Source organism: Ruixingdingia sedimenti (assembly GCF_031432425.1).
Lineage (GTDB): Bacteria > Pseudomonadota > Alphaproteobacteria > Rhodobacterales > Rhodobacteraceae > Ruixingdingia > Ruixingdingia sedimenti.
Genome location: NZ_JAVKPH010000004.1, coordinates 110,287 through 221,113, shown reverse-complemented (window position 1 = coordinate 221,113; position 110,827 = coordinate 110,287). Strand labels below are relative to the sequence as shown.

General features: G+C 70.1%; 111 protein-coding genes, 2 tRNA genes and 1 other RNA gene (2 of these 114 running past the window's edge). 56 read left to right on the top strand and 58 right to left on the bottom strand.

All coding sequences use genetic code 11. The annotated features are described in order from the left end of the window. From xdhB to RGD00_RS05810, 6 genes are all read left to right on the top strand, one after another. Positions 1–1,216 carry the 3' portion of a xanthine dehydrogenase molybdopterin binding subunit gene (gene xdhB, locus RGD00_RS05835; protein WP_310456355.1) on the top strand. It extends 1,208 nt beyond the left edge of the window, so the window shows 1,216 of its 2,424 coding nt (coding positions 1,209–2,424); its start codon lies beyond the left edge, outside the window; it ends in the stop codon at positions 1,214–1,216. Further along, positions 1,200–2,174 carry a xanthine dehydrogenase accessory protein XdhC gene (xdhC, locus tag RGD00_RS05830; RefSeq protein WP_425603373.1) on the top strand — a complete coding sequence of 325 codons (975 nt, stop codon included), beginning with the start codon at positions 1,200–1,202 and terminating at the stop codon, positions 2,172–2,174. Before xdhB ends, xdhC begins: the two co-directional genes overlap by 17 nt. Next, positions 2,171–3,697, top strand: a complete 1,527-nt coding sequence (locus RGD00_RS05825; protein ID WP_310456353.1) for an ABC transporter ATP-binding protein — start codon at positions 2,171–2,173, stop codon at positions 3,695–3,697. The genes xdhC and RGD00_RS05825 overlap by 4 nt, the downstream gene beginning before the upstream one ends. Before the next feature lie 180 nt (positions 3,698–3,877). Continuing rightward, positions 3,878–4,960, top strand: a complete 1,083-nt coding sequence (locus RGD00_RS05820) for an ABC transporter permease (RefSeq protein WP_310456352.1) — start codon at positions 3,878–3,880, stop codon at positions 4,958–4,960. Position 4,961: 1 nt separating this feature from the next. Beyond that, on the top strand, positions 4,962–5,894 hold the full coding sequence (locus tag RGD00_RS05815) for an ABC transporter permease (protein WP_310456351.1): 933 nt from the start codon (positions 4,962–4,964) through the stop codon (positions 5,892–5,894). Positions 5,895–5,973: 79 nt separating this feature from the next. Next, positions 5,974–7,062, top strand: coding sequence for a BMP family ABC transporter substrate-binding protein (locus RGD00_RS05810; protein WP_310456350.1), 1,089 nt, complete (start codon positions 5,974–5,976; stop codon positions 7,060–7,062). Positions 7,063–7,185: 123 nt separating this feature from the next. On the opposite strand, the gene lepA is transcribed toward RGD00_RS05810, so the two are convergent. Further along, positions 7,186–8,985, bottom strand: coding sequence for a translation elongation factor 4 (lepA, locus tag RGD00_RS05805; protein WP_310456349.1), 1,800 nt, complete (start codon positions 8,983–8,985; stop codon positions 7,186–7,188). 262 nt (positions 8,986–9,247) lie between these two features. Between lepA and RGD00_RS05800 the strand changes: the two genes are divergently transcribed. Both RGD00_RS05800 and RGD00_RS05795 read left to right on the top strand, forming a co-directional pair. Next, complete coding sequence (locus RGD00_RS05800) at positions 9,248–9,553, top strand: hypothetical protein (protein ID WP_310456348.1); 306 nt, start codon at positions 9,248–9,250, stop codon at positions 9,551–9,553. A 91-nt stretch (positions 9,554–9,644) separates the two neighbouring features. Continuing rightward, positions 9,645–10,337, top strand: a complete 693-nt coding sequence (locus RGD00_RS05795; RefSeq protein ID WP_310456347.1) for an NAD-dependent deacylase — start codon at positions 9,645–9,647, stop codon at positions 10,335–10,337. Positions 10,338–10,366: 29 nt separating this feature from the next. On the opposite strand, the gene RGD00_RS05790 is transcribed toward RGD00_RS05795, so the two are convergent. The 4 genes from RGD00_RS05790 to meaB form a co-directional block, all read right to left on the bottom strand. Next, positions 10,367–10,840 (bottom strand): copper chaperone PCu(A)C, encoded by a 474-nt coding sequence (locus RGD00_RS05790; protein ID WP_310456346.1) that lies wholly within the window; start codon positions 10,838–10,840, stop codon positions 10,367–10,369. A gap of 33 nt (positions 10,841–10,873) precedes the next feature. Next, a complete protein-coding gene (locus RGD00_RS05785) occupies positions 10,874–11,224 on the bottom strand; it encodes a hypothetical protein (RefSeq protein WP_310456345.1) in 351 nt (116 codons plus the stop codon). Positions 11,225–11,322: 98 nt separating this feature from the next. Beyond that, positions 11,323–11,610, bottom strand: a complete 288-nt coding sequence (rpmB, locus tag RGD00_RS05780) for a 50S ribosomal protein L28 (protein ID WP_310456344.1) — start codon at positions 11,608–11,610, stop codon at positions 11,323–11,325. Between the two features lie 96 nt (positions 11,611–11,706). Next, the gene (gene meaB, locus RGD00_RS05775) at positions 11,707–12,771 is read right to left on the bottom strand and encodes a methylmalonyl Co-A mutase-associated GTPase MeaB (protein WP_310456343.1); all 1,065 of its coding nucleotides are present in this window, start codon (positions 12,769–12,771) and stop codon (positions 11,707–11,709) included. 162 nt (positions 12,772–12,933) lie between these two features. On the opposite strand from meaB, the gene RGD00_RS05770 reads away from it, so the two are divergent. Both RGD00_RS05770 and hrpB read left to right on the top strand, forming a co-directional pair. Further along, entirely contained in the window at positions 12,934–13,653 is a 720-nt protein-coding gene (locus tag RGD00_RS05770) for a DUF3108 domain-containing protein (RefSeq protein WP_310456342.1), read from the top strand. 7 nt (positions 13,654–13,660) lie between these two features. Beyond that, complete coding sequence (gene hrpB, locus RGD00_RS05765; RefSeq protein ID WP_310456341.1) at positions 13,661–16,120, top strand: ATP-dependent helicase HrpB; 2,460 nt, start codon at positions 13,661–13,663, stop codon at positions 16,118–16,120. Positions 16,121–16,349: 229 nt separating this feature from the next. Here the strand turns inward: hrpB and argF are convergent, their stop codons facing one another. From argF to RGD00_RS05740, 5 genes are all read right to left on the bottom strand, one after another. After that, positions 16,350–17,276: an ornithine carbamoyltransferase gene (gene argF / locus RGD00_RS05760; RefSeq protein ID WP_310456340.1), complete on the bottom strand. Its 927-nt coding sequence runs from the start codon at positions 17,274–17,276 to the stop codon at positions 16,350–16,352. 156 nt (positions 17,277–17,432) lie between these two features. After that, positions 17,433–18,614 carry an aspartate aminotransferase family protein gene (locus RGD00_RS05755; protein WP_310456339.1) on the bottom strand — a complete coding sequence of 394 codons (1,182 nt, stop codon included), beginning with the start codon at positions 18,612–18,614 and terminating at the stop codon, positions 17,433–17,435. 204 nt (positions 18,615–18,818) lie between these two features. Continuing rightward, positions 18,819–20,810 carry an enoyl-CoA hydratase-related protein gene (locus tag RGD00_RS05750; RefSeq protein ID WP_310456338.1) on the bottom strand — a complete coding sequence of 664 codons (1,992 nt, stop codon included), beginning with the start codon at positions 20,808–20,810 and terminating at the stop codon, positions 18,819–18,821. A gap of 83 nt (positions 20,811–20,893) precedes the next feature. Beyond that, the gene (locus RGD00_RS05745) at positions 20,894–21,085 is read right to left on the bottom strand and encodes a hypothetical protein (protein WP_310456337.1); all 192 of its coding nucleotides are present in this window, start codon (positions 21,083–21,085) and stop codon (positions 20,894–20,896) included. 12 nt (positions 21,086–21,097) lie between these two features. Beyond that, positions 21,098–21,415 (bottom strand): TraR/DksA family transcriptional regulator, encoded by a 318-nt coding sequence (locus RGD00_RS05740; protein ID WP_310456336.1) that lies wholly within the window; start codon positions 21,413–21,415, stop codon positions 21,098–21,100. 172 nt (positions 21,416–21,587) lie between these two features. Between RGD00_RS05740 and RGD00_RS05735 the strand changes: the two genes are divergently transcribed. From RGD00_RS05735 to RGD00_RS05720, 4 genes are all read left to right on the top strand, one after another. Beyond that, positions 21,588–22,451, top strand: coding sequence for an MBL fold metallo-hydrolase (locus RGD00_RS05735; RefSeq protein ID WP_310456335.1), 864 nt, complete (start codon positions 21,588–21,590; stop codon positions 22,449–22,451). A gap of 86 nt (positions 22,452–22,537) precedes the next feature. Then, positions 22,538–22,963 carry a YeeE/YedE family protein gene (locus tag RGD00_RS05730; protein WP_310456380.1) on the top strand — a complete coding sequence of 142 codons (426 nt, stop codon included), beginning with the start codon at positions 22,538–22,540 and terminating at the stop codon, positions 22,961–22,963. 1 nt (position 22,964) lies between these two features. Beyond that, a complete protein-coding gene (locus RGD00_RS05725) occupies positions 22,965–23,399 on the top strand; it encodes a DUF6691 family protein (RefSeq protein ID WP_310456334.1) in 435 nt (144 codons plus the stop codon). A gap of 9 nt (positions 23,400–23,408) precedes the next feature. Next, entirely contained in the window at positions 23,409–23,840 is a 432-nt protein-coding gene (locus RGD00_RS05720) for a protein tyrosine phosphatase family protein (RefSeq protein ID WP_310456333.1), read from the top strand. A gap of 588 nt (positions 23,841–24,428) precedes the next feature. Here RGD00_RS05720 and RGD00_RS05715 read toward each other — a convergent pair. The 6 genes from RGD00_RS05715 to RGD00_RS05690 form a co-directional block, all read right to left on the bottom strand. Then, positions 24,429–25,427 carry a FliM/FliN family flagellar motor switch protein gene (locus tag RGD00_RS05715; protein WP_310456332.1) on the bottom strand — a complete coding sequence of 333 codons (999 nt, stop codon included), beginning with the start codon at positions 25,425–25,427 and terminating at the stop codon, positions 24,429–24,431. 63 nt (positions 25,428–25,490) lie between these two features. Continuing rightward, positions 25,491–28,196, bottom strand: coding sequence for an ATP-binding protein (locus RGD00_RS05710; RefSeq protein ID WP_310456331.1), 2,706 nt, complete (start codon positions 28,194–28,196; stop codon positions 25,491–25,493). A 5-nt stretch (positions 28,197–28,201) separates the two neighbouring features. After that, the gene (locus RGD00_RS05705; RefSeq protein WP_310456330.1) at positions 28,202–28,450 is read right to left on the bottom strand and encodes a hypothetical protein; all 249 of its coding nucleotides are present in this window, start codon (positions 28,448–28,450) and stop codon (positions 28,202–28,204) included. 12 nt (positions 28,451–28,462) lie between these two features. Continuing rightward, positions 28,463–28,834: a response regulator transcription factor gene (locus RGD00_RS05700; RefSeq protein WP_310456329.1), complete on the bottom strand. Its 372-nt coding sequence runs from the start codon at positions 28,832–28,834 to the stop codon at positions 28,463–28,465. Between the two features lie 72 nt (positions 28,835–28,906). Further along, a complete protein-coding gene (gene hisN, locus RGD00_RS05695) occupies positions 28,907–29,722 on the bottom strand; it encodes a histidinol-phosphatase (protein ID WP_310456328.1) in 816 nt (271 codons plus the stop codon). 329 nt (positions 29,723–30,051) lie between these two features. After that, positions 30,052–30,408, bottom strand: a complete 357-nt coding sequence (locus tag RGD00_RS05690) for a helix-turn-helix domain-containing protein (protein WP_310456327.1) — start codon at positions 30,406–30,408, stop codon at positions 30,052–30,054. A 371-nt stretch (positions 30,409–30,779) separates the two neighbouring features. On the opposite strand from RGD00_RS05690, the gene RGD00_RS05685 reads away from it, so the two are divergent. Next, positions 30,780–31,748 carry an NADPH:quinone oxidoreductase family protein gene (locus tag RGD00_RS05685; RefSeq protein ID WP_310456326.1) on the top strand — a complete coding sequence of 323 codons (969 nt, stop codon included), beginning with the start codon at positions 30,780–30,782 and terminating at the stop codon, positions 31,746–31,748. Here RGD00_RS05685 and RGD00_RS05680 read toward each other — a convergent pair. Further along, positions 31,745–32,599: a LysR family transcriptional regulator gene (locus RGD00_RS05680; protein WP_310456325.1), complete on the bottom strand. Its 855-nt coding sequence runs from the start codon at positions 32,597–32,599 to the stop codon at positions 31,745–31,747. The two genes, RGD00_RS05685 and RGD00_RS05680, sit on opposite strands and share 4 nt — an antisense overlap. Positions 32,600–32,714: 115 nt before the next feature. Here RGD00_RS05680 and RGD00_RS05675 point away from each other — a divergent pair, with 115 nt between their 5' ends. Together RGD00_RS05675 and RGD00_RS05670 are read left to right on the top strand one after the other, a co-directional pair. Further along, positions 32,715–32,909 carry a hypothetical protein gene (locus tag RGD00_RS05675; RefSeq protein ID WP_310456324.1) on the top strand — a complete coding sequence of 65 codons (195 nt, stop codon included), beginning with the start codon at positions 32,715–32,717 and terminating at the stop codon, positions 32,907–32,909. 160 nt (positions 32,910–33,069) lie between these two features. Further along, entirely contained in the window at positions 33,070–33,807 is a 738-nt protein-coding gene (locus RGD00_RS05670; RefSeq protein ID WP_310456323.1) for a Bax inhibitor-1/YccA family protein, read from the top strand. Between the two features lie 51 nt (positions 33,808–33,858). Here the strand turns inward: RGD00_RS05670 and RGD00_RS05665 are convergent, their stop codons facing one another. The 11 genes from RGD00_RS05665 to RGD00_RS05615 form a co-directional block, all read right to left on the bottom strand. Continuing rightward, a complete protein-coding gene (locus RGD00_RS05665) occupies positions 33,859–34,371 on the bottom strand; it encodes a P-loop NTPase family protein (protein WP_310456322.1) in 513 nt (170 codons plus the stop codon). A 79-nt stretch (positions 34,372–34,450) separates the two neighbouring features. Continuing rightward, the gene (gene rpmG / locus RGD00_RS05660) at positions 34,451–34,618 is read right to left on the bottom strand and encodes a 50S ribosomal protein L33 (protein WP_310456321.1); all 168 of its coding nucleotides are present in this window, start codon (positions 34,616–34,618) and stop codon (positions 34,451–34,453) included. Positions 34,619–34,718: 100 nt separating this feature from the next. Next, the gene (locus RGD00_RS05655) at positions 34,719–35,402 is read right to left on the bottom strand and encodes a class I SAM-dependent methyltransferase (RefSeq protein ID WP_310456320.1); all 684 of its coding nucleotides are present in this window, start codon (positions 35,400–35,402) and stop codon (positions 34,719–34,721) included. An 80-nt stretch (positions 35,403–35,482) separates the two neighbouring features. After that, positions 35,483–36,268, bottom strand: coding sequence for an enoyl-CoA hydratase/isomerase family protein (locus tag RGD00_RS05650; RefSeq protein ID WP_310456319.1), 786 nt, complete (start codon positions 36,266–36,268; stop codon positions 35,483–35,485). A gap of 68 nt (positions 36,269–36,336) precedes the next feature. Next, complete coding sequence (gene dctP / locus RGD00_RS05645) at positions 36,337–37,356, bottom strand: TRAP transporter substrate-binding protein DctP (RefSeq protein ID WP_310456318.1); 1,020 nt, start codon at positions 37,354–37,356, stop codon at positions 36,337–36,339. A 194-nt stretch (positions 37,357–37,550) separates the two neighbouring features. Next, positions 37,551–37,954, bottom strand: an RNA gene (gene rnpB / locus RGD00_RS05640) — RNase P RNA component class A. Positions 37,955–38,048: 94 nt separating this feature from the next. Continuing rightward, entirely contained in the window at positions 38,049–38,741 is a 693-nt protein-coding gene (locus RGD00_RS05635) for an N-acetylmuramoyl-L-alanine amidase (RefSeq protein WP_310456317.1), read from the bottom strand. Continuing rightward, positions 38,742–39,482, bottom strand: a complete 741-nt coding sequence (locus tag RGD00_RS05630) for a hypothetical protein (RefSeq protein WP_310456316.1) — start codon at positions 39,480–39,482, stop codon at positions 38,742–38,744. A 32-nt stretch (positions 39,483–39,514) separates the two neighbouring features. Beyond that, entirely contained in the window at positions 39,515–40,993 is a 1,479-nt protein-coding gene (gene gatA / locus RGD00_RS05625) for an Asp-tRNA(Asn)/Glu-tRNA(Gln) amidotransferase subunit GatA (protein ID WP_310456315.1), read from the bottom strand. Then, positions 40,990–41,277 carry an Asp-tRNA(Asn)/Glu-tRNA(Gln) amidotransferase subunit GatC gene (gene gatC, locus RGD00_RS05620; RefSeq protein WP_310456314.1) on the bottom strand — a complete coding sequence of 96 codons (288 nt, stop codon included), beginning with the start codon at positions 41,275–41,277 and terminating at the stop codon, positions 40,990–40,992. Before gatC ends, gatA begins: the two co-directional genes overlap by 4 nt. 45 nt (positions 41,278–41,322) lie before the next feature. Continuing rightward, positions 41,323–41,985, bottom strand: coding sequence for a ceramidase domain-containing protein (locus RGD00_RS05615; protein WP_310456313.1), 663 nt, complete (start codon positions 41,983–41,985; stop codon positions 41,323–41,325). 59 nt (positions 41,986–42,044) lie between these two features. On the opposite strand from RGD00_RS05615, the gene RGD00_RS05610 reads away from it, so the two are divergent. Continuing rightward, the gene (locus tag RGD00_RS05610; RefSeq protein WP_310456312.1) at positions 42,045–42,737 is read left to right on the top strand and encodes a metal-dependent hydrolase; all 693 of its coding nucleotides are present in this window, start codon (positions 42,045–42,047) and stop codon (positions 42,735–42,737) included. Between the two features lie 55 nt (positions 42,738–42,792). Here RGD00_RS05610 and RGD00_RS05605 read toward each other — a convergent pair whose 3' ends face one another. Continuing rightward, positions 42,793–43,245 (bottom strand): nucleoside deaminase, encoded by a 453-nt coding sequence (locus tag RGD00_RS05605; RefSeq protein ID WP_310456311.1) that lies wholly within the window; start codon positions 43,243–43,245, stop codon positions 42,793–42,795. A gap of 75 nt (positions 43,246–43,320) precedes the next feature. Here RGD00_RS05605 and RGD00_RS05600 point away from each other — a divergent pair, with 75 nt between their 5' ends. The 8 genes from RGD00_RS05600 (at position 43,321) to dtd (ending at position 51,343) form a co-directional block, all read left to right on the top strand. Next, positions 43,321–44,391 (top strand): pseudouridine synthase, encoded by a 1,071-nt coding sequence (locus RGD00_RS05600; RefSeq protein ID WP_310456310.1) that lies wholly within the window; start codon positions 43,321–43,323, stop codon positions 44,389–44,391. A 188-nt stretch (positions 44,392–44,579) separates the two neighbouring features. After that, positions 44,580–45,470, top strand: coding sequence for a 5-bromo-4-chloroindolyl phosphate hydrolysis family protein (locus tag RGD00_RS05595; RefSeq protein ID WP_310456309.1), 891 nt, complete (start codon positions 44,580–44,582; stop codon positions 45,468–45,470). A gap of 28 nt (positions 45,471–45,498) precedes the next feature. Then, complete coding sequence (locus RGD00_RS05590) at positions 45,499–46,659, top strand: toxic anion resistance protein (protein ID WP_310456308.1); 1,161 nt, start codon at positions 45,499–45,501, stop codon at positions 46,657–46,659. Between the two features lie 6 nt (positions 46,660–46,665). Next, entirely contained in the window at positions 46,666–47,622 is a 957-nt protein-coding gene (locus RGD00_RS05585; protein WP_310456307.1) for a DUF2927 domain-containing protein, read from the top strand. 19 nt (positions 47,623–47,641) lie between these two features. After that, positions 47,642–48,742, top strand: a complete 1,101-nt coding sequence (locus RGD00_RS05580) for an SPFH domain-containing protein (protein ID WP_310456306.1) — start codon at positions 47,642–47,644, stop codon at positions 48,740–48,742. A gap of 9 nt (positions 48,743–48,751) precedes the next feature. Next, positions 48,752–49,858: a TFIIB-type zinc ribbon-containing protein gene (locus RGD00_RS05575; protein ID WP_310456305.1), complete on the top strand. Its 1,107-nt coding sequence runs from the start codon at positions 48,752–48,754 to the stop codon at positions 49,856–49,858. 98 nt (positions 49,859–49,956) lie between these two features. Beyond that, positions 49,957–50,904 (top strand): phosphoribosylaminoimidazolesuccinocarboxamide synthase, encoded by a 948-nt coding sequence (locus RGD00_RS05570; RefSeq protein WP_310456304.1) that lies wholly within the window; start codon positions 49,957–49,959, stop codon positions 50,902–50,904. 1 nt (position 50,905) lies between these two features. Then, positions 50,906–51,343 carry a D-aminoacyl-tRNA deacylase gene (dtd, locus tag RGD00_RS05565; protein WP_310456303.1) on the top strand — a complete coding sequence of 146 codons (438 nt, stop codon included), beginning with the start codon at positions 50,906–50,908 and terminating at the stop codon, positions 51,341–51,343. Between the two features lie 21 nt (positions 51,344–51,364). Here dtd and RGD00_RS05560 read toward each other — a convergent pair whose 3' ends face one another. The 3 genes from RGD00_RS05560 to RGD00_RS05550 form a co-directional block, all read right to left on the bottom strand. Next, complete coding sequence (locus RGD00_RS05560) at positions 51,365–51,811, bottom strand: baeRF12 domain-containing protein (protein WP_310456302.1); 447 nt, start codon at positions 51,809–51,811, stop codon at positions 51,365–51,367. Between the two features lie 97 nt (positions 51,812–51,908). Next, complete coding sequence (gene rpoH, locus RGD00_RS05555) at positions 51,909–52,805, bottom strand: RNA polymerase sigma factor RpoH (RefSeq protein ID WP_310456301.1); 897 nt, start codon at positions 52,803–52,805, stop codon at positions 51,909–51,911. Positions 52,806–52,980: 175 nt separating this feature from the next. Then, the gene (locus RGD00_RS05550; RefSeq protein WP_310456300.1) at positions 52,981–54,018 is read right to left on the bottom strand and encodes an RluA family pseudouridine synthase; all 1,038 of its coding nucleotides are present in this window, start codon (positions 54,016–54,018) and stop codon (positions 52,981–52,983) included. Here RGD00_RS05550 and RGD00_RS05545 point away from each other — a divergent pair. Further along, positions 54,017–54,340: a DUF6476 family protein gene (locus RGD00_RS05545; RefSeq protein WP_310456299.1), complete on the top strand. Its 324-nt coding sequence runs from the start codon at positions 54,017–54,019 to the stop codon at positions 54,338–54,340. The genes RGD00_RS05550 and RGD00_RS05545 overlap by 2 nt on opposite strands. A 317-nt stretch (positions 54,341–54,657) precedes the next feature. Here the strand turns inward: RGD00_RS05545 and RGD00_RS05540 are convergent, their stop codons facing one another. The 4 genes from RGD00_RS05540 to RGD00_RS05525 all read right to left on the bottom strand — a co-directional run bounded on the left by RGD00_RS05540 (position 54,658) and on the right by RGD00_RS05525 (position 60,683). Beyond that, positions 54,658–55,017 carry a hypothetical protein gene (locus RGD00_RS05540; RefSeq protein ID WP_310456298.1) on the bottom strand — a complete coding sequence of 120 codons (360 nt, stop codon included), beginning with the start codon at positions 55,015–55,017 and terminating at the stop codon, positions 54,658–54,660. An 11-nt stretch (positions 55,018–55,028) separates the two neighbouring features. Continuing rightward, positions 55,029–57,023 (bottom strand): RNA polymerase sigma factor RpoD, encoded by a 1,995-nt coding sequence (gene rpoD / locus RGD00_RS05535; protein WP_310456297.1) that lies wholly within the window; start codon positions 57,021–57,023, stop codon positions 55,029–55,031. Between the two features lie 81 nt (positions 57,024–57,104). Then, a complete protein-coding gene (gene dnaG / locus RGD00_RS05530; protein ID WP_310456296.1) occupies positions 57,105–58,994 on the bottom strand; it encodes a DNA primase in 1,890 nt (629 codons plus the stop codon). A gap of 255 nt (positions 58,995–59,249) precedes the next feature. Next, positions 59,250–60,683 (bottom strand): Glu/Leu/Phe/Val family dehydrogenase, encoded by a 1,434-nt coding sequence (locus RGD00_RS05525; protein ID WP_310456295.1) that lies wholly within the window; start codon positions 60,681–60,683, stop codon positions 59,250–59,252. A gap of 300 nt (positions 60,684–60,983) precedes the next feature. Between RGD00_RS05525 and RGD00_RS05520 the strand changes: the two genes are divergently transcribed. The 3 genes from RGD00_RS05520 to RGD00_RS05510 are packed head-to-tail and all read left to right on the top strand — an operon-like array spanning position 60,984 to position 63,813. Further along, positions 60,984–62,708, top strand: coding sequence for a pilus assembly protein TadG-related protein (locus RGD00_RS05520; protein WP_310456294.1), 1,725 nt, complete (start codon positions 60,984–60,986; stop codon positions 62,706–62,708). After that, positions 62,705–63,253, top strand: coding sequence for a TadE/TadG family type IV pilus assembly protein (locus RGD00_RS05515; protein WP_310456293.1), 549 nt, complete (start codon positions 62,705–62,707; stop codon positions 63,251–63,253). Before RGD00_RS05520 ends, RGD00_RS05515 begins: the two co-directional genes overlap by 4 nt. Then, positions 63,253–63,813, top strand: a complete 561-nt coding sequence (locus tag RGD00_RS05510) for a TadE/TadG family type IV pilus assembly protein (RefSeq protein ID WP_310456292.1) — start codon at positions 63,253–63,255, stop codon at positions 63,811–63,813. The genes RGD00_RS05515 and RGD00_RS05510 overlap by 1 nt, the downstream gene beginning before the upstream one ends. On the opposite strand, the gene RGD00_RS05505 is transcribed toward RGD00_RS05510, so the two are convergent. Further along, positions 63,806–64,306 (bottom strand): hypothetical protein, encoded by a 501-nt coding sequence (locus tag RGD00_RS05505; protein WP_310456291.1) that lies wholly within the window; start codon positions 64,304–64,306, stop codon positions 63,806–63,808. The genes RGD00_RS05510 and RGD00_RS05505 overlap by 8 nt on opposite strands. A gap of 162 nt (positions 64,307–64,468) precedes the next feature. Between RGD00_RS05505 and RGD00_RS05500 the strand changes: the two genes are divergently transcribed. Then, positions 64,469–65,380 (top strand): pirin family protein, encoded by a 912-nt coding sequence (locus RGD00_RS05500; protein WP_310456290.1) that lies wholly within the window; start codon positions 64,469–64,471, stop codon positions 65,378–65,380. A gap of 84 nt (positions 65,381–65,464) precedes the next feature. On the opposite strand, the gene RGD00_RS05495 is transcribed toward RGD00_RS05500, so the two are convergent. Beyond that, positions 65,465–66,055: a TetR/AcrR family transcriptional regulator gene (locus RGD00_RS05495; protein ID WP_310456289.1), complete on the bottom strand. Its 591-nt coding sequence runs from the start codon at positions 66,053–66,055 to the stop codon at positions 65,465–65,467. Between the two features lie 96 nt (positions 66,056–66,151). On the opposite strand from RGD00_RS05495, the gene RGD00_RS05490 reads away from it, so the two are divergent. From RGD00_RS05490 to RGD00_RS05465, 6 genes are all read left to right on the top strand, one after another. Continuing rightward, on the top strand, positions 66,152–66,394 hold the full coding sequence (locus tag RGD00_RS05490; protein WP_310456288.1) for a hypothetical protein: 243 nt from the start codon (positions 66,152–66,154) through the stop codon (positions 66,392–66,394). A gap of 96 nt (positions 66,395–66,490) precedes the next feature. Further along, entirely contained in the window at positions 66,491–67,777 is a 1,287-nt protein-coding gene (locus RGD00_RS05485; RefSeq protein ID WP_310456287.1) for a homoserine dehydrogenase, read from the top strand. Positions 67,778–68,099: 322 nt separating this feature from the next. Further along, complete coding sequence (gene glpX, locus RGD00_RS05480) at positions 68,100–69,065, top strand: class II fructose-bisphosphatase (RefSeq protein WP_310456286.1); 966 nt, start codon at positions 68,100–68,102, stop codon at positions 69,063–69,065. Beyond that, a complete protein-coding gene (recJ, locus tag RGD00_RS05475; protein WP_310456285.1) occupies positions 69,062–70,819 on the top strand; it encodes a single-stranded-DNA-specific exonuclease RecJ in 1,758 nt (585 codons plus the stop codon). Before glpX ends, recJ begins: the two co-directional genes overlap by 4 nt. Positions 70,820–70,899: 80 nt before the next feature. Further along, positions 70,900–70,974 (top strand) — tRNA-Glu (locus RGD00_RS05470). A 141-nt stretch (positions 70,975–71,115) separates the two neighbouring features. Next, positions 71,116–71,190: transfer RNA gene (locus RGD00_RS05465), tRNA-Glu, on the top strand. A 114-nt stretch (positions 71,191–71,304) separates the two neighbouring features. Here the strand turns inward: RGD00_RS05465 and RGD00_RS05460 are convergent. Both RGD00_RS05460 and RGD00_RS05455 read right to left on the bottom strand, forming a co-directional pair. Beyond that, the gene (locus tag RGD00_RS05460; protein ID WP_310456284.1) at positions 71,305–72,123 is read right to left on the bottom strand and encodes a DeoR/GlpR family DNA-binding transcription regulator; all 819 of its coding nucleotides are present in this window, start codon (positions 72,121–72,123) and stop codon (positions 71,305–71,307) included. 101 nt (positions 72,124–72,224) lie between these two features. Next, entirely contained in the window at positions 72,225–73,625 is a 1,401-nt protein-coding gene (locus RGD00_RS05455) for an aspartate aminotransferase family protein (protein WP_310456283.1), read from the bottom strand. Between the two features lie 416 nt (positions 73,626–74,041). Here RGD00_RS05455 and RGD00_RS05450 point away from each other — a divergent pair, with 416 nt between their 5' ends. The 12 genes from RGD00_RS05450 to RGD00_RS05395 all read left to right on the top strand — a co-directional run bounded on the left by RGD00_RS05450 (position 74,042) and on the right by RGD00_RS05395 (position 86,207). Continuing rightward, on the top strand, positions 74,042–76,231 hold the full coding sequence (locus RGD00_RS05450) for a N,N-dimethylformamidase beta subunit family domain-containing protein (protein ID WP_310456282.1): 2,190 nt from the start codon (positions 74,042–74,044) through the stop codon (positions 76,229–76,231). Positions 76,232–76,334: 103 nt separating this feature from the next. Then, entirely contained in the window at positions 76,335–77,327 is a 993-nt protein-coding gene (locus RGD00_RS05445) for a phosphotransferase enzyme family protein (protein ID WP_310456281.1), read from the top strand. Positions 77,328–77,499: 172 nt separating this feature from the next. Beyond that, positions 77,500–78,780 carry a class-III pyridoxal-phosphate-dependent aminotransferase gene (locus RGD00_RS05440; RefSeq protein WP_310456280.1) on the top strand — a complete coding sequence of 427 codons (1,281 nt, stop codon included), beginning with the start codon at positions 77,500–77,502 and terminating at the stop codon, positions 78,778–78,780. Then, a complete protein-coding gene (locus tag RGD00_RS05435; RefSeq protein WP_310456279.1) occupies positions 78,777–80,324 on the top strand; it encodes an aldehyde dehydrogenase family protein in 1,548 nt (515 codons plus the stop codon). The genes RGD00_RS05440 and RGD00_RS05435 overlap by 4 nt, the downstream gene beginning before the upstream one ends. Next, on the top strand, positions 80,321–80,929 hold the full coding sequence (locus tag RGD00_RS05430) for a BMC domain-containing protein (RefSeq protein ID WP_310456278.1): 609 nt from the start codon (positions 80,321–80,323) through the stop codon (positions 80,927–80,929). Before RGD00_RS05435 ends, RGD00_RS05430 begins: the two co-directional genes overlap by 4 nt. Then, positions 80,930–81,349, top strand: a complete 420-nt coding sequence (locus RGD00_RS05425; RefSeq protein WP_310456277.1) for a hypothetical protein — start codon at positions 80,930–80,932, stop codon at positions 81,347–81,349. After that, positions 81,349–81,603, top strand: coding sequence for a EutN/CcmL family microcompartment protein (locus RGD00_RS05420; RefSeq protein ID WP_310456276.1), 255 nt, complete (start codon positions 81,349–81,351; stop codon positions 81,601–81,603). The genes RGD00_RS05425 and RGD00_RS05420 overlap by 1 nt, the downstream gene beginning before the upstream one ends. A gap of 9 nt (positions 81,604–81,612) precedes the next feature. Further along, positions 81,613–81,897 (top strand): BMC domain-containing protein, encoded by a 285-nt coding sequence (locus RGD00_RS05415; protein WP_310456275.1) that lies wholly within the window; start codon positions 81,613–81,615, stop codon positions 81,895–81,897. A 27-nt stretch (positions 81,898–81,924) separates the two neighbouring features. After that, complete coding sequence (locus RGD00_RS05410; protein WP_310456274.1) at positions 81,925–82,557, top strand: hypothetical protein; 633 nt, start codon at positions 81,925–81,927, stop codon at positions 82,555–82,557. Positions 82,558–82,624: 67 nt separating this feature from the next. Next, positions 82,625–83,635, top strand: a complete 1,011-nt coding sequence (locus tag RGD00_RS05405) for a sugar ABC transporter substrate-binding protein (protein WP_310456273.1) — start codon at positions 82,625–82,627, stop codon at positions 83,633–83,635. A 55-nt stretch (positions 83,636–83,690) separates the two neighbouring features. Beyond that, positions 83,691–85,214, top strand: a complete 1,524-nt coding sequence (locus RGD00_RS05400; protein WP_310456272.1) for a sugar ABC transporter ATP-binding protein — start codon at positions 83,691–83,693, stop codon at positions 85,212–85,214. Between the two features lie 3 nt (positions 85,215–85,217). Further along, on the top strand, positions 85,218–86,207 hold the full coding sequence (locus tag RGD00_RS05395; RefSeq protein ID WP_310456271.1) for an ABC transporter permease: 990 nt from the start codon (positions 85,218–85,220) through the stop codon (positions 86,205–86,207). Positions 86,208–86,493: 286 nt separating this feature from the next. Here the strand turns inward: RGD00_RS05395 and RGD00_RS05390 are convergent, their stop codons facing one another. From RGD00_RS05390 to RGD00_RS05375, 4 genes are all read right to left on the bottom strand, one after another. Continuing rightward, positions 86,494–87,462 (bottom strand): GGDEF domain-containing protein, encoded by a 969-nt coding sequence (locus tag RGD00_RS05390; RefSeq protein WP_310456270.1) that lies wholly within the window; start codon positions 87,460–87,462, stop codon positions 86,494–86,496. 1 nt (position 87,463) lies between these two features. Next, entirely contained in the window at positions 87,464–88,048 is a 585-nt protein-coding gene (locus RGD00_RS05385; protein WP_310456269.1) for a heme NO-binding domain-containing protein, read from the bottom strand. A 66-nt stretch (positions 88,049–88,114) separates the two neighbouring features. Then, positions 88,115–88,819, bottom strand: coding sequence for an HAD family hydrolase (locus RGD00_RS05380; protein ID WP_310456268.1), 705 nt, complete (start codon positions 88,817–88,819; stop codon positions 88,115–88,117). A gap of 54 nt (positions 88,820–88,873) precedes the next feature. Continuing rightward, positions 88,874–89,152, bottom strand: coding sequence for a DUF3572 domain-containing protein (locus RGD00_RS05375; protein ID WP_310456267.1), 279 nt, complete (start codon positions 89,150–89,152; stop codon positions 88,874–88,876). Positions 89,153–89,277: 125 nt separating this feature from the next. Between RGD00_RS05375 and RGD00_RS05370 the strand changes: the two genes are divergently transcribed. Further along, a complete protein-coding gene (locus RGD00_RS05370) occupies positions 89,278–90,654 on the top strand; it encodes a diguanylate cyclase domain-containing protein (RefSeq protein ID WP_310456266.1) in 1,377 nt (458 codons plus the stop codon). 301 nt (positions 90,655–90,955) lie between these two features. Here the strand turns inward: RGD00_RS05370 and RGD00_RS05365 are convergent, their stop codons facing one another. The 4 genes from RGD00_RS05365 to RGD00_RS05350 all read right to left on the bottom strand — a co-directional run bounded on the left by RGD00_RS05365 (position 90,956) and on the right by RGD00_RS05350 (position 93,110). Continuing rightward, entirely contained in the window at positions 90,956–91,450 is a 495-nt protein-coding gene (locus tag RGD00_RS05365) for a periplasmic heavy metal sensor (protein ID WP_310456265.1), read from the bottom strand. A gap of 4 nt (positions 91,451–91,454) precedes the next feature. Continuing rightward, positions 91,455–91,814, bottom strand: a complete 360-nt coding sequence (locus RGD00_RS05360; RefSeq protein WP_310456264.1) for a dihydroorotate dehydrogenase — start codon at positions 91,812–91,814, stop codon at positions 91,455–91,457. Next, positions 91,798–92,385: an RNA polymerase sigma factor gene (locus RGD00_RS05355; RefSeq protein WP_310456263.1), complete on the bottom strand. Its 588-nt coding sequence runs from the start codon at positions 92,383–92,385 to the stop codon at positions 91,798–91,800. Before RGD00_RS05355 ends, RGD00_RS05360 begins: the two co-directional genes overlap by 17 nt. Positions 92,386–92,492: 107 nt before the next feature. Beyond that, positions 92,493–93,110: an EF-hand domain-containing protein gene (locus RGD00_RS05350; protein ID WP_310456262.1), complete on the bottom strand. Its 618-nt coding sequence runs from the start codon at positions 93,108–93,110 to the stop codon at positions 92,493–92,495. A 293-nt stretch (positions 93,111–93,403) separates the two neighbouring features. Here RGD00_RS05350 and RGD00_RS05345 point away from each other — a divergent pair, with 293 nt between their 5' ends. Then, entirely contained in the window at positions 93,404–93,826 is a 423-nt protein-coding gene (locus RGD00_RS05345) for a DUF983 domain-containing protein (protein ID WP_310456261.1), read from the top strand. 28 nt (positions 93,827–93,854) lie between these two features. Beyond that, on the top strand, positions 93,855–94,520 hold the full coding sequence (locus RGD00_RS05340) for an NUDIX hydrolase (protein WP_310456260.1): 666 nt from the start codon (positions 93,855–93,857) through the stop codon (positions 94,518–94,520). Here the strand turns inward: RGD00_RS05340 and RGD00_RS05335 are convergent. Continuing rightward, the gene (locus RGD00_RS05335; protein WP_310456259.1) at positions 94,517–95,410 is read right to left on the bottom strand and encodes an EamA family transporter; all 894 of its coding nucleotides are present in this window, start codon (positions 95,408–95,410) and stop codon (positions 94,517–94,519) included. The genes RGD00_RS05340 and RGD00_RS05335 overlap by 4 nt on opposite strands. A 30-nt stretch (positions 95,411–95,440) precedes the next feature. After that, a complete protein-coding gene (gene mnmH / locus RGD00_RS05330) occupies positions 95,441–96,499 on the bottom strand; it encodes a tRNA 2-selenouridine(34) synthase MnmH (RefSeq protein WP_310456258.1) in 1,059 nt (352 codons plus the stop codon). Positions 96,500–96,652: 153 nt separating this feature from the next. On the opposite strand from mnmH, the gene RGD00_RS05325 reads away from it, so the two are divergent. Then, entirely contained in the window at positions 96,653–97,354 is a 702-nt protein-coding gene (locus RGD00_RS05325) for a hypothetical protein (RefSeq protein ID WP_310456257.1), read from the top strand. 333 nt (positions 97,355–97,687) lie between these two features. Here the strand turns inward: RGD00_RS05325 and RGD00_RS05320 are convergent, their stop codons facing one another. The 6 genes from RGD00_RS05320 to RGD00_RS05295 all read right to left on the bottom strand — a co-directional run bounded on the left by RGD00_RS05320 (position 97,688) and on the right by RGD00_RS05295 (position 105,882). After that, positions 97,688–98,746, bottom strand: coding sequence for a serine protease (locus RGD00_RS05320; RefSeq protein ID WP_310456256.1), 1,059 nt, complete (start codon positions 98,744–98,746; stop codon positions 97,688–97,690). Between the two features lie 22 nt (positions 98,747–98,768). Beyond that, on the bottom strand, positions 98,769–100,769 hold the full coding sequence (locus RGD00_RS05315) for a caspase family protein (RefSeq protein WP_310456255.1): 2,001 nt from the start codon (positions 100,767–100,769) through the stop codon (positions 98,769–98,771). A gap of 140 nt (positions 100,770–100,909) precedes the next feature. Next, positions 100,910–102,367 carry a patatin-like phospholipase family protein gene (locus tag RGD00_RS05310; protein ID WP_310456254.1) on the bottom strand — a complete coding sequence of 486 codons (1,458 nt, stop codon included), beginning with the start codon at positions 102,365–102,367 and terminating at the stop codon, positions 100,910–100,912. A gap of 110 nt (positions 102,368–102,477) precedes the next feature. Then, positions 102,478–103,824, bottom strand: a complete 1,347-nt coding sequence (locus tag RGD00_RS05305) for a HAMP domain-containing sensor histidine kinase (protein WP_310456253.1) — start codon at positions 103,822–103,824, stop codon at positions 102,478–102,480. Further along, positions 103,821–104,534 carry a response regulator transcription factor gene (locus tag RGD00_RS05300; protein WP_310456252.1) on the bottom strand — a complete coding sequence of 238 codons (714 nt, stop codon included), beginning with the start codon at positions 104,532–104,534 and terminating at the stop codon, positions 103,821–103,823. The genes RGD00_RS05305 and RGD00_RS05300 overlap by 4 nt, the downstream gene beginning before the upstream one ends. 19 nt (positions 104,535–104,553) lie before the next feature. After that, positions 104,554–105,882 (bottom strand): S1C family serine protease, encoded by a 1,329-nt coding sequence (locus RGD00_RS05295; protein ID WP_310456251.1) that lies wholly within the window; start codon positions 105,880–105,882, stop codon positions 104,554–104,556. Positions 105,883–106,028: 146 nt separating this feature from the next. On the opposite strand from RGD00_RS05295, the gene RGD00_RS05290 reads away from it, so the two are divergent. After that, a complete protein-coding gene (locus RGD00_RS05290; protein ID WP_310456250.1) occupies positions 106,029–106,661 on the top strand; it encodes a hypothetical protein in 633 nt (210 codons plus the stop codon). A 13-nt stretch (positions 106,662–106,674) separates the two neighbouring features. Beyond that, positions 106,675–108,786, top strand: a complete 2,112-nt coding sequence (locus RGD00_RS05285; protein ID WP_310456249.1) for a caspase family protein — start codon at positions 106,675–106,677, stop codon at positions 108,784–108,786. A 13-nt stretch (positions 108,787–108,799) separates the two neighbouring features. On the opposite strand, the gene RGD00_RS05280 is transcribed toward RGD00_RS05285, so the two are convergent. Beyond that, entirely contained in the window at positions 108,800–109,966 is a 1,167-nt protein-coding gene (locus tag RGD00_RS05280) for a deoxyguanosinetriphosphate triphosphohydrolase (RefSeq protein ID WP_310456248.1), read from the bottom strand. 78 nt (positions 109,967–110,044) lie between these two features. Here RGD00_RS05280 and RGD00_RS05275 point away from each other — a divergent pair, with 78 nt between their 5' ends. Beyond that, on the top strand, positions 110,045–110,371 hold the full coding sequence (locus RGD00_RS05275; RefSeq protein ID WP_310456379.1) for a HesB/IscA family protein: 327 nt from the start codon (positions 110,045–110,047) through the stop codon (positions 110,369–110,371). A gap of 248 nt (positions 110,372–110,619) precedes the next feature. Here the strand turns inward: RGD00_RS05275 and RGD00_RS05270 are convergent, their stop codons facing one another. After that, positions 110,620–110,827, bottom strand: the 3' portion of a protein-coding gene (locus tag RGD00_RS05270) for a DUF4139 domain-containing protein (RefSeq protein ID WP_310456247.1). It continues 1,409 nt past the right edge of the window; the window shows 208 of its 1,617 coding nt (coding positions 1,410–1,617); its start codon lies off the right edge, out of view — the gene reads right to left on this strand; its stop codon occupies positions 110,620–110,622.

The window sequence follows — 110,827 nt, the reverse complement described above, 5'->3', positions numbered from 1 at the left end:
CGACGCCCCCCGGAGTATTTCCGGCAAGATGAAGCCGGAAGGTTTTATTGGGGCTGGCCCTGGGCGGGTTACGCCTTACGGGCAGGTGGTGGAGGATTTCATCCTGCACGACCTCGTGGCGCGGCTGGCGGAACGCGCCGATTATGCCGGGCGGCGGGCGGCGATCGCGGCATGGAATGCGCGCAGCCCGATCCTCAAGCGCGGGATCGCGCTGACGCCGGTGAAGTTCGGGATTTCCTTCACGCTGTCGCATCTGAACCAGGCGGGCGCGCTGGTGCATGTCTATCAGGACGGGTCCATCGCGCTGAACCATGGCGGGACGGAAATGGGCCAGGGCCTGTTCCGCAAGGTGGCGCAGGTGGCGGCGGCGGAATTCGGCGTGGATGCGGGGCTGGTGCGCATCACCGCGACCGATACCGGCAAGGTGCCCAATACCTCGGCCACCGCGGCGTCCTCGGGGTCGGACCTCAACGGCATGGCGGCGCAGGCGGCCTGTGCGGAAATCCGCAGCCGGATGGCGGCGCATCTGGCCGCGCTGCATCAGGTGGCGCCCGAGACGGTGGTCTTTGCCGATGGCCGCGTGCGCGTCGGGGCCGAGGATCTGGCCTTTGCCGAGGCCGCGACGCTGTGCTGGCAGGGGCGCGTCAGCCTGTCGGCCACCGGGTTCTACCGCACCCCCGGCCTGCGGTGGGACCGCGCGCGGGGCGAGGGGCGGCCCTTTTTCTATTTCGCCTATGGCGCGGCGGTGAGCGAGGTGGTGATCGACACCCTGACCGGCGAGAACCGCATCCTGCGCGCCGACATCCTGCACGACTGCGGCGCCAGCCTGAACCCCGCCATCGACATCGGCCAGATCGAGGGCGGCTATGTGCAGGGCGCAGGCTGGCTGACGACCGAGGAACTGGTCTGGGACGGCAAGGGCCGGCTGCGCACGCACGCGCCCTCGACCTACAAGATCCCGGTGATGGCGGACCGGCCGGGGGTGTTCAACGTGACGCTCTGGGATGGACCGAACCGGGCCGAGACGATCTATCGGTCCAAGGCGGTGGGCGAGCCGCCGTTCATGCTCGGGATCTCTGCCCTCATGGCGCTGTCGGATGCGGTGGCGGCCTGCGGGGACGGGTCGGTCTATCCGGCGCTCGATGCGCCGGCGACGGCGGAACGGGTGCTGATGGCGGTGCGCCGCGTGCAGGCGGGGGGTGCGGCGGATGCTTGACCTTGCGGCCCTGACGGATGCGGTGGCGGCCCATGGCGCGGTGGTGCGCGTGGTGGTCGCGGGCACCGCCGGGTCCGCCCCGCGCGAGGCGGGGGCGGCCATGCTGGTCTGGACGGGCGGCCAGCAGGGCACCATCGGCGGCGGCGCGCTGGAATGGCAGGCGGTGCAGGCGGCGCGCGCGATGCTGGCGGGCGGGCCCGACACGCGGGTGGAACGGATGCCGCTTGGCCCCGCGCTGGCGCAATGCTGCGGCGGGGCGGTGGTCTGGGTGGCGGAACGGTGGGATGCGGCGCGGCTGGCGGCGCTGCGGCCCGAGGCCGGGATGATCGCGCGCCCCTTGGGGGATGCCGGAGAGATGCCGCTCGCCGCCGCCCGCCTGCTGGCCCGCGCCCGGGGGCAGGGGCTGCGGCCCGCGGCGCAGATCGCCGGCGGCTGGCTGGTGGAGCCGCTGGCCGCGCCGCAGCGCGCGGTCTGGATCTGGGGCGCGGGGCATGTGGGGCGCGCGCTGGCGGGCGTGCTGGCCCCCCTGCCCGGCCTTGCCCTGACCTGGGTCGACATCGCGCCCGAACGCTTTCCCGCCCCACTGCCGCCCGGCGTCGCCTGCCGCGCGGCGCCCGACCCGGCCGATCTGGTGGCCGGGGCCCCGCAGGGGGCCGAACATCTGATCGTCACATTTTCGCATGCGCTCGACCTCGAACTCTGCCACAGACTGCTGGCACATGGATTCGCCCGCTGCGGGCTGATCGGGTCGGGGACGAAATGGGCGCGGTTCCGGGGGCGGCTGGCGGCGCTTGGCCATGCGCCGGGACAGATCGCGCGCATCGCCTGCCCGATCGGCGAGCCCGCCCTGGGCAAGCATCCGCAGGCGATCGCGATCGGGGTGGCGGCGGCGATGCTGCGCGACGGGGCGGCGGAAACGGGGCGGCAGGAGGCAGGGCGGCAGGAGGCGGGGGCGTGACGGACAGTCTGTTGCAGATCGAGGGGCTGACCAAGGCCTATCCCGGCGTGGTGGCCAACAGCGACGTGTCCTTCGCCATCCGCCCCGGCGAGGTGCATGCCCTGCTGGGGGAAAACGGCGCCGGCAAATCGACGCTGGTCAAGATGATCTACGGCCTCGTGCGCCCCGACGCGGGGCAGATGCGGCTGCGCGGCGCGCCCTATGCGCCGGCCGCCCCGGGCGCCGCCCGCGCCGCGGGCGTGGCGATGGTGTTTCAGCATTTCAGCCTGTTCGACGCACTGACCGTGGCGGAAAACGTGGCCCTGGGGATGGAAAACCCGCCCCCCCTGCGCCAGTTGGCGGCGCGCATCCGGGCGGTGAGCGTGGATTACGGCCTGCCGCTCGACCCGGGGCGGCTGGTGGGCGATCTGTCGGCGGGCGAACGCCAGCGGGTGGAGATCGTGCGCTGCCTGTTGCAGGACCCCAAACTGCTGATCATGGACGAACCCACCAGCGTGCTGACCCCGCAGGAGGTGGAGATCCTGTTCCAGACGCTGCGGAAACTGGCCGCCGAGGGCACCGCGATCCTCTATATCAGCCACAAGCTGGAAGAGATCCGCAGCCTTTGCGATGCCGCCACGATCCTGCGGCGCGGCAAGGTGGTGGCAAGCTGCATCCCGCGCGAACGCACGGCGCGGGAACTGGCGGAACTGATGGTGGGCACGCTGCTGACGCCCCCCGCCCGCGCACGCCCGGCCTTCGGCCCCGTGGCGCTGGAGGTGCGGGGGCTGTCGGTCGCCTCGCCCCATGCCTTCGGCACCGCGCTGCACGAGGTGAACCTGTCGGTGCGGCGGGGCGAGATTTTGGGCATCGCCGGGGTGGCGGGCAACGGGCAGGACGAATTGCTGGCCGCGCTGTCGGGCGAATTGCGCGCGCCGCCCGGCACGGTCTGGATCGGCGGCGTGGACATGGGGCCCGAGGGGCCGCAGGCGCGCCGCCGCGCGGGGCTGGTCGCGGCGCCCGAGGAACGCCTGGGCCATGCCGCGGCCCCCGACATGACGCTGACGGAAAACGCGCTTCTGTCGGGCGCGGCGCGCAAGGGGCTGGTCACGGGGGCGGGTTTCATCGACTGGGGCCGGACGCGGGGGTTCTGCGAACAGGTGATCCGCGACTATGACGTGCGCACCCCGGGGCCCGGGGTTCCGGCGCGGGCGCTGTCGGGGGGGAACCTGCAAAAGTTCGTCATCGGGCGGGAACTGTCGCAGGATCCGGCGGTGATCGTGGTGAACCAGCCGACATGGGGGGTGGATGCGGCGGCGGCGGCCGCCATCCGCCAGGCGCTGATCGACCGCGCGGCGGCGGGGGCGGCGGTGATCGCCATCAGTCAGGATCTGGACGAACTGCTTGAGATCGCCGACACTTTCGCGGCATTGAACGCCGGCCGCCTGACCCCGCCGCGCCCGGCCGAGGGGCTGACGGTGGACGGGATCGGGATGATGATGGGCGGGGCGCACGGGATGGAGGTGGCGCATCATGTCGGGTGATCGGGCCGGTGGCGAGGGCAGCGCCGGGGGCTTCGCGCCCCCGGACCCCCGCGGGATATTTATGGACAGAAAATGAACACGGGTGGGTCCTTGAGCCGGCGCGGCGGTTCTGTTCGGATGACAGAGGGTGAATGAGGGTGGCATGTCCGGCACAGGCGGCGACGGGGGCGGGGGCGGTGCATGATCCGGCTTGAGCGGCGGCCCGCGCCATCGCGGTTCTGGACCGCGGCGACGCCGGTTCTGGCGGTGGTCGTCACCATGATCGCGGGCGGGCTGATGTTCGCAGCACTCGGCAAGGATCCGGTGGCGGCGATCCGCACCATATTCTGGGACCCGCTGTTCGGCGAGTTCGCGTGGTATTTCCGCGGCCAGCTGCTGGTGAAGGCGGGGCCGCTGGTGCTGATCGCCATCGGGCTCAGCCTCGGGTTCCGCGCCGGGATCTGGAACATCGGCGCCGAAGGGCAATACATCATCGGCGCGATCTGCGGCGCGGCGGTGGGGCTGGCGTTCTATCCGGCCGAAGGCTGGTACATCTTTCCGCTGATGGTGGCGGCGGGGGCCTTCGGCGGGTGGATCTGGGCGATGATCCCGGCGCTGCTGCGCACGCATTTGCGCACCAACGAGATCCTCGTGTCGCTGCTGCTGGTCTATGTCGCCAATGCGCTGCTGGCGGCGATGGCGCTCGGCCGGTTGCGCAACCCGCAGGGCGGGGGCTTTCCGGGGTCGCGCAACCTGTCGCAATATCCCGCCGCCGCGAACCCCGAACTGATCGCGGGCACCGGGGTGCATTGGGGCGTGGTCGCGGCGGTGGTCGCGGTGGTGGCGGCGCATGTGCTGTTGCAGCGCCATATCCTCGGCTACAACATCCGTCTGGCGGGTCAGGCGCCCCGGGCGGCGCGGTTCGCGGGGGTCAGCCCGGTGGGCCTCGTGCTGCTGTGCATGGGGGTATCGGGCGCGCTGGCCGGGCTGGCGGGGCTGTTCGAGGTGACGGGCCCCGCGGGGCAGATCAGCATCAGCTTTGCCTCCGGCTACGGGTTCACGGCGATCATCGTGGCCTTTCTGGGACGCCTGCACCCGGTGGGGATCCTGCTGGCGGGCCTGCTGATGGCGCTGACCTATATCGGGGGCGAGAACGCGCAGACCACACTCGGCCTGCCGCGGGCGGCGATCCAGGCGTTTCAGGGGATGCTGCTGTTCTTCCTGCTGGCGCTGGATCTTCTGTCGACATACCGGCTGCGGCCGGCGCGCCGGGAAAGGGGCTGAGATGGATCTGGGCGGCATCAATCCGGCGGTTCTGGTGGCCTCGCTGATGGTCGCCTCGACGCCGATCCTGCTGGCGGCTTTGGGCGAGCTGGTGGTGGAACGCGCGGGCGTGCTGAACCTCGGGGTCGAGGGGATGATGATCGTGGGCGCGATCTGCGGCTTTGCCGTGGCGGTGGAAAGCGGCAGCCCCCTTCTGGGGTTTCTCGGCGGCGCGGCGGGGGGGGCGGCGCTGTCGCTGATCTTCGCGGTGCTGACGCAGGTGCTGCTGTCGAACCAGGTGGCGACGGGGCTGGCGCTGACGCTGTTCGGGCTGGGGTTTTCGGCGCTGATCGGGCAGGGCTATGTGGGGATCAAGCCGCCCGCGACCGGGCGGGTGGATCTGGGCGCGCTGTCGGACATGCCGGTGATCGGCACGATCCTGTTCCGGCACGACCCGATGGTCTATGTCTCTCTCCTGCTGGTCATCGCGGTCTGGGCGGTGCTGCGGTTCACGCGCACGGGGCTGGTGCTGCGCGCGGTGGGCGAGAACCACGACGCGGCCCATGCGCTCGGCTACAAGGTGGTGCGGATCCGGCTGGCGGCGATCGCCTTCGGCGGCGCGATGGCGGGGCTCGGGGGCGCCTATCTCAGCCTCATCCGGGTGCCGCAATGGACCGAAGGGATGACGGCGGGCGCGGGCTGGATCGCGCTGGCGCTGGTCGTTTTCGCGTCGTGGCGGGCGGGGCGGGTGCTGCTCGGGGCCTATCTTTTCGGCGGCATCGCGGTGTTGCAGCTGAACCTTCAGGCCGCCGGCGTCCGCTTTCCGGTCGAGTACTTGTCGATGTCGCCCTATCTGGTAACGATCCTGGTGCTGGTCGTCATTTCCTCTGGCCGGGGCCGCGCCGCACTGGGCGCGCCGGCGGCCCTGGGGCGCAGTTTCCATGCCGCGCATTGACGGCGCCCCTTCCCGCGGCCCCGGCCGCATCCACCATCACCCGCGGGCCCCCGGCCCGCCCAACAGGGAGTAAACCCGGATGAACCGCAGAACCCTTCTGGCCATGGGCACCGCGCTCGGCCTCACGCTCGGCCTTGCCGGCGGCGCGCTGGCGCAGGACAAGCTCAAGATCGGCTTCATTTACGTCGGCCCCATCGGCGATGGCGGCTGGACCTACCAGCACGACCAGGGCCGGCTGGCGGTCGAGGAACATTTCGGCGACCGGGTGGAAACCATCTATCAGGAATCGGTGCCCGAGGGCGCGGATTCGGAACGGGCGATGACCCAGATGGTGCTGCAGGGCGCCAAGCTGATCTTCACCACCTCTTTCGGTTTCATGGATCCGACGGTGAACGTGGCCGCCAAGTTCCCGGACGTGAAGTTCGAACATGCCACCGGCTACAAGCAGGCCCCGAACCTCGCCACCTATGACGCGCGCTTTTACGAGGGCCGGGCGGTGATGGGCACGATCGCCGGGCGGATGACGAAATCGAACAAGATCGGCTATATCGGGTCCTACCCGATCCCCGAGGTGATCCAGGGCATCAACTCTTCCTACATCCACGCCAAGAAGGTGAACCCGGATGTCGAGATGTCGGTGGTCTGGGCCTACACCTGGTTCGACCCGGCGAAAGAGGCGGACGCGGCCAAGGCGCTGATCGAACAGGGCGTGGACGTGATCCTGCAACACACCGATTCCACCGCGCCGCTGGCCGAGGCCGCCAAGACCCCGGGCGTGATCGGGTTCGGGCAGGCGTCGGACATGGCGGAATACAAGCCCTCGCCGCGGGTGTCGTCGATCATCGACAACTGGGCGCCCTACTACATCAAGCGCGTGCAGGCGGCGCTGGACGGCACGTGGGAGAGCACCCACACCTGGGGCGGCATCGGCGAAGGCGAGGTGCAGATCGGCGAGATCACCGACGCCGTGCCGGCCGAAGTCAAGGCCGAGGCCGAGGCGCTGGCGGCGAAGATCGCTTCGGGCGAATACCACCCCTTCACCGGCCCGCTGAAGAAACAGGACGGGTCCGACTGGCTGGCCGAGGGCGAGACGCCCGAGGATTCCGTGCTGACGGGGATGGATTTCTACGTCGAGGGCATCAAGGGCGAGATCCCGAAAAGCAACTGATTTCCGCCGGATGGTGGAACGGAAAACCCCGCCCGGTCGGGCGGGGTTTTGCATGGATAGATGTTTCGGGGATCGGGGAGTCGGGGCCTGCCCCGCCACTGCCGCCCTGCGCGGGGGATACGCTCAGTTGTCCATCTTCAGCGCGTTGATGAAGGCTTCCTGCGGGATTTCCACCTTGCCGAACTGGCGCATCCGCTTCTTCCCGGCCTTCTGCTTGTCCAGCAGCTTGCGCTTGCGGGTCGCGTCGCCGCCGTAGCATTTCGCCGTCACGTCCTTGCGCATCGCCGACAGGGTTTCGCGCGCGATCACACGGCCGCCGATGGCCGCCTGGATCGGGATCTTGAACATGTGGCGCGGGATCAGTTCCTTGAGCTTTTCTACCATCGCCCGGCCGCGCGTTTCCGCCCGGTCGCGGTGCACCATCATCGACAGCGCGTCCACGGGTTCCTCGTTCACCAGAACCGACATCTTCACGAGGAAATCCTCGCGATACCCGGTGATCTGGTAGTCGAAGCTCGCGTATCCCTTCGTCACCGATTTCAGCCGGTCGTAGAAATCGAACACCACCTCGTTCAGCGGCAGATCGTATTCCACCATCGCGCGGTTGCCGGCATAGGTCAGGTTCAGCTGGATCCCGCGCCGGTCCTGGCAGAGTTTCAGCACATCGCCGAGGTATTCGTCCGGCACCATGATCGTGGCCTTGATGCGCGGTTCCTCGATATGGTCCACATGCGTCAGGTCGGGCATGTCGGCGGGGTTGTGCAACTCCGTCATCGTGCCGTCGCGCATGTGGATGTGGTAGACGACCGAGGGCGCGGTGGTGATCAGGTCGATGTCGTATTCGCGTTCCAGCCGGTCGCGGACGACCTCCAGATGCAGCAGACCGAGAAAGCCGCAGCGGAACCCGAAGCCGAGCGCGGCCGAGGTTTCCATCTCGTAGGTGAAGCTCGCGTCGTTCAGCGCGAGTTTCTCGATGGCGTCGCGCAGCGCCTCGAAATCGGCGGCATCGACGGGGAAGAGCCCGCAGAACACCACCGGCTGCGCGGGCTTGAACCCCGGCAGCGGCGTGTCGCAACCCTTGCGTTCATGGGTGATCGTGTCGCCCACGCGGGTGTCGCGCACCTGCTTGATCGAGGCGGTCAGCACGCCGATCTCGCCCGGGCCCAGTTCGGGGATGTCGACCATCTTGGGCCGCAGCACGGCCAGTTTGTCGATGCCGTAGATGGCGCCGGTCTGCATCATGCGGATGCGGTCGCCCTTGCGGATCACGCCGTCCATGACGCGGATCATCACGACGACGCCCAGATAGGGATCGTACCACGAATCGACCAGCATCGCCTTGAGGGCCGCGTCGCGGTCGCCCCTGGGCGCCGGCAGGCGGGTCACGATCGCCTCCAGCACCTCGGGGATGCCGAGGCCGGTCTTGGCGGAAATCATCACCGCGTCAGAGGCGTCGAGGCCGATCACGTCCTCGATATTCTCCTTCACCCGTTCGGGGTCGGCGGCGGGCAGGTCGATCTTGTTCAGGACCGGCACGATCTCGTGCCCCGCGTCGATGGCCTGATAGACGTTGGCGAGCGTCTGCGCCTCGACCCCCTGGCTGGCGTCGACGACCAGAAGCGAGCCCTCGACCGCGCGCATGGACCGGCTGACCTCGTAGGCGAAGTCGACGTGGCCGGGGGTGTCGATGAGGTTCAGCACATAGGTCTTGCCGTCGCGCGCGGGATAGTCGATCCGCACCGTGTTGGCCTTGATGGTGATCCCGCGCTCGCGCTCGATATCCATGCTGTCGAGCAACTGTTCCTTCATGTCGCGTTCGGCCACCGTCCCGGTCATCTGGATGAGCCGGTCGGCGAGCGTGGATTTGCCGTGGTCGATATGCGCCACGATGGAGAAGTTGCGGATCAGCGAAAGCTCGGTCATGCGCGCATATGAGCGGGTTTTGGGGGCCGGTCAAGCGGCGCTTGGAGCGGGACGGCATGGCCGGGTGATTCGCTGCGCGGGCGGGCGCGGGGGATGGCCGATCTTGGGGCGGCGCGCGCCCCGGGCACAGCCCCTTGTCCCGGCCCGGCGCGGCATCGCGCGCGTTGCCTGAGGGGCGGTTTTTTGGCATGGTAACGGGCAGACAGGACGTCAGAACCAGACGGGGCCGGCATCGCCCTGCCCTGCGCCAAGAGGCACGAGCATGAAGAAACTGATCCTTGCCGCCACGCTGCTGGCGATAACCGCCCCGGTGGCCGTTCACGCGGGCGCGATCGAAAACGCCTGCATCCAGTCCGACCGATCCCGCGGCAACCGCGCGCTTTGCGGCTGCATCCAGCAGGCCGCCGACATGACGCTGCGCAATGCCGACCAGCGCCGCGCCGCGGGCTTTTTCCGCGACCCGCATCAGGCGCAGGAAGTGCGCATGTCGAAATCCAACGCCGACAACGAGTTCTGGCAGCGGTACCGGTCGTTCATCTCGGCGGCCGAGGGGATGTGCGCGGGCTGAGACGCTTTCGGCTGCGTCGAGGGCGGCGCCGGGGGCCAGCCCCCGGACCCCCGGAGTATTTGGGGCAAGATGAAGCCACGCGGTGTCCGGCATGGCTGAACGCATCGTCATCCTGACCGGGGCCGGGATTTCGGCGGAAAGCGGGCTCGGCACCTTTCGCGACGGGGACGGGCTCTGGTCCCGCTACGACCTGAACGCGGTGGCGACGCCCGGGGGATTCGCGCGCGATCCGGCGCTGGTGCATGAATTCTACAACGCGCGGCGGGCGAATGCGCGGGCGGCCGCGCCGAATGCGGCGCATCGCGCGCTGGCGCGGCTGGAACGGGACTGGCCGGGCGCGGTGCTGATCGTCACCCAGAACGTCGACGACCTGCACGAGCGTGCGGGCAGCCGCGATGTGCTGCACATGCATGGCGAACTGGCGCAGGCGCTTTGCGCAGCCTGCGGGGCGCGCTGGCCTGCACCCGCGGCGATGGCGCCCGGCGATTCCTGCCCGGCCTGCGCGGCGCGGGCGGTGCGGCCCGATGTGGTCTGGTTCGGGGAATATCCCTATCACATGGACCGGATCGCGAAGGCGCTGCGGGCGGCGGACCTGTTCGTGGCCATCGGCACCTCGGGCCATGTCTATCCCGCCGCCGGTTTCGTGCAGGAGGCCGCGCAGGCGGGCGCGCGGACGCTGGAGCTGAATCTGGAGCCTTCGGCCACCGCCAGCGATTTCGACGCGGCGCGGTTCGGACCGGCGGGCGTGATCGTGCCGGACTGGGTGGCGGAACTGGTGGGCTGAGGGGCGCCGCCAGGGCGCCCCTGCCGGTGTCAGTGGTTGTGCTTCATCGCGCCGCCGTGGTCGGCCTTGCGGTCGTTGTCCACCGGGATCTCGACCACCATCTCGCCGGCCGTCTCGAAGGTCAGCGTCACGGTGATCGTGTCGCCCTGCGCGAGGTCGCGGGTCAGCCCCATCAGCATCACATGGTCGCCCCCGCGGGCAAGGGCGTGGCTGCCATGGGCGGGGATGGCGAAGCCTTCCTCGACATGGACCATCTTCATCACGCCGTTCTCTTCCCTGTGGGTGTGCAGTTCCACCTTTGCGGCGGCATCCGAGGCGGCGGATACAAGGCGGTCATCGGCGGCGGTATGGTTCTCGATCACCATGAAGGCGGCGCCGGTCTGCGCGCCGGGGCCGGCGCTGCGGGCATAGGCATCCTTGATCGCCAGCCCGTCATGGGCCTGCGCGGCAAGGGCGGAAAGGGCCAGCGCGGCGGCGGCCAGAATCGAAGTCATCGGTTTCATGTCGGTTTCCTGTTCTGATCGGTTGGATTGCGGTCAGAGGGAAACCGGCGGCGGGCCGCGGGCGCGGGGGGTTTCCACCGCCTTTCCGGCCGATGCGGGGGCCGCGGGCGGCAGCAGCCGGTGCAGCAGGCGCGGCGCGGGCCGGGGCGCCGCGGGGGCGGCCAGCGGCCCGGGCAGCAGCGCCAGCGTGCAGTCGGGGCACAGATGGACCGGGCCGACGGGGTTGCCCTCTGCGTCGAGGTCCACCACCACCATGCCATAGCCCGAACAGATCACCATCCGTTCGGCCATGGGCGCCTGCCCGCGCGCCACCGCCATCGTCACGCCGGCCCAGGCCAGCGCGGCGGCGAGCAGAAGCGTCAGAAGGGGGCGCAGCCGGGTCATGCCCCAGCCATAGCCCAGGTGGCCACGCGGCGGAAGGGGCCAAAGCGAAAGGCCCCGCCGCGGCTGCGGCAGGGCCCCGTCATCCCGGATGGGCGGCCTCAGGCGGCGGCGCCGGCCTTTTCGATGTCGCGCTTGATCTTCAGCGCGCGGGGCGACAGTTCGTCGTCCTTCGCCTTGGCGAGGAAGGCGTCGAGGCCCCCGCGATGGTCCACGGTGCGCAGCGCCGCGGCCGAGATGCGCAGGCGGAACGACTGGCCAAGCGTGTCGGAGATCAGCGTGACCTCGTTCAGGTTGGGCAGGAAGCGGCGCCGGGACTTGTTGTTGGCGTGGCTCACGGTGTTGCCCGTCATCGGGCCCTTACCGCTCAGTTCGCAGACGCGCGACATGTCGAGTTCCTTGTTCTTCGTGCGGCCCTGACGGACCCGTTAGAGGCAAAGGCGCCGCCCCTGCGGTGCGCGCGGCCCGAATATCATCCGCGCCGTTTAGGGGCAAACGCGGGGGGCGTCAAGCGATTCATCCCCCGCCCCGTCCCCCGTCCGGTCCCCCGCCGCATCCTCTGCCACGCCCAGTCCCCGCAGGCGGGCGAGCATGCGGTCGGCCGCCGCCGCGGGGGCCATGCGGCCGTCGGCCACGGCCTCGCCCATCGCGCGCATGGCGGCGCGGATCCCGGGATCCTCGGTCAGCCGGGCGAGCAGGCCGTCGCGGACCTCGGCCTCGAACCAGTGGCGGGCCTGATCGGCGCGGCATGCCGCCCAATGGCCGTTCTGTCTGCGCCAGTCGGCCAGCGTGCGCATTTCGTCCCAGGCCCGCGCCAGCCCCTCTTCGGCAAGGGCGGAAACGGGGATGGCCTTGGGGAAATCCGCCGGGTCCTGCGGGCGGCGGCGCAACAGGCGCAGCGCGCCGGTGTAATCCGACACGGTGCGCATCGCCGCCGGTTTCAGGTCGCCATCGGCCTTGTTGACAAGGATCAGGTCGGCCATTTCCATGATGCCGCGCTTGACGCCCTGCAATTCGTCGCCCCCCGCAGGCGCCAGCAGCAGCACGAACAGGTCGCACATCTGCGCCACCATGGTTTCCGACTGGCCGACGCCCACGGTCTCGATCAGCACCACGTCGAAGCCCGCGGCCTCGCACAGCGCCACCGCCTCGCGCGTGCGCCGCGCGACGCCGCCCAGATGGGTCTGGCTGGGCGAGGGGCGGATGAAGGCCGCGCGTTCGCGGGTCAGCCGTTCCATCCGCGTCTTGTCGCCGAGGATGGAGCCCCCGGTGCGCGCCGAACTCGGGTCCACGGCCAGCACGGCGACGCGCAGCCCCTGCCCCACCAGCATCATGCCGAAGGATTCGATGAAGGTCGATTTCCCCACCCCCGGCGTGCCCGACAGCCCGATGCGCAGCGCCTGCCGCCCGGTGCGGCCCACGCGGTCCAGCAATTCCGCCGCCTGCACGCGGTGGTCGGCGCGGCGGCTTTCCACCAGTGTGATCGCGCGGGCCAGCGCGCGGCGGTCGCCTTCCACAAGGCGCAGGGCTAGGTCGTTCACGTCGGTCATGGCTTCCGGCGGGGTCCTGCTGACGCGATTGTCATCGCGGTTGACGGCTCGGGGGTTTTCTGGACGCATCTTCATGCCCATGTCCAGACCCCATGCCGGACAAAGGGCCGCAGCGGGAAGGCGGGACGCGAGAGACCGCCGGCACAGGCGAGGACAGGAACCATGATCCGTACATTGCTTCTGACCGGGCTGATCGCCCTTGCCGCCCCCGCCGCCGTGCTGGCCCAGACCCGCAGCGAGGGCACGTTCGACCTTGTTCTGCGGGGGCTGACCGCCGGGCAGCTGACCTTTTCGGGGGTCGAGAACGGGCGCAGCTATGCCGTGCGCGGGGTGCTGAAAAGCGGCGGGCTGGTCGCCATGGTGCGCAAGGTCCGCTACGACGCAGAGGTCGAGGGCACGGTGGCGGGCCCCCGCCTGTCGCCCGCGCGCTACCGCGAGGATGCCGATACCGGCAAGCGGCAGTCCACCTCGGTCATGCGGTGGGTGCGGGGCGTGCCGCAGGTCGAATCGGCCACACCGGTGCGCGCGCCGCGCCCCAACGACGTGGACCCGGCGACGCAGAAGGGCACCGTCGATCCGCTCACGGCGCTTTACGCCACATTGCGCGACGTGCCCGCGGCAGAGGTCTGCACCACCAATGTCACCATGTTCGACGGCCGGCGGCGGAGCGAGCTGCGCCTGTCGGCCCCCGTCACGCAGGGCGAGCGTGTGACCTGTTCGGGCGAATACCGCCGCATCGCGGGCTTTTCCGACAAGGAAATGGCGGAAAAGGTGCGCTTTCCCTTCACGCTGACCTATGCGCCCGCCGGCGAGGGGCGCATGCGCGTGGTCGAGGTGGCGATGGACACGCTCTATGGCAAGGCCACGCTGAAACGGCGATAAGGGTCGGGTGACACGATCCGACGATTCCCCTCCGCTGCCCATCGAGGCGGTGCTGCCCGCGGTGCTGGACGCGGTGGCGGCGCGCGGGCTGGCGGTGCTTCAGGCGCCCCCCGGCGCGGGCAAGACGACGCGGGTGCCGCTGGCGCTGTTGCCCGCGGTGCAGGGCCGCATCGTGATGCTGGAACCCCGCCGCCTTGCCGCCCGTGCCGCCGCCGAACGGATGGCCGAAACCCTGGGCGAGCCCGTGGGCCGCACCGTCGGCTATCGCATCCGGGGCGAGGCGAAGGTCTCCGCCGCCACCCGGATCGAGGTGGTGACGGAAGGGATCCTGACCCGCATGATCCAGTCGGACCCGGGCCTTGACGGCATCGGCGCGGTGATCTTCGACGAATTCCACGAACGTTCGCTGAACGCCGATCTGGGGCTGGCGCTGGTGCTGGAAAGCCGCGCTGCGCTGCGCGAGGATCTGGTGGTGGTGGTGATGTCGGCGACGCTGGATGCGGCGCCGGTGGCGGCGCTGATGGGCGATGCCCCGGTGGTGACGGCCGAGGGCCGCGCCTTTCCGGTGGATACCCGCTGGCTGCCCCGCCCGCTGCCCGCCGCCGCCCGGCTGGTGGCCGAGGCCGCGGCGCTGGTCGAACAGGCCTGTGCCGAAACCGAGGGCGGGGTGCTGGTGTTCCTGCCGGGCGAACGCGAAATCCGTCAGGTCGAATCCGCCCTGCGCGACCGCCTGCCCGGGGATGCGCGGGTGCTGCCCCTTTACGGCGCGATGGCCTTCGGCGCGCAGCGCGCGGTGCTGGCGGATGGTGGGGCGGGGCGCAAGGTGGTGCTGGCGACCGCGATCGCGGAAACCTCGCTGACCATTCCGGGCATCCGCGTGGTGGTGGATGCAGGCCGGGCGCGGCGCGCGCGGTTCGACTCCGGTTCGGGCATGACCCGGCTGGTGACGGAACGGGTGAGCCGGGCCGAGGCCGAACAGCGCCGCGGCCGCGCCGGGCGCGTGGCGCCGGGGGTCTGCTACCGGCTGTGGGCGCGGGCCGAGGAAGGCGCCCTGCCCGCCCATCCGCCGCCGGAAATCGCCGCCGCCGATCTGGCCGGGCTGGCGCTGGAACTGGCGCTGTGGGGCTCGGACACGGGGCTGGCCTTCCTGACCCCGCCCCCCGCCCCCGCGCTGGCAGAGGCGCGGGCGCTGCTGTCCCGCCTCGGCGCGCTGGACGGCGGGGGGCGGATCACCGATCACGGGCGGGCGCTGGCGGCGCTGCCGCTGCACCCGCGGCTCGGGCATATGCTGCTGACGGCGGGGCGGCAGGCGGCGATGCCGGCGGCGCTGTTGTCGGAACGCGACCCGCTGACGGGCGCGCCGCCCGATCTGGGCCTGCGCCTGCTGGCGCTGGAAAACCCCCGCGCCTATGCCGACCGCCACCCCTGGCGGGTGAACGCCGATGCGGCAGAGCGGATCCGGGCCGAGGCGAAGCGGCTGGCACGCATGGCCCCCGAAAGCCGCGCCCCCCTTTCCCCCGGCGCGATGGCGGCGCTGGCCTATCCCGACCGGATCGGGCTGCGCCGCAAGGGCGATGCGCCGCGGTGGGTGCTGTCGGGCGGCAAGGGCGCGGCGATGGCGCCGGGCACACCGCTGGCGGGCGCGCGGCTGATCGTGGCGACCGACCTCGACGGCGACACGCGCGAGGCGGGCATCCGGCAGGCGGTGCCGGTGACGGAAGGCGAACTGCGCGCGCTCTACGCCGACCGGATCGCATGGGTGGATACCTGCGCGTGGTCCCGCCGCGAAGGCCGCGTGACCGCCCGGCGGCAGGAACGGCTGTGGGCATTGGTGCTCGACGACCGCACCTGGCCCGACGCGCCGCCCGAGGCGCTGGCCCTGGCGGCGCTGGAAGGGCTGCGCGACGAGGGTCTGCCCTGGGCCCCCGCCGCCGCCCGCCTGCGCGCGCGGGCAGAGGCCTGCCGCGCCGCCGGGATGGACCTGCCGCCGCTGGACGACGCCAGCCTGCTGGCGGGGGCCGGGGACTGGCTGTTGCCGCACCTTGCCGGCCTGCGCAGCCGCGCCGACCTGCGCGCGCTGGACCTGACCGAGGCCCTGAGGGGCCATCTGGGCTGGGATGCCTGTCAGGCCATCGACCGCGCCTTCCCGGCGCATTTCACCACGCCCCTGGGGCGCCGCGTGCCCATCGACTACGACGCCGAAACCCCGGGGGTGGAACTGCGGTTGCAGGAACTCTTCGGCCAGACGGCGCATCCCGTGGCCGGCCCCGACCGCCGCCCCCTGCGGCTGACGCTGCTGTCGCCGGGCGGCAAGCCCATTGCGGTGACGACCGACCTGCCCGGCTTCTGGACCGGCAGCTACGGCGAGGTGCGCAAGGACATGCGCGGCCGCTATCCCCGCCACCCCTGGCCCGAAGACCCGACCGCCGCCGACCCGACCCTGCGCGCGAAACCGCGCGGCACCTGAAGACGCCGGGCAGGCCCCGGCCTGCGGTTCCCGCGCCTGCCGCCCGGCGGCACGGACCAACCGCGCCGCGCGGGGATATTCGGGTCACGATGAAAGACGCGGGCGCACCCTTGCGGCTTCATCTTGCCATAAATACTCCCGCCGGAGGCGCAGCTCTCCGCCCGGCCATACGCCCGGCGGATGCCCCCGCGCCCGCAGGCCGGGGTTCACCCCGGCCCCGGCTGTCCGGTCAGACGCCCAGGCACCAGCGCATCACCGCCTTCTGCGCGTGCAGGCGGTTCTCGGCCTCGTCGAAGACCACCGAATGCGGGCCGTCCATCACCGCGCTCGTCACCTCGTCGTTGCGATGCGCGGGCAGGCAGTGCATGAACAGCGCGTCGGGCTTGGCCCGCGCCATCAGCGCCTCGTTCACCTGATAGGGGCGCAGCTGGTTGTGGCGCCGTTCGCGGGCGCTTTCGGGGTCGTGCATGCTGACCCAGGTGTCGGTCACCACCAGATCCGCGCCCGCGACAGCCTTCGCCGGATCGCGTTCCACCGCCACCCGCACGCCCTTGTCGCGCGCGAACCCCAGCCATTCCGACTCGGGGTCGAGCGTCTGCGGCCCGGTGAAGGTGAAATCGAAGCCGAACTGCCCCGCCGCATGGATCAGCGAGGCGCAGACATTGTTGCCGTCGCCGCACCAGACCACCTTTTTCCCCGCGATCGGGCCGCGGTGTTCCTCGTAGGTCAGGATGTCAGCCATGATCTGGCAGGGATGGGTGCGGTTCGTCAGCCCGTTGATCACCGGCACGGTAGCATGTTCGGCCATCTCGTGCAGCGTGATCTCCTCGAAGGTGCGGATCATGATCAGGTCGACATAGCGCGACAGCACCCGGGCGGTATCGGCGATGGTTTCGCCATGCCCCAGTTGCATTTCCTTGCCCGACAGCACCATGGTCTGCCCGCCCATCTGCCGCACGCCCACGTCGAAGGACACCCGGGTGCGGGTCGAGGGTTTCTCGAAGATCAGCGCCACCATGCGGTCCTTCAGCGGCTGGTCGTCGTCGGGCGCGCCGCGCGGGCGGCCGGCGCGGGCCTCTTTCATCGCGCGGGCGCTGTCGATCATGGCGCGCAGGTCGGCGGGCGCGGTGGTGTGGATGTCGAGGAAATGGGTCATCACGCTACTTTCGGAACGGCGGGGAAAGGGGGCTTTCCGCCCCCTCTGCGCCTGCGGCGCATTCACCCCCGAGGATATTTCTGGACAGAAAATGCACGGGCGCCGGTTCGTCGGCGGCCCTTTTTCCGAAATCGGCGCGCGGGCCGGGGGGCGCGGTCAGGCATCGCCGCCCTCCAGCCGCGCGGCGGCGCGGTCGAGCCGGGAAAGCGCCTCGGCGATGTCGCCGTCGGTCAGGTTCAGGGGCGGCAGCAGGCGGATCACATTGTCGCCGCCCGCGACGGTCAGCACCCGTTCGGCATAGCCCGCGTTCACCACATCGCCGTTCGGGACCCTGCACTTGAGGCCCAGCATCAGGCCCTGGCCGCGCACCTCCTCGAACACCCGGGGGTGAGTGGCCACCAGCCCCTCCAGCCGCTGGCGCAGAAGCGCGCCCTTGCGGCGGACCTCGGCGAGGAAAGCGTCGTCCGCGATCACCTCCATCACCGCGCAGCCCACCGCGCAGCCCAGGGGGTTGCCGCCATAGGTGGACCCGTGGGTGCCCGCCGTCATGCCCGAGGCGGCGTTTTCCGTCGCCAGCACCGCGCCGAGCGGAAAGCCCCCGCCGATGCCCTTGGCCACCATCATGATGTCGGGCGCGATGCCGGCCCATTCATGCGCGAACAGCCGCCCCGTGCGGCCCATGCCGCATTGCACCTCGTCGAGGATCAGGAGCGTGCCGGTTTCATCGCACAGCGCCCGGATCGCGCGCAGGTCGGCGTCGGGCAGCGGGCGGATGCCGCCCTCGCCCTGCACCGGCTCGATCAGGATCGCCGCCGTCTGCGGGCCCACGGCGGCCTTCAGCGCCGCCATGTCGCCATAGGGCAGATGGGTGAAGCCCGGCATCAGCGGCCCGAAGCCCTTGACCATCTTTTCCGACCCCGCCGCGGCGATGGCGCCGGTGGACCGGCCGTGGAACGCGCCCTCGAAGGCGATGATCCCGGTCCGGTCGGGCTGGCCCTTGTCGTACCAGTACTTGCGGGCCATCTTGATCGCCAGTTCCGCGGCCTCGGTCCCCGAATTGGTGAAAAAGACCGTATCGGCGAAGGTATTGGCCACCAGAAGGTCGGCCAGCCGCTGCTGATGCGGGATCTGGTAGAGGTTCGAGACATGCCAGAGCCGGCCGGCCTGTTCGGTCAGCGCCCCGACCAGCACTGGATTGGCATGGCCGAGCGCGTTGACCGCGATCCCCGCGCCCAGATCCAGATAGGCGGTGCCGTCGGCGGTGAAAAGCCAGACGCCCTCGCCCCGCTCGAACGCGAGGGGGGCACGGTTGTAGGTCGGCAGGACGGAAGCGATCATCGGCGGAATTCCACGTAAAAGAGGCCCAAGAGGTCGCAAAGGGCGGGGCCGGTGTCAACGGTGGTCGGGATGAGGCGCCCGGGGCCGGGCGGCATGATCGGGCCTTACGCGCGGGGGCGTCGGCGTCGGGTCGGGCAGCGGGGGGCGGCGCGGGTGATCATGGCGGGCTCCTAGCGGGAAACGGGGGCGCTGTAAACGGCGATCTCAGTCATCCAGATCGGCGAAATGGCGGCCCTGGCGGATGAGGTCGTCGAGGACCGGCGCGGGTTCGAACAGGCCCGGGTCGAGGGCGGCGAACCCGCGCAGCACGTTGCGCAGCCGGACGGGGCCGAGCGTGTCGGCCCAGTGCATCGGCCCGCCGAAGACGCGCGGAAACCCCTGCCCCCCCGCGATCCACGCCACATCGAGGTCCGAGGGCCGCAGAACCGCCCCCGCCGCCACCAGCCGCGCCCCGGCATTGGCGAGCGCGGCGAGCGGTTGCAGGCGCATCTCTGCCGGGGTCAGCGCGCGGGGCGCGATGCCGCGGGCGGCGCGTTCGGCGGCAAGAAGGGCGTCGAGCGCGGGGTCCTCGCCCGGTTCGGGCGGGTGCCAGCCCCGGCCCGCGGCGCGCAGCGCGGCGGCGAGGGGGGCGGCGGGGTCTGCGCCCAGACTGTCGGCGCGGGCGAAGGGGCCGGGGGTCAGGCCGAGGGGCGCGAAGGCCGCGTCCACCGCCGCCGGGGCCGCGCCCTGCAACAGCAGCAGTTCGCACGCCCGGTCGAACGCCGCGCGCAGCGGGCGCAGCGCGCCGCCCGCCCCGGTGCAGATCGCCACCCGCCCCAGATGGCGGGCCAGCGCCTGCGCCGTCGCCAGCACATCCGCCGCCGTGGTGGCGGTGGGGACCAGTTCCAGCACCCCCCCGGCCTCTGCCGGCGGCGAGGGCCAGAGGCCCAGCAGATCGGCGGGGCGACCCGCGGCCTCTGCCAGCGCCGACAGGTCGAGCCGCGTGCTGGTGGTGCCGATCACCGCGCCGGGACGCAGCACCGCGCCGAGCGCCGCCATCGCCGCCGCCTTGGCCGCCGGTTCGTCGGCGGTGGTTTCCACCACCATGTCGGCACCGGCCAGCGCCTCGGGCCGGGTGGCGCCGGTCAGCCGGTCCCAGTCGGCATCGCGGCCCGCCACGGTCAGCCGCCCGGCGGCCACCGCGCCCTCCTGCAACCGCGCGATGCGTTCGAGCCCCTGCGTCAGCAGATCCGGATCGCTGTCGAGCAGCGTGACGGAAAGCCCCGCGCAGAGCGCCGCATGCGCCAGCCCCGCCCCCGCCGCGCCCGCCCCGACGATGCCCAGATGCACCAGCGGGCGCGGCGCGGCCGACAGCCCCGGCAGGCGCGCGGCGCGGCGTTCGGCGAAGAACAGATGGCGCAGGGCGGCGGCCTCCGGCGTCGCGATCAACTCGTCCGCCGCCGCCTCTGCATAGGCGAGCGCCTGGTCGAAGGGCAAAAGCAACGCGGCCTCGACGCAATCGACGATGCGGGCGGCGGCCCCGGCGGGCCCCTCGCGGCGGGCCGCGGCCACCGCGGCGCCATAGGCCGCGGGGTCGCGCAGGCCATCGGCGCGGTCGCGGGTCGGGCGCGGGCCCTTGCCTTCGTCCGCCAGCAGGCGGGCCAGCGCGACGGCCGCCCCGGGCAGGTCGTCCTCGACCACCCCGTCGATCAGGCCCATGGCCAGCGCCTCGGGCGCCGTCACCGGGCGGCCGGTCAGCATCAGGCGCAACGCCGCCTCGGCCCCCACCAGCCGCGGCGTCCGCACCGTGCCGCCGCCGCCGGGCAGGATGCCCAGTGTCACCTCGGGCAGGCCCAGACGGGCATCGGCCAGCGCGATGCGGTAATGCGCCGCCAGCGCCAGTTCCAGCCCGCCGCCGAACGCGGTGCCATGGATCGCGGCGACGACCGGCAGGGCGCAGCCCTCGATGCGCGCAAAGACCGCGTTGTGCGGGGGCGGCCGGAGGGGCTTGCCGAATTCGCCGATGTCGGCGCCCGCGGGAAAGCCGCGCCCGGCGGCGCGGATCACCACCGCGCGGAAGGCGGGTTCGGCGGCGATGGCGGCAAAGGCGTCGTCGAGCCCCGCGCGCACGGCATGGCCCAAGGCGTTGACCGGCGGATTGTCGATCACCACCACCGCGACATCGCCGTCGCGTTCCAGCCCCACCGTCCCGCCCATCTGCCCTCTCGCCCGCCGTGACGCGCCATTAACCCGCGTCGGGCAGCGGGAAGCAAGCCCCCGCAGGGCCCGGCCGGCGCAGGTCAGACGGGCATGTTGTCGAAACGCGCCTCGTCGTCATCCTCGGCCTTGGGGGCGGGGGCGGGTGTCGCCGTGTTCAGCATCGCGCCGAGCCCGGCCATTTCGAACATCATCCGGGTGATGGTTTCCAGCGCAGGATCTTCCGGTTCCGCCACCGGCGGAGGCGGGGCGGGTTTGACAGCCTTTCCAGTCATGACAGGACCCTTTCAGACGGCGCAGTTGCGACAGAAGGGGGTGAAGGGCAGCACGTCGAGCCGTTCTGGCGCGATCTCTGCCCCGCACTTGGTGCAGTAGCCGTATTCGCCGGCCTCGATCCGCTCCAGCGCCGCGAGGATCTTGCGGATCTCCTGCGCGCCCGAGACGCCCATGCCCTCCAGCACCTCGTCCTCTTCGCTTTCGGTCGCGCGGTCCTCCCAGTCGGCGGTGTCGTGGCCTTGCAGTTCCGCCTCGATGGACCGCAGGCGGCCGCGCAGGTCGTCGAGCCGGGCTTCGAGCTGGGCCTTGCGGGCGGCGATGGTGGTCATGGAAGATGTCCTTTCGGGTGCGCAAAGACCCTGCCGGAAAGCGTAGCGGGGTGCCTTGATTCAGGTCAAGGGCGGTGAACGGGCGGCGCCTTGCCGGCAGACATATTCACAACTTGCAATGTTTTATCCGGGGCATATATTCACCCCGACGCATCCCGGAAAGGACCCCGCCATGACCCCCAGGGTTTCCGCCTTCTTCGACGAAGCCACCAACACGATCACCTATGTCGTGCAGGAACCCGAGGGCCGGGCCTGCGCGATCATCGATTCCGTGCTCGATTTCGACTATGCGTCGGGCCATACCGACACGCGGTCGGCCGATGCGGTGGCCGATTTCGTGCGCAAGGAAGGGCTCGAGGTCGCCTGGATCCTCGAAACCCACGTCCATGCCGACCACCTGTCGGCCGCGCCCTATCTTCAGGAACGGCTCGGCGGCAAGATCGGGATCGGCGAAAAGATCACCGTGGTGCAGGATACCTTCGGCAAGGTGTTCAACGAGGGCACGCGGTTCCGCCGCGACGGATCGCAGTTCGACCGGCTGTTCACCGAGGGCGACAGCTTCATGATCGGCCAGATGCGGGGCGACGTGCTCCATACCCCCGGGCACACGCCCGCCTGCCTGACCTATGTCGTCGGCGACGCCGCCTTCGTGGGCGACACGCTGTTCATGCCCGACTTCGGCACCGCGCGCTGCGATTTCCCCGGGGGGTCGGCGGAAACGATGTACGATTCGGTCCAGAAGATCCTGTCGCTGCCGGATCAAACGCGGATCTTCGTCGGCCACGACTACAAGGCCCCGGGGCGCGACGACTACGCCTGGGAAACCACGGTGGGCGAGCAGCGGGCGCTCAACATCCATGTCGGGGCGGGCAAGAGCCGCGAGGATTTCGTGCATCTGCGCACGCAACGCGACGCCACGCTGGCGATGCCGCGGCTGATCATCCCCTCGTTGCAGGTGAACATGCGCGCAGGCCATCTGCCGGAACCCGAGGACAACGGGGTGAGCTATCTCAAGGTGCCGGTCAACGGCCTCTGAGCCCCGGCCGGCGGGCGGCACAGCGCCGCCCGCCGTTCGACAACACCCGGAAACGGCGCAACAGGAAGGCAAGCATGGTTGAAAACATACCTCCAGAATGGATCTTCGGCCTTCTGGGCGGGGTGATGATCGGGGCGGCCGCTGCGGTCTATCTGCTGGTGAACGGGCGGGTGATGGGGGCGTCGGGCATCCTCGGCGGGCTGGTGGACCGTTCGGGCTGGCCCACGGGGGCGGAACGGCTGTCGTTTCTCGCCGGGCTGGTGGCGGTGCCGGCGGTGCTGGCGGCGCTGTTCGGCCCGGTGGACACGCATATCACCGGCAATGCGGCGGTGATCGTGGTCGCGGGGCTGCTGGTGGGGGTCGGCACGCGGCTGGCCAATGGCTGCACCTCGGGCCACGGCGTCTGCGGCATCTCGCGCTTTTCGCTGCGCGGGATGGTGGCGACGGTGTTCTATCTGCTGGCCGGCGGGATCGCGATGGCGACGGCCCGCCATGTGCTGGGGATCATCTGAGATGCTGCGCAACCTGTTTTCCGCCCTTTCCGGGGGGCTTTTCGGCGCGGGGCTGCTGGTCTCGGGCATGGTGGACACGACGAAGGTGCAGGGCTGGCTCGACGTGTTCGGGGCCTGGGACCCGACGCTCGCCTTCGTGCTGGCGGGCGCGGTGGGGGTGATGGCGCTGGCCTGGGCCGTGGCACGGCACTGGCAGGCGGGGCTTCTGGGCAGCCCCCTGCCCGACCGCACCGACCCGCGCCTCGGCCACAACCTGGTGCTGGGATCCGTCCTCTTCGGGGCGGGATGGGGGCTCGCGGGGCTTTGCCCCGGGCCGGCCGTCGCCTCCATCGCCTTCGGGGGCTGGGGCGGCGCCCTCTTCCTTGCGGCGATGATCGCCGGTATGTATGTCGCACCCGCGGTCCGCGTGCAGGTGGACCGGCTTGCCGCCGCCTGAGGAGAGATCATGGATATCCGCCCCATCACCCCCGATTATGCGGTCAGCCCGCAGATCGACCCCGAGGACATGGCCGCCATCGCCGCCGCCGGCTATCGGGTGGTGATCGACAACCGCCCGGACGCGGAAATCCCCCCCAGCCAACACACCGGGGTGATGCGCGCGGCGGCAGAGGCGGCGGGGCTGGTCTTCGTGGTCAACCATGTCGTGGGCGGGGCGATCACGCTCGCCAATGTCGAGGCGCAGGGCGCGGCCATCGCCGCCGCCCCCGGGCCGGTGCTGGCCTATTGCGCCTCGGGCAACCGTTCGTCCATCGTCTGGGCGCTGAGCCAGGCCGGCCGCCGCCCGGCGGACGAACTGATCGGCCTGCCGGCGCGCCACGGCTACAACCTCGAACCCTGCCGCCCGCAGATCGAAACCCTGGCCGCCGGCCGCGGCTGAACCGGGCCCTGCGCCCGGGATGGCACGACCGCCCGGGGCCGTGCGGGGGCACATGAACAGAGGGCCCCCACCCGCCCGGCGGCTGCGCCAACGGAAAGCGCAGGAACCTCCGGCGGGGATATTTGAACCCAGCCTGAAGATGCAGGCCGCGGGGACCGGCAACCGGCAAGCCCCGGCGGCCCCAGATACGCGCACCGAAAGCCTCCCGTGCCGGGCACCCCTCGACCGCGCCCCGTCGCGCCGACCCGGACGGGTCGTCCCCTGCCGGTGAAACAGTCAGGCCCCTCCTCCGCCCCCGGCAGCTTCATCCTTTCCCAAATACCCCGGGGCGCCGGATGGTACGCCACGGGTTCGAGAACCAGCAGGCCACGGGCAGCACCCCGGCGCTACCCTCTCCCTTTCATCGAACGGCCCCGCGGGCGGGCAGGTCGGCGGCCTCCGGCGGGGATATTCAGGTCACGGTGAAGACAGGGAGCCTTCGCATGGCGGCACGCGGCTTCATCTTGCTTCAAATACTCCCCCGCGCCCTGCGCAGCATTCCCCCGTACTTGCAAACCCGGCACCGCCCCCCGCCCGCAGGCCGCATCCTCACGCGCTGCGGGCGAGGGGCGCGGGGGCGGCGGGGGTGGGGACGGCGGCGGGTCTGGGGGGTGCGGCGGCGGTGTCGGGGGGAACCGGCAGATCCTCGACCCGGGTCAGGCGCAGGGCGCGCTGGCCGCGGTTCTGGCCAAGGCGGCACAGTGCGATGCGCCCGCCATCGGCGGTTTCCAGCGCCACCGCGTCCAGCGCCGCCGCGCCGAGGGGCAGCACCGCCCCCGGCGCCAGCCCGAGGACCGCCGACAGCGGCAGGCGGATGCGGGCGATCGCGCCGTCGAGCCGCACCTGCGTGGCCATCACCACCGCCTCCATCCCCGCGGTCCAGGCGCGGGCTTGCGCCGCCCCTGCCCTTGCGCCGGGCGCCGGGGCGGGGGTGGCGGGGCGGGTGCCGCGGCCCGCGGCGGGCAACGCCAGCAGCGCCGCCCCCTGCCGCAGCCCCGCGCCGATGTCGAGCGTGGCCGACAGCGTGCGATAGGCCTGATCCTCCAGCATCAGGCCGAGGGGGCGCGCGTCCTCCAGAAAAGAGGCATAGCGGAAACCCGACGCCCAGACCCTATCCTCCACCTCCGCCAGCGCCTGATCCAGATCGGCCAGCGCGCGGTCGATCAGCCCCGCCGCCATCGCCGCATCCGTCCGCGTCGGCCGGCGCGGCAGGGGCGGGACGGGGGCGAGCCGGCCGATCGTCTGCATCTCGATCACCGCGGCCAGGAGGTCGGGCGACAGCGCCAGCACCCCCAGCCCGTCGCGCGGGCCTTCCAGCACCGCCAGCAGCGCGCGTTCGGGCAGCAGTTCCAGCAGTTCGGGCAGCGACCGCCGCCCTTCGGCCAGCGCCGTCACCTCCAGCGCCAGGCCCAGTTCCGCCTGCGCCGCGCGGCCGAGCGACAGCCGCCAGGCGCGCGCGCCGGTTTCGGCGCCCCCGTCGCCCTGCATCCCCGCCGTCTGCGCCGCGCCGATCTTGCGCCGGATCGCATCCCTGCCGCCTGCCGCCATGCGCCGCTGTCCCCCGGTTCGCCGTCCCTGCCCCCTTCCTGCCAGCAGGGGGTTACGAAACCGTTACCCCGCGCGTTTCACCGCCTGCGGCGAAATCGCCAGCGGAAACACCACGCGGAACCCCGCACCGCCCTGGCCGGGGATATAGTCGATCCCGCCGCCCAGATTGACCATGATCTCGCGGCAGATCGCGAGGCCGAGCCCCGCGCCCCCCGCGCGGTGCTGGTCGGTCAGGCGGGCGAATTTCTCGAAGATCAGCGCCTGCGCCGATTCGGGGATGCCCGATCCGTTGTCGACGAAATCGACCTGCACCCGGTCGCCCCGCCGGCGCACCGAGATCCGCAGTTCCGGCCGCGGCGCGTCGCAGTATTTGCGCGCATTCGCGATGATGTTGATGAACACCTGGCACAGCCGGTCGGGGTCGGTGGTGACGGCGATCTGTTCGGCCGCCGGATCGCGGTGGATGGCGAACCCCCGCCCCGCCCCGGTCGATCCCGTCGCCGTCAGCGCCCGCGCGATCAGGTCCTGCACATTCGCGCTGCGGATCGACAGTTGCACCGTGCCGCTTTCCAGCACCGACAGGTCCAGCAGGTCGTCCAGCAGCCGCGTCAGGCGGATCGTTTCCTCGTGGATGATGGTGGCATAGCGCGCCGTCATCTCGGGCGGCAGGCCCCCTTCCATCAGGATTTCCGAAAAGGCGCGGATCGAGGTCATGGGGGTGCGCAGTTCGTGGCTGATCTGGCTCAGGAAGGCGTCCTTCTGCACCGACAGCGTGGTCAGCTTGTCGTTGGCCTCGCGCAGCTGGCGGGCGGTGCGGGACAGTTCTTCGGACTGCGCCTCCAGCCGGGCGGAATATTCCATGATCTGCGCGGTCTCGTTCGCCGCCGCCATCAGATCCTCGACCGTGACCGCCGACGCCCCGGTGATCTGCACCAGCAGCGCATGGGCCGTGGCCGCACCGACCGACCCCGACAGCCGCCGTTCCAGCCGGGCGAGGAAATCGGGGGTGATGTCGGGCAGGAAACCGGTCTTGCCCTGCGCGTCGGTCTCTGCGGCGAAGAAGGCGAGCGCCTCGTCCTCGCCCAGAAGGCTGCGGGCGAAGACCAGCAGGTCCTCCGCCCCCGCGCGGCCCGCGGACCAGCCGCGCATGGGGGCCGCGTCGCGGTCGTAGACGCGCACGAACTGCACGCCCTGCACCCGTTCCATAGGCCCCGGAAAGGTCAGCAGCGACACGGTGCAGAACACCAGCGTATTGGCGGCCAGCGACCAGAAAAGCGCATGGATCAGCGGGTCCATCCCCGCCAGTCCGAACAGCGCCTGCGGGCGCAGCGCCGCGATCCCCCAGGGGCCCGCCTGCAACAGGCCGTGCGGCAGCACTGCCCCCGGCCCGAAGGACGGCAGGTAAAGCGTATAGAGCCACAGCCCCGCCCCCACCACCAGCCCGGCCAGCGCGCCCGCCCGCGTCGCCCCGCGCCAGAAGATGCCGCCCAGAAGCGCCGGCAGCATCTGCGCCACGCCGACGAAGGAAATCAGCCCGATGGCCGCCAGCGCCCCGCCCCCGCCCGACAGCGCGTAATAGCCATAGCCGAGCGCCATCATCCCCGCGATGGACAGACGCCGCGACACGAGGACGAGCCGGCGCAGTTCCCCCGCCTCTGCCCCCCGCCGCGCACCGAGCCAGAGCCAGAGCGGCATGACGATATGGTTCGACACCATCGTGGCGAGCGCAATGGCCGCCATCACCACCATCGAGGTCGCGGCCGAAAACCCGCCCAGAAAGGCCAGCATCGCCAGCCCCCCGTGGCCCTGGCTCAGCGGCAGGGCCAGCACGAACAGGTCGGGGTTGGACCCCGCAGGCAGCAGGTCGAGCCCGATCACCGCGATGGGCACGACGAAGAGGCTCATCAGGAACAGATACAGCGGAAAGGCCCAGGCGGCGGTGGCCAGGTGGTTTTCGTCGGCGTTTTCCACCACCAGCACCTGGAACATCCGCGGCAGGCACAGGATCGCCGCCCCCGACAGGAAGGTCAGCCCCACCCAACGGTCGGGGTGCAGGTCCCAATGCGCCAGCGGCGAGGCGTCGATGCGCTCCATCACCGCCAGCGGCCCGCCGCCGAGCCCCCAGACGACCCAGACCCCCACCGCCAGCAGCGCCACCAGCTTGACCACCGCCTCGACCGCGATGGCGGTGACGACGCCTGGGTGCTGTTCGTTGGCATCCAGATTGCGGGTGCCGAAAAGGATGGTGAACACCGCCAGCCCCGCCGCCACCCAGACGGCGGTCGAGGCGCGGTCGGGCATGTCCTGGCTGGTGGGGCTGTCGGCGGCGAAGACGGCGAAGGACAACGTGACCGACTGCAATTGCAGCGCGATATAGGGCGTGGCCGCCACGACGCAGAGCAGCGTCACCAGCACACCCAGCAGCGCCGACTTGCCATAGCGCGAGGAAATCAGGTCGGCGATCGAGGTCACGCGCTGCGTCTTGCCGATGCGCACCAGCTTGCGCAGCAGCACCCACCAGCCGAGAAACACCACGGTGGGGCCCAGATAGATCGTCGCGAATTCCAGCCCCGACCGCGCGGCATAGCCGACCGCGCCATAGAAGGTCCAGGCGGTGCAATAGATCGACAGCGACAGCGTATAGACGAGCGGCGAACGCAGCCAGGGCGGCGCCGCGCCCCCGGCCGATTTCCGTTCCACCCCGAAGGCCACAAGGAACAGCAGGATGACATAGCCGAGGCAGGCCAGGATCAGGATGTTGAAGGGCATGGGCCCTAGTCCCCCTCGCCCCCGGGGGCGGAAAGCGCCCGCACCAGCAGCCGCGCGCCGAGGATCAGCAGCCCCCATGCGGCAAAGACGTAAAGCCCATCGGTGGCCAACGACCGCACCTCGCCCGGCCGCGGCGCCCAGAGCACGGGCAGGATGAACAGCACCGCCCCCAGCACCGGCAAAAGCCGCGCCGCGTCGATCAGCCGGTGCCGGCGGTACGAGGCGCGGGCAAGGTAGAGCGGCCGCTTCGCCATTCGCCCGCCCCCCTAGCCCTCGCCCACCAGCGCGCGGACCGAGGCGAGCACCTCGGCATTGGAAAAGGGCTTGGCCATGAAGCGGCTCGCCCCCGCCATCGCCGCCATGTCGCGGTCGCGTTCCTGCCCGCGCGCGGTCAGCATCAGCACCGGCAGCGCGGCGGTCGCGGGTTCGGCGCGCAGCGCGCGCAGGATGTCATAGCCCGACCGGCCGGGCAGCATCACGTCGAGGATCAGCACATCGGGACGTTCCGCCCGCACGACATCCAGCGCATCGGTGCCCTGGTCGTGGCTCGCCACGGTCCAGCCGTCGCGGATCAGGATGAAACGGATCGCCTCGGCGATATGCGGCTCGTCCTCGATCAGCAGCACATGCCTGCCCATCCGCTTCCCCCCTGCCGCCCGCCCTTTCGGCGTGGCCATTGGCGGGACTATGAAACGAAACGCCGGGGACTGTCAAAAACCCTCTGCATCCGCGCCCGACAGGATGGCAAGCGCGGCGGCATGGACGTCAGCATTGGCCGCGGCCAGCACCCGCCCGCCATGCTGCGCGGGGCCCCCCCGCCAGTCGGTGACGATGCCGCCCGCGGCCTCGATCACCGCGATGGGGGCGTGGATGTCATAGGGCTGCAACCCGGCCTCGACCACCAGATCGATCTGGCCGGCGGCAACCAGCGCATAGGCATAGCAATCAAGGCCATAGCGGGTCAGCCGCACCTGCTGCGACAATTGCCGGAAGGCCGCGCCCTCGGCAGGCGTGCCGACCTCGGGGAAGGTGGTGAAGAGGATCGCCTGGTCGAGGCCCCGCGCCCCCCGCGCGGCCAGCGGATGGCGGCCCCGCGGCCCCGCGACCTCGGCCCGGCCCAGGCCGCCGCGGAACCGCTCGCCGATGAAGGGCTGGTCGATGATGCCGTAAAGCGGCCCCCGCGCGTCCGACACCGCGATCAGCACCCCCCAGGTGGGCGCGCCCGACAGGAAGGCGCGGGTACCGTCGATCGGGTCCAGCACCCAGGTCAGCCCGCTGGTGCCCTCGGTCCGGCCCCGCTCCTCGCCTAGGACGGCGTCCTGCGGGCGGCGGCGGGCGAGGATCTCGCGCATGCGGTCCTCGGCGGCGCGGTCGGCGGCGGTCACGGGGTCGAAACCGCCGGCCAGCTTGGTCTCGGCGGCCAGATCCGGGCGGCGGAACCAGTCGAGCGTCGCCACCCGCGCCGCATCGGCAAGCTCTTCGGCCACGGCGGCCAGTTCCGCCGCCTCTTCCCCGCTGACCCGCATCCCTGCCCCCCTGTGCTGACATCCCCGGCTACTGCGCCGCCGCCCGCGGGTCAAGGCGGGGTCCCGAGCGGCGGGGTGCCTGTTGTTGCGGGCAGCGCCGGGGGCCAGCCCCCGGACCCCCGGGATATTTAGGGACAGAAAGTGCAGAACGGCAGGACAGGCACCGCCGCACATCTTCGGGCAGGCCGCATATCCCCGCGCGGCGCGCCCGCCTCTTCATCGCCGCCGGGCGACGGCACGGCCCTCTCCACTTTCTGTCCTCAAATATCCCCGCCGGAGGCTCCTGCCCTTTCCACTGGCCCTGCCGCCGGGCGGGGGCGGGCGGGGGGTCAGGCGGCCTCGCCCAGGACGCGGGCGAGGTCGAACAGGCGGCGGCGCTGCGCCTCGGGGATGTTGTAGTAGATGCGGACCAGTTCCATCGCCTCGCGGTCGGCAAGGTAGTCGTTTTCGGTCTCGGGCGCCTCGCCGGCCTCGAGCCCCTCGAAGAAGAAGTTGACCTGCACTTCCAGCGCCTCGGCGATCTCGTAGAGCCGCGAGGCGCTGACGCGGTTCATCCCGGTCTCGTATTTCTGGATCTGCTGGAACTTGATGCCCACGCGGTCGGCAAGCTGCTGCTGGGTCATGCCCACCATCCATCTGCGCTGACGGATCCGCTTGCCCACATGGGCATCCACCGGGTGCTTCATTTCGTTCTCCCTGACCATGCAGTTCTTGAAGCAAGAACCATGCCAACCCGGCGGACCCCGCGCGAATTCTGCCCCTTCGGGGATCGGAACGACCCCCGCCGCGCCGATGGGGCGCGCGGGGGGCGGTGCAACCCCTGTCAGGACTGGCAGGCAGAATGGACAACCAATAGTTAAGAATGTCTGAAGAAATACATCCGGCGGCAGAAAGATTCCGGCGCCTGCCGGCGGCATTGCGCAGGCGCAGAAAACTTCGCAATCTGCATTGCATTTCGCAAAGCTTACCATACGTCATATTTCGCAAATCGCACAGTCTGGAAAGCCCGCCGCACCTGCGCTAGCCTCGGGCCGCAAAAAACGGCGAGGGATTCCAGATGCATGCCTATCGGATCGAGGCTTTCGGCACCGCCCCCCGGTTGTGCGAGATCGCGCGCCCCGAACCCGGGCCGGGCGAGGTGCTGGTGCGCATCGCCGCCTGCGGGCTGAACTTCGCCGACCTGCTGATGCTGAAGGGCGAATACCAGGAACGCCCGGCCACGCCCTTCACGCTCGGGATGGAGGTCGCGGGCACGGTCGCGGCGCTCGGTCCCGGGGTGGCGGGGCCGGCGCCGGGCACGCGGGTGGCGGTCTTCGCGGGCAGCGGCGGGCTGGCGGAATGGGGCGTGTTCCCGGCCGCGCGCGCGCTGCCGATCCCCGATGCGATGCCCTTTGCCGAGGCCGCGGGGTTCCAGATCGCCTATGGCACCAGCCATCTGGCGCTGGACCACCGCGCGCGCCTGCAACCGGGGGAAACCCTGCTGGTCACGGGGGCGGCGGGCGGTGTCGGCCTGACGGCGGTGGAAATCGGCAAGCGCATGGGCGCGCGGGTGATCGCCTGCGCGCGCGGGGCCGACAAGCTGGCGGTGGCGCGGGCCGCGGGGGCCGACCACCTGATCGACAGCGCGACGGAACCCGACCTGCGCGCCGCCGTCAAGGCGCTCGGCGGGGCGGATGTGGTCTATGACCCGGTGGGGGGCGACACCTTCATGGCCGCCCTGCGCGCCACCCGGCCCGAGGGGCGGCTGATCCCCATCGGTTTCGCCGGCGGCGGGGTGCCGCAGATCCCGGCGAACCTGCTGCTGGTCAAGAACCTGACCGTGATCGGCCTCTACTGGGGCGGCTACATGAATTTCCGCCCCGAAGTGCTGACCGGCAGCCTTGCCGAACTGCTGCGCTGGTACGCGGCGGGCGAATTGCACCCGCATGTCAGCGACATCTTCCCGCTGGCCGAGGCGGGGGCGGCGCTGGCCTGCCTGCGCGAACGGCGGTCCACCGGCAAGGTGGTGGTCACGATGGAGGGCTAGCGGCTGGCGAAGGCGAGGCGGATCATCGCCGCCATGTCCTCGACCACCGTCCCCTTCGCGGGCCGCGCGACATAGAGGTTGATCCGCGTGCGCGCCAGTTCCGGCAGCGCGCCGCCATGGGGGATGCGTTCCAGATAGCGCGGCTCCGCCCCCTCGACCAGCGCATGCACCGCCAGATCGGCGCTGACCGAAGCCTCAATGGTGCGGGTCGAATCCGATTCCACCGCCATCACCCAAGGAATCCCTGCCGCATCCAGCGCCTGCTGCACCCCCTCGCGGAAGATGCAGGTATGTTCGAACGCCAGCGGCAGGGGCCGCGCCCGCCAGGCCACGCCGCCGGGCGCGCCGATCCAGACCAGCGGCAATTCGATCAGCGTTTCACCCCCGGCGTCCACATCGTCCTCGGTGGTCAGGATCAGGTCGCATTCGCCGCGGTCGAACAACCGCCGCAGCCGCCGGGTGTAGGAGGAGATCAGCGTCACCCGCATGCGCGGAAACTCGGCCGCGAAACGGCGCAACACCTTGGGGATCGCGGGATATACGATGTCGGCGGGGCAGCCGAGCACGATTTCCCCCTCATAGGCCTGGTCGGTCAGCCGCGCCAATGCCTCGTCGTTCAGCGACAGCAGGCGGCGGGCATAGCCCAGCAACTGTTCCCCCGCCGCCGTCAGCGCCACGCCGCGCCCCGAACGGTCGATCAGCGAAAGGCCGAGCGCGTCCTCCAGCCGTTTGAGCTGCATCGACACCGCCGATTGCGTGAGGTTGAGGAAACCCGCCGCCCGCGTCACCCCGCCGGCATCGGCGACCGCCACGAAAGACCGCAGGGTGGTCAGGTCCAGGTTGCGCTGCATATCACACCTCGTGATGCATCACGTCAAAATCATTCATTTCACAAATATCGCGCGATCTGCGATAGGGGGCAACACGAATGACGGGCCAGGGTCCGCCGGGCAGAAGGAAACCGCCATGTTCACGTCGCTGCACACTTCGGAAGGCACCGTCCTCGGGCTGCACCGGACGGGCGCGGCAACGGGCCTGATCCGCCAGCTGCTGACGGCGCCCGCCGCCCCTGCCCCCGCGCGGCGGGCGGCGGATGCGCCCTCTGCTGCGGCACGGCAGGCCGAACCCGCCTGGGACGCCCCGGCGCACTGGCTGCGCTAGACGCAGGACGAATACCGCAAATCGTGCAAAACTGCGCCGGAAATCCTTGAAATCGAGGGGAACCCGGACAATATGTCATCCGAGCGCCCTCGCCCCGAAGACGGGCATCCTGACGGGTTACCCGGGGGCTGCTTTCGCCAGAACCTGACGGAGGCAATGAATGGCAGATTTCCAGACGATCCGCACTGCGGGCACCGGCGCCCGCGCCGCACAGATCGACGAGGGCCTTCGCGCCCATATGAACAAGGTCTACGGCCTGATGTCGGTGGGCATGCTGCTCACCGCGGGCGTGGCTTGGGGTGTCGGCACCACCGATGTGCTGATGCAGGCCCTGCGGGGCGCGGACGGGGGCATGACGATCCTCGGCTGGGTGGTGATGTTCCTGCCGCTGATCATGGTCTTTGCCTTCGGCGCGATGATCAACCGGCTGTCGGCAGCGGCGGCGCAGCTGTTCTTCTACGCCTTTGCCGCGGTGATGGGCCTGTCGCTCGCCTGGATCTTCCAGGTGTTCACCGGCATCTCGATCGCGCAGACCTTCCTGATCACCTCCATCGCCTTCGCGGGGCTGTCGCTTTACGGCTACACCACCAAGCGCAATCTGTCGGGGATGGGCACCTTCCTGATGATGGGCCTGATCGGCCTCATCGTCGCGTCGATCGTGAACATCTTCCTCGGCAGCCCGGCGCTGATGTTCGCGATCTCGGTCATCGGGGTGCTGATCTTCGCGGGGCTGACCGCCTACGACACCCAGTCGATCAAGAACGAATATCTGGAACATGCGGTGCATGGCGACCAGGAATGGCTGGCGAAATCGGCGATCATGGGCGCGCTGCGGCTCTACCTCGACTTCATCAACCTGTTCATGTTCCTGCTCCAGTTCATGGGCAACCGGGAATAACCCCGGGCGGGAACCAGACATGCGAAGGGCCGGCGGAAACGCCGGCCCTTTTCATTTCAGCCCGTCCAGAAAGGCGCGGACCTCGGTCAGGCGGGTCAGGCGGATCTTGGACACCCCGGGCGGGGCGGCCGCCAGCGCTTGGGAGATCGACGCGGTCGCCGTGTGGCGCGTATCCCAGATGAAGCGCCAGAACCCCGGCAGGTTGCGCAGGGTCTCGGGGCAGTTTTCGGGCAGGTCGGGCCGGGTCCGACCAAGGCCGGTCAGGCACCGCCGCGTCACCCGCCACAGCCGCAGCCCCACCGGCACGTCCAGCCAGACGATCAGATCCGCCCGCGCCGCACGGCTGGCATAGGTCGAGGACAGCCCGCCTTCAAAGATCCACCGTTCCTGCGCCTCGATGGCGCGGGCGAGGGCGATCTTTTCGGGCAGCGGGCGTTCGCGCCAGCCGGGCTGCCAGTGGATGTGATCCATGTGAAAGACCGGCAGGCCGGTGATGTCCCCCATCCGCCGCGCCAGCGTGGATTTGCCCGACCCGGGCTGGCCCATGATCATCACGCGCTTCATCGTTCCGCCCCGTCGATGCCGCAAGCAAAAAGGCCGCGCCCTGCGGCACGGCCCTTCGATCCCTCGGGATGGCGCGATCCTACTTGATCTTGCCTTCCTTGTATTCGACGTGCTGGCGCACGACGGGGTCGTATTTCTTGACGCTCATCTTTTCGGTCATGGTGCGGGCGTTCTTCTTGGTCACGTAGAAGTGCCCGGTGCCCGCCGTCGAGTTCAGACGGATCTTGATCGTCGTCGGCTTCGCCATTGTCCTGTCTCCTGCAGCCGGGCGCGCTGGCGCCCGCGAAATCCTTGAAGCCTGCCTTTTAGGGATGACGGCGGCAGAGTCAACCCGGAAAACGGCCCCGTCAGGGGTTCCGGCGGAACACCACGACGCGGGCGGGATAGTCCGTATCGCCGCTGCGGTCGAGCCACCCGACCACCTGCCCGCGCGCGCCGCAGGCACGGGTCAGCATCCCTTCCAGCGCCGCCTCGGTCGCCCCGAACGGGTCGAGCGCGCTGGCCGAACGCGGCACATGCCCCGGCGTGTGGTCGAGCAGCAGAAGCCCCCCGGGACGCAGCGCATCCACCCAGGCGTTGAAGGCGCGTTCGGGGTCGAAGGCATGGTCCCAGGAATTGGTGTAGACGAAATCCGCCCGGCCCGCCCATTCGGGATTGGGGTCGTGGAAATCCCATTGCACCGTGTTCGGGAACTGCGTCGCGGTTTCGGAAATGTCGGTGCCGATGACCTCTGCCCCCTTCAGGCGGCGGCGGAACCAGCCCTGTTCCTTGCCCCGCCGCACCCCGTGGCAGAGCCCGAAACGCACCGCGCCCAGTTCCCGTTCCAGATAGCCGGCGAGGAAGAACACATGGCCCTTCTGCACGTATTGCGCGCCGAGCTTGGCCTTGTTGCCGTCCTGCTGCACGCGGCGGTAGGTTTCGTAGTCGTTGTATTTATAGAGAACATAGCCCTCGGCCTCTTGCCGTTCGGCGTTCGCGGTGGCCTCCGCCTGCGCGATGGCGGCTTGGAAGATGCCCTTCTTCGTGGTCATGGTACTGTACTGCCCGGTCCTCGTTACTGCGGCGCGATCCTAGCGCGGGCCGTGGGGGCTGCGAAGCGAAAAGCGGCCGTTCAGCCCCCGAACCGCGGCCGGCGGCGGTCGAGGAAGGCGCGGATGCCCTCGGCCGGGTCGGGGCCTTCCATGATCTGCACGGTGCGGGCGGTTTCCAGCCGCAGCCCCTCGTCCAGCGGCAGGTCGCCCGCGGCGCGGGCAAGCGCCTTCATCGCCGCAAGGCCGGGGCGGCTGCGGCTGGCCAGCGTGGCGCAATAGGCCATCGCGGCCTCGGCAAGATCGTCGGCGGGCACGACATGGTTCACGATCCCCCAGGCCCCGGCCGTCTGCGCATCCAGCCAGCGGCCGGAAAACATCAGGTCCAGCGCGCGCCGCAGCCCCGCCTGATGCACCAGCCGCTGCGTGGCGCCCCAGCCCGGGATCAGCCCGTAATGCACATGCTGGTCGCCGAAGCGCGCGGTGTCGGCGGCAAAGACCACATCGCAGGCCAGCGCGATTTCCAGCCCGCCGGCCAGCACCAGCCCCTGGCAGGCGCAGACCACCGGCAGGGGGCTTGCCTCCAGCCGCGTCAGCGCGCCGTTCATGAAGGCGAGGTATTCGGCCAGCGCGGCGGAATCGCCCTCCATCGACTGTGCTTCGACCAGATCGCCGCCGGTGCAGAAATTGCGCCCCTGCGCCCGGATCAGCACCGCGCGGATGCCCGAGCCTTCGGCCTCGAACGCCTCCATCGCCGCGACCATGGCGGTGAAGGTCGCGCGGTTGATGGCGTTGAACTTTTCGGGGCGGGCGAGTTCGATCACGCCCACGGCGCCTTCGCGGCTGGTGACGACAGTGCCTTCGGCCATGCGGTGCGGTTCCTTTCGATGCAAAAACGGCGCCGGCATCCCCGGCGCCGCGGGCGTGGCGGACGGGTTCAGTTCCCGGCCGCGCGCATCGCCTCCAGCGTGGCGGACCCCGCCCTGCCCTGCCCGTCGAGTTCCGCCGCCCAGTCCTGCGCGACCTTCTCGATCCGGGCCTTCCATTCGGCATCCTGTTCGGGCGACAGCTGCACCACGGACAGCCCGTTCTCGGCCACCAGCCGGTCGCGCTTGGCGGTGTCATCCGCGTCGAGCCAGGCGCAAAGTTCGGGCTCCACCGCGTCGCGGGCGGCGTTGATCGCGTCCTTCACGTTGTCGGGCAGCGCGGCCCATTTCTCGTTCGTCATCGCCAGGAAGAACACCCCGGTACCGAGGTAGAGTTGTTCCAGCGAATATTTCAGTTCGGTTTCCAGCTTGTACTGCGGGATGCTCGACGCCGGGAACAGCGCGCCGTCCACCGTGCCGCGGGTCATCGCGTCGTAAAGCTCGTAGGCCGTCAGGCGGATCGGCACGCCGCCCATGGCGCGCACCGCCTTGTCCATGCCCGCGCCGCCGACCCAGATCTTGAGCCCCTCGGCATCGGCCAGCGTCTTGACCTGCTTTTTCGCCGTGTTCAGGATGTAGGACGGAAAGCCGTTGACGAAGATCACATGCAGGCCGAGCGGGTCGTATTCCTCGGTCGCGAGCACGTTGCCGGGGCTCGACATGCGCTTGTACTTGGCCGTCACGTCGCAGGAGGACGTGAACATCCCCGGCAGTTCGTTGATCCCCGACAGCGGGAACTTGTCGGGCGCATACATCGGGATCATCATCGAGATGTCGGCAAGGCCCGAATTCAGCACGGCGAGATTGTCCTTGCCGAGCTGCCCGGCCGGATAGACCTCGAATTCCACCTGCCCGTCGGTGGCGGCGGTGACGGCCTCGGTGAACTTCTGAAAGCCCTGTTCCCACAGGTAATGGGTGCCCGGCAGGGTATGGGCGAACTTCAGCTTGACGGGATCGGCCAGCGCGCTGCCGGCGCCCGCGATGCCGACCGCCAGCGCCAGAAGCGCGGCACCGGAACGGAACTTTTTCATGTGACCTCCTCAATACGGGCTCGATACGGGCTCGATACGGGCCCGGCCTCCCTGCCGGGCGGCGGGTATCGCAGGGTCAGGCTAGACCGGGCCGGACGCGGCGGTCACGTTCCGCGCGGTTCGCCACAGGCAGCAGGCCCCGGCGCCATCGCGGGACCCTATGGGACATCCCGCAGGCTTGACGGAGGGAAAACATGCGCGGAGGGCCTGTAAGCCGGATTCTGTTCCGGGGTCGCCCCCTTCGACGGCCATTCCTCTGGCCCCGCCGTTACCGGCGGGATCAAGCTGCCAACCCGGGTTCCTCGGGCTGAGACCTCCCTGCCGCCGGTCGCCCGGCGGCGCGGAACCCCTATTCGGCATTGCTCCGGGTGGGGCTTGCCGTGCCGGTCCTGTTGCCAGTCCCGCGGTGGGCTCTTACCCCACCGTTTCACCATCACCCCCGCCGGAACGGGGGCTGTCTCTTCTCTGTGGCGCTGTCCCTGGGGTTGCCCCCGCCGGGCGTTACCCGGCACCCTTGCCTCATGGAGTCCGGACTTTCCTCGACCCCGGCCGGTATCCTTGCGGACCTGACCGCGGCCGCGGCCGTCCGGCCCTCCGCGCAAGGCTGAGGTAAGGGGTCGGAGGGCGGGCGTCAACCGGATTGCGGGGGGCGGGGTGGGCGCCGGGGCGCTGCCCCGGACCCCGGGATATTTTCAGACAGAAAGTGGTGGGGGCGCCGGGTAGCGGCGGGCGAGGCTGTCGGCGAGCACGAGGTCGGTGGCGTCGAGCGGGCCGCGCGCCCAGGGGCGAAAGCGCAGGCGGAAGGCGGCGAGCAGGGTTTCGGGCGGGGCGTCGGGATAGCCGAAGGCGCGGGCGCGGGCGGCGAAGGCGGCGGGCAGCGCGGGGGGCGCGTCGGCGGCGGGTGCGGGCGCGTCGGGCCAGACCGCCAGCCCCTGGCGGGCGAGGCGGCGCCAGTCGAAGCGCGGCCCCGGGTCGGACTTGCGGTCGGGGGCGAGGTCGGAATGCGCGATCACGCCCTGCGGCGGGATCTGCCAGCGCGTCAGGATCCCGGGCAGAAGCCGTTCCAGCGCCGCCATCTGCGGTTCGGCAAAGGGCCGGTCGCCGGGGTTCGCCAGTTCGATCCCGATCGAGCGCGAATTCACGTCGCCCTGCCCGCCCCATGCCCCCGCCCCGGCATGCCAGGCGCGCGCCTCTTCCGGCACCAGCGCCAGCACCGCGCCGCCCTCGTCGATCAGGTAATGGGCCGAAACCTCTGCCGCCGGGTCACAGAGCCGCGCCAGCGCCGCGGCGCAGCTTGCCATCCCGGTATAGTGCAGCACCACCAGCCGCGGCAGGTGCCCGTCGCGGCGGGGGCCGGAATTGGGCGACGGATACGCCGCCGTCACCTATTGCAGCGCCGCGCGGAAGGGGCGCGGGTCCCAGCCGCAGGCGAAGCCGTCGCCGTCGGGGTCGAGGCTTTTCGGGTCGCGGTCCGGCCCGCCGGAGGCGAGGAACGCCTCTTGCGCGAGATCCGCCGAGGTATAGCGCGCGCAGGCCCGTTCGGGGCTGGTGAACCGCAGGCCCGAGCGGCGGTACATCTGCGTGCCGGGCGCATGGCGGGTCGACAGCGCGAATTCCACGATGTTCGGCGCCGCGGCCCCCGTGCGCTGCGGCAGCGGTTCGGGCTGGACCACGACATATTGCGCCTGCTGCTGTTCGCGCCGCTGCCGGTCGCTTTCGATGGATTCGCGCGAGGCGACGGCATCGAAATCCTGCTCGTCGGAAATCCCGGCATGGCCGCCGGAAACCTGCCGCATCTCGCCCGTCTGCTGTTGCACGCCGGCGATGGTATCGGCGCGCGCGCGGGTGGCCGAGGCGGCGCCGGCGGCGGGCGCGGGGGCCTGCGCGGCGGGCGGCAGCGGCAGCGGCGCGCCGATGGGGGCGCTGCTGACGGTTTCGGAACTGATCGGCGTGCCGGTCGCGATCGTGCCCTGCGCCCCCTGCGCCTGTCCGGTCAGCACCCCGTCGCGCCGCTTGATATAGTCGGAATAGCTTTCGAACCCGACGCCCGCGCCGGAATCCGGCACCGGGGGCGAACAGGCGGCAAGCGCAAGGACCGGCAGGGCAAGAAGGGCATGACGCAGCATCGGGAGCCTCTCGGGGGTATCAGCCGGGCGCTTTACCACCATTTTTCCGGTTTGGAAACAAAGCCCGCAGCGCGTTCCAGCACATGGGCGTGATCGAGCAGCCCGGCCTCGTCCCAGGGACGGCCGATCAGTTGCAGGCCGAGCGGCAGCCCCTTGGCGTCCAGCCCCGCCGGAACCGCGATCCCGGGCAGGCCGGCGAGGTTCACCGTCACGGTGAACACGTCGTTGAGGTACATCTGCACCGGGTCGGCATGCGCCATTTCCCCCAGACCGAAGGCGGCAGAGGGCGTGGCCGGGGTCAGGATCACGTCCACGCCTTGGGCAAAGACCTGATCGAAGTCGCGCTTGATCAGCGCGCGGATCTTGCGGGCGCGGTTGTAATAGGCGTCGTAGAAGCCCGCCGACAGCACATAGGTGCCGATCATCACCCGGCGCTGGACCTCTTTGCCGAAGCCCTCGGCGCGGGTCTTTTCGTACATCTCGGTGATGCCGTCGCCCGCCGCCAGCGCCGCACGGTGGCCATAGCGCACGCCGTCATAGCGCGCGAGGTTGGACGACGCCTCGGCGGGCGCGATGACGTAATAGGCGGGCAGCGCGTATTTCGTATGCGGCAGGCTGATGTCGACGATTCTGGCGCCCGCGTCGCGCAGCATCCCGGCGCCCTTCTGCCACAGCGCCTCGATTTCCGCGGGCATGCCCTCCATGCGGTATTCGCGCGGGATGCCCACGGTCTTGCCGCGGATGTCGCCGGTCAGCGCGGCCTCGAAATCCGGCAGCGGAATGTCGGCGGAGGTGGAATCCTTCGGGTCGTGCCCGGCCATCGCCTGCAACATGATCGCGGCGTCGCGCACCGTGCGCGTCATCGGCCCGGCCTGGTCGAGGGAACTGGCGAAGGCGATGGTGCCCCACCGCGACACGCGGCCGTAGGTGGGTTTCAGCCCGACGATGCCGGTGAAGGCCGCGGGCTGGCGGATGGAACCGCCGGTGTCGGTGCCGGTCGCGGCAAGGCACAGCCCCCCCGCCACCGCCGCCGCCGACCCGCCCGAGGATCCGCCCGCCGTCAACTGCCGGTCGTCGACCTTCCAGGGGTTGACCGCCGGGCCATAGCACGAGGTTTCGTTGGACGAGCCCATGGCGAATTCGTCCATGTTGAGCTTGCCCAGCATCACCGCACCGGCGCCGAACAGGTTCGCCGTGACGGTCGATTCGTATTCCGGGCGGAAGCCCTTCAGGATGTTCGACGCCGCCTGCGAGGGCACGCCCCGGGTGCAGAACAGGTCCTTGATGCCGAGGGGGATGCCGCACATCGCGGGCGCATCGCCCGCCGCCAGCCGCGCATCGGCCGCGCGCGCCTGATCCAGCGCGATATCGGGGGTCTTGTGCACGAAGGCGTTCAGCGGGTCGCCCGCGTCCATCGCCGTCAGGCAGGCCATCGTCAGGTCCACGGCGGTCAGTTCGCCCTTGCGCAGCGCGTCGCGCGCCTCGGCGATGGTCAGGCTGTTCGGCGTCATTCCACCACCTTCGGCACGGCAAAGAACCCTTCGCGCGCATCGGGCGCGTTTTTCAGGATACGGTCGGGATAGCCGCCGTCATCGACCACATCCGCCCGCCGCTTGAGCCGCATCGGCGTGACCGAGGTCATCGGTTCGACCCCCTCCACATCCACCTCGTTCAGCTGTTCCATGAAGGTCAGCATATGCGAAAGCTCGCCCGCCAGCGCGGGCAGGTCGGATTCCGCGACGCGGATACGGGCGAGCTTCGCCACGCGGCGCGCGGTGTCGGTGTCGATGGACATGGATGCCTCCGGGGCGCTGATCTTGTCCTGCGGTCGGCTGCGGGTTTAGCCCCCTGCCGCGCGGCTGGCAAGCAGGTGGCGGCGGTAGGTTTCGATCATCCAGCCGAGCATCAGCCCGTTCAGCAGGTGCCACAGGAAATGCGTGCCCAAGGGGAAGCCGCCGCAGACCGGCATGTCGAGGCTGCGGAAGGTCAGCGACACCGCAAGGATCGCCGCGCCCAGGAACAGGTTCAGCGCCGTGGCCGGGTGGCGGCGGGCGGCAAGCGCCGCATAGATCACGATCAGCACCGGCACCGGGACATAGGCCGCCGAACTGCCGATGCCCGGGATCAGGCGGAACAGGGGGATCGTGGCGGCGGCATAGGGAAAGAACGCCACGACCGCCACCCCCGCCTGCCAGCCCTTCATTCCCAGAATGTCGCGGCTGGCGGCGAAGATGTAGATCAGCACGAAGACGACGATGGGCAGCACGTCCATCAGCCCGGTAGCGCGGTTCGCATGGGTGTGGAACAGCCAGCTTCCGACCCCGATCACCGCCAGCACGGCGCAAAGAGCCACCGCCACCGGCATCCCCTGCCCCCGGACCCGCCGCCACATCACCAAGGCCGCCAGCACGAAGGCAAGGTTGGTCAGCGCGTTCACGGGCTCCGACCAGTATTCCGGCCCGGTGCGTTCGCAATAGCCGTCGACGGCGGCCCACCAATCCATTCCAATCCCCTCGCAGCCTGCTAGAAACGAACCCGGACCTGCAACACGGAGGACAGCAGATGGAGATCACCTGGCTCGGGCATTCCGGCTTTCGCATCACGATGGGCGATCAGGTGTTGCTTGTCGACCCCTGGCTCAACGGCAACCCGATGTTCCCCGCCGACCGGCGGGCAGAGGCGATCGCGGGCGCCACGGCGGTGCTGGTCAGCCATGCGCATGGCGACCACGCGGGCGAGGCCGGGGCCATCGCGAAGGAGCTGGGGATCCCGGTGGTGGGCAAATACGACCTGACCACCTTCATCGCCGCCCGCGACGGGGTGGACACCCTGGGCTTCAACAACGGCGGCACGGCGCGGCTCGGCAATGTGGCGGTGACGATGGTCGCGGCCAGCCATTCGTCGAGCTTTGCCACCGATGGCGGGCCGGTCTATCTGGGCACCGAAAGCGGCTATATGATCGAACATGGCGGGCGGACGATCTACTTTTCCGGCGATACCGACGTGATGGCCGACATGGCGGTGTTCCAGGACCTGCACGCGCCCGAGGTCGGCATCCTCTGCGCCGGGGGCTTCTACACGATGGACATGAAGCGCGCGGCCTATGCCGCGAAGAAGTTCTTCGACTTCAAGACCCTGATCCCCTGCCACTACCGCACCTTCCCGGCGCTGGAACAATCGGCCGACCTGCTCAAGGCCGAACTGCCGGGGGTGAACGTGGTGGAGCCGCAGGTGCTGGAACCGATCCGGCTCTGACACCGCGCGCAGAAAATTTTTCGCCCGAAAAATTTTGCGCCGCGTTTCGGGGGCCTCAGCGGCGGCCCTCGAAGAACGCCTTCAGCAGGGCCGCGGCCTCGGTGGCGCCGATGCCGTCATAGACCTCGGGCGCGTGGTGGCATTGCGGATGCGCATAGACCCGCGCCCCCTGCGCCACGCCGCCCGATTTCGGATCCGCCGCGCCGTAATAGAGCCGCGCGATACGGGCGAAGCCGATGGCGGCGGCGCACATCGGGCAGGGTTCCAGCGTGACGTAAAGGTCATGCCCCGGCAGCCGTTCCGACCCGGCGGCGGCGCAGGCCGCGCGCAGGGCGAGGATTTCGGCATGCGCCGTGGGGTCGGCCAGTTCCCGGGTGCGGTTGCCCGCGCGCGCCACCACGCGGCCATTGGGGGCGACGACGACCGCGCCCACCGGCACCTCGCCGCGCGCGGCGGCGGCGCGGGCCTCTGCCATCGCGGCGTCCATATGGCTGCGGAAGGGGCTCATGCCCCTTCCTGCCGCGCCGCGCCGCGCACCGCAAGCCCGCTTCCGCGCGGCACGGATTGGCGCTATGGATCGGGGATGACAAAACCGCCCCGCCGCCCCGCCAAACCCGCCGCCCCTGCCCCCGCCGCCGCCGACACCAGCGCCACGGGGGCGGAACGGATCGCCAAGTTCCTGTCGCGCGCCGGCGTCGCCTCGCGCCGCGATGCCGAACGCATGGTGGCCGAAGGCCGCGTGGCCGTGAACGGCAAGGTGATCGACACCCCCGCCACCACCGTCACCGCCAAGGACCGCGTGTCCGTCGACGGCGCGCCCGTCGCCGCCGGGGGGCCGCCGCGCCTGTGGCTTTACCACAAGCCCGAGGGGCTGGTGACATCGGCCCGCGACGAAAAGGGCCGCCCCACCGTGTTCGACAACCTGCCCGAGGACATGCCGCGCGTGATGTCCATCGGGCGGCTCGACCTCAATTCCGAGGGGCTGTTGCTGCTGACCAACGATGGCGAGTTGAAGCGGCGGCTGGAACTGCCCTCCACCGGCTGGCTGCGCAAGTACCGGGTGCGGGTGAACGGACGGCCAGAGGACACGGTGTTCGAGCCCCTGCGCAAGGGCATCACCATCGAGGGCGAGAAGTTCCAGCCGATGACGGTGACGCTCGACCGCCAGCAGGGCGCGAACGCCTGGCTGACCGTGGGCATCCGCGAGGGCCGCAACCGCGAGGTGCGCCGGGCGATGGCCGCGATCGGGCTGGTGGTGAACCGGCTGATCCGCGTGAGTTACGGCCCCTTCCGGCTGGAGGACCTGCCCGCCGGCGGGGTGCAGGAGGTCCGCCCCCGGGTGCTGCGCGACCAGTTGGGGCTCGACATGCCCGCGGAACCCGCGCCGGGCGGCCCGGTGCGGGGCAAGGCGCCGGGTGGGAAGGCCACAGAGGGCAAGACGGCGGGCAAGACGGCGGGCAAGGCCCCGGCCCCGGCCAAGCCTGCCGCAGGCGGCAAGCGCGGCCCGGCGCCGGCATCGGCCGACCGGCCCGCGCGCGGCGGCGGATCCAAACCCGTCCCGGCCGACCGGCCCGCCCCCGGCAAACCGGCGGCGCGGCGGCCCTCTGCCACCCGGCCCCCTGCCCCCGGCGGGCGGCCGCCACGGCGGGGGTGACGCAACGGCGGGGTGACGGCGAAAATGCCGCAGGCTTCTGGCGCCTGCATGAAGCTTGGCCTATAGTCGGCGCATTGAAACGGGCGGCCGCGATCAGGAGGTGCCGTGGGCGGAAATGGATTGCGGACAAGCGCGTTCTTCCTGCTGCTGGCGGTGACGGTCTATGCCGCCGTGACGGGGATGGGCTGATGGCGGCGCAAAGGTTCGGCGGCAAATACAGCCCCGGTGCGCAACCGGCCCCGCCCCCGGGGGGCGGCCCGAACAGTGGTCTGCACGGCAGGCGCCCGGCCCGTGTCGGCGCGCGGGTGAATGCGCTGTTCCTGCTGCCCTTCGCCTTTGCCGCGACGGCCTTTTTCCAGCCCGCCACGGGGCTTGCACTGGATCTGGCCGCGACCGGCATCCTGCTGCTGGCGGCCTGGCTGACGCGCGAGGGCGAACGCGCGCATGAGGCGTGGGAGGCCCGCACCGTCGCCCGCCGCCCCGCCCTGCCGCGCAAGACCATCGCCGCCGCGCTGACGGGCCTAGGCGTCGGGCTCGGCGCGCTGATCCCGGCCGAAGGGCCGCTGGCGGCGGTGCTTCTGGGCGTGCTGGCGGGGGTGCTGCATTTCGCCGCCTTCGGCCCCGACCCGATGAAGGACAAGGGGATGGAGGGCACCGACCGCTTCCAGACCGAACGGGTCGCCCGCGCGGTGGACGAGGCCGAACGCACCATCGCCGCCATGCGCGACGCGATCCTGCGCGCCGCCGACCGCGACCTGACCGACCGGGTGGACCGTTTCGCCGCCACCGCGCGCGAACTGTTCCGCCGGGTGGAAAACGACCCCCGCGACCTGACGGCAGCGCGCAGGTACCTGTCGGTCTACCTGCAAGGCGCGCGCGACGCCACCGCACGCTTTGCCGACCTTTACGCCCGCAGCCGCGATGCGCAGGCGCGGGCGGATTACGTCGCGCTGCTCGACGATCTCGACACCCGTTTCGCCGAACGCAGCCGCGCGCTGATGGAAAACGACCGCACCAGCCTCGATGTGGAAATCGAGGTGCTGCGCGAACGTCTCGCCTACGAATCCCCCCGCCCCTGACCCCCGCCCAGACCGGAGAGAGCGCCCCATGTCGAACACGATCCGCAGCGAAGCCGCGCAGGCCCTTGCCGAAGTCGAAAAGGTGACGGCGGTGATCCTGCCCGAACCGGGATCCGAAATCGTGCCGCTGGAGGCCGCCCCCGCCGACAAGGCCGCCGCGATCCGCGCCCGGATGGACCAGATCGACATGGGCAACACCCAGTCGATCATCGCCTTCGGTTCCGCCGCGCAGGCCGAACTGCAGGTCATCAGTCAGGAAATGCTGACCGATGTGCGCAACAAGGACGTGGGCCCCGCCGGCGATGCGCTGCGCGAGATCGTGACGACGATCCGGGGCTTTTCGGTGTCCGAACTCGACGTGCGCCGCAAGAAAAGCTGGTGGGAAAAACTGACCGGCCGCGCCGCGCCCTTCGCCAAGTTCGTCGCCCGGTTCGAGACCGTGCAGGGCCAGATCGACAAGGTGACGGAAAACCTTCTGGGCCACGAGCATAAATTGCTCAAGGACATCAAGGCCCTCGACAAGCTTTATGAAAAGACGCTCGAATTCTACGACGAACTCGCGCTCTATATCGCGGCGGGCGAGGCCAAGCTGGCAGAGGTCGACGCCACCGACATCCCCGCCCGCGAGGCGGCGGTGGAGGCCGCGGCGGAAGGCGACAAGGTGATGCGGGCGCAGGAACTGCGCGACCTGCGCGCGGCGCGCGACGATCTGGAACGGCGCGTGCACGACCTGAAACTGACCCGGCAGGTGACGATGCAGTCGCTGCCCTCGATCCGGCTGGTGCAGGAAAACGACAAGAGCCTTGTGACCAAGATCAACTCCACCCTCGTGAACACCGTGCCGCTGTGGGAAACGCAGCTGGCGCAGGCGGTGACGATCCAGCGCAGCCGCGAGGCCGCGGAATCGATCCGCGCCGCGAACGACCTGACGAACGAATTGCTGACCGCGAATGCCGAAAACCTGCAACAGGCCAACCGCGTCGTGCGGCAGGAAATGGAACGCGGCGTGTTCGACATCGAGGCGGTGAAGAAGGCCAACGCCACGCTGATCGCCACGATCAACGAAAGCCTCCAGATCGCCGACGAGGGCAAGGCGCGCCGCGCGGCCGCCGAAACCGAACTGGTGAAGATGGAGGCGGAACTGCGCGACACGCTGGCCTCGGCCAAGGCGCGCGTGGCGAGGACCTGAGGCATCATGCCGAAAACCCCTGCCCTGCGCCTTGTCCCCCTGGCCGCGGCCCTTGCCATGATGGGGCTGTTGCAGGGCTGCGACCTTGCGCCGCCCAAGGCGCCGCCGCCCGTGCGCCCCGCGCCGCGGGTGGAACCCAAACCCGCCCCCGCGCCCGACCCGGCGAGCCTTGCGGCGCAGGCGCATTTCGCCCGCGTGCAGTCGAGCCTTATCGCCCGCGGCCTGCTGCGCACCGACGGGGGCGGCACCGATACCCCCTTCGGCACGCGGCAACTGGTGGACAATTTCGTCCGCATCGCGCTTTACGACGAATATGTCGGCCGCGGCGGCACGCTGACCGCGCGCCAGCAGCCCGCCGCGCTGCGCCGGTGGGAACGCCCGGTGCGCATCGGCGTGCGTTTCGGCGCGAGCGTGCCGGCAGAGGATCGCGCGCGCGACCGGGCGCAGGTCGCCGCCTATGCCGCGCGGCTGGCGCGGGCCTCTGGCCATCCGGTCAGTTTCGTCGATCAGGGCGCGAACTACTGGCTCTACATCGTGGGCGAGACGGAGCGGAAGGGCTATGGCCCCGAATGGGCGGCGCTGTTCCCCGGGCTGACGCCGGACGACCTGCTGCCGGTGACGCAGATGCCGATGTCGACCTTCTGCATGGTGCTGGCGATTTCCGATGGCGAAAGCCCGGTCTATACCGGAGGTCTTGCCGTCATCCGGGCCGAACTGCCCGACCTGCTGCGCCTGTCCTGCATCCACGAGGAACTGGCGCAGGGTCTGGGGCTGGCCAACGACAGCCCCGTCGCCCGGCCCACGATCTTCAACGACGACGAGGAATTCGCGCTGCTGACGCGGCACGATGAACTGCTGCTCAAGATGCTCTACGATCCGCGCCTGCGCCCCGGCATGCGCGAGGCCGAGGCCCGCCCGGTGCTGGAACGGATCGCGCCGGGGCTTGTGGGCGGCGGAAGCTGACGGACGGAGGAACCAACCGATGGTCTTTGACTTTCTCAAGGGGCAGTTCATCGACGTCATCCACTGGGTGGATGACACGCGCGACACGATGGTCTGGCGTTTCGACCGCCACGGCCATGCGATCATGTACGGCGCCAAGCTGACCGTGCGCGAGGGGCAGGCCGCGGTCTTCATCCACGAGGGCCAGCTGGCGGATGTGTTCGGCCCCGGGCTCTACATGCTGGAAACCAACAACATGCCGGTGATGACGGCATTGCAGCACTGGGACCACGGCTTTTCCTCGCCCTTCAAGTCCGAGGTCTATTTCGTCAACACCACCCGCTTCAACGGGCTGAAATGGGGCACGCGCAACCCGATCATCTGCCGCGACCCGGAATTCGGCCCCGTGCGGCTGCGCGCCTTCGGCACCTATTCGATGCGCGTGACCGACCCGGGCCGGTTCATGGTGGAAATCGTCGGCACGGACGGCGAATTCACCACCGACGAGATCACGATGCAGCTGCGCAACGTGATCGTGCAGGAATTTTCGCGCACCATCGCGGCCAGCGGCATCCCGGTGCTGGACATGGCGGCGAACACCGCCGATCTGGGTCGGATCATCGCCAAGGCGATCGAGCCCGCGATCGCCGCCTATGGCCTGTCGGTGCCGGAATTCTATATCGAGAACGTCTCGCTGCCCGAAGAGGTGGAAAAGGTTCTCGACAAGCGGACCTCGATGGGGATCGTGGGCGATCTGAACCGCTATACCCAGTTTTCCGCCGCCGAGGCGATGGGGGCCGCCGCCGCCACGCCCAATTCCGGCATGGGCGCGGGGATCGGCGCGGGTCTGGGCATGGCGATGGGCCAGCAGATGGCGCAGGCGGGGCCATGGGGTACGCCCGCCGCTGCCGCCGCCCCGCCGCCGCCGCCGCCCGTGGCGCAATGGCATCTGGCGGTGAACGGCCAGACCAGCGGCCCCTTCACCCCCCAGCAACTGGCCGAAATGGCCGCGCGCGGGGCCTTCGGGGCCGCCTCGCTGGTCTGGACCGCGGGGCAGGACGGCTGGAAACCGGCCAGCGAGGTTCCGGCGCTGGCGGGGATCCTGTCGCAACTGCCCCCGCCGCCCCCGCCCGCAGGCTGACGCCCCGCCATGCCGAGGCCCGAGGAACACCGCTGGCCCTGCGAAGCCTGCGGCGCCGACCTGACCTTCGCCCCGGGCCAGCAGGAACTGGTCTGCGGGCATTGCGGCCATGTGCAGCGCATCCCCGCCGCGCCCGCATCCGAACGCGACCGCGCATTGGGCGAACTGGACCTGCGCGCCGCGCTGGAAGGCACCCTGCCCCGCGACGCGACGGTGGATGTGCGGCTGGTCCGCTGTCCCTCCTGCGGGGCGGAGATCGAGTTCGACGGCGTGACCCATGCCAGCGCCTGCCCCTTCTGCGCCACCCCGGTGGTGGTCGATACCGGCACGCACCGCCATATCAAGCCGCAGGCGCTGGTGCCCTTCAAGCTGACCGAACGCGAGGGGCGCGAGGCGATGGTGCGCTGGTTGGGCAGCCTGTGGTTCGCGCCCAACGGGCTGACGGAATATGCGCGCAAGGGCCGCACGCTGACCGGGATCTATGTGCCCTACTGGACTTTCGACGCCGCCACCCGGTCGCGCTATGCCGGCCAGCGGGGCGATGCCTATTACGAAACCCGCACCGTGACGGTGATGGTGGACGGCAAGCCGCAGCGGCGGCAGGAACAGGTGCGCAAGATCCGCTGGACCCCCGTCCGGGGCTGGGTCGGCCGGTTCTTCGACGATGTGCTGGTGCTCGCCTCCACCGCGCTGCCGCGGCGCTATACCGATGCGCTGGCGCCCTGGGATCTGGGCGCGCTGCAACCCTACCGGCCCGACTATCTGTCGGGGTTCGAGGCCGAGGGCTATACCATCGCCCTGCCAGAAGGCCATGCCATCGGCCGGCAGGTGATGGCAGAGGTCATCGCCCAGGACGTGCGCCGCGACATCGGCGGGGATGAACAGCGCATCGACCGCATCGATTCCACCTTCGAGGACGAGACCTTCAAGCATATCCTGCTGCCGATCTGGATGGCGGCCTACAAGTACAACGGCAAGTCCTACCGTTTCGTCGTCAACGGCCAGACCGGCAAGGTGCAGGGCGAACGGCCCTGGTCGGCGTGGAAGATCGCGCTGGCCGTCATCGCCGGGCTGATCGTGGCGGGCGTCGTCGCCTGGGTGACGCAGCAGCAGTGACGCGGGCCCGCGAAATCGCCGCCGGGGGCGGGCGGGCCGCATTGACAGCCCGCCCCCCGCGCCGCATAGCGGGGCCGTCCCGCCCGAAGGAAAAGCCCATGCGCAGCCTGCCCGAAGCCGTGATCCCCGAACTGCCGAACTATTACCGCGGCAAGGTGCGCGACTGTTACGACCTGCCCGACGGGCGGCGGATCCTGATCGCGTCGGACCGGCTGTCGGCCTTCGACCGCATCCTTGCCGTGATCCCGTGGAAGGGGCAGGTGCTGACCCAGACCGCGCGGTTCTGGTTCGAACACACCGCCGACATCTGCGCCAACCATGTGCTGGCCTATCCCGACCCCAATGTGGTGATCGGCCAGCGGCTCGACATCCTGCCGGTGGAAATCGTGGTGCGCGGCTATCTGGCGGGGACGACGGGGACATCCGTCCTGACGCTCTACAAGCAGGGGCAGCGGCAGATGTACGGCCATACTCTGCCCGACGGCCTGCGCGACAACCAGCGCCTGCCCGCGCCGATCCTGACGCCGACGTCGAAGGCATTCGACGGCGGCCATGACGAACCGCTGACGCCCGCCCAGATCGTGGATGGCGGGTTGCTGGCGAAGGCGCAGTGGGACCGGGTGGCAGAGGTCGCGCTGGCGCTGTTCGCGCGCGGGCAGAAGATGGCGGCGGACCGCGGTCTGATCCTGGTCGATACGAAATACGAATTCGGGCTGGACGGCGCGGGCAACATCCTGATCGCGGATGAAATCCACACCCCTGATTCCAGCCGCTACTGGATCGCCGACGGCTACGAGGCCGCGTTCGAGGCCGGCACCCGCCCGCCGAGCTTCGACAAGGACGTGATCCGCGCCTGGGTCGCTGCCCGCTGCGACCCTTACGGCGATGCGATCCCCGAGATCCCGGCCGAGATGATCGCGGAAACCAGCCGCACCTATATCCGCGCCTATGAGGCGATCACCGGCCAGACCTTCACCCCGGACGAATCCGGCGCAAGCGTGCTGGACCGCGTGCGCGCGAACCTTTCGCCCTTCTTCGCGGGCTGACATGCGGGCGCTGATCCAGCGGGTATCCGAGGCGCGGGTAACGGTCGATGGCCGCGTGACCGGCGAGATCGGGCGCGGGCTGCTGGTGCTGGTCTGCGCCATGCAGGGCGATACCGAGGCGCAGGGCGCGGCCCTCGCCGCCCGCATCGCCAGGCTGCGCATCTTCCGCGATGCCGGGGACAAGATGAACCTGTCGGTCCGCGATATGGGCGGGGCGGCGCTGGTGGTCAGCCAGTTCACGCTGGCCGCCGACACCTCGCGCGGCAACCGCCCGGGGTTTTCGGCGGCGGCCGACCCAGGCACCGGCGAACGGCTTTACGAGGCGTTCATGGCCGCGCTGGCGGGCGAGGGCGTGCCGGTGGAACGCGGCGAGTTCGGCGCCGACATGAAGGTGGCGCTGGTCAACGACGGGCCGGTCACGATCTGGATGGAACGCTGACCGCCCCGCCGGGGCGTCGCATCACAGCACGATCAGATCCGCGAAATGGGCCGGCAGATCCTGCACCGGGATCTTCACCAGATCCTTGGGCAGGTCGGCCGCCAGCCGGTCCTGCATCGCCGCGGGCAGGCGCGTGCGCAGCTCGCCCAGCATCTTGGGGCCGGCGGCGATCACCAGCCGGTCATAGCCCTTTTCCCATTCCGTCTCTGCCGCCGTCATGACATGGGCGGCAAAGGCCACCCGTTCCTGGTCGCGTTCGGTCTGGCGGGTGTCGTCCATCGCGTGGCGGCCATGGCCGAAGGGCGTGGCGCCCCGCCCGGCGCGGTCGGTGACGGACTGGTCGGTATCGCCGTAATCCGTCGCATCGAGATCGGCACAGACGGCAAGCCCCTTGCCGACACCCTCATTCGCCAGAATCCGTGCCGCCTTTTCGTTGGCGATCACCACCAGCGTCCGTTTTCGCTGCATCTCGGGCCCTCCTTGCGGGTGGAACGGGAATTGCATCGCGGATGCGGCAGGCGCGCGCCTTGATCCAGCGCAAGCGCCTGCGGATCGCGGGCCGGCGTCAGGCCGGCACCGCCATCCCCTTGCCGCGGGCAAGCTCTTTCATCCGCGCCTGCAACTTCTCGAACGCGCGCACCTCGATCTGGCGGATGCGTTCGCGGCTGACCTTGTAATGTTCGGACAGCTCTTCCAGCGTCACCGGTTCGTCCGTCAGGCGGCGTTGGGTCAGGATGTCGCGTTCGCGGTCGTTGAGCGCATCCATCGCCGTTTCCAGCAGCGCCATGCGCGCCTGGAATTCGTCGCGCGCCTCGTAGTCGCCGGCCTGGTCGGCGTCTTCGTCCTCCAGCCAGTCCTGCCATTGCGCCGCGCTGTCGCCCTCGCTGCCGATCGTCGCGTTGAGCGAGGCGTCGCCCCCCGACAGGCGGCGGTTCATGTCGATCACCTCGTCCTCGGTGACGTTGAGGTCATGGGCGATGCGGGCGACGTTTTCGGGGCGCATGTCGCCCTCTTCCAGCGCGCCGATGCGGGCCTTGGCCTTGCGCAGGTTGAAGAACAGCTTCTTCTGCGCCGAGGTGGTGCCGAGTTTCACGAGGCTCCACGACCGCAGGATGTATTCCTGGATCGAGGCGCGGATCCACCACATCGCATAGGTCGCCAGACGGAAGCCCTTATCGGGGTCGAACCGCTTCACCGCCTGCATCAGGCCCACATTGGCCTCTGAAATCACCTCGGCCTGCGGCAGGCCGTAGCCGCGATAGCCCATGGCGATCTTGGCGGCCAGCCGCAGGTGGCTGGTGACGAGCGTATGCGCGGCGCGCGAATCCTGATGGTCGACCCACCGCTTGGCCAGCATGTATTCCTGTTCCGGTTCCAGCATCGGGAACTTGCGGATTTCCTGCAGATAGCGGTTCAGCCCCTGTTCGGGGCTGGGGGCGGGGAGGTTGGTATAGCTGCTCATCGTCATCCCTGTCCGTTCGTGCGGGCCGGGGGCGGATGTCACCCCGGCGAAGTGCCTCGGGCCGCGAAAACAGGCCCGTTACGGTGCTTTATACGCAGCATGCGCCGGTTTCCGTCGTCGCGGAAGGGCTGTGACAGCGTGATCACGCCCTTGTCAGGGCGCGTGTGTTCCTGTTTCAGTCCACCCGCGGCGCCTGCAACAGCCCCACCAGCGCCGCCATGTCGGGCGGCAGGGGGGCGGAAAATTCCATCCTTTCGCCCGTCACCGGATGGAGGAAACCGAGCGTCGCGGCATGCAGCGCCTGACGCGCAAAGGCATCGACCGCCGCCGCCGCCGCGGGGCCGAGCGCGCGGGGGCTGGCCCGGCGCCGCCCGCCATAGGTCTGATCGCCCACCAGCCCGTGGCCGGCATGGGCCATATGCACCCGGATCTGGTGGGTGCGCCCGGTTTCCAGCCAGCAATCGACCAGCGCCAGCGCGGGGGGGGTGCCGAAAGCCTCGACCACATGCGCGCGGGTAACGGCGTGGCGGCCGGTGCCTTCGGTCACTGCCTGGCGCTGCCGGTCCGTCCGGTGGCGGTCGATATGGGTGGCGATGCGCAGGATGCCGCCCGGTTCCCACGCCACGCCGCGGATGCCGCGCAGGCGGGGGTCGGCGGCATCCGGCACACCATGGACCAGCGCGAGGTAATGGCGCGTCACGCTATGCGCCTCGAACTGCGCGGCAAGGGCGTGGTGGGCGCGGTCGGTCTTGGCGGCGACCAGCAGGCCGGTGGTGTCCTTGTCGATCCGGTGCACGATACCGGGGCGGCGTTCGCCGCCGATGCCCGACAGGCTGTCGCCGCAATGGTGCAAGAGGGCGTTGACCAGCGTGCCGTCGGGCGTGCCCGCGCCGGGGTGGACGACCAGCCCGGCGGGCTTGTCGATCACGATCAGCTCGGCATCCTCGTAGACGACCGCCAGCGGGATGTCCTGCGCGGTGGCGGCGACATCGGCCGCGGGTTCCAGCCGGATCGCGATGGCGTCCCCTGCGGCGACGCGCGACCGGGCGGCCAGCACTTCGGCCCCGCGGGTGACGGCGCCCTCCTCGATCAGCCGCGCGAGGCGCGAACGCGACAGCGCCGCCGCCTCTGGTACGTCGCGGGCAAGCGCCTTATCAAGGCGGGGCGGCGGGGCGTCGCCGATGATGACGGTCAGGACGGAGGCATGGGGCATGGAGAGTGGGCAGGCTCCCGCGGATGCGGCACCGGCGGCGCTGCCGCTGTCGGTCCGGTTGTTGCAATGGCTCGTGATCGGGCTGACGGCCAGCCTGATCCTGGGCGTGATAGCGGTCGTCGTGGTGATTGTCATCCGTTTCCCGATGGGCGGGGCGCCCGCCCCCCTTCTGCCCGACACGATCACCCTGCCCGCGGGCACCACCGCACAGGCGGTGACGGTGGGACCGGACTGGTATGCGGTGGTCACGGGCGATGCGATCCTGATCTACGACCGCGACACCGGCGCGCTGCGGCAGCGGGTGGAAATCGCGGTGGAGTGAGGCCCGGGCAGCCCCGGCCTACGGGTCGCCCCCCCCCCCCGGCCCTGGTTCCGATGTCGACGTCGCAGGAGTATTTGGGGCAAGATGAAGCCGCAGGGGGCGCCTCTTGAAAGCCACCTTCGCCTTTCACCGTGACCCAAATATCCCCGCCGGAGGCCCCCGCCCTCGTCATCCGCGCGAACGGCGGCGTCAGGCCAGCACCGCCGCCCCCTCGCGCCGCCCCGCGCCCTCGGCCCAGTGGCGCAGGTCGCGGGTGGGGATGGTGAAGGCGGTGTGCATGGGGGGCTGCGCCGCGATCACGGTAGGACGAACCGCTTTCAGCCAGCCGCCCGGATCATGTCCAGCCAGCGTCCGGCGGTCGCTGCATCCCGGATGCGCAAGGTGATTTCACCCTGCCTGGTCACGCGGGCATCGGGAAATACCGCCAATACGCTGTCGGGTGTCAGCTTTCCGCGCCGCAGTTCCGGTTTGCGGATATAGGCCAGTACCCATTCGTCGTTCGGGACGGCAGAAAAACAATAATCGCCGCCCCGGTAGATCCTCAGGCTGTTGAGGAACCCCTGTTCATGCGCATTCATGGACAGGTCCGCCTGCGCGGAAAAACCATCGACGATCGTATCGAACGCGGCTTTCGCGTCCGATGAAACGATCTCGTCACGCAAATCGGTGATGTTCATGACCTGTATGTTTACTGATCCAGGAACGACCGCAATTTCCGCGACCGGCTCGGGTGTTTCAGCTTGCGCAACGCCTTGGCCTCGATCTGCCGGATACGTTCGCGGGTCACGCTGAATTGCTGGCCCACTTCCTCCAGCGTATGATCGGTGTTCATCCCGATACCGAAGCGCATCCGCAACACCCGTTCCTCGCGGGGTGTCAGCGAGGCCAGAACGCGGGTCGTCGTTTCCTTCAGGTTTTCCTGAATGGCGCTGTCCAGCGGCAGGATGGCGTTCTTGTCCTCGATGAAATCGCCGAGCTGGCTGTCTTCCTCGTCCCCGATGGGGGTTTCCAGCGAAATCGGTTCCTTGGCGATCTTCATCACCTTGCGGACCTTTTCCAGCGGCATCTGCAACTTTTCGGCCAGTTCCTCGGGCGTCGGTTCGCGGCCGATCTCGTGCAGCATCTGGCGGCCGGTGCGGACCAGCTTGTTGATCGTCTCGATCATGTGCACGGGGATGCGGATGGTGCGGGCCTGGTCGGCGATGCTGCGCGTGATCGCCTGACGGATCCACCATGTCGCATAGGTGCTGAATTTATACCCTCGGCGGTATTCGAACTTGTCGACCGCCTTCATCAGGCCGATATTGCCTTCCTGGATCAGGTCGAGGAATTGCAGCCCCCGGTTGGTGTATTTCTTGGCGATGGAGATCACCAGCCGCAGGTTGGCCTCGACCATTTCCTTCTTGGCCTGGCGGGCCTCTTTTTCGCCCTTCTGCACCTGATTGACGATGCGGCGGAATTCGGAAATGTCGACGCCGACATATTGGCCGACCTGCGCCATTTCGGCCCGCAGGTCCTCTACCTTCTCGCGGCTCTTCTCGATCAGCGTCTGCCAGCCGCGGCCCGATTTCGCCGCCATCCGGTCGAGCCAGGTCGGGTCCAGTTCGTATCCCTGATATTCGTCGATGAATTCGCGCCGGTTGATGCGCGCCTGATCGGCCAGCTTCACCATGCCGGAATTGATCGACATGATGCGCTTGTTGATGCCGTAAAGCTGGTCGATCAGCGCCTCGATCCGGTTGTTGTGCAGATGCAGCGCATTGACCAGCGCGACGATTTCCGACCGCAGCTTCTGATAGGCGGCCTCTTCGGCGGCGGAAAAGCGGGTCTTTTCCGACAATGTGGCGGACATGCGCGCCTGCTGCATTTCCGCCAGCTTCACATAGTCGCCCGCGATCAGGTCGAGCGTTTCCAGCACCTTGGGCTTGAGCGCCGATTCCATCGCCGCCAGCGACATGTTCGAGGCGTCGTCATCCTCGTCGTCGTCCTCGCCGCGCAGGATCGGGTTGCCGTCGGCATCCAGTTCCGGCTCGTTGCTGGCGGACCGGCGCGGCGCGGGGGCGGCGGCCATGTCGACCTCTTCGAGGTCGGCCCCCTCCATCTCGTCGTCGCCGTCGAGGCTGCGCCCGAAGGTCGCCTCGAGGTCGATCACATCGCGCAGCAGGATGTCTTCGGACAGCAGTTCGTCGCGCCAGATGGTGATCGCCTGGAAGGTCAGGGGCGATTCGCACAGCCCGGCGATCATCGTGTTGCGCCCGGCCTCGATGCGCTTGGCGATGGCGATCTCGCCCTCGCGGCTCAGCAGTTCGACCGAACCCATCTCGCGCAGATACATGCGCACCGGATCGTCGGTGCGGTCGAGCGTTTCCGACGTGCCCCCCGCCAGCGCCAGTTCGCGCGAACCGCCGCCGGTATCGACCAGTTCGCCCCCGGGCTCGCCCTCTTCGGCCTCTTCCTCCTCGATGACGTTGATGCCCATTTCGGACAGCATCGACATCACGTCCTCGATCTGTTCCGACGACACCTGGTCGGGCGGCAGTACGGCGTTGAGCTGGTCGTAGGTGATGTACCCACGCTCGCGCGCGTCGGCGATCATCTTCTTGACCGCGGCCTGGCTCATGTCGAGCGTGATCTCGGCGTCCTGCTCTGCCGGTTTGCCGTCGTCGGTGTCTTTGACTGCCATGAAAACTCCTCGGGGATGGAGGCCGAATCGGTTCTGGACGTTGTAGCGATTCTGCGGGGCGAATCACAGGGCGGGCAGGATCTAGCGCCGATTCTTCCGCCAGACCTCGCCGTCGATCAGGTTTTGCAGGTGACGCGACAGGGCCGCGCGGTCCTCGCCGAGGTCGCCGGTATCCTGCGTGGCGCTGCGTTGCGCACGGTTCACCGCCTCGCTGGCCTGACGCAGGCGCCAGGTCAGGCCCTCGTCGGGCAGATGGTCGAAGTCCTCCACCGCCTCCTCCACCTCGCGCCGCGCCCCGCGCGTTGCCGCCAGCTTGGCGAATTCCTCGGCCAGGCACAGCCGCGCCAGATCTGCATCCGCCCCCGGGCGCAGCGGGGGCGCTATGCGCACATGGTTGAGCGCCATCAGCTTTTCAAGATCCGGCCCCGGGTCCGCCGCCGCCAGCAGCGCGCCATGCACCGCGCGGTGTTCGGGAAGCGCGGGGTCGAGCGATTCCAGGTCGGCCATGAATTCGGGCATAAGGCCGGGGTGGCGGGCCAGAACGGCCAGAATCACCGCCTCGCGCAACCGTTCCTCGACCGGTGCGCCGCCCGCGGCCAGAAGCGAGGCGCGCGTGGCCGGCAGCGGCGCCGCGGGGGTGCCGCGGGCGGCCACACGGGGGCCGAAGCCGCGCGGGGCCCGCGCGCCCGCGCCGAACAGATCGGCGCGCAGGCGGCGGATCTCTTCGGCATAATGGCTGCGGATCGAGGGGTCGGCGATCCGGTTCAGCGCCGCGCGCAGCACCTTGTCCAGCGCCGCGCGCCGTTCGGGGCTGTCGAAGACCTTGCCTTCGGTCTCGCGCTGCCACAGCAGCCGCACCATCGGCTGCGCGGCGTCCAGCACGCGCTGGAAGGCGGGCGGGCCCCCGGCGCGGATCAGGTCGTCCGGGTCCTGCCCGCCGGGCAGCAGGGCGAAACGCAGCCCCTTGCCCGCCTGCAACAGCGGCAGCGCCAGATCCACCACCCGCAGCGCCGCCCGCAGCCCCGCCGCATCGCCGTCGAGCGCCATCACGGGTTCATCCGCGACGCGCCAGAGCAGATGCAGCTGATCCTCCGTCACCGCGGTGCCCAGGGGGGCGACCACCGCGCCGAACCCGGCCTCGGACAGGGCGATGACATCCATATAACCCTCGGCCACGATCAGGGGCGCGCCCTTGCCCGCCGCCTCGCGCGCGGGCGCGAGGTTGTAGAGGTTGCGGCCCTTGTCGAAGATCTCGGTTTCCGGCCCGTTGAGGTACTTGGCGCGCGCGTTCGGGTCCATCGCCCGGCCGCCGAGGCTGATCGTGCGGCCCCGCGCGTCGCGGATGGGAAAGATGATCCGGCCGCGGAACCGGTCATAGGGCGCGCCGCCGCCTTCGGGCACCGCCGCCAGCCCGGCCGCCACCACCATCTCGGGCGCGATCCCCTTCGCGGTCAGCGCGGCCACCAGCCCGGTGCGGCTGTCGGGGGCGAAACCGATGCCGAACCGTTCCTGCCCGGCCTCGGACAGCCGCCGCCGCGCCAGATAATCCCGCGCCGCACCGCCCGCGGCGGACCGCAGCATCAGCCGGTAGTGTTTCACCGCCTCGTCCATCACCGCGATCAGCTGGCTGCGCCGGTCCGCCCGCGCCGTGGCCTGCGGATCGCGCGCGGGCATCTGCATCCCGGCCTCGCGCGCGAGGATCTCGACCGCCTCCAGGAAACCGACGTTTTCGGTTTCCTTCACGAAGGTGACGGCATCGCCCTTCGCATGGCAGCCGAAGCAGTAGTAATAGCCCTTGCGGTCGTCGACATGGAAGGATGCCGACTTTTCCTGATGGAACGGGCACGGCGCCCACATGTCGCCCTTGCCCTGGTTGGACCGGCGCATGTCCCAGATCACCTTGCGCCCGACGACCTGCGCCAGCGAGAGGCGGTTGCGCAACTCGTCGAGGAATCCGGGGGGCAGGCTCATGGCGGCAGTATCGGCCTTCGGGCAGGAAAAGGCCAGTCCGCTTCGCGCGGTGTCGAGGGCAGCGCCGGGGGCCAGCCCCCGGACCCCCCGGGATATTTATGTCACGGTGAAAGCGCAGCGCAGGCATCTGAAAAGGGCAGCACGCTATTCCCCCGAAGGATACCCTTCGTCTTTCACCGTGATCCAAATATCCCGCGGGGGTCCGGGGGCGCGAAGCCCCCGGCCCTGCCCTGTCCGCCCGCAGGCCGCCCGGCGCTAGAGCCCCTTGGACCGATAGGTCGCCGCCACCCGTTCGATCGCCACGATATAGGCCGCCGTCCGCAGGTCCTCGACGTTCTCGCGCCCCAGCCAGACCTCGCGCATCGACTGGTAGGCGATGCGCATCGTGTCGTCGAGGCCCGAGCGCACCAGCGCCAGTTCGTCCGAGCCGGTCAGGAAACGGTCCTTGAACCCCGGCGCGAGCGTCCAGCCGAGGCCCCGGTCGGCCGAGAGGCGTTCGAGTTCCTCGACCAGCAGGCGCGAGCGCGCCTCTTCGGCACGGCGCTGCATGCGGCCGAAGCGGATGTGGGACAGGTTCTTGACCCATTCGAAATAGCTGACCGTCACCCCCCCCGCGTTCGCATACATGTCGGGGATGAGCAGCGCGCCCTTCTGGCGCAGGATCTCGTCGGCGCCGAAGGTGACGGGGCCGTTCGCGGCCTCGACGATCAGGGGCGCGCGGATGCGGGCGGCGTTGTCGAGGTTGATCACCCCTTCCATCGCCGCCGGGATCAGGATGTCGCAATCGGCCTCCAGCACCGCGGCGCCGTCCTCGACGAAGCCCGCGCCCGGGAAGCCCTTGACCGAGCCGGTGGAGGTGATCCACTGCTTCACCGCCTCGACGTCGAGGCCCTTTTCGTCCACCAGCGCGCCGTCGCGTTCGATGATCGCGGTGATGCGCGCGCCGTCCTCCTCGGCCAAGAACTTCGCCAGGTGATAGCCCACGTTCCCCAGGCCCTGCACGATCACCCGCTTGCCGTCCAGCCCGCCCGACAGTTTCGCCCGCGCCACATCCTCGGGGTGGCGGAAGAATTCGCGCAGCGCGTATTGCACGCCCCTGCCCGTCGCCTCCACCCGCCCCCGGATCCCGCCGGAGTTCAGCGGCTTGCCGGTGACGCAGGCCTTGGCGTTGATGTCGGTGGTGTTCATGCGGGAATACTGGTCCACGATCCAGGCCATCTCGCGTTCGCCGGTGCCCATGTCGGGGGCGGGCACGTTCTGGGCCGGGTGGATCAGGTCGCGCTTGATCAGTTCATAGGCGAAGCGGCGGGTGATCTGTTCCAGTTCGCGTTCGTCCCATTGCCGCGGGTCGATGCAGAGCCCGCCCTTGGCGCCCCCGAACGGGGTTTCCACCAGCGCGCATTTGTAGGTCATCAGCGCCGCCAGCGCCTCCACCTCGTCCTGGTTGACCGACAGCGCATAGCGGATGCCGCCCTTCACCGGTTCCATATGTTCGGAATGGACGGACCGATAGCCGGTGAAGGTCTCGATCTTGCCGCGCAGGCGCACGCCGAAGCGCACGGTATAGGTGGAATTGCAGACCCGGATCTTCTGCGCAAGACCGGGGGACATGTCCATCAGCGCGGCGGCGCGGTCGAACATCAGATCGACGGATTCGCGAAAACTGGGCTCTGCGGCAGACGACGACATAGGGCTCTCCTCTCGAACGTCCGGCGGCCTTTTCCGCCGCCGGGGGAAGCCTAGCCCGGCGCGGGCGGGGATGCATCAGCTTTCATGCCGCGGAAGGGGTGATTCGAATCACCTCTTCGGCAGAGTGGCGACGGCGGCGCGACAATCGCCCCGGGCCCCGCCGAATCGTTTCCGCGGGCTTGCCTGCCAAGGCATTAACCTGCCCTCGCCATAATTCCGTCCCAAAGGAACGCTTCATTCAGCCTCGGCGCGGGGTCTGTTCCGGCACGGGCCCGGCGGAAGTGAGAGGTGTGCATGTTTATGTCCAGAACCGGAAAGCGCAGACCGGCGCCGGCCACGGCGACCCGCAGCGTTCTTGGTGCGCATCTGCGCGACGAGTCCGGCGCAGTGCTGATCTTCGCCCTTTTCATCCTGGTCCTGATGCTGATGGTCGGCGGCATGTCGGTCGATCTGATGCGCTACGAGGCCGAACGCGCCCGGGTGCAGAGCACCGCCGACCGTGCGGCGCTGGCCGCCGCGGCGCTGACGCAGACGCTCGACGCCGAAGAGGTCGCGGCCGACATGTTCGCGAAGGAGGGGCTGTCGGACAATCTGGTCAACACCAAGATCCTCAAGGACTCGCTCAACGGCCGCGAGGTGCGCGTGAACACGCGGCTCGAGGTGAAGCCCTTCTTCATGCAGATGATGGGCATCGACCTGCTCGCCTCGGACGGCCGGGGCACGGCGGAGGAACGGATCTCCAACGTGGAAATCGCGCTGGTGCTGGATATCTCGGGATCCATGGTGGACAACAGATCCACCCGGATGGCGAACCTGCAAAGCGCGGCCGAGGAATTCGTGATCGAGACCCTCAAGAACGACGAGGACAAGAAGGTTTCTATCTCGATCGTGCCCTACAACGGGCAGGTGATGCTGGGCCCGGACCTGTTCTCGAAATACAACGTCACGCACAAGCACGGCCTTGCCGGCGCGACCTGCGTGGACCTGCCGCCCGAGGCCTATACCACCACCGGGCTTCCGCGCACGCTGGCGATGCCGCAGACCGCGCATGCCGACACCTGGTCGCAGTCGTTCACCCAGTCCACGCCGCCCGACAGCAACAGCAACAGCAGCTATATCGTCCCCGACCCGGGCAACCGCTGGTGCATCCCCGAGGCGGCCAACGAGGTCAGCGTGCACCAGAACGACTCCGTCGAACTGGTCAAGCAGATCAAGGGGCTGAAGGCCGATGGCGCGACCTCGATCGACGCCGGGCTGAAATGGGGCCTGACGCTGCTGGACCCGGGCACCCGCCAGATCGTCTCCGAGATGGTCACGGCCCAAAAGGTCCCCGCGGTGTTCTCCGGCCGGCCGCTCGAATACGATGACGAGGATGTGCTGAAGGTGATCGTCCTGATGACCGACGGCGAACATTTCGACCAGGAAGAGGTGAACAAGGCCTACAAGACCGGCCAGTCGGACATCTATCTGGACAACGAGGGCTATTATTCCATCTATCATTCCAGCCGCTCGGGATCGAACAAGTACTACGTGCCGCACAAGAGCGCCTGGTACGCCCTGCCCTGGGGCGTGACGACAACCGAGACCTGCACCGGCATACTTTTCAACCGCAAGTGCACCACGACCGAGAACTGGAGCAAGGTGACGCGCCAGACCTGGCCGCAGGTGTGGGAAAAGCGGCGCGTGAAATGGGTCGCCCACCAGCTTTACGCGCGGCCGCTCGGCGGTTCGAACGGGACCAACCGCACCAACGAATACAACACCTGGATGGCCAACTTCCGCAGCCAGACCCACAAGGACGACATGGACCTGCGGCTGAACGCCCTGTGCAGCATGGCGAAAGCGCAGGACGTGCTGATCTTCGGCATTGCCTTCGACGCGCCGGACCGGGGGGCGACCGCGGTGCGCAACTGCGCCACGACCGACCGTTTCTACAGGGTGGTCAACGACGAGGACGGCGCCGCGCTCAAGACCGTGTTCCGCGTGATCCGCAGCCAGATCAGCCAGCTGAGGTTGACCGAATGATCCGCCTTCCCCGCTTCATCCGGTCCCGCTTCGCCGGCGATGAAACCGGTGCCGTCACGGTGGATTTCGTCCTCGTGTTCCCGATGCTGATGATGGTGTTCCTCGCCTCGTTCGAGGCGGGGATGCTGACGACGCGCTATGTGATGCTGGACCGCGCGCTGGATCTTGCGGTGCGCGAACTGCGGCTCGGCCATATCGAGGACCCGACCCATGCCAAGATCAAGACGCTGATCTGCAACAACACGGTCATCATGCCGGACTGCGAGGCGAACCTGAAGCTGGAACTGCGCCCCGTCAGCCGCACCAATTGGGACGTGTTCGACACCGACCCCGACTGCACCGACCGCACGGCAGAGGTGAAACCGCCCCGGACCTTCGATCCCGGCGGGTCGAACCAGCTGATGCTGGTGCGCGCCTGCGCGATCTTCGACCCGTTCTTCCCGACCACGCCCTGGGGGCTGCGGCTGAAGCTCGACCGTTCGGGCGGCTATCAGATGATCGCGGCCTCCGGCTTCGTCAACGAACCGCGCCTGGGGGGCAACTGATGACACGCCTGCTGCATATCCCCGCCCGCATCCTGCGCCGTTTCGGCCGCGACGGCGCCGGCGCGATCTCGACCGAGGCGGTGCTGGTCATGCCGGTGCTGCTGTGGGTGTTCATGGCGATGTTCGTCTACTGGGACGCCTACCGCGTCCAGAACGGCCATATCAAGGCGAGCTATACCGTCTCGGACATGATCTCGCGCGAAAATACCGCGATCAATACGGCCTATATCTTCGGGATGCACGAGATCTACCGCTATCTGTCGATGACCGACGAAGCGACGCTGATGCGGGTGTCGAGCGTGCAATACCGCATTTCCGACAACAGCTATCGGGTGCTGTGGTCGCGCACCACCAGTTCCGGCCGCGCGCCGGCGCATACCACCGCCACCATGGCGGCACAGCGCGACCGGCTGCCGAAGATGGCGGATTCGCACACCACGCTGGTGGTCGAGACCTGGCGCGACTTCACCCCGGTGCTGTCGGTGGGCCTGCCGCAGCGGACCTTCTACCAGTTCACGGCGGTGCGGCCGCGGTTCCTGTCGCCCCTGCCGATCAGCTGACGCTGCCGGGGGCGCGGGCCTTCACCTGCGCCTCCATCCGCAGGGCGATCTGCCGCGCGCCGCCGCGCGGCAGCATGCCCCCCACCGCCACACGGCGGCCGAAGCGCCACCAGACCCCCGGCACCATCGCCGCGCGCGCGGGCGCCGCCAGATGCAGCACGAAGCCGTTCATCGGCTTGAACAGGCCGAAGGACCGCTGCACCTCGACCACCCCGTCCAGCGCGGCGATGCGGCGGCCGCCGATCTCGCGCAGTTCGGTGGCGGTCAGTTCGATCCCCGGCACGGCGGTGGCGCGGATCCGCACCGCCTGCACCAGCGCAAGGCCGCCCACCGCCACCAGCCCCGCCCGCCAGAGCGTCGAGGGCACGTCGAGCCACAGGCCGACATAGATCATCCAGAGCCCGATCAGCGCCGACAGCGCCATCGCGACGAACCGCCGGGCGGGGGCGATTTCCACCCGCAGCAGAACCTCTTCCCCGTCCGTGCCCGCCATGCCGCCCCCCGTTGCTGTCGCGCCGCCGCTTGTTGCAGGCCCTTGTTGCCGGACTGTGCCTGCGCGCACAACCTCCCTGGGGCGGGCGGGGATGGGAAATCGCGCCGCGCGGCCCCAGATTGGGCATCAGCAGCCCCGAAGGGGGCGAGGAAGGAGACCGCCATGTCCATTCGTCCCGTATCGCACACCAACCGCGCCCTGCCCGCCATCGAGGGCGCGGGCGTCCGCCTGCACCGCGCCTTCGGGTTCCAGGATCCCGGTCAGGCCGACCCGTTCCTGCTGTTCGACGATTTCCGCGGCGACCGGCCCGAGGATTACCGCGCCGGTTTCCCCTGGCATCCCCATCGCGGGATCGAGACCATCACCTATGTTCTGGCCGGCACGGTGGAACACGGCGATTCGCTCGGCAACAGCGGGCGGCTCGGCGCGGGGGATGTGCAGTGGATGACCGCCGGGTCGGGCATCCTGCACCAGGAAATGCCGCAGGGAAACGCCAGGGGCCAGATGCACGGGTTCCAGCTCTGGGCCAACCTGCCGCGGCACCTGAAGATGACGCAGCCGCGCTATCAGGACGTGCGCGGGGGCGACATTCCCGAACTGGTGGATGACGACGGCACCCGGGTGAAGGTGGTCGTGGGCGACTATCGCGGCTACAAGGGCCCGGTGGACGGGATCGCGGCGGAACCGCAATACCTCGACATCTTCGTGCCGCCGCTGAAACGCAAGGTGTTCCCGGTGGATACCCGGCGCAGCGCCTTCGCCTATGTGTTCGAGGGCGCAGGAAGGTTCGCCGATGCCGGTGCGCCGCGCGGCGTGCTGCTGGAAAAAGAGGTGATGGGACAGGAGGTCAACATCCGCGACCTGTCGGGCAACCGCACGCTGGTGCAGTTCGGCCGCGGCGACGAGGTGGCGGTGCAGGCGGGGCCCGAGGGCGTGCGCTTCCTGCTGGTGTCGGGCGCGCCGATCCAGGAGCCCGTGGCCTGGCACGGCCCCATCGTGATGAACACGCGCGAGGAACTGCAACAGGCAATGGCGGAACTGCGCAACGGCACCTTCATCAAGCCCGCGCATTAAGGGGGATCATTCTTCCGCCTGTCTGGCGAAGGCGCGCGCCTTCGCCAGACAGAGCGCGGGGTTGCCCTCAAGCACCGGGATGCCTCACCCCGCCCCGACCGCCCGCCGGGCCATATCGGCATAGATCCCCTCGACCTCGGCCCGCGCCAGCCGCCCGCCCTCGCGATACCAGGTGGTGACGCCGGTCAGCATCGCGATCAGCGCCATCGCCGCCAGCCGCGTATCGGGCACGGTGAACGCCCCCGCCGCGACACCCTCGCGCAGGATGCCTTCCAGCGCCGCCTCGTACCGGCCGCGCAGCGCCGCGATCGCGGCGAAATTCCCGGGCGTCAGGCTGCGCAGTTCCATGAAGGCGATGAACACCGCCTCGGGCCGGTCGAGGTGGAAGCGGACATGGAAGCGCGCGAACCGGTCGAGCCGCGCAGGCGCGTCGCCCCCCTGCGATTCCGCCCCCCAGGCGGCCAGCAGATCCTCCATATGCCCCTGCATCAGGTCGAACAGCAGCGCCTGCTTGTCGGGGGTATAAAGATAAAGCGCCCCGGCCTGCACCCCGACCTCTGCCGCGATCCGGCGCATCGACACCGCGGCATAGCCGTCGCGCGCGAACAGCCGCAGCGCCGCCGCGCGCACCCGCGGGCCGGTGATGTCGGCATGGGATCCCCGTTTGCGTGCCATCGCGCCAAGCTATCTGAACACCCGTTCAGTTCAACCCCCGGCTTGCCGCCGCGCCGCCCGCCCCCTAACCTGCGCCGACCCAGCCGGACCGGACCCATGCGCCCTGCCCTTTGCCTTGCCCTTCTGATGCTCGCCACCGCCTGTTCCCGTGTACCCGAGGCCGAATCGGCCGAAGGCGACGGCGCGCGCAACGGCGGCTGGCCCACGATCGCCCCCCTCGGCGCGATCCTCGATGCGGCAGACGACCCCGGCCGCGCCCCCGCGGCAGAGGCCGAACTGACCGCCCGCGCCGCCGCCCTGCGCGCCCGCGCCGCCGCGATCCGTCAGGCCGCGCCCTGACGGTTCTGCCGCGTTGCATGCCCGCGGCGAACCGGCTAACAGGCGCTGACGACCACGGGCCGCGCCCTATGCGGCCGGCACCTGACGGAGAACACCATGTCTGCCCCCCTGCGCCTCGGCATCGCCGGTCTTGGAACCGTTGGCATCGGTGTGGTCGACCTCATCCGCACCGAAGGCGCGCTGATCGCCGCGCGCGCCGGCCGCCCGGTGAAGATCGTCGCCGTTTCCGCCCGCGACCGCGCCAGGGACCGCGGCGCCGACCTGTCCGCCTTCGCCTGGGAGGACGATCCCGTGGCGCTGGCCCGGCGCGGCGACATCGACGTCTTCGTGGAACTGATGGGGGGCGAAAACGGCCCTGCCCGCGCGGCCACCGAGGCCGCCATCGCCGCCGGCAAGGATGTCGTCACCGCCAACAAGGCGCTGCTGGCCCATCACGGCCAGGCGCTGGCCGAGGCGGCAGAGGCCGCAGGCCGCGTGATCCGGTTCGAGGCGGCGGTGGCCGGCGGCATCCCCGTCATCAAGGCGCTGACCGAGGGGCTGGCCGCCAACCGCATCAGGCGGGTGATGGGGGTGATGAACGGCACCTGCAACTACATCCTGACGCGGATGGAAAGCGCGGGCCTGCCCTATGAGGCCGTGTTCGAAGAGGCCCGGCAACTGGGCTATCTGGAGGCCGACCCGCGGCTCGACGTCGACGGGATCGACGCGGGCCACAAGCTGTCGATCCTCGCCGCGCTGGCCTTCGGCACCCGCGTGGCCTTCGGCGCGGTGGAACTGGAAGGCATCGGCCGCATCGCGATCGAGGATATCCGACACGCCGCCGAACTGGGCTTCCGCATCAAGCTTCTGGGCGTGGCGCAGATGACCGGCCGCGGGCTGGAACAGCGCATGTCGCCCTGCCTCGTGCCCGCCGACAGCCCCCTGGGGCAGTTGCAGGGCGGCACCAACATGGTGGTTCTGGAAGGGTCCGCCGCGGGCCAGATCGTGCTGCGCGGCGCAGGCGCAGGCGCCGGGCCCACGGCCAGCGCGGTGATGGCCGACGTGATCGACCTTGCGCGCGGCACCCGCTATCCCACCTTCGGCGTGCCCGCCGCGACCCTGGCCGAAAGCGTCGGCGCCTCGGTCGCCGCGCCCGCGCCCTATTACCTGCGCCTGACGTTGCAGGACAAGCCGGGCGCGCTGGCCAAGGTGGCCGCCGTCCTGGGCGATGCCGGGATCTCGATCGACCGGATGCGCCAGCGCGGCCATTCCGAACCGACCGCGCCGGTGATCATCGTCACCCACAAGACCACCCGCGACGACGTGAACCACGCGATTTCCCGCTTTGCCGCCACCGGCGTGGTGGTGGGCGAAACCGTGGCGATCCGCATCGAGGCCGTCTGAGGGCGCAAGCCGGGGCAAGCCCCGGCATGCGGCGCCGCACCTCTCTTGCCATCGTCGGCCCGGCGGAAAGCTGCGCGCGCCGCGCGGGAGTATTTGGAAAAAGGTGAAGGCGCACGGCGCCCTTCCCGCATCGCACGGGCGCGCCTTTCTTCATTTTCTGTCCCTCAAATATCCCCGCCGGAGGCCACCGCCCTTTCCGCCCTCGCCGTCGGCGGGCGGGAACCCCCATCGGCGGCCCTCCGCGGCACCTGCGGCCTTGCCCCGCCCCCCGCGAAGGGGCTACACGCGGGGGCGACACCGCCTTTCACCGCAGGATATTGCCATGCCCGACACCATCGACTTCAACGACCGCATGCTTTCGCTCGGCCTCGCGCGGGTGTCCGAGGCGGCGGCCATCGCCTCGGCCCGGCTGATCGGGCGCGGGGACGAAAAGGCCGCCGACCAGGCCGCGGTGGATGCGATGCGCACGCAGCTGAACCGGCTCGACATCAACGGCGTGGTGGTGATCGGCGAGGGCGAGCGGGACGAGGCGCCGATGCTCTATATCGGCGAAGAGGTCGGCACCGGCACCGGGCCCGCGGTCGACATCGCGCTCGACCCGCTGGAGGGCACGACGCTGACGGCCAAGGACATGCCGAACGCGCTGGCGGTGATCGCCATGGCGCCCCGCGGCACGATGCTGCATGCGCCCGACGTGTACATGGAAAAGCTCGCCGTCGGCCCGGGTTATGCCGAAGGCGTGGTGACGCTCGACATGGAACCGGCCGAACGGGTGCGGCAACTGGCCCGCGCCAAGGGCGGGCGGCCCGAGGATATCACCGTCTGCATCCTCGAACGTCCCCGGCATCAGGACCTGATCGCCGCCGTGCGGTCGACCGGCGCGGCGATCCGGCTGATCACCGATGGCGACGTGGCGGGCGTCATCCATTGCGCCGAGGCCGAGATCACCGGGATCGACATATACATGGGCTCGGGCGGCGCGCCGGAAGGGGTGCTGGCGGCATCGGCGCTCAAATGCATGGGCGGGCAGATCTTCGGCCAGCTTCTGTTCCGCAACGACGACGAACGCACCCGTGCCGCCAAGGCCGGGATCGCCGACCTCGACCGCATCTACACCCGGGACGAGATGGTGACGGCCGATGTGATCTTCGCCGCGACCGGCGTCACCGACGGCTCCATCCTGCGGGGGCTCAAGCGCGAGGTCGGCTGGGTTACGACCGAGACGATCCTGATGCGGTCCAAGACCGGCTCGGTGCGCCGGATGACCTACCGCACCCCGGTGAAGTGACCGGCGCGCCCGACAGCAACCCGGCCTTTCTGGGGGTCGAGGTTTCGGCCACCGGCCGCCGGTGGACCGGCCCGGGGCCGGACGAACAGCGGCTGGCAGAGGCGATCGCGCAGCGCGCCCGCCTGCCCCTGCCCGTGGCCAATGTGCTGGCCGCCCGCGGCGTGGCGCCCGAGGATGCGGCGGGTTTCCTCGACCCGAGCCTGCGCGACCTGCTGCCCGACCCCTTGAGCCTGCGCGACATGGGTGTGGCGGCAGCGCGGTTCGTGCAGGCCGCGCGCAAGGGCGACCGGATCGCGGTCTTTGCCGATTACGACGTGGATGGCGGCGCCTCCGCCGCGCTGCTGCTGACATGGCTGCGGGCGATGGGGCGGCAGGCGACGCTTTATATCCCCGACCGGATCGACGAGGGCTATGGCCCGAACGTGCCCGCGATGCAGCAACTGGGCGCGGCGCATGACCTGATCCTCTGCGTGGATTGCGGGACGCTCAGCCATGACCCCATCGCCGCGGCGGGCTGCGACGTGGTGGTGCTGGATCACCATCTGGGGGCGGAAACCCTGCCCCCCGCGCTGGCCGTGGTGAACCCCAACCGGCAGGACGAGGACGGCGCCCTCGGCCATCTGTGTGCCGCAGGCGTGGTGTTCCTGATGCTGGTCGAGGCCAACCGGCAGTTGCGCGCCGAAGGCGTGCAGGGCCCCGACCTGATGGCGCTGCTGGATCTGGTGGCGCTGGCGACGGTGGCCGATGTCGCCCCGCTGGTCGGCGTCAACCGCGCGCTGGTGCGGCGTGGCCTTGCGGTGATGGCGCGGCGCGAACGGCCCGGGCTGGTGGCGCTGGCCGATGTGGCGCGGATGGATCAGGCGCCGACGCCCTATGGCCTGGGCTTCGTGCTCGGCCCCCGGGTGAACGCGGGCGGGCGGATCGGGCAGGCCGATCTGGGCGCGCGGCTGCTTGCCACCGCCGACCCGATGGAGGCCGCGGCGCTGGCCGCGCGGCTGGATGCGCTCAACACCGAACGGCGCGAGATCGAGGCGCGGGTGCGCGAAGAGGCGATGGCGCAGGCAGAGGCGCGCGGGGTCGACGGCCCGCTTGTCTGGGCGGCGGGCGAAGGCTGGCACCCCGGCGTCGTCGGCATCGTCGCGGCGCGGCTGAAAGAGGCCTATGGCCGCCCCGCCGTGGTGATCGGGCTCGACGGCGACGAGGGCAAGGGCTCGGCCCGGTCGGTCGCGGGGGTGGATCTGGGTGCTGCGGTGCAGCGCGTGGCGGCCGAGGGGCTGCTGCTCAAGGGCGGCGGCCACCGGATGGCGGCGGGGCTGACGGTGGCGCGCGACCGGATCGGCGCGGCGATGGACCGGTTGGCCGATCTGCTGGCGCGGCAGGGCGCGGGAACGGCGGGGGCGCAGGCGCTGCGCATCGACGGTCTGATCGCCCCGCAGGCCGCGACGGTGGAACTGATCGAGCAGATCGAACAGGCCGGCCCCTTCGGCGCCGCCGCCCCCGCGCCGCGATTCGCGCTGGCCGGTCAGGTGGTGACGGATGTGCGCCGGATGGGCGAGGCGCATCTGCGCGTGACCTTCGGCGCCGGCCCCGCCCGGCTGGAGGCCGTGGCCTTCAACGCCTTCACCGGCCCCCTCGGGTCCCTGCTGTCCGCGGGCGGGGCGGGCCGGTTCCATGTCGCGGGCCGGGTCGAGATCAACGCCTGGGGCGGCCGCCGCCGGGTGCAACTGCGCCTCGACGACGCGGCGCGCGCCTGAGCCGCCCGAAGATCGGGCCGGCCGCATTTTCCCCCTTGCACTGCACCACGGCTCCGCCTATCAGTGCGCCCACGCCGCGTGGCCCGTTCGTCTATCGGTTAGGACACCAGGTTTTCAACCTGGGAAGAGGGGTTCGACTCCCCTACGGGCTGCCACTTTTCCTCCTCAGGACCGACAGCGCGATCAAGGGTTTGCCCCATTGCGCCCTGCGCCGGCACCGCAAGGTTTCCGCATCTTGGTGCATGTCCGCTCTTGCACTTCGCCGCCGCAATGGCTATCAGGACGCCACGCCACGCGGCCCGTTCGTCTATCGGTTAGGACGTCAGGTTTTCAACCTGAAAAGAGGGGTTCGACTCCCCTACGGGCTGCCATTCATCCCGACATCGCAGGTCGCAGGGCGTTGTCCGTCGGGCAACCTTCGACGCGCATGGGGATACAGGCCGCCCCCGACCCGGGACCGGCCATCAGGGGATAGCCTCCGCCGCCTAGCCGCCCTGCCCGGCCCGCAGCGGCACACCCACGGCGGGATGGTCGGCGGTGGTGATCCTTGCCCCGGCCTCTTCGATGGCGGTGCGGATCCGTTCGTCGCGCATGGTGTCGGTGACAAGATGCATGCGCGGGTTCCAGGTGGCGATCTGGGTCAGCGCGCGGCGGCCGAACTTCAGGCTTTCGATCATCACCAGCGTGCGTTCGGAATGCTGGATCATCGCGGCATGGGTATGGGCATAGACGAGGATCGCCTCGCTCAGCCCGAGGTGGTCGAGCGCCGATGCGCTCATGATCGTCAGCGGGGGGTGGTATTTCTCGATCGCGGCGATGGTTTCGGGCCCGTAGACCACCCGTTCCTTCGCATCGAAGATGCCGGGCAGCAGCATGGTCTGGATATGGGGACTGCGCGACAGTTCCTCTGCCACGCCGATGGAGATGGTCAGGACCGTCAGATCCCGCCGCAGCGTTTCCACCAGCGCGCGCGCGAAATGCATCGCCGTCGATCCGCCGCAGAGGAAGATGTGATCGGCGTCGCCGATATGTTCCACCGCCTCGAAGGTGACGCGCTTGCGTTCCTCGTAGTTGACGGTCAGGCGTTCGGCCAGGATGGGTTCGGCCACCAGGTTGCGGACAGCACCCCCGTAGGTGCGGCAGATCTCGCCCTTGTCCTCCAGTTCCTGAAGGTCGCGCCGGATGGTTTCGGCCGACACGCCGAGCATGCCGGCCAGTTCGCCGATACGGACGGCCGAATTGGTTTCGAGAGTGTCAAGGATAACCTGATGGCGCCTGTCCTTCTTGGAACCATTTTGCTGCATCGAACACCAATCTTCATTCTGCTGTGGACACCACCTGTCACCCGCCGGCGTCAAGGCGGCTACGGGCGCGGGGGCGGCGGCGACCCCGGACAGGGGATCAATCAGACATATTCATGACCCGCCGGGCGATAGCGGCCGGATGCGGCATATCCCGCATCGCCGCCTTCCATCTCGGACATGATTGCCGAGAAGGTGTCAATGAAGATGTCAGCCTGATCCCGCGTGATGCAGAGCGGGGGGCGCACGCGGATGGTGGCGCCGAACTTGCCCGCGCTGCCGGTCAGGATGTTGCGGCCTTGCAGCGCCTCGAGGATGCGCAGGGTGCGTTCGGGCGCGGGCGTGCGGGGGCGGTCGGGTTCGCACACGTCGATGCCGATGAAAAGCCCGGTCCCCCGGACGGCGGCGAGGCAGGGCGAACGGTCGGCGATGGCGCGCAGTTCGGCACGCAGCCGCGCGCCGATGTCGCGCGCGTTTTCCATCAGCCCCTCGCGCTGGATGACCCGCAGCGTCGCATGGCCCGCCGCGGCGGCGACGGGGTTGCCCCCGAAGGTGTTGAAATAGCCGTAGTCGTCGCAATAGGCGTCGAGGTATTCGGGATGCGTCGCCATCGCCGCCATCGGAAAGCCGTTCCCCATCGGCTTGCCCATGGTCAGGATGTCGGGCTCGATCCCGTGGCGCTGGACGGCCCAGAACGCCTCGCCGGTGCGCCCGAAGCCGGGCTGCACCTCGTCGGCGATGAAGAGGCCCCCCGCCTTGCGCATCGCGGCGACCGCCGGCACCAGAAAGCCCGCCGGATCGGCATGCACCCCGTCGGACGAAAAGATCGTGTCGACCAGCAGCGCGGCGGGGGCGATGCCCCGGCGGCGCAATTGCCGGATCGCGGCCTCCACCGCACCGGCGAAGCCCCCGGCGATATCGTCGCCGAAATTTTCGCGCGAGGGGGCGGGCACCGTCACCACATGTTCGGCCAGCGCGGTGTTGCGGATCGCCGCGGGCGAAACCTCGGTCACGATCGCGGTGTTGCCGTGATAGGCGTTCTCGGTGACGATGATGCCCTGCCCGCCCGACACCCGCCGCGCCAGCCGCATCGCCAGATCGTTCGCCTCGCTTCCCGAACAGGTGAGGACCACATTGTCGAGCCCCGCCGGCAGGGTCGCCTTCAGCGCCTCGATATAATCGTCCACGACGCCGACCACATAGCGCGTATGGGTGTTGAGCTGCCGCATCTGCCGCGTCACCGCCTCGATCACCTCGGGGTGGCCGTGGCCGACGACGGGGACGTTGTTGTACATGTCCAGATACCGCTGCCCGTCGCGCGCGATCATCCACGCGCCCTCGGCCGAAACCATCTCGATCGGGTTGCGGTAGAACAGCACGCTTGCCGAGCCGAGATTCGCCAGCCGCCGCCGGACCGCCGGCGACACCTCGCCGGAACCGAGGTCGAAGCTGTTCATGTCGAGGATCCCCCGCGCGCGCGGGGCCGGGTCCGTCTCTGTGCTCATGAGGCGCGTTTCCTGTCCGATGCGGCTTCGCGGCGGGCGCAAGCTGCGGTGATGGGGCAACCCTAGCACAGCTTTCCGTTGGAAGTCAGTCATTTTTTTCGGCATCGCGCAGATTGCCGGAAGGCGGCCGCATGGCCGGTTTTCCGCCACCGAACCGCCCGGCAGGGCGTCAAGGGAAGGAAGGTTTCTCTGACTCTTATCAGCATGTTACTCCCAATCCAGCGGCCATTTTCCTGCACATGGCCGCCCCGCCCGCCCGCTGCACCGCAGAGCCCGCACGCCGCATCGGCATTTCTTGGATGTGGGGCTTGACGGATGGGACATGCTGGTAAATTGTGGGAAAACAATCGCGGGATGTGGTGATTCACATATTTTCACCATGGCCCTGCATAACCTCAACAGCAGGGAGTCGTATCATGGATCTGGAGGCCTATTTCGAGGAATGGTCGCGCAAGCCGGGCGAGACCGTCCGCATGGCGATCAGCACCGACCGGAAAACCGTTCGCGCCACGCTGGAACGGATCACCCGGGGTCCGACCGCGGCCGATGCGGGCGACGGCAGCCATGCCTTCGGCGAAACCGTGCCGGGCATCGACATCACCGTCCCCGGGCGGCGGCAGGCGACCGCCATCGGCTCCTACGCCGATTTTCCCCTGGGCACCGGGGTGGCGGGGGACCATGCGATCCACCTGTGGTTCTGGTCCAGCGTGCCGCAATGGGACGATGCGCAGACGATCCTGTCCACCGCGCAGGGCGGGGACACGCGCCTTGCGCTGTCGGTGCGCAATTCGGGGCTGCATCTTCACGCGGGGTCCGAAAGCCATGACCTCGGCCTGCAAGTCGCGCCCGCGACCTGGTATTCGCTTGCCGTCTCGCTCGACGGGCGCACGGCGCTGGTATCGCTGAAACAGGTGCGCGGCCTTCCCGGGGCGCCGGTCTACCGCGAAAAATCCGTCCGGCTGGCCGCGGACCTTCCGCCCGCCGATCTGCTGCGGCTGGCGGCGGCGGGGGTCAGCGACATTGGGTCTGCCGTCGACGGCTTCAACGGCAAGATCGGCACCCCCTCGGTGTTCGGCCGCGCGCTGACCGGGGCAGAGATCCGCGCGCTGCATGACGGCGCACCGGGGGCGCCCGCGCCGCGCCTGACCTGGAACCTGGCCGAGCATTTCAATTCCGACACCCTGCGCGAAGTGCAACAGCGCGCCCCGAACGCGCGCATCCGCAACGGCGCCGAACGCGCCGTGACCGGGCCCCACTGGACGGGTCTGTGCGATTCCTTCCTGACCGTGCCCGCGGAATATGCGGCGATCTATTTCCATTCCGACGACATGATCGATTCGAACTGGGACTACGATCTGGCCTTCGACCTGCCCGAAAACCTGTCCAGCGGGATCTATGCGGTGCGGCTGGAGGCGGAAGGGCGGGTCGACCTCTATCCGCTGTTCGTGCGCGACAAGGATGACGGGCGCGCGGATGTGCTGTTCATCGCGCCGACGAACACCTATCTGGCCTATGCCAACGACCGTTTCGCCAGCGCCGACCTCAGCGGCATCATGGGGCATGAACGGGTCGTGTCGGAGGATGAACTTTACCTCAACGCGCACCCGGAATTCGGCCTGTCCTGCTATGACACCCATGCCGACGGCAGCCCGGTGCGGTTCAGCAGCCGCCGGCGGCCGCTGGTCAACGTCCGCCCGCATTATCCGAACTGGCTGACCGGCAGCTTCCGCCATTTCGCGGTCGATCTGTTCTTCATCGAATGGCTCGAAAAGCTTGGGAAAAGCTATCATGTCGTCACCGACGAGGATGTGCACCACGGCGGGCTCGACCTTCTGTCGCGTTACAAGGTGGTCGTCACCGGATCGCACCCCGAATACTGGACCAACCCGGCCCTGACGGCGATGGAACGCTATCTCATGTCCGGCGGGCGGGCGATGTATACGGGCGGGAACGGTTTCTACTGGGTGACATCCATCGACCCCGACCGCCCCTGGATCGTGGAAATCCGGCGCGAGAATGGCGGCGTCCGGGCGTGGGACGCCCCTCCGGGCGAGCGCAACCACGTGCATACGGGCGAACCCGGCGGGCTCTGGCGCTATCGCGGGCGCGGGCCGAACCGGCTGTTCGGGATCGGCTTCGCCACCGAGGGCTTTTCCGACGGCAAGGGCTACCGGCGGTCCGAGGCCAGCCATGAGCCGCGCTTCAAGGCGTTCTTCGAGGGGGTGGACGAGGATCTTCTGGGCGATTTCGGCTATATCCTGAACGGCGCCGCGGGCGACGAATGCGACCGCTTCGATCTGGGCAACGGCTCGCCCGCGCATACGGTGATCCTCGCCACGGCGAACGGCTTCGGGCGGGAATATCTTGTCGTGCCAGAGGATTCGGGGATCCCGATGCCCGATCAGGACGGCCCGAACCGGCCCGATCTGGTGCGCGCCGACATGGTCTATATTCCGATCGCGGGCGGGGGCGAGGTGTTCTCGGTCGGCTCCATCGCCTATGCGGGGGCGCTGGCCTGGAACGGGTTCGACAACAACATCGCGCGCTTGACCACCAATGTGCTGAACGAGTTCATCAAGGGCACCGGATCGGCGCGCGGCGCATAGGCCGCCCATGACACGTCCCCGGGGGATGCCGGTTCCGGCACCCCCCGGGGGCAGGAAACAGGCCGCGACAGACGGTCTGGACCACAACACCAGGGAGACTTTCATGGCCGTCATCGACGATGATTTCCTGGCGCGCACCCATGCGGGGGTGGCCAGCCTTCTGCCCGAATGGGGCCTGGGCGCGGGCACCGACCTGCGCCTTCTGTCGCTGTCGGAAAACGCGACCTTCATCGCCACCGATCCGCGCGACGGGCGCCGCATCGTGTTGCGCGCGAACCGGCCGGGGTATCATTCGCTGGCCGCGATCCGGTCCGAACTGGCCTGGATCACGGCGCTGCGGCAATCGGAAACGGTGATCACGCCGGCGATCCTGCCCCTGCGCAACGGCGATCTGGTGGCGAGCTTCGACGATGCGGGCCTGACGCGCCATGTGGTGGCCTTCGAGTTCATGGAGGGGCGCGAGCCCGATCCCGACCAGTCGCTGGTTTCGGGGTTCGAGATCCTGGGCGCGATTTCCGCACGGCTGCACGAACATGCCCGCAACTGGGACCGGCCCGCCGATTTCACCCGCCACACCTGGGATTTCGAAAGCGCCTTCGGTGACGAACCCATCTGGGGCCCCTGGCGCGCCGCGATCGGCCTGACGCCGGCAGGCGCCGACACCATCGCCCGCGCGCTGGACCTGATGAAGCGGCGGCTCGACGCCTATGGCAAGGACCGCCGCCGGTTCGGGGTCGTGCATACCGATCTGCGACTCGCCAACCTGCTGATGCGGGACGACGAGATCGTGGTGATCGACTTCGACGACATGGGCTTTTCGTGGTACGTCTACGACTTCGCCTCGGCCATCTCGTTCCACGAGCTTCACCCCATCGTCCCGCAGCTGCGCGCGGCGTGGCTGAGCGGATACCGGACGGTCGCCGCCCTGGACGCCGAGGACGAGGCGATGATCCCGACCTTCGTCATGTATCGCCGGCTCGCCCTGACCTGCTGGATCGCCAGCCATTCCGAAACGGAAACCGCCAGGGGCGCCGGGCTTGGCGACTATACGAAGGGCACCGTGCAGATGGCCGAGGACTATCTGCGTTCCGCCTGACGGGGCGCGCGCAGTATGGCGAAGGGGCCGCCGCCGGGGATCCGGCGGTGTTCGCAGCCGCGTGAAAATTTGGAACACGCAACATGTGTCCAACATTTTTTCGCAAGTCGGCAAATTTTCATGTTGCAAGACGGTCATTATCTGCCAACATGCCCCAAACGGAGGCGACATCGTGTTCAACTACGGGCTCTTCAACTTCGATTCGAAAGAAGCGGTGCTTGAGAAGGCTTCCAAATACTGGAATCCCGGAAGAACCCGGTTCTGGCGCGATGCCGGCACGCCGCTCGTCCTCGACCGGCGCGAGGGCTATATCCTGCACGACATGTCGGGCAAGCGGCTGATCGACCTGCATCTGAACGGCGGCACCTACAATTTCGGCCACCGCCACCCGGAACTGGTCGAGACGCTGAAATCCGGCCTCGATCATTTCGACATGGGCAACCACTGGTTTCCCTCGGTCGCGCGCACGGCGCTGGCCGAAAGCCTGATCCGCACCGCCCCCCACCTGCAATATGTGGCCTACGGCACCAGCGGCGCCGAGGCGGTGGAAATCGCGCTGAAATCCGCCCGGCATGCCACGAAACGCCGCAAGATCGTCTCGATCATCAAGGGGTATCACGGCCATTCCGGCCTGTCGGTCGCCACCGGGGACGAACGGTTCTCGCGCCTGTTCCTGTCCGACCAGCCGCAGGATTTCGCCCAGGTGCCCTTCAACGACCCCGAGGCGCTGGAAAAGGTGCTGCGCGGGGGCGATGTCGCCGCCTTCATCATCGAGACGATCCCGGCCACCTACGGCTTCCCCCTGCCCCATGACGGCTATCTGGCCGAATGCCAGGCCCTGTGCCGCAAATACGGGGCGATGTTCATCGCCGACGAGGTGCAGACCGGCCTGATGCGCACCGGGGTGATGTGGGGCTGGCAAAGCTACGGGCTGCGCCCCGACATGTTCGTGACCGCCAAGGGCCTTGGCGGCGGCCTTTACCCGATCGGCGCCTGCGTGATGACCGCCCGTGCGGGGGCCTGGATGGAAGAGGACGGGGCCGCCCATATCAGCACCGGCGGCGGGGCGGAAATCGGCTGCCTCGTGGCCTTCAAGGTGCTGGAAATGCTGCGCCGCCCCGAGGTGATTTCCAACATCCAGTTCGTGTCGGAATTCTTCACCCAGGCCCTGACCGAGGTGATGCGCCGCCACAGCGATTTCTTCGTCGGCATCCGGCAGCGCGGCGTCGTTCTGGGGCTGGAGTTCGACCACCCCGAAGGCGCGCTCGCCGTATCGCGGGCGCTTTACGAAAACGGTGTCTGGGCCATCTTTTCCTCGCTCGACAAGCGGGTCCTGCAATTCAAGCCGGGCCTGCTGAAGGATGTGGACCTCTGCCAGGAAATCGTCGACCGTTTCGACGCGGCGATGCCTCGGGCGCGGCACTATCTCAAACCCGGAAGGCGCGTCGCATGACCCCGGACATTTCATCCCCCCGCCCGGGAACGGCGGACCGCGACATCGCGCTGGCCGAAATGAAGATCGCGCGCGCGGGGTGGGCCAGCAGCTATTTCCGTAGCTTCAGCCTCGACCAGATCCGCAAGATCGCCCATGCGGTGGCGCAGGCCGCCCACGACAAGGCAGATTTCCATGCCGAATGGGCGGTGCGCGAAACCGGCTATGGCGTGCGCGAACACAAGAAGCTCAAGAACGAACTTTCTGCCTTTCCGCTGCTCGACCATTACCGCGATCTGGATCTGGTGACGCCGCGGCTGGTGCCCGAAAAGAAGATCGTCGAGATCCCGCGCCCTGCGGGGGTGGTTTTCGCGCTGGTGCCGGTGACGAACCCGATCTCGACCCTGATCTACAAGACCCTGCTGGCGATCCTCAGCCGCAACGCCATCGTCTTCAGCCCGCATCCCGGCGCGCGCGAATGCAGCCTCGATGCGGCGCGCAATCTGGCCGATGCGGCGGAAAAGGCCGGCGCGCCCTCGGGGCTGATCCAATGCGTGGAAAAGCCCTCGGTCCCGCTGGTGCAGCGCATGATGGCCTCCGACAAGATCGCGGTCATCATGGCGACCGGCGGGGGCGCGATGGTGCGGGCGGCCTATTCCTCGTCCAACCCCGCGCTTGGGGTGGGGCCGGGCAACGCCGTCGTCTATGTCGATCCGAGCGCGAAGTTCGACGAGACCGCGCGCCGCATCGTGGACAGCAAGAGCTTCGACAACTCGGTCCTGTGCACCAATGAAAGCGTGCTGCTGACGCTCGACAGTTGCTTCGGCAACATGGTGCGCGCCCTGCGCAGCGCCGGAGCCCATATCTGCACCGAGGACGACACCGCACGCCTGCGCGAATATCTGTTCAAGGACGGCAAGTTCAACCTTGCCGCCTTGGGCAAAAGCGCGGTCTGGATCGCCGAAAAGGCGGGGATACGGGCGGCGAAATCGGCGCGGATCCTGGTGCCGCTGCTGGAAAACCCGAACCTGGACGACCTGTTCCTGAAGGAAAAGCTCTGCCCCGTTCTGGGCATGGCGCGGGTGGCGGATTTCCAGCATGCGCTGACGCTGGCCAAGCAGATCATGCGGCGCGGGGCGGGCCATTCGGCGGCCTTCCACGGCGAGGACAGCGCGCGGCTTCTGGCCTTTGCGCAGGCGATGCCGGTCTATCGCGTCGTCGTCAACGCGCCAAGCTCGCAAGGTGCGGCCGGTTTCGCCACCCATCTGCCGCCCGCCTTCATGGTCGGCACCGGCTTTGCCGGCCGGTCCTCCATCGGCGAAAACGTGGGGCCGCAGCATCTGGTGCACTGGACCCGCATCGCCTTCAACAAGGACGACGCGGTTCCGTTCGGGCGGTTCGATCTGGACACCCCGGCGGCGCATCCTGCCGCCCGCGCAGACAGGGCCGATCCGCCGCCGGCGCGTCCCGCCACAGCACCCGAGCCGTCGGGCGGGCTCGACCGCGATCTTCTGCGCCAACTCATCCTCGAAGAACTCAAGGGCATCACGGGCAGTTCCACATGACCGAAATTCGCGCATCCATCTTCCTGGACCAGTTGCAACCGCAGACGCTCGCCTATGTCTCCACCTGGATGCGGGGCTCGTTGCCGCGCGCCCGCATGGCCGCGCAGATCATCGAGATCGCACCGGGCCTCGACATCGAGGCGCTGACCGATGTGGTGCTGAAAAGCGCGGATGTGCGGGCGGGGCTGCTGGTCGTCGAACGGCAGTTCGGCACGCTCCAGTTCCATTCGCGGTCCACCGCAGAGGTGCACGCGGGCGCCACCGCCGTGCTCGACGCGCTCGGCCAGACGAAGGCAGAGGTCGCGGCGCCCAAGATCCTCGCCTCCAAACTGGTGACGCGGATCGACGCGCAGCATGCCTTCCTGATGAACCGCAACAAGCTCGGGTCCATGGTCATCGGGGGGGACAGCGTCTATCTGCTGGAATGCCAGTCCGCCGCCTATGCGATCCTCGCCTGCAACGAGGCGGAAAAAGAGGCCGACATCAAGGTCATCGACATGCGGATGATCGGGGCGAACGGGCGGCTCTATCTGGCCGGGACCGAGGCCGACGTCCGCAATGCCCGCAACGCCGCCGAAGGCGCCCTGCGCCGTCTGGGGGCCTAGATGGGCACGCTGCGCGACGAGATCCGGGCGATCCTGCGCGAGGAGCTGGCGGCGCTGCGCGCCGAGATCCAGCGCCCCGCGGTCGAGACGGTGCGCATCACCGACAGCGCCGACCTGATGCGCTTTGCCGCGACGCTGGTCGAACGCGCCGCCGACCCCGCCTTCCGCGATGCGGTCCAGCGCGGCGCGATCGGTTTCCGGCTGGATCAGCCCGCGGGCGCGGCGCCGGCCCCGGCACTGCCCGCCGCGGCGCCACCCGCCGCACCCGCGCAGGGCACGAAATCCCTGCTGACCGAAAAGGACATCCAGGCGCTTGGCGAGGGGGTCGAGGTCATCCGCCTGCCGCGCCATGGCCGCCTCACCCCGCTGGCCGCCGACGAGGCGCGGCGCCGCGGCATCAAGATCGAAAGGAGCCAGTGATGATCAAGGGTCGCGTTGCCGGAAAGGTCTGGTCGTCGCGCCGGATCGAGACCGTGCCGACAGGCGCCTTGCTGGAGGTGGACATCGGGCGCGACAGCAGGCTTGTCGCCTTCGATCCCCTCGGCTGCGCCACGGGCGAACTGGTGCTGATCGCCCAGGGGTCGGTCGCGGCGGGCTATTTCGACGGACGGACCGTACCGGTGGATGCGTTGATCATCGCCTCCATCGACGAACAATCTTCAAAAGACGCTTAGGAGGCGAAAATGGCAAATCTGGCAATCGGAATGATCGAAACCAAGGGCTATGTGCCCGCGCTCTCGGCCGCGGATGCGATGGTCAAGGCGGCGAACGTGGAAATCGTCGCGCGCAACGAGGTCGGCGGCGGGCTGGTCTCTGTCGTCGTGCGCGGCGACGTGGGCGCGGTGAAGGCCGCGACCGAGGCGGGCGCAGAGGCCGCATCGCAGGTGGGCGAGGTGACGGCGGTCCATGTGATCCCGCGGCCCCACCCCGATCTGGGCAAGCATTTCGCCGCCGCCGCGGCGCAGTAAGCAGCAGGGCGACAGCCGGAGACGCAGATGACGGAACTTCGCGTTTATCTACCGATCGAGGATCTGCAACCGCAGTTCGCGGCCTATCTGTCGTCCCCGACGCGGGCGCGGGGCTATCCTCCGTTCAAGGGACAGCATTCGCTGATCATCGAGGTGGCTCCGGCGCTCAGCATCCACCGCATCACCGACCTCGCGCTGAAAGAGGCCCCCGACATGGAACCGGGGATCCTTTACACAGAACGCCAGTTCGGCCTGCTGGAGCTGCATTCGGACGACCCCGCGGATCTGGAAAAGGCAGGCCGCGCGATCCTGAACGGGATCGGCGCCAAACCCGAGGATCAGCTTGCGCCCGAGATCCTCTATCACGACATCATCGACAATCTCGCCGATCAGCACGCGATCATCCTCAACCGCTCCCGCGATGGGTCCATCCTGGTGCCGGGGGTGTCGCTGCTGATCTACGAGATGGCGCCCGCGCTTTTCGCCTGCGTCGCCGCGAACGAGGCGGAAAAGGCGGCCCCCAACGCGGTGCTGAACGATGTGCAGATGATGGGGGCGACGGGGCGGATCTTCATGTCCGGCACGCCCCGGGACATGGCCATCGCGCGCGAGACGATCACGACCATGCTGCAAGGCATCAAGGGACGAAAGAAACGCTGAACCGTCCGGGAAAAGCCGAAAACGGCGCAACGGACAAGATCAACAGAGAGGGTGGACTATGACGATCATGAACAAGACCATCTGGGCGGGTGCGGCACTGACGGCCGTGATGGCACTGGGCCTGCCCGCCGCCGCGCAGAACGACCCGCGCAACGTGACGGTGGAAGAACTGCGCACCGCCGGGGCCAAAGCCTGCGCCGACGGCAAGACCTATACCATCGCGTACAGCCATTCGGTGTCCGAGGCGGTGATCGTGCGCCAGGTGCGCCACTTCGCCAGTCAGCGCGCCGCCGAACTGGGCTGCGTGACGATCATGCACGACAACACCCAGGCCAACAATCTGGAACAGCAGATCAACGCGGTGCAGGGCTGGATCACGCTCGGGGTGAACGCCATCGTGGTGACGCCCATCGACGAAAGCGCGCTGAAGCCACTTCAGGCCCAGGCCAAGGCGCAGGGGATCAAATGGCTCACCTATCTGGGCGTGATGGATGACAGCGACGGCTATGTGGGCTTCGACCACGCCCAATCCGGCCAGATCATCGGCCAGGCCGCCGCCGACTGGGTGCGCGCGAACGGGATCGAAAACCCCAAGGCGCTCGTCACCACGCTGACCGGCCTGCCCTCGCTCGCCCCCCGCTGGCAAGAGGTGGAACGGATCTTCGCCGATGCCGGGATCGAGATCGTCACGATGCAGGATTCGGCCGACCAGACCACGGGCATGGCAGTGACCGAAACGGTCCTGCGCCAGCATCCCGACCTCGACATCGTGATCGGCCTGAACGACGATGCCGCCGTCGGCGCCAGCCGCGCCGTGGCCATCGCGGGCATCGACCCGGCGAAGGTCTTCATCGGCGGGCAGGACGGCTCGCTCGAAGGGCTGACGGCGGTCAACCAGGGCGGGGCGTACAAGGCCAGCGCCGCGATCCTGATCAACGATCTGGGCGCCAATATCGTCGACCTCGCGCTCAACGCGATCACCGGCTACGGGCCGAGCTTCGCCTACACGCCGACCGTTCTGGCCAGCAAGGCCGATCAGGCGCTTCTCGACAAGCTGCTTGCGAACTACGCAAACTGAACCGGAACAGGACCGCGCCGCCCATCCCGGGCGGCGCGGCCGACGGAGGCGATCCATGTCAGACGTCGTTGCCAAGATCGACAATCTGCGCAAGTCCTACGGCACGGTAGAGGTGCTGCGCGGCATCGACCTCGCCTTCCGGGGCGGCGAGATCCACGCCTTCCTCGGGGCGAACGGGGCGGGTAAATCCACCTTCCTCGGGTGCCTTTCCGGCGCGGTCACGCCGAGTGCGGGCACGATCACCATCCGCGGCACGCCCCATTCCGCGCTGACCCCGCGGCAGGCGCGGGACGCCGGCATCGGCATCATCTATCAGCATTTCCAGGTCATCGGCGACCTGACCGTGGCCGACAACGTGTTTCTGGGCAACGAAATCCGGCGGTGGGGCGTCGTCGACAGCCGCGCGCAGAACGCCCGCACCAAGGAGCTTTTCGCGCGGCTCGATCTGGAAATCGACCCCACCCGGCCGCTGTCGAGCCTGAGCGTGGGCGAACGCCAGATCGTCGAGATCGCGCGCGCCCTGCGCCTGAAACCCGACCTGCTGATCCTGGACGAACCGACCGCCGCGCTGTCCGAACACGAGATGAAGGCCCTGCACCGCGTCGTCCGCCAGCTGGCCCGGGCGGAGGGGCTCGCCGTCGTCTATGTCACGCATCTGATCGACGAAATCGAACAGATCGCCGACAAGGTGACGGTCCTGCGCGACGGACAGGTGGTCTGGACCCGCCCGGTGAACGAAGCCGATCATGTCGCGCTGGCGCAGGCCATCGCCCCCAACATGACCGACCGCAGCGACCGCACCGCGCCCCCCCGCCGCGACGATGCGGTGCTGGAGCTTCGGGACTATCGGTCCGGCTATACCGGCCCGGTGGACCTGACCCTGCACCGGGGCGAGATCCTCGGCCTTTACGGCCTGCTCGGATCCGGGCGCACCGATCTTCTGGAAAGCCTGATCGGCGCGCGGGGGCGGGCCTCGGGCAGCTTCCGCCTTGCCGGCCGCGACATCGCCCCCCGCAGCCCGCGCGCGGCGCGCGACAGGGGCCTTGCGCTCGTCGCCTCCGACCGCAACGAACAAAGCCTCTTTGCCGAACTTTCGGCGCTCGACAACCTGCTGATGCCGCATTTCGGCGGCCTCGCGGGGTCCTCTGCACGCCAGCGCCAGCTTTTCGCCGAAAGCGCGCAGCGGCTGCAACTGCGCCCCGCGCGGGCGGATCTGAACGGCGGGCGTTTCAGCGGCGGCAATGCGCAAAAGCTGATGATGGGGCGCTGGCTGTTTCCCGGGATCGGCATCGAGGTGCTGCTGCTGGACGAACCCACGCAGGGCGTCGACATCGGCGCGCGCGAAGAACTCTACACCCTTCTGCGCGATTTCGTCGCCACCGGCGGGGCGGTGCTGGTCGCCTCGTCCGACCCCGATGAAATCGTGGCGATCGCGGACCGCGTTCTGGTGCTGAACCAGGGCAGCCCCGTGGCGCTGCTGGAAGACGGGATCACCGAGGAACGGCTGGTCCATCTGTCCCACAAGACCGTCCATCGTTCCACCGCCCATGCCGCAGAGCGGCACCTCGCGACGGAGTAAGCCATGAGCGAAAAGACCCTTGCCGCAGGCGCGGCGCGTACCGACGAAAGGGCCGGCGAGGCATGGTCCTGGGGTCCGGTCCTGACCAATCTGGCGCTGCCCATCGCCGTGGTCCTGCTGGCGCTGTTCTTCTACACCCAGGCGCCCGTGTTCCTGACGCTGAACAACTGGATCAGCATCTCGGTCCAGGTGGCGACGCTGATGACCATCGCGGTGCCCTTCGCGATCCTGCTGATGGCGGGCAAAGTCGATCTGGGCGTGGGCTCGCTTCTGGGCTTTTCCGGGGTGGTGGCGGGGCTGCTGTTCCCGCATCTGGGGGTCACGCTGACCATCGTCGTCACCCTGCTGGTCGGCGTGGGCTTCGGGCTGTTGAACGGGGTTCTGGTGGGGTGGTTCGCCATGTCGCCGATCATCGTCACGCTCGGCACGCTGACGCTGTTGCGGGGGCTGGGGCAATGGCTTTCGCCGCATCCGCTGTTCGGGTTTCCCGAGTCGTTTTCCTACCTCGGCTATGGCCGCGTCGCGGGCCTGCCGATCCTGACCTGGATCATGCTCGGCGTGCTCGTGACCGGCATTCTGGTGATGCGCTATACCGCGCTCGGCCGCCATACCGTCGCCATCGGCGTCAACGAACGCGCGGCCTATCTGGTCGGGATCCGGGTCAAGCTGACGGTGATACTGCTCTATGTCATGGTCGGGCTCGGCGCGGCGCTGGCGGGGTTGATGAGCATCGCGCGGATCAACTCGGCCCCTTCGGGAACGCTCGGCGTCGGGATGGAACTGGGGGTGCTGACGGCGGTGCTTCTGGGCGGGATCCCGTTCACCGGCGGCAAGGGGTCGCTGTTGCGCGTGGCGCTCGGGGTCTGGCTGCTCGGGATGCTGTCGAACGGGCTCATCCTGATGAACATGCCGACCGAGGCGAGCCTGATGATCACCGGCATCGTGCTGGTCCTGGCCGCCGGGCTGGACGTGCTGCGCCGCCGGAGGGGCTGAGGCGGGGGTGCCGATCCGCACCAGGGGCGGATCGCCGCTCTGTCTGGCGAAGGCGCGTGCCTTCGCCATGGCGATGCCCTCGCCGCTGCCCCGGCCGGGGGCCCCAAGCCCCCGGCCAGCGCCCGCCCCGCCCATGGCGGGCGCTTCTCGCCCGCCGGGGCAGGCGCTGGCCTATCGGGTCTGAAACGTCACGGTTTCCAATGGCACCGCCGCGCAACAGGCGGGGGAAACGCAGTGCGTTTCCTCATCCCGCCCGGCCCGATCGCGGGATGAACGCCGATCCCCCCTAAACCCGATGCAGCGTCACCTGCGCCCGGCCCGCGTGTTTCGAGGCGTAAAGCGCATGGTCGGCATCCGACAGCATGCGGTCGGGCTGCGGGCGGGGATAGGCGGTGGACAGCGTGATCCCCGCGCTGGCGGACACGCGGCATTCCTGCCCCTCCCACGCGATGGGGGCCGACAGCCGCTCGATCACCCGGCGCGCGACCGACTGGATGCGCACCGCATCCACCAGCCCGGGCAGGATGACGACGAATTCGTCCCCCCCCACCCGCGCCACGGTATCGCCCGCGCGCGTCTCGGATGTCAGCACCTGCGCCACCTGCTGCAACACATGGTCGCCCGCCGCATGGCCGAAGCTGTCGTTCACCTGCTTGAAATAATCGAGGTCGATATGCATCAGCCCGAAGGGCGTGCCGGCCGCGATCAGCCCGGCCATCACCCGGTCCATCGCGCGGCGGTTGCGCAGCCCCGTCAGCGTATCGGTCAGCGCCTGTTCCTCTGCCGCCGTCTTGGCGCCCTGCAAGCGGCGGTTGAGGTCGCGCAATTCGTCCATCACCGCGGTCTTGGCCTCTGCCAGATAGAGCAGTTCCATCGCCAGATCGGTCGGCGCGAAATCGGCGTCCGTCAGCCCGTGGTCGCGCACCGCATCGGCCAGCGCGATGCCGAAGGACAGGTTGACGATCATCCCCCCCGCCGCATCGGGCAGCGCCAGCCCCCGGAACCCCGTCCCCGGCGGGGCGCAGAGCGTCAGGCGCAGCCGGTCGCCCGCATGGCGGCGCAGGCGCTGCATGCTGCCGATGCCGGTCGGGCGGCGGATGTGGAACAGGCCGAAGAACGGCTGCCCCGCCACCCCCCGCGGCGCCAGCACCTTGCGCAGCGTCGGCCCCGCGCCCGTCACCACGCCTTCGGCATCCACGCGCAGATGCATCGGCATCAGCCGGTCGAGCACCGCGGGGTCCAGCATCACCGCCATCTCAGGCCCCGCCCGCCAGATCGAACCGCCGCCCGGCGGCGAAACGGGTGTCGAGCAGATGGATCGTCACCACCTCCTGCCCCGGGCCGTCCTCGGCATGGTCGAGCAGCACCAGCGCGCCATAGTCATCCGCCATCGCCCGCAGCACGCCCACGATCAGATGGCCGATGCCGGGAAACCCCTCGCGGCAGACCAGCCGGAACTGGCCCGGCGCGGCATCCATCAGTTCCAGCGCCGGCAGGTCGAGGTCGGGCACGGCCAGCCGCCCGCGGTCGGGCAGTTCGTCCAGCGAATGCAGGAAGTCGATGAAGCCCACCCCCCCGAACCGCAGCAGGCGGCGCAGCCGTTCGTGGTTGGGATGGGACACCAGATAGGTGCCGATGTCCTCGAGGATCGTCTCGCGCGGCCGGTCCAGCCGCCGCGCCGCCGCGGCCAGCAGCGCATCGGTCAGCGCGTCGTCATAGCGCATCATCGCCTCGAACCCGTCCGCGCCCATCCCCAGGTCGCGCGCGATCACGGACCACAGGCCCGCGCCATAGGTATCGCGCAGGAACGACTGGACGGAACGGTTCACCAGACCATGCATCACTCGGACACCCCCAAGGCCGACGCTCAGCCTAGCCCCCGCATGTTAACAAATACCCAATACCGCTCAGGCCGGCAGCGGCGCCAGCCGGTCGATCCACCCCGCCAGCGCGCCGATGTCGGGCAGCACCGTATCGGCATGCGGGGCGAGATCCTCTGCCCCGGCGATGCCGGTCAGCACCGCCACCGTGCGCATGCCCGCCGCGCGGCCGGCGTAAAGGTCGTGCAGGCTGTCGCCCACCATCACCACGCGCGCGGGCGCGACCGCCTGCGCGCGGGCAAAGGCCAGCAGCGGCGCGGGATCGGGCTTGGCGCCATGGCCCGAATCGAACCCGGCCACGAAGTCGAACATCCCCGTCACCCCCGCGGCGGCCAGATGCGCCCGCGCGGGCGCCTCGGCATCGTTGGTCACAAGGCCGAGCCGCAGCCCCCGCCCGCGCAACCCCGCCAGCAGCGGCGCAAGGGGCACGACCTCGGCCGGTTCGACCCGTTCGGCCAGCGCGTTCATCTGCGCCACCAGCCCCGCCAGATCCGCCCCCGGCAGGCGCGGCAAAAGGTACCGCGCCACCGTTTCCGCCGTGTCGGCGATCACCGGGCTGTCGGGGGCAAAGGTCTGGCGCAGCGGGTCGAAGCCGATCGCCCGGCCCAAATCCATCGCGCGCGCGGCATCCCCGCCGGCAAGATCGGCCAGAAGCCGCGCCGACCAGACGCCCCAGGTGCGGCGGAAATCGAACAGCGTCCCGTCCTTGTCGAAGATCACCGCGTCGATCATGCCGCCCCCCGTTTGCGGCAGCCTGCCCGCAGGGCGGGCCGCTGGCAAGCCCCCTCAGGTCCAATGCGTGGCCGCCCCCCCGGGCAGCGCCGCCCGCGCCTGCATCGGCGCCGCATAGGGCAGCCCGGCCGCGTCGCAGAAGGCGATCACCCAGCCGTCGTCCATCAGCAGGAAATCCAGAACCGAGGCCAGGAACTCCGCCTCCTGCGCGCGGGCGCGCAGATCCCCGGGCGCGGCGCCGGTGGACCCGAGGAATATCCCCAGAAGATCCTCCTGCCCCGCAAGCCATCCCAGGGCCTGCAACCCCACCACCTCTGCCTTCTGCGCGTTCATCCTGCCCTCCTTCGGCATCTTTCCGCCGCCCCGCCCGTCAGGACCCGGGCCGCGGAAAGGAATTCTTAACCAATCCGCCCCAAGACTGGCCGAAACCGGCGAGACGGAAAAGGACACCCATCGCCATGAGCGGGAGAATCCTGATTGTCGATGATGTGGCCACGCACCGCATCGTGCTCAAGGTCAAGCTGGCGGGGGCGTGCTACGAGATCCTGCAGGCCGGCACCGGGGCCGAGGCGCTGCGGCTGGCGCGGGCGGGACAGGCCGACCTGATCCTGCTGGAATCCGCGCTGCCCGATCTCGACGGCCATGCGGTGCTGCGCACGCTGCGCGCCGATCCGGCGACGCGCGATCTGCCGGTGGTGATGCTGTCGGCGGCCGACGACGGGGCGGCGCGGCTGGCGGCGCTGCGCGCGGGGGCGGACGATTTCCTGACCCGGCCGCTGGAAGATGCGGTGCTGATGGCGCGCATCCGCAGCCTGATGCGCCGCCGCGCCGCCGCCCGCGACCTGCGCGCGCGCGAGGCCGAATGCCGCGACCTCGGCTTTGCCGAACCGCCCGCCGAACTGGACCTGCCCGGCACCATCGCGCTGATCGCGCCGCGCCCCGATGCGGCGCTGCGCTGGCGCGCGGCGCTGGCCGGCCGGGCCGGGCCCGCGCGAATCCTGCCAATGACGCGGGAAGAGGCGCTGGCGCTCGAATCCGGGCCGGTGCCCGACCTTTTCCTGATCGCCGCCGACCTGCCCGGGCGCGGTCAGGGGTTGCAGCTGATGTCGGAACTGCGCAGCCGTTCGTCGACGCGCGGGGCGGCGGTCTGCATCGTGCTGCCCCCCGCCGGCGGGCCCGAGGCCGCGGCGATGGCGCTCGACCTCGGGGCCGACGACCTGCTGGCCGAGGATTTCGACCCGGCAGAGGCAGGCCTGCGCGCCCGCGCCCTGATCCGCCGCAAACGGGCCGAGGACCGCCAGCGCGCCGCGGTCAGCCGCGGGCTGCGGCTGGCGCTGATCGACCCGCTGACGGGGCTCTACAACCGCCGCCACGCGCTGCCGGAACTGGCGCGCATCACCGCGCGGGCGCAGGCCGCGGGGCGGCATTGCGCGGTGATGGTGATCGACATCGACCGTTTCAAGGCGGTGAACGACCGCCACGGCCATGCCGCGGGCGACGCCGTTCTGGCCGAGGTCGCGCGGCGGCTCGCGGTGCGGACCCGGCCGGGCGACCTGCTGGCGCGGATGGGGGGGGAGGAGTTCCTGTTCGCCCTGCCGGAAACGACGGCGGAAAAGGCCCATCGCGTGGCCGAACGCCTCTGCCGCGCGATCGCCGCCGAACCCGTGGCCCTGCCCGACGGGGCCGGGGCGCTGGCGGTGACGGTCTCGATCGGCCTCGCGCTGTCGGGCGGGGAGGAACCGCCCGCCGCCCTTCTCGTCCGCGCCGACCGCGCCCTGCTGGCGGCCAAGGCAGAGGGCCGCAACCAGGTGACCTTCAGCCCCGCGGCGGCATAGCCCCCTGCCCGGCGGCGGGCCCGGCGGCGGGGATATTTGAGGACGGAAAATGGAACGGGTGCTTTGCAACGGGCCCCCGTGCAGCGCGGGCGGGGTCGGGTCTGCGCCAGCGTTCCAGCCAAGCCGATGCGGGGGATACCGCGCAGGCATCGGCCACCGGTGCATCCGTTTTTCCGCCCCGCCGATGCGGGCTGCCCGCGCCGGCAACAGCGGGGCCCCATCACTTTCTGTCCTCAAATATCCCCGCGCAGCGCGCCGACGGCATCGCCACCCGCACCGCCGCCGGGCAGAAAGCGGCCCGTCAGTCGCGCCCCGCGCCGGAGCGTTCGGCCCGGTGGCGCTGGCTGGCCTCCAGCCGGTCGGCGAAGGCGGCGCGTTCGGCGGGGGTCATCGTCAGGATCCGTTCGCGCAGCAGGCGCTCGCCGGTCTGCATCCGGTCGCGCATGCGGGCGTCCATCCTTGCGTTCAGGGTATCGAAGGCCGCCGGGTCGAAGGGATCCGCGCGCAGGATGCGCAGCAGTTCGGCCCGGTCGGCGGCGTCCTGGCGCCAGCCCGCCGCCAGCCGGCCGCGTTCGCCGCGATAGGCCTCGCGCAGGGCGGCGCGGTCTTCCTTGCTCAGCGCCGCCGACCAGGGCCCGAAGCCGATCGTGCGCGGCGGCGGGCCGTCGCCCGCATGGCGCAGCATCACCCCCGCCACGCCCCCCGCCACGGCAAGGTTCAGCGCCAGCGACACCACCAGCGCGATGCGCAGCCAGCGCCCGGGGCGCGGGGGTGCGGGGGTCTTTCCGGTTTCCATCGCCCTATCCTTCCACATCCAGCGCCGCGACCAGCAGCAGGGTCTCGTCGGGGATCAGTTCCACCATCTCTGCGCCGCTGCCCACGGATTCATAGGCCGCAGGCACCGCAAAGCCGATCCAGAGCCCGGCCAGCGCCGCCGCGCCGAGCCCCGCCAGCGCGTAGCCGCCGAACCCGCCCGCCAGCGCCGCCCACCAGGACCGGCGCGCGGGCGCCACCGCCACCGGGGGCGCCGCCGCCCGCGGCCGGTGCGCAGCGGCATCGGCCAGCACGCGGGCCATCAGCGCGTCCGTAGGCGCCCCTTCCCGCGCGGCGGCGAAAAGGCTGTCCAGATCCCTGTCGTCCAGATCATTGCGCATCGTCATACCCCAGTTCCCCGCGCCGCCCCGCCAGTTGCGCGGCCAGCGCCCGCTTGCCCCTTGCGGTCAGGCTTTCCACCGCCTCGACCCCGATATCCATCACCGCCGCGATCTCGGGGTTCGACAGCCCCTCGATATGGCGCAGCACCACCGCCTGCCGCTGGCGTTCGGGCAATGCGGCCAGCGCCGCATCCAGCGCCGCCATCCGGTCGGCCGCGATCATCGCCGCCAGTGCCCCCGGCGCGCCGTCCTCCGGTTCCGGCACGCTGTCGAGCGGCACGCCCCGCCGTCGGCGCAGCCGGTCGGTGCAGAGGTTCGCCGCCACCCGCCAGAGCCAGGTGGACACCTTCGCCTCGCCCGCCCGCCAGCCGGGCGCCGCGCGCCAGAGCCGCAACATCGCCTCCTGCGCGATGTCCTCGGCCTCTGCCATGTCGCCCAGCATCCGCGCGGCATAGCGCAGCACCGGCGGCAACAGCCGCTGGCTGAGCGCATGCGCCGCCGCCGGGTCCCCTTGGGCATAAAGCGCCAGCAGGGCCTCGTCGGGCTGCTCGGTCTGGGCGTCGAAGGCCATTGTCATCCTGCCTCGGCCTATACCTCCGGCCCCGCCCGGGCAAGCCGGGCGAAGCGCCGGGATCCATGCTTGCCGCCCTCCCCGGGAAAGCCCGGGGAAGGCGGAGGGGCCGGTCACTGCGCCGCCGGGGCCTGTTGCGGTGCGGGGGCCGCGCCCTGCGGGGCCGGGCCGCGCGGGCCTTCGCCACGTTCGCCGCGTTTCCAGTCGCGGCGGCCGTCCTCGCCCTTCTTCCAGTGCGGGCCATCGCCGCGGTCGTGGCGATGCATCCGGGGCCCATGGCCGTCACGGTCGCCATGCCGGTGCGCCCGGGCGATTTCCTCGCCGCTGACCGCGCCGTCGCCGTCGCGGTCCATCCGGTCGAACATCCGCTCGGGCATGCCGCGGGCCATCAGTTCCGGCGCGGCCAGCCGTCCGTCGGCATCGGCATCCATGCGCTTGAACATGCCGTCCACGCGCGCCTCGATCCGGGCGCGGGCCTGGTCGAGCTGATAGGCCACCATCTCGTCGCGGGTGACGAAGCCGTCCCCGTCGGCGTCGAGCTTGCCGATCCGTTCCTTGCGCAGCGCCTCCATCTCGGCGCGGGTGATCTTGCCGTCCTTGTCGGCATCGGCGGCAGCGAACGGCGCCTGCGGCCCGGCGGCGGGCGCTGCGGGTGCGGCATCCTGGGCCAGCACCGGCACGGCGAGCGCGCCCATCCCCAGCATGGCCGCGGCTGCGGTCGCAAACAGCATCTTGCGTTTCATTCTCGCTCTCTCCTGCTCTGACAGACACCGGCCCTTCGCCCGCATCCTGAAAGCTTGAACGCCGGGGCCGGCGGTTTCCGTCGCGGGAAAATGCCCCCGGCGACAAGGGCCGGCAAAGGCGGGCGGAAACGGGTGGGCGGAAACGGGCGCGGCAAAAGTTGCATCCAGCCGGCATCATTGCGACATGGGGACGCAACGGGGCACTGGGCCCTTTTCCCGCGGGCCCGGATGCGCCATGTTCCCAGCACGCCCCTCCCGCCCGCAAGCCCCGAAGGTATGCCATGACCCATCCCGCCGCCGCCCTCGCACAACCGATTGCCGCACCCTCGCCCGCCGCCGCGGACCGGCCGCTGCGCCCGGCGCTGCGCAACGGCTGGCGGCGGCGCTGCCCCTGCTGCGGCGCGGGGCCGCTGATGCGCAGCTATCTTCAGGTGCGCGACACCTGTTCGGTCTGCCAGACGGAACTGCACCATCACCGCGCCGACGACGGCCCGGCCTATCTGACCGTCCTCATCGTCGCCCATATCATGGGGCCGATCCTGCTGTGGGCCTTCATGGCGCTGCGGCCCGACCCGCTGACGCTGGCGGCGGTGTTTTCGGTGGGGACGGTTGCGCTTTCGCTCTTTCTTCTGCCGCGGCTCAAGGGGATGATCGTCGGATTGCAATGGGCGAAGCGGATGCACGGATTCGCGCAGACCGCCTGACCGCCGCGAGAGGGAACGGAAAACAGGCATGAAGGACGCGATCCGCCACGCGGCGACGATCATTCTGGCGCGGCCCGGGACCGATGGCCCCGAAGTGCTGATGGGTCAGCGCGGGGCGGCGGCGGTGTTCATGCCGTCGAAATTCGTCTTTCCGGGCGGGGCGGTGGATGCCGCGGATGCCGCGGTGCCGCTGGTCCGCCCTCTGGGGGCCGATTGCGCGCGGCGGCTGGCAGAGGCGGGGGCGCCCGCGCCGCAAGTGCTCGCCGCCGCCGCCATCCGCGAATTGTGGGAGGAAACGGGGCTCGCCCTCGCCGAACCCGGCGCCTGGCCCGTCGCCCCCGCGCCGGAATGGACCGGCATCGCCGAACGCGGGCTGATGCCCACGGCGGCGCCGCTGCGGTTCGTCTTTCGCGCGATCACGCCGCCGGGCCGCCCGCGCCGGTTCGATGCGCGCTTCTTTCTGGCCGATGCCCGGGCGGTGGCGGGCGATACCGAGGATTTCAGCCGCGCCTCGGACGAACTGTCGGCGCTGCAATGGATCCCGCTGTCGGCCGCGCGCAGCTTCGACCTGCCCTTCATCACCGAAATCGTGCTGGCGGAAATCGCCCGCCTGATCGGCCGGGACGGGCCCCCCGAAAGCGTGCCGTTCTTCGACAATTCCGGCGCCGCACCGATGTTCCGCCGGCTGGTCTAGCCGAAACTGACGATCCCGATGATCGACAGCGCCAGCAGCGCGATCCCCGCGATCTCGCGCTTGCTGACCCGTTCGTGGAACACCAGCACCGAGGCCAGCAGGCTGTAGATCAGTTCCACCTGCGCCAGGCTGCGGACATAGGCCGCGTTCTGCAACGCGAAGGCCACGAACCAGCCCGCCGATCCCAGCACCCCGGTGATCCCCACCGGCAGGGTCGCGCGCCAGCTGCGCAGGACGCGGGTGATCTCGCCGGGTTCGCGCCAGACGAGCCAGCCCACCATCGCCAGCGTCTGGAAACTGGTGACGCAGGCCAGCGCCACCACCGCGCGGGCAAAGGCGTCGTCCAGCGCCAGTTCCTGCGTCGCCCCGCGATAGCCGACGGCGGAAAGGCCGAAAAGGCCCCCCGCCGCCACGCCCATCAGCACCGCCCGCCCCAGCATCGGCCCGCCGGTTTCGCGCGGGGGCGGCGACATCAGCAGCACCCCGCAGGTCCCGATCAGGATCGCGATCCAGCCCGCCGCCGGCACGCGTTCCGCCAGGATCAGCGCCGACAGCACCGCCACCTGCACGGTTTCCGTCTTGGTAAAGGCGATGCCCACCGCAAAGCTGCGCAGCGAAAACAGCGCGACGGTCAGGAAGGTCGCCACGATCTGCGTCAGCCCGCCGACCACGACAAAGGCCCAGAACCGCGCGCCCATGCCCGGCAGGCCATGCCCCTGCACCGCCAGCAGCACCGCCGCCCCCGCGCAGGCGATCGGCGCGGCATAGACGAAGCGCGAAAAGGTCGCCCCGCCGGTCGAAAGGCCGAGGCCCTTCAACCGCTTCTGCAACATGAAGCGCAGCGTCTGCACCGCCCCGGCGGCCAGCGTGATGACGACCCAGAGTTCCATGCCCCCATGGGCCACGCCCCCGCGGCGGGGTCAACCCCCGGCGATCCCCGCCAGGGCCGCCGCGATCCGCGCCGCCAGCGCATCCACCCCCGCCTCCGACAGGTCGGCGGTGCCGAATTCGGCCACCGGCGGGGCCGAACGCGCGCGGTGGCGGGCATAGCGGGGGTCGTAGTGGCGGGCCATCAGATCCTCGGCCAGATCGCCGAAGGCGCCCGCGGCCACCCAAGCCCGCCAGCGCGCGATCACCTCTGCCGCATGCAGCGGGCGCAGGCGGTCCACCACCGCCGCCAGCGCCGCGGGATCGGCGGTCAGATCGGCATAGGCCCGCAGCAGATAGCCCGCCCGCACCGCCCGGGGCGCGGCGACGGCCACCCGCGGCGCCGCAACCATCGCCTGCCACAGCCGCGGCGGCAGCCGGCAGGCGCCGATCCTGCTGCTTTCGGCCTCGACCACCACCGGCCGCGCGGGGTCGAGCGCGGCAAGCGCCAGCGCCAGCCGCCCCTCGAACGCCTTCTGCCCCGGCTGCCCGCCCGCCCGCGCCCCGAAAAGCGAACCGCGATGGTTCGCCAGCCCCTCGAGGTCGATCACCTGCACCCCGCGCGCGGCCAGCCGTTCCAGCACCGCGGTCTTGGCGGTGCCGGTATTGCCGTCCAGCACCACCACCGGGGCGGGCACCGGCGCGTCATAGAGGGCCGTCACCACCAGCCGCCGCCAGGTCTTGTAGCCGCCCTCCAGCACCGCCACCCGCCAGCCGATCTGGCCGAGGATGGTGGCGAAACTGTTCGACCGCTGCCCCCCGCGCCAGCAATAGACCAGCGGCCGCCAGCCCCCGGGCCTGTCCATCAGCGCCGTTTCGATATGCCGCGCGGCATTGCGCGCCACCAGCGCGCCGCCGATCTTGCGCGCCTCGAACGGGCTTACCTGCTTGTAGATCGTGCCGACCCGGGCGCGTTCGGCATCGTCCAGCACCGGCAGGTTCACCGCGCCGGGCAGATGGTCGTCGGCCCATTCGGCGGGCGAACGCACGTCGATCACGCTGTCGAACCCGTGCGACAGCAGCTGCGGCAAAGAGGCGAGGGTATAGGCCATGCCGCCTTCCTACCCCGCCCGCGCGCGCGCCGGAAGCCCCGCCCCGAGGCACCCGATGACGGCATTTTTCACGCGATGCACCCTTCCCCGACGGCAGCCGCAATGCCACACTGCGCCCACCGGCCCGCGGGCCCCCATTCGACAGGTGACAGCATGACGATCACAGCATTGCGCCGCGCCCTCGCCACCTCGGCGCTGGCAGCACTTGCCGGCACGGCGCTGGCGCAGGACCAGTCGGGCCCGAACGCGGGCCCCGCGACGCAGGCCACCGAAAGCGCCGTGGCGCAGGCGGCGCTGGCGCAGCAGCTCTACGCCACGGGCGTGGCCAGGGACGACGCGCTGACGGTGCTGGCAGCGGCGCGGCTGGCCGCGGGCGTCACCGCCGAGGACGGCAAGCGCGAGGTCACGCAGCAACCGATCGAGGGCGCCCCGGCCGGAGAAGAGCCCGATGTCGCGGATCTTCCCGCCGAGGCCGCCGACATGTTCGCCAAGGCGCGCGAACTGGCCGCGGGCGACGACGCGCTTCTGGCCCTGATCGAGGATGCCGAGGCCGAAGGCAGCCGCGGCCGCATCGGCGGCGCGGTGCGCGAACTCAGCCGCCTGCCGGGGGGCTATTCCGACGTCTACCAGATCCCCTACTACGGCGGCGTGCTGGCCGAAATCGCCATCGTCGGCGACGGCGATTCCAACCTCGACGTGCTGGTCACGGACGAGAACGGCAACACGATCTGCTATGACGTGAGCTATTCCGACAAGGTGTATTGCAGCTGGGTGCCGATCTGGAACGGCAACTTCAACGTACTGGTGGAAAACAACGGCCGCACGCGCAACAGCTATTACCTGATGACCAACTGACCTGCCGGAGAGGCGGCAGGGGCCCCGGGCGCGCCGCCCCGGGCCTTTCGCCTGCGCCCGGCCCTGCGGTCGGCGCCGGGGGCCAGCCCCCGGACCCCCGGGATATTTGTCCCACGGTGAAAGGCAGGGCGCGTTTTCCGTCATAAGAGCGTGCCGCTCTTCAGGCTGGACCCAGATATCCCCGCCGGAGGCGCCCGCAGGTTCCACCCGCACCACCACCGGGCGACGGGGCCGCCTGCAACATTTTCTGTCCACAAATATCCCGCGGGGGTCCGGGGGCGCGAAGCCCCCGGCGCTGTCCTTGCCACCGGCGCGACCGCCGGCGGGCATCCCTCAGCGGGCCTGGGCGATGGTCTGTTCCAGCCAGGGCAGGTAGTTCGACACCCGCGTATAGGCCGAGAACAGCGCATCCTCGGCGCAGCGGTTTTCCGGGCCCGCGGCGAGGCCCCAGCTGACCACACCCGCCTGCACATAGCTGCCGTCGTCGAGCGGCACCACCAGCGGCCCGCCGCTATCGCCCTGGCAGGCGGTGCGGCCGCCCTCGAACGTGCCCGAACACAGCATGTTTTCCGACATCGGCAGCGGCACGCGCGCGATGAACTCTTCCCACGCCGATTGCGCGCCGTCCTCGGTGAAGCCGAACACCTGCGCGGCATAGGCGAAGCCCTTCACCGCCTCGGCCGCCCGCGCCTCCAGCATCGCCTGGTTGCACAGGTCGCGCGACATCATCTGGATCTCGGCCTGGCGCATGTCGGCGGGGTGGTCGCCCCCCTCGACAAGGCCCCATCCGGTGACGATCGTCGTCACCCCGGGCTGGTCGAGCATGTCGCCGAATTCGGCATCGGGCACCTTGATCGTCGCATAGTCCGTGTTCGGCGCGCGGGCCAGCCGGATCAGCGCGATGTCGTTGTCGAAGGCCGTGCCGACATAGCCGGGGTGGCGGTAGATCCCCCGCACCGGCACCAGATCGCCCTGTTTCGGGGCAAGCGTGTTGGACCCCGCCAGCACGGTGATCGCCCCGGGCGGCAGGTCGGCGTAGGTGCCGTCCTCGTCGGCCATATGCACGCAATGCGCCGCCGTCAGCACCCAGGTGTCGAGCAAAAGCGTACCGCCGCAGAACTGCGCATCGGGGCCCACGGGTTCGCCGGTGATCATCAGCGCCACCTGCCAGGGCCAGGCGCCGTCGGGCGCGGGTTCGCCGCCGATGACGCGGCCGGCCTCGCCCTTGGCCTCGACCTCGGCCAGATGGGCCTTCTTGCGCCCGCTTTTGGCATAGGCGAAGGGCGAGGCCGCGGCGGCGGATGCCTCTGGCGGGGCGAAGGCGGGGGTTTGCGCCGCGGCGGGCAGCGCAAGGGCCAGCGCGAGCGCGGTGGCAAGAGAGGGGGTTTTCATCGGCGGTCCTCCGGTGGTGCGATCAGGGTCGGGCCGGCGCCAGCAGCCGCACAGGCTGGCGCAGGACGGTGAAGGGAGTCAGTTTCGGTGCGGCCAGCGTGCGGCTGGCGGCGGGGTCCATCAGCCGGTCCAGCGCAGCGGCAAGGCCATCGGCGGATCCCAGGGCGCGGCTGGCGCCCGGTTCGGCCAGATGCGACAGGTCGGTGCGCGGCGCCATGTCCCCTGCGGCGACGGCAACGGCGAGGATCTCCTCCGCCGCGGCGCGCCCGTCGGGGGATTCGACGCGCAGCCCGACACGGGCGGATTCGCCCCGCGCGATGCGGTTCGACAGCCCCCCCTGCGGCCAGAGCACCGTCAGCCGCCAGTCGCGGTCGAGATAGAACAGCGTCACGTCCTGCGCCTTGCCGGAACGGTTGGACAGCGTCAGCCACAGCTCGTCACAGGCCGCCACGCCCTTGGCCGGGTCGACGGGGGCGGGGGCGCCGGTCGCGGGGCCGCAGCCCTGCGGGCCGGGCGCGCCGGGGCGGCGGTCGACAGCCAGCGCCAGCGGCGGGCCGCCGATGGCAAAGCCGCGCGCCGCCCCCTGCGCGCTGCCAAGCGCCGCGCGCAGCCGCAGGGCATGGCCGGCATCGGCCAGCAGCACCGCCAGCCGGTCGGCCGCGCCCGGGCCGGGGTCCACCCGGGGCGAGGCACCGGGGCCTGCCGCATCCAGCACCCCGTCCGACCCGGCGAAGGCCAGTCCCCCGCCCGGCAGCGCGACGGGAACCAGATCGGCCTCTGCCAGCGCCCAGTCGGCCAGCCCCGCCTCCACCGCCGCGGCCAGCAGGTCGGGCCAGTCGCCCGCGCCGTCCGGTTCCATCGGGCGCAGGCGCAGCGGCGGGGGCGGGGCGGGGGCGGTGACTTCCGCCTGCCCCGCCTGCGGCAGGGTCTGGCCGGGTTCGGCCACCAGCGCCGCCGTGGTCGCCGTCAACCGGGCCAGCCGCGCCCGCGCGACCGGCTCCCCTGCGGTGGCGGAAGGATAGAGCGCAACCTCGGTCCCCTCGGTCAGGCCCCACAGCAGGCCCGCCTGCAACCGCCCGCCGGCAAAGCCGATCCGCCGCGCGCCCGCGCTGGCGCCGAACACGGGGGTGCCGAAAACCGGGGCGTCCAGCATCGGGCCCTCGCCATCCGGGGTCTGCACGGCGGATCCGCGCTGCATCGTGTCGCGCACCTCGGCCAGCACCTGACCCCATGTCGCCTGCGGCGCGGCCAGCAGCACCGCCGCCAGTTGCCGGGTGAAGGCGCCGTACCAGCCCTGCCCCTCTGCCAGCGGATATTCGAACGCGCGCTGGTCGGATTGCGCGGCATAGAGGAACACGAACTCCCCCGTGACCGGCGGGCGCGGGGCGGTGGCGGCGGCGACCGGCGCATCGTCGGGGATGCCCAGTTGCGCGGGCCTCAGCACGCGCGCCGCCCCTGCCCCCCCGAGCGCGCGAAAGCCGGTGGCGGAATGGCAGGCGTCGATCACCCCCACCAGCCGCGCCCCGCGGTCGAGCACCGCCTGCAGGCGCGGCTGCAATTCATCGTCCACAATCGCGTTTTCCACCGCGCCGATCGCGCCCTTCCAGCCCGCGGCATCCATGGGCAGCAGGATCTCGTCATAGCCCCCCATCTCGTCGCCGTCCCGGTCGGGGGCCTGGCTGCCGTGGCCCGAGAAATGGAAAAAGGCCAGATCCCCGGGGCCCGAGGCCACGGCCAGCGCATCCAGCGCCGCAAGGATCGCATCGCGCGTGGGCGCGCCCGTCGCCACGCCCGCGGGCAGGCCGGTGGGATCGGTGGTCAGCACGGTGATCGCCGCGGGGTCCGCGCCGCGGGCCATCAGCACCTCGGCCATCAGCCGGACATCGTTTTCCGGGCCCTTCAGGTCGGCGCCGGGCAGATTGGCATAGACCCCCACCCCCACCAGCAGCGCGCGCAGGGTTTCCGCGTGCAGCGGCGCGGCGAGGCAGGTCAGCATCAGGGCGGCGGCAAGACGGTGGATCATGGCCCGCAGGATAGGGGCGGCGGAAAACCGCGCAACCCTTCGGACAGGGGGTATGGGGCGGATGACGGCGCTTGTCATCCATCGGGGGGAGAGGGCGCCAGAATTTTCCATCCGAAAAACTCCGGTGCGGGCGGCCCCGGTCACGGCGTCACCGCGACGGTCCGCGCCGGCGCGATCCGCCGCCCGCCCTGCGCGGCCATGCGTTCGGCCACCGCATCGCCCCCGAAACTGTGGAGAAAGCCGTTGAACTCCGCGCTGGCCCGGGTGGCGGCGCGCCCGGCCGCGATCACCCTGTCCACCTGATCGGGGGTCAGCCGCAGCCGCGTGGGAATGGCGTTGAGCGCCTTGCGCGCCTCGGGGTCCAGCCCCTCGAACGACACCTCGCCCACGAACAGCTTCACGTCGCGGCAATCCCAGCCCGCGGCGGTGCCGCGCAGCCGGCGCACCTCTGCCGGCGGCAGGGCGCAGCGCCATTCCACCAGATCCTCCTGCCAGCGGCGCAACTCGCCCCGCATCGCGTCATAGCCCGCCCGCGTCGCGGCGCCGAGCGAGGCCCCGGCGATCGACATCGCCAGTTGCGCGCCGCCGGGGCCGGGGATCTTCTGCGTCCAGCCGTAATCGACCTCCACCCCCGCATTGGCGACGAGGAACAGAAGCCGCTTGAGCCGCACGGCCTCTGCCGGGGTCATGGGCGCATAGGCGGCCCGCGCGCGGGCGCGTTCGACGGCAAGCCCGGTGGTGCCGAAATTGTCGGTGATCCCGCCGTCGAGCAGTTTGACGTATTTCACCGCCGCCGGGTCGGCATAGCTTTCCAGCGCGCGGGCATGGGCGCGCATCGCCGCCGTCGCCTCGGGGTTGTGGCGCGCGGCGGTCAGCCAGTCGGGTTCGGCATAGGCGCATTCGCCCTGATGCGCCTCCAGCACGATGGGCGAGAACACCAGCGGGAAGGCGGCAGAGGCGGCGACCGCCTCTGACAGCGGCAGGGACGACAGGTCGGAACAGAGCGCGTCGAAGGTTTCGGGCGAGAACAGAAACGGCGTGCGGTTCGCCATGTCGGTGGCGTTGATCCAGGTCTTGACCCGCGAGCGCGCGCGCAGGTCGCCGAAGGTCGCCCCGTGGTAGAGCGTTTCGTCCAGATAACGCGCGAAGGTGGCCCGCCCGTTCGCGCCCCCCGACAGGCCCCGGACGATGGTCAGCGGGTTCAGGGGCGAATTGGCCATGTATGTTTCGGCATCCGTGACCAGATACCGTTCGCGATAGCCCCGCAGCCCCGCAGGCCCGTGAAGCCCCAGTTGCGCCGCCGTCACCGACCCGCCGGACACGCCGGACACCAGCCGCACATTGTCCAGCAACCCGTTGGGCGTGCCGGTGGGCGCCTCGCGCAAAGCCTCTGCCATGCCATAGGCGAAGGCCGATGCCCGCATGCCCCCGCCGGAAAAGGCAAGGCCCACGTAAAGCTCGTCCTCGCCCGGCGGGCCCGGGGCGGGGTCGACCAGCGGCGGGTTGGCGCCGTCGTGCAGCGCCCGGTTGATGGGCGCATTGACCGCCGAACAGGCGGCCAGAAGGCCGAGGGCCGCGAGGGTCAGGGAACGGATCATGGGGCGGATTCGGGGCAATGCGACGGGCGGCAGCTTAGCGCCTGCCGCCACGTCACAAACCCCCTGACCGGGTGGGGCGCCAAAATTTTTCGGACGAAAAATTTTGATGTTCAGCCCCGCGCCTCGGGCGGCAGCGGGGGCCAGCCGATTTCCACCGCAAACCCCTGCGCCACCGGGGGCAACTCCAGCCGCGCGCCATGCCGCACCGCGATCGCGCGCACCAGCGCGAGGCCGAGCCCGTGGCCCGCCACCGCCCGGTCGCGGCCGGCGCGGGTGAAGCGGTCCAGCGCCGTGGCGCGCAGGTCGGCGGGCATGCCGGGGCCGGTATCGGCCAGCGCCAGCACCTGCCGCCCGCCCTCGGCCCGCAGCGTCAGGCGCAGGGCGTCGCCGGGGCGGCAGAACTTCACCGCATTGTCCAGCAGGTTCGCCAGCGCCTGCGCGATCAGGGTGCGGTCGCCCAAGATCCACAGGTCCGGGGCGATCTCGGCGGCGGGGGTCAGGCCCCTGTCCTCTGCCAACGGTTCGTATAGATCCCAGACCTCGGCCGCCAATGCCGACAGGTCCACCGGCACCAGCCCGCCCGCGCCTGCGTCGGCCTCTGCCCGGCTGATGTCCAGCAGGCTGTCGAAGATGCGGATGGTGGCGCGCATTTCGGCGCGCAGGTCATCCACCACCGTTTCCTGCCCCGCGATACGGGTCAGCTTTTGCAGCATCCGGTTCAGCGGCGTGCGCAGTTCGTGCGCGATGGTGTCGGACAGGCGGTGCGTCGCGCGGTTGAGGTTGCCGATGCGGTCCAGCATGGCATGGACATGGGTTTCCAGCAGGCCGAATTCGTCGCCCGCACGCGGCCCCGGCAGGCGGGCATCCAGATCCCCCGCCGCCACCCGGTCGGCCAGCGCGTTGATCGCCCGGATGCGTGCCATGATCCGCCGCGCGGCCAGCCAGCCCACCGCCGCCCCCGCCGCCAGCATCGCCAGCGCGATCCCCGCGATCCCCCGGCGCAGGGCGGCGAGCGTGGCATCCGCCGCCGCCAGCGGATGGGCGACCAGCAGCGCAAAGCCCCCCGGCAGGTCGCGCGCCACGCCCAGATGGCGTGCGCCGTCGACGGTAAAAACCGCCGCCCCCTCTGGCGTGAAGCCCGCCGCCGTCCGCGGCACCCCTCCGGGCCACTCCGCAAGGTTTCCGGCCAGCACCTGCCCCTGCTTGCCCAGCAACAGCAGCAGCCCCGGCCCCCCGGCGGCCAGCCGGTAGTCTATCGCCTGCCGCAGCGCGATGATCCGCCGCTGGTCGTAAAGCGCGCCGAGCCCCTCCATATCCGCCGCCAGCAGCGCCACCTGCCCCGCGTGCAGCCGGTCCGCCACCAGCCGGTATTGCAGCGCCATCCCCGCCAGCGACAGCACCGCCACCGCCGCCGCCACCAGCGCCGCCAGCCGCAAGGTGGCGCGCGGCAGGCTCACGCGCCCTCCACCGCGGGGACGGGGAAAAAGACATAGCCTTCCCCCCGCGCGGTCAGGATCAGGGGGCGCCCGGCAGCCTGTTCCAGCTTGCGGCGCAGCCGGCCCACATGCACGTCCACCACATTGGTCTGGGGGTCGAAATGCAGGTTCCACACAGTTTCCAGCAACTGCATCCGCGTCACCACCTGCCCGGCGTGGCGGGCGAAATGGACCACCAGCGCGAATTCGCGGGGCGACACCGGCACATGCCGCGTGCCCACATGCACCGTGCGCGCCTTCAGCCGGATTTCCACATCCCCGAAGGCGATCAGATCGTTGTCCAGAACCTGCATCTGCCCCCGCCGCAGCAGCGCGCGCAGCCGGGCGCGCAGCTCGTCAGGCTCGAACGGCTTGGCGAGGTAGTCGTCCGCGCCCCGTTCCAACCCCTCCACCCGGTTCGCGGCGCGGCCCAGGGCCGACAGCACCAGCACCAGCGCGGTCGATCCGCCCGCCCGCAGCGCCGCCAGCGCCGCGATCCCGTCGCCGCCGGGCAACATGCGGTCGAGCACGATCACCGCCGGATCCCCGGCCCGCGCCGCCGCCAGCCCCTCGGCCAGCGTGGCGGCCAGCGCCACGCGCGTGCCCAGCCCCCGGGCGATGGCGGCCACGGCGGCGGCGGTCTCGGCGTCATCCTCGATGATCAGGATCAGGGGGTCGGCGGGGTCGGGCATGGCACACTCCGCCGCCATGTCAGAACACCACCACGGCGGGGTCAAGCACATTCGCGCCCCCCACCGGGCGGAACCGGGTCCGGCTTTCCCAGGGGTCGAGCAGCACATGCAGGGTGGACCCGTCCGACCGGCGCACCAGCAGCAGCACGGCGGCCCTATGCACCGCCGCACGCAGCGCCGCGGCATCGCCGAAGGGGCGGCCGTCCACCGTCACCACCCGGTCGCCGATGGACAGCCCCGCATTGCGCGCCGGGCTGTTGTCGGTGACGCGGGTCACGCGGCCGGTGTCGTCGATCTCTATCCCCATGCGGGCGAGGTCGTAGCCCTGCACCTTCTGCACCGCCGCCCCGCCGCGGCTGACGCCGGCCAGTTCCATCGGCCGGGGCGCAAGGTCCATCACCAGCGCCAGCGGCTGGCCGCCGCGGCGCAGCGTCACCCGCGCGCGCCCCGCGGCCAGCGCCGCATCCACGGCAAAGGCCAGATCGCCCGGCGCCGCCACCGCCGCGCCGTCCACCGCAAGGATCACGTCGCCCGGCCGCAGCCCGGCCCGCGCCGCAAGCCCGCCCGCCGCCACATGATCGACCAGCACGCCGCCCGGATCCATCCCGAGCGCCGCCGCGATGCGCCCCGTCACCTCGCGCCCGCGCAGGCCCAGTTGCGGCACCGCGGGCAGTTCGCCGGACAGCATCAGCGGCACCAGCCGGTCCAGATCCGCCGCCGGGATCGCATAGGAAATCCCGGCGTAGAAGCGCGAGCCGTCGGCGATGCGGCTGTTCATGCCGACCAGACGGCCTTGCGCATCCACCAGCGGCCCGCCCGAGGATCCCGGGTTCACCGCCGCGTCATGCTGGATCATGCGGATCGGCACCGCCGGTTCCACCTGCCGCGCCATCGCCGACACCATGCCCTGCGTCAGGGTGGAGGCGATCTCCAGCGGCGCGCCCACGGCATAGACGGTCTGGCCAAGCTGCGGCGCAGGCCCCGCCACCAGCCCGGGCGCGGCGCCGGGGCCGAGCGCGATGACCGCGATGTCGCGCACCGGGTCGCGCACCAGCACTTCGGCGATCTCCACCCGCCCGTCGTGGTGGATGATGCGGACCTCTGCCGCCTCGCCCACCACATGCGCGTTGGTCAGCGCCAGCCCCCCGTCGCCCCAGACGAAGGCGGAACCCAGAAACCGCGCCTCGGGGTCGGCGGAACGCACCACCAGCGTCGCCGCCACCACGCGGTCGAGCGCGGCAGCCCCCGCGCGGGCCGGCAGGGCGGCCAGCGCGGTCAGCAGCGCCAGCGCGATCAGCACGCCCGCAAAAGGGCGCAGGAAGGGGGTCGTCAGGGTCGTGGCACGCATCCGGGCCTCCTCGATGTCTCTGGCCCGCAGGCTAGGGGGCGGGGCGCGGGGGATCACGTGACAAAACCCGTCACCCGAGATTCGCCGCTGGACGGATGGCCCGCGCCGCCGCATCCTGCCCCCATCGCCCAGGACCCGGAGCCCCGATGCCGCCCTTCCTTCGCCCCGCCGCCCTTGCGCTGATGCTGGCCGCGACGCCGCTGGCGGCCGAACCCGACCTGTCGCCCCTGCGCCGGGCGGAACTGTCGGCGCGCCTTTACGCCGCCGGGCAGGCAGCGGGCGACGCGCTGCTGGTGCTGGCGGCGGCGCGGCTGCGCAAGACCATCGCCCCCGCGCCCGGCGGCCCCGCCCCCGCCGCGCCCGAGGCGCCCGAGGGCGGCGCGCCGCTGGACTGGCGGGCGATGCTGGATGCCGCCGCCGCGCTGGCCCCGGGCGATCCGCTGATCGCCGGGCTGATCGAGGATACGCGGGCAGAGGCCGACAAGGGCGTGCTGTCGGGCCCGATCTACGGCATCGCCGCCCTGTCGCCGGGCAAGGCCGACCTTTACGAGCATATCGACTTTCGCGGCGGCGAATATGCCGAGGTCTATGTCGAGGCGAAAAAGCCCACCGACATGCAGCTTTATGTCGAGGACGACCGCGGCCGGCTGGTCTGTTCGGACACCGACAAGAGCCATATCGCCTATTGCGGCTGGCGGCCCGCCGAAACCGGCCGCTTCACCCTGCGCGTGGAAAACCGTGGCCGCATGCGGTCGGACTATGCGCTGATGACCAACTGAGCAGGAGTCGCCGATGCCCCGCCGCCTGATCCTTTCCGCCGCGCTGGCGCTTTTCGCCCTGCCCGCCGCCCTGCCCGCCGCCGCGCGCGACAATCACGCGCTGCTGGTCGGCGCATCGCAATATCCCAATCTGGCAGAGGCGTTCTGGCTGAAAGGTCCGACAAATGATGTCGCGCTGGTGCAACGCTATCTGACCACCGCCGCGCCGGTGCCCTTTGCGCCCGAAAACGTCACCGTTCTGGCCGATGGCCAGCCGGGGGCCACGGCGCCGACGCTGGCCGCCATCCGTCAGGCGGTGGCGGATCTGACCGCGCGGGTGCAGCCCGGCGATTTCGTCTACCTGCATTTTTCCGGCCACGGCAGCCAGGCCCCGGCGGCGGACCCGGCAAGCGAACTGGACGGGCTGGACGAATTGTTCCTGCCCGTCGACATCGGCCCCTGGAACGACAGCGTGGCCCATGTGGAAAACGCGCTGGTGGATGACGAGATCGGGCAGATGCTCGACGGGTTGCGGGCGAAGGGCGCGGATGTCTGGGTGGTGTTCGACGCCTGCCATTCCGGCACCGCCACCCGCGCCGCGCCCTCGGGCGAGGAAGAGGTGCGCGCGCGGCAACTGCCGCCCTCGGCGCTCGGCATCCCCGAGGATGCGCTGGAAGGGGCGAGCCGCGCCCTGCCCGCCGCCGCTGCAGCCGACCCCCGCGCACCCGCGGAACCGCCGGTGCCGCTGGCCGCCGGATCGGGCCGCCTGATCGCCTTTTTCGCCGCGCAGACGAACGAGACGACGCCGGAAAAGAACCTGCCGCGCGGCCAGCCGGGGCGCATGCCGCTTGGCGTCTTTACCCATACCCTGTTCGAGACGCTGGCCGAATATCCCGGCGCGACCTACCGGCAGGTCGCGCAGGAGGTGCTGCGCAAATACGCCGTCCAGAACCTCGCCCGGTCCACGCCGCTGTTCGAAGGCGATCTGGACGCGGTGGTCTTTTCCGCCGACCCCGCGCCGCGCGTGTCGCAATGGCCGGCGGTGGCCGACGGGGCTGAACTGACCCTGCCCGCGGGCCGCCTGCACGGGTTGGGCGAGGGCAGCCTTCTGGCCGTCATGGCCTCTGCCGCCGATCCGCTGGGCGCAGCACTCGGCTATGTGCAGGTGACGGCGGCCGACACTTTCACCGCCCGCGCGGTGCCGGTGGCGCATGCGGGGATGGCGCCGCCCGCCGACCTGCCGCGCGGGGTGCAGCTGCGCAAGACGGCCGCCGAGATGGATTTCTCGCTTGCCGTCGCGCTGCCCGAAGGCGACAGCCCCCCCGCCGCCGCCATGCGCGCCGCCGCCGGACGCATCGCCCAAGACGGGCTTCTGGGCGCGCGCATCCGGCTGGTGGACCCGGGGGCGGACGCCGATCTGCGCCTTGCCGTGATCCCCGACAGCCCGCGGCCCGATGCCGTCTGGGTACTGCCCGCGACGGGGCTGGTGGACCGCGAGGCACTGGCGCGCACGCCCTCGGTATCCACCGCCGACAAGGATACCGATGCGCTGGCCGCGACCATGGCCGACACGATCACCCATATGGCGCGGGCGATCAACCTGATGAAACTGGGCGCGGGGCTGGCAGGCGACGGCGCGCTGGATGTCGAGGCGCGGTTGCTGACGCGGCCCGCCGGGGCGGTGGCGCTGGCCCCCCTGCCCGGCGGCGGCGTGCCCCGCCTGATCCCCGACGACGAAGTGCATATGGAGGCCGTGAACCACACCGACCGGCCGGTGGACATCAACATCCTCTATGTCGGGTCGGACTATGCGATCACCGCCTTTCCGCCGCAGCGGCTCCACCCCGGCGACCGGCTGCAACAGGGGCTGTTCCGCATCACCGACGCCGCCTTCGGCCGCGACCGGCTGGTGATGATCCTGACGCCTGCCGAACGCGGCAGCGCGGTGGAGGATCTGACCTTCATGGCGCAAGAGGCGCTGGACCTGACGCGCAGCGCGCGGGGCCCGCGGGGGCTGGATGCGGCGCTGCGCGAGGCGGGTTTCGGCACCACGACGCGGGCGGTGGTGGCGCTGTCCGCCCCTGCGCCCTCGGGCCCCGCCCCGGCGATCCTGCAGTTCGAGCTGGACACCGTACCGGCGGACTGACCGGCGGCGGGACTTACCCGCCCGTCAGCCGCGCATGTTCCTGCAAGGCGAAACGGTCGGTCATGCCCGCCACGTAATCGGCCACCACGCGGGCCAGCGCGGTTTCATCCCCCGCGCGGGCCACATCGGCGCGCCATTCGTCGGGCAGCAGGTCGGGGCGCGCCATGAACAGCGGGAACAGGTCGCGCACCACCGCCGTCACCCGCGCGCGTTCGCGCATGACCGAGGGCGCGCGGTACATCCGCTGGAACAGGAAGGCGCGGATCGCCTTGAGTTCCTGATAGAGCGGTTTGGAAAAGCGGATCACCGTGCCTTCCATCGCACGGATGTCGTCCACGCTGCGCGGCTGCGCGGCCTCCAGCCGGTTCTTGGCCACCGCGATCACATCCTCGACCATCCGCCCGAACACGCGCCGCAGCGCCTCGTGCCGCCGCCGCATGCGTTCCAACCCGGGGTAGAGCCGGTCGACCTCGGCGAAGGCGGGGCCGGTGACGGGCAGGCCCATCAGGTCGTCCTCGTCGAAAAGGCCCGACCGCAGGCCGTCGTGCAGATCGTGGTGCGAATAGGCGACGTCATCGGCGATGGCGGCCACCTGCGCCTCGGCGCTGGCGAAGGTGGACAGGTCCAGATCCCATTCGGCGTTCACCTCGGCCAGCGCATACGGCAGGGGGCCGGCATGTTTCGGATCGGCGAGGGGACCCGTCAGGGGGCCGTTGTGCTTGGCGATGCCTTCCAGCGTTTCCCATGTCAGGTTCAGCCCGTCGAATTCGGCATAATGCCGTTCCAGCCGCGTCACGATCCGCAGCGCCTGCGCGTTGTGGTCGAACCCGCCATAGGGCGCCATCAGTTCGGCCAGCGCATCCTCGCCCGTATGGCCGAAGGGGGTGTGGCCGAGGTCATGGGCCAGCGCGATCGCCTCTGCCAGATCGGTGTCGAGGCCCAGAACCCCCGCCAGCGTGCGCGCCACCTGCGCCACCTCGATCGAATGGGTCAGGCGGGTGCGGTAATAGTCGCCCTCGTGTTCCACGAAGACCTGCGTCTTGTGTTTCAGCCGCCGGAAGGCCGACGAATGGATGATCCGGTCGCGGTCGCGCTGGAAGGGGCTGCGGAAGGTGCTCAGCCCCTCGGGGTAGCGCCGCCCGCGGCTGGCGGCGGGGTCGCAGGCATAGGGTGCGCGCATCGGCATCTCCTTGTCGTTCCGGCGGGGCAAACCTATATTGTGCGGATACCGGAAATGATACGGCTTTCCGCCATGACACTGACACTGCCCCCCCACGTGACCGACCGCGCCTTCGCCCGGCTGGCGGAAATCGCCGAAGCGACCGGACAGTCGCGCCCCCTGCGCGTCGCCGTCGAGGGCGGGGGCTGTTCGGGGTTCCACTACGACATCAAGCTCGACGATCCGGCGCCGGACGATCTGGTGCTGGAAAAGGAGGGGTTGAAGGTGCTGGTCGATTCCGTGTCGCTGCCGTTTCTGGCGGGGGCGGTGATCGACTTCACCGACGAGCTGATCGGCGCGCGTTTCGTGGTGGAAAACCCCAATGCCACATCGTCCTGCGGCTGCGGGACGTCGTTTTCGATCTGAACATCCAGCTATTCCGCCACCGTTCGGACCGGGCGGGATCAGGAAACGCATCGCGTTTCCCCCGCCCGTTCGCGCGGCGGTGCCGCAGGGGCGGTGATACCGGGAATAACGGGTAGGCCAGCGCCTGCCCCGGCGGGCGAGAAGCGCCCGCCATGGGCGGGGCGGGCGCTGGCCGGGGCAGCTCCGACCGCAGGATATGGCGAAGGCACGCGCCTTCGCCAATCAGAGCGGTGCGGCAGTTATCCCCCTCAGTCCAACACCATCCCCGCAGGCCAGCGCAGGCTGTGCGCCAGCCGGACCTGCCGCGTTGCGCCCGGGGCGAGGTCGAAATCCCAGGCGAGGATCCCGCGCCTTCCCTCCACATCCGTTTGCGTGGGCGGGGGGTCGGCGGTGAAGGCGATCTTCAGGTCCTCCTGTTCCGAATAGGGCACCTGGTCGATCAGCCGCACCGGCCAT

Bases quoted from the DNA above. Each gene is read 5' to 3' on its own strand.
- RGD00_RS05590 (WP_310456308.1), top strand. From the start codon at position 45,499: ATGTCGAACACGATCCGCAGCGAAGCCGCGCAGGCCCTTGCCGAAGTC.
- RGD00_RS05595 (WP_310456309.1), top strand. From the start codon at position 44,580: ATGGCGGCGCAAAGGTTCGGCGGCAAATACAGCCCCGGTGCGCAACCG.
- RGD00_RS05350 (WP_310456262.1), bottom strand. From the start codon at position 93,110: ATGCTGTTTGCGACCGCAGCCGCGGCCATGCTGGGGATGGGCGCGCTC.
- RGD00_RS05745 (WP_310456337.1), bottom strand. From the start codon at position 21,085: ATGACTGGAAAGGCTGTCAAACCCGCCCCGCCTCCGCCGGTGGCGGAA.
- RGD00_RS05815 (WP_310456351.1), top strand. From the start codon at position 4,962: ATGGATCTGGGCGGCATCAATCCGGCGGTTCTGGTGGCCTCGCTGATG.
- hisN (WP_310456328.1), bottom strand. From the start codon at position 29,722: ATGCGGGTCAGCGGGGAAGAGGCGGCGGAACTGGCCGCCGTGGCCGAA.
- RGD00_RS05295 (WP_310456251.1), bottom strand. From the start codon at position 105,882: ATGCGTGCCACGACCCTGACGACCCCCTTCCTGCGCCCTTTTGCGGGC.
- RGD00_RS05360 (WP_310456264.1), bottom strand. From the start codon at position 91,814: ATGACGATGCGCAATGATCTGGACGACAGGGATCTGGACAGCCTTTTC.
- RGD00_RS05450 (WP_310456282.1), top strand. From the start codon at position 74,042: ATGGATCTGGAGGCCTATTTCGAGGAATGGTCGCGCAAGCCGGGCGAG.
- RGD00_RS05585 (WP_310456307.1), top strand. From the start codon at position 46,666: ATGCCGAAAACCCCTGCCCTGCGCCTTGTCCCCCTGGCCGCGGCCCTT.
- RGD00_RS05490 (WP_310456288.1), top strand. From the start codon at position 66,152: ATGCGCCCTGCCCTTTGCCTTGCCCTTCTGATGCTCGCCACCGCCTGT.
- RGD00_RS05545 (WP_310456299.1), top strand. From the start codon at position 54,017: ATGGAGAGTGGGCAGGCTCCCGCGGATGCGGCACCGGCGGCGCTGCCG.
- RGD00_RS05400 (WP_310456272.1), top strand. From the start codon at position 83,691: ATGTCAGACGTCGTTGCCAAGATCGACAATCTGCGCAAGTCCTACGGC.
- RGD00_RS05310 (WP_310456254.1), bottom strand. From the start codon at position 102,367: ATGATCCGTTCCCTGACCCTCGCGGCCCTCGGCCTTCTGGCCGCCTGT.
- RGD00_RS05370 (WP_310456266.1), top strand. From the start codon at position 89,278: ATGAGCGGGAGAATCCTGATTGTCGATGATGTGGCCACGCACCGCATC.
- argF (WP_310456340.1), bottom strand. From the start codon at position 17,276: ATGACCCATTTCCTCGACATCCACACCACCGCGCCCGCCGACCTGCGC.
- RGD00_RS05280 (WP_310456248.1), bottom strand. From the start codon at position 109,966: ATGCGCGCACCCTATGCCTGCGACCCCGCCGCCAGCCGCGGGCGGCGC.
- RGD00_RS05390 (WP_310456270.1), bottom strand. From the start codon at position 87,462: ATGGCGGTGATGCTGGACCCCGCGGTGCTCGACCGGCTGATGCCGATG.
- RGD00_RS05685 (WP_310456326.1), top strand. From the start codon at position 30,780: ATGCATGCCTATCGGATCGAGGCTTTCGGCACCGCCCCCCGGTTGTGC.
- RGD00_RS05800 (WP_310456348.1), top strand. From the start codon at position 9,248: ATGAAGAAACTGATCCTTGCCGCCACGCTGCTGGCGATAACCGCCCCG.
- rpmB (WP_310456344.1), bottom strand. From the start codon at position 11,610: ATGTCGCGCGTCTGCGAACTGAGCGGTAAGGGCCCGATGACGGGCAAC.
- RGD00_RS05755 (WP_310456339.1), bottom strand. From the start codon at position 18,614: ATGATCGCTTCCGTCCTGCCGACCTACAACCGTGCCCCCCTCGCGTTC.
- RGD00_RS05735 (WP_310456335.1), top strand. From the start codon at position 21,588: ATGACCCCCAGGGTTTCCGCCTTCTTCGACGAAGCCACCAACACGATC.
- RGD00_RS05515 (WP_310456293.1), top strand. From the start codon at position 62,705: ATGATCCGCCTTCCCCGCTTCATCCGGTCCCGCTTCGCCGGCGATGAA.
- RGD00_RS05395 (WP_310456271.1), top strand. From the start codon at position 85,218: ATGAGCGAAAAGACCCTTGCCGCAGGCGCGGCGCGTACCGACGAAAGG.
- mnmH (WP_310456258.1), bottom strand. From the start codon at position 96,499: ATGGCCTATACCCTCGCCTCTTTGCCGCAGCTGCTGTCGCACGGGTTC.
- RGD00_RS05655 (WP_310456320.1), bottom strand. From the start codon at position 35,402: ATGACCACGAAGAAGGGCATCTTCCAAGCCGCCATCGCGCAGGCGGAG.
- RGD00_RS05365 (WP_310456265.1), bottom strand. From the start codon at position 91,450: ATGGAAACCGGAAAGACCCCCGCACCCCCGCGCCCCGGGCGCTGGCTG.
- RGD00_RS05740 (WP_310456336.1), bottom strand. From the start codon at position 21,415: ATGACCACCATCGCCGCCCGCAAGGCCCAGCTCGAAGCCCGGCTCGAC.
- RGD00_RS05320 (WP_310456256.1), bottom strand. From the start codon at position 98,746: ATGAAAACCCCCTCTCTTGCCACCGCGCTCGCGCTGGCCCTTGCGCTG.
- RGD00_RS05345 (WP_310456261.1), top strand. From the start codon at position 93,404: ATGACCCATCCCGCCGCCGCCCTCGCACAACCGATTGCCGCACCCTCG.
- RGD00_RS05630 (WP_310456316.1), bottom strand. From the start codon at position 39,482: ATGCTGCGTCATGCCCTTCTTGCCCTGCCGGTCCTTGCGCTTGCCGCC.
- RGD00_RS05665 (WP_310456322.1), bottom strand. From the start codon at position 34,371: ATGAAGCGCGTGATGATCATGGGCCAGCCCGGGTCGGGCAAATCCACG.
- RGD00_RS05700 (WP_310456329.1), bottom strand. From the start codon at position 28,834: ATGGGCAGGCATGTGCTGCTGATCGAGGACGAGCCGCATATCGCCGAG.
- lepA (WP_310456349.1), bottom strand. From the start codon at position 8,985: ATGACCGAGCTTTCGCTGATCCGCAACTTCTCCATCGTGGCGCATATC.
- RGD00_RS05315 (WP_310456255.1), bottom strand. From the start codon at position 100,769: ATGATCCACCGTCTTGCCGCCGCCCTGATGCTGACCTGCCTCGCCGCG.
- RGD00_RS05785 (WP_310456345.1), bottom strand. From the start codon at position 11,224: ATGACCCGGCTGCGCCCCCTTCTGACGCTTCTGCTCGCCGCCGCGCTG.
- RGD00_RS05715 (WP_310456332.1), bottom strand. From the start codon at position 25,427: ATGGCGGCAGGCGGCAGGGATGCGATCCGGCGCAAGATCGGCGCGGCG.
- RGD00_RS05425 (WP_310456277.1), top strand. From the start codon at position 80,930: ATGGGCACGCTGCGCGACGAGATCCGGGCGATCCTGCGCGAGGAGCTG.
- meaB (WP_310456343.1), bottom strand. From the start codon at position 12,771: ATGACCGACGTGAACGACCTAGCCCTGCGCCTTGTGGAAGGCGACCGC.
- RGD00_RS05410 (WP_310456274.1), top strand. From the start codon at position 81,925: ATGACGGAACTTCGCGTTTATCTACCGATCGAGGATCTGCAACCGCAG.
- RGD00_RS05385 (WP_310456269.1), bottom strand. From the start codon at position 88,048: ATGCATGGTCTGGTGAACCGTTCCGTCCAGTCGTTCCTGCGCGATACC.
- RGD00_RS05380 (WP_310456268.1), bottom strand. From the start codon at position 88,819: ATGATCGACGCGGTGATCTTCGACAAGGACGGGACGCTGTTCGATTTC.
- RGD00_RS05435 (WP_310456279.1), top strand. From the start codon at position 78,777: ATGACCCCGGACATTTCATCCCCCCGCCCGGGAACGGCGGACCGCGAC.
- RGD00_RS05600 (WP_310456310.1), top strand. From the start codon at position 43,321: ATGACAAAACCGCCCCGCCGCCCCGCCAAACCCGCCGCCCCTGCCCCC.
- RGD00_RS05705 (WP_310456330.1), bottom strand. From the start codon at position 28,450: ATGGCGAAGCGGCCGCTCTACCTTGCCCGCGCCTCGTACCGCCGGCAC.
- RGD00_RS05455 (WP_310456283.1), bottom strand. From the start codon at position 73,625: ATGAGCACAGAGACGGACCCGGCCCCGCGCGCGCGGGGGATCCTCGAC.
- rpoD (WP_310456297.1), bottom strand. From the start codon at position 57,023: ATGGCAGTCAAAGACACCGACGACGGCAAACCGGCAGAGCAGGACGCC.
- RGD00_RS05670 (WP_310456323.1), top strand. From the start codon at position 33,070: ATGGCAGATTTCCAGACGATCCGCACTGCGGGCACCGGCGCCCGCGCC.
- RGD00_RS05650 (WP_310456319.1), bottom strand. From the start codon at position 36,268: ATGGCCGAAGGCACTGTCGTCACCAGCCGCGAAGGCGCCGTGGGCGTG.
- RGD00_RS05335 (WP_310456259.1), bottom strand. From the start codon at position 95,410: ATGGAACTCTGGGTCGTCATCACGCTGGCCGCCGGGGCGGTGCAGACG.
- RGD00_RS05575 (WP_310456305.1), top strand. From the start codon at position 48,752: ATGCCGAGGCCCGAGGAACACCGCTGGCCCTGCGAAGCCTGCGGCGCC.
- RGD00_RS05810 (WP_310456350.1), top strand. From the start codon at position 5,974: ATGAACCGCAGAACCCTTCTGGCCATGGGCACCGCGCTCGGCCTCACG.
- dctP (WP_310456318.1), bottom strand. From the start codon at position 37,356: ATGAAAAAGTTCCGTTCCGGTGCCGCGCTTCTGGCGCTGGCGGTCGGC.
- RGD00_RS05405 (WP_310456273.1), top strand. From the start codon at position 82,625: ATGAACAAGACCATCTGGGCGGGTGCGGCACTGACGGCCGTGATGGCA.
- RGD00_RS05615 (WP_310456313.1), bottom strand. From the start codon at position 41,985: ATGGATTGGTGGGCCGCCGTCGACGGCTATTGCGAACGCACCGGGCCG.
- RGD00_RS05795 (WP_310456347.1), top strand. From the start codon at position 9,645: ATGGCTGAACGCATCGTCATCCTGACCGGGGCCGGGATTTCGGCGGAA.
- RGD00_RS05610 (WP_310456312.1), top strand. From the start codon at position 42,045: ATGGAGATCACCTGGCTCGGGCATTCCGGCTTTCGCATCACGATGGGC.
- RGD00_RS05540 (WP_310456298.1), bottom strand. From the start codon at position 55,017: ATGAACATCACCGATTTGCGTGACGAGATCGTTTCATCGGACGCGAAA.
- RGD00_RS05750 (WP_310456338.1), bottom strand. From the start codon at position 20,810: ATGGGCGGGACGGTGGGGCTGGAACGCGACGGCGATGTCGCGGTGGTG.
- RGD00_RS05725 (WP_310456334.1), top strand. From the start codon at position 22,965: ATGCTGCGCAACCTGTTTTCCGCCCTTTCCGGGGGGCTTTTCGGCGCG.
- RGD00_RS05485 (WP_310456287.1), top strand. From the start codon at position 66,491: ATGTCTGCCCCCCTGCGCCTCGGCATCGCCGGTCTTGGAACCGTTGGC.
- dnaG (WP_310456296.1), bottom strand. From the start codon at position 58,994: ATGAGCCTGCCCCCCGGATTCCTCGACGAGTTGCGCAACCGCCTCTCG.
- RGD00_RS05525 (WP_310456295.1), bottom strand. From the start codon at position 60,683: ATGTCGTCGTCTGCCGCAGAGCCCAGTTTTCGCGAATCCGTCGATCTG.
- gatA (WP_310456315.1), bottom strand. From the start codon at position 40,993: ATGACGCCGAACAGCCTGACCATCGCCGAGGCGCGCGACGCGCTGCGC.
- RGD00_RS05460 (WP_310456284.1), bottom strand. From the start codon at position 72,123: ATGCAGCAAAATGGTTCCAAGAAGGACAGGCGCCATCAGGTTATCCTT.
- RGD00_RS05675 (WP_310456324.1), top strand. From the start codon at position 32,715: ATGTTCACGTCGCTGCACACTTCGGAAGGCACCGTCCTCGGGCTGCAC.
- RGD00_RS05560 (WP_310456302.1), bottom strand. From the start codon at position 51,811: ATGCAGCGAAAACGGACGCTGGTGGTGATCGCCAACGAAAAGGCGGCA.
- RGD00_RS05820 (WP_310456352.1), top strand. From the start codon at position 3,878: ATGATCCGGCTTGAGCGGCGGCCCGCGCCATCGCGGTTCTGGACCGCG.
- RGD00_RS05520 (WP_310456294.1), top strand. From the start codon at position 60,984: ATGTCCAGAACCGGAAAGCGCAGACCGGCGCCGGCCACGGCGACCCGC.
- RGD00_RS05300 (WP_310456252.1), bottom strand. From the start codon at position 104,534: ATGCCCGACCCCGCCGACCCCCTGATCCTGATCATCGAGGATGACGCC.
- RGD00_RS05340 (WP_310456260.1), top strand. From the start codon at position 93,855: ATGAAGGACGCGATCCGCCACGCGGCGACGATCATTCTGGCGCGGCCC.
- RGD00_RS05605 (WP_310456311.1), bottom strand. From the start codon at position 43,245: ATGAGCCCCTTCCGCAGCCATATGGACGCCGCGATGGCAGAGGCCCGC.
- RGD00_RS05550 (WP_310456300.1), bottom strand. From the start codon at position 54,018: ATGCCCCATGCCTCCGTCCTGACCGTCATCATCGGCGACGCCCCGCCG.
- RGD00_RS05420 (WP_310456276.1), top strand. From the start codon at position 81,349: ATGATCAAGGGTCGCGTTGCCGGAAAGGTCTGGTCGTCGCGCCGGATC.
- RGD00_RS05285 (WP_310456249.1), top strand. From the start codon at position 106,675: ATGCCCCGCCGCCTGATCCTTTCCGCCGCGCTGGCGCTTTTCGCCCTG.
- RGD00_RS05430 (WP_310456278.1), top strand. From the start codon at position 80,321: ATGACCGAAATTCGCGCATCCATCTTCCTGGACCAGTTGCAACCGCAG.
- RGD00_RS05505 (WP_310456291.1), bottom strand. From the start codon at position 64,306: ATGGCGGGCACGGACGGGGAAGAGGTTCTGCTGCGGGTGGAAATCGCC.
- glpX (WP_310456286.1), top strand. From the start codon at position 68,100: ATGCCCGACACCATCGACTTCAACGACCGCATGCTTTCGCTCGGCCTC.
- RGD00_RS05495 (WP_310456289.1), bottom strand. From the start codon at position 66,055: ATGGCACGCAAACGGGGATCCCATGCCGACATCACCGGCCCGCGGGTG.
- RGD00_RS05770 (WP_310456342.1), top strand. From the start codon at position 12,934: ATGATCCGTACATTGCTTCTGACCGGGCTGATCGCCCTTGCCGCCCCC.
- RGD00_RS05445 (WP_310456281.1), top strand. From the start codon at position 76,335: ATGGCCGTCATCGACGATGATTTCCTGGCGCGCACCCATGCGGGGGTG.
- RGD00_RS05690 (WP_310456327.1), bottom strand. From the start codon at position 30,408: ATGAAGCACCCGGTGGATGCCCATGTGGGCAAGCGGATCCGTCAGCGC.
- RGD00_RS05500 (WP_310456290.1), top strand. From the start codon at position 64,469: ATGTCCATTCGTCCCGTATCGCACACCAACCGCGCCCTGCCCGCCATC.
- RGD00_RS05355 (WP_310456263.1), bottom strand. From the start codon at position 92,385: ATGACAATGGCCTTCGACGCCCAGACCGAGCAGCCCGACGAGGCCCTG.
- RGD00_RS05710 (WP_310456331.1), bottom strand. From the start codon at position 28,196: ATGCCCTTCAACATCCTGATCCTGGCCTGCCTCGGCTATGTCATCCTG.
- rpmG (WP_310456321.1), bottom strand. From the start codon at position 34,618: ATGGCGAAGCCGACGACGATCAAGATCCGTCTGAACTCGACGGCGGGC.
- RGD00_RS05415 (WP_310456275.1), top strand. From the start codon at position 81,613: ATGGCAAATCTGGCAATCGGAATGATCGAAACCAAGGGCTATGTGCCC.
- RGD00_RS05325 (WP_310456257.1), top strand. From the start codon at position 96,653: ATGACGATCACAGCATTGCGCCGCGCCCTCGCCACCTCGGCGCTGGCA.
- RGD00_RS05290 (WP_310456250.1), top strand. From the start codon at position 106,029: ATGCCGCCCTTCCTTCGCCCCGCCGCCCTTGCGCTGATGCTGGCCGCG.
- gatC (WP_310456314.1), bottom strand. From the start codon at position 41,277: ATGTCCATCGACACCGACACCGCGCGCCGCGTGGCGAAGCTCGCCCGT.
- RGD00_RS05680 (WP_310456325.1), bottom strand. From the start codon at position 32,599: ATGCAGCGCAACCTGGACCTGACCACCCTGCGGTCTTTCGTGGCGGTC.
- RGD00_RS05375 (WP_310456267.1), bottom strand. From the start codon at position 89,152: ATGAACGCGCAGAAGGCAGAGGTGGTGGGGTTGCAGGCCCTGGGATGG.
- rpoH (WP_310456301.1), bottom strand. From the start codon at position 52,805: ATGAGCAGCTATACCAACCTCCCCGCCCCCAGCCCCGAACAGGGGCTG.
- RGD00_RS05790 (WP_310456346.1), bottom strand. From the start codon at position 10,840: ATGAAACCGATGACTTCGATTCTGGCCGCCGCCGCGCTGGCCCTTTCC.
- RGD00_RS05580 (WP_310456306.1), top strand. From the start codon at position 47,642: ATGGTCTTTGACTTTCTCAAGGGGCAGTTCATCGACGTCATCCACTGG.
- RGD00_RS05570 (WP_310456304.1), top strand. From the start codon at position 49,957: ATGCGCAGCCTGCCCGAAGCCGTGATCCCCGAACTGCCGAACTATTAC.
- RGD00_RS05510 (WP_310456292.1), top strand. From the start codon at position 63,253: ATGACACGCCTGCTGCATATCCCCGCCCGCATCCTGCGCCGTTTCGGC.
- RGD00_RS05720 (WP_310456333.1), top strand. From the start codon at position 23,409: ATGGATATCCGCCCCATCACCCCCGATTATGCGGTCAGCCCGCAGATC.
- dtd (WP_310456303.1), top strand. From the start codon at position 50,906: ATGCGGGCGCTGATCCAGCGGGTATCCGAGGCGCGGGTAACGGTCGAT.